The organism is Mesorhizobium argentiipisi (SeqCode) (genome assembly GCF_037179585.1).
GTDB lineage: Bacteria > Pseudomonadota > Alphaproteobacteria > Rhizobiales > Rhizobiaceae > Mesorhizobium > Mesorhizobium argentiipisi.
On the sequence record NZ_JAPYKO010000012.1, the window covers coordinates 1 to 109,628 of the forward strand.

General features: G+C 63.0%; 120 protein-coding genes, 1 tRNA gene and 2 pseudogenes (1 of these 123 running past the window's edge). 84 read left to right on the top strand and 39 right to left on the bottom strand.

Annotated features, from left to right (window positions below; translation table 11 throughout):
- The 28 genes from O7A05_RS17535 to rplQ all read left to right on the top strand — a co-directional run.
- Positions 1–299 (top strand): EF-Tu C-terminal domain-related protein (locus O7A05_RS17535; protein WP_463151207.1); only part of this gene is annotated, 299 nt, incomplete at its 5' end.
- 68 nt (positions 300–367) lie between these two features.
- Positions 368–676 (top strand): 30S ribosomal protein S10, encoded by a 309-nt coding sequence (gene rpsJ / locus O7A05_RS17540; RefSeq protein ID WP_006205468.1) that lies wholly within the window; start codon positions 368–370, stop codon positions 674–676.
- A 59-nt stretch (positions 677–735) separates the two neighbouring features.
- On the top strand, positions 736–1,452 hold the full coding sequence (gene rplC, locus O7A05_RS17545; RefSeq protein WP_224509813.1) for a 50S ribosomal protein L3: 717 nt from the start codon (positions 736–738) through the stop codon (positions 1,450–1,452).
- Positions 1,452–2,072 carry a 50S ribosomal protein L4 gene (gene rplD / locus O7A05_RS17550; protein ID WP_224582537.1) on the top strand — a complete coding sequence of 207 codons (621 nt, stop codon included), beginning with the start codon at positions 1,452–1,454 and terminating at the stop codon, positions 2,070–2,072. Before rplC ends, rplD begins: the two co-directional genes overlap by 1 nt.
- Positions 2,069–2,362 (top strand): 50S ribosomal protein L23, encoded by a 294-nt coding sequence (locus O7A05_RS17555; protein ID WP_040983033.1) that lies wholly within the window; start codon positions 2,069–2,071, stop codon positions 2,360–2,362. Before rplD ends, O7A05_RS17555 begins: the two co-directional genes overlap by 4 nt.
- Before the next feature lie 22 nt (positions 2,363–2,384).
- On the top strand, positions 2,385–3,218 hold the full coding sequence (rplB, locus tag O7A05_RS17560; RefSeq protein ID WP_126084116.1) for a 50S ribosomal protein L2: 834 nt from the start codon (positions 2,385–2,387) through the stop codon (positions 3,216–3,218).
- Between the two features lie 16 nt (positions 3,219–3,234).
- Positions 3,235–3,513, top strand: a complete 279-nt coding sequence (rpsS, locus tag O7A05_RS17565) for a 30S ribosomal protein S19 (RefSeq protein ID WP_015317982.1) — start codon at positions 3,235–3,237, stop codon at positions 3,511–3,513.
- Between the two features lie 2 nt (positions 3,514–3,515).
- Positions 3,516–3,905 (top strand): 50S ribosomal protein L22, encoded by a 390-nt coding sequence (gene rplV, locus O7A05_RS17570; protein ID WP_010909277.1) that lies wholly within the window; start codon positions 3,516–3,518, stop codon positions 3,903–3,905.
- The gene (rpsC, locus tag O7A05_RS17575; protein ID WP_040983028.1) at positions 3,905–4,636 is read left to right on the top strand and encodes a 30S ribosomal protein S3; all 732 of its coding nucleotides are present in this window, start codon (positions 3,905–3,907) and stop codon (positions 4,634–4,636) included. The genes rplV and rpsC overlap by 1 nt, the downstream gene beginning before the upstream one ends.
- 27 nt (positions 4,637–4,663) lie before the next feature.
- Entirely contained in the window at positions 4,664–5,077 is a 414-nt protein-coding gene (gene rplP, locus O7A05_RS17580) for a 50S ribosomal protein L16 (protein ID WP_027170364.1), read from the top strand.
- A 12-nt stretch (positions 5,078–5,089) separates the two neighbouring features.
- Positions 5,090–5,290, top strand: coding sequence for a 50S ribosomal protein L29 (gene rpmC, locus O7A05_RS17585; RefSeq protein ID WP_042642190.1), 201 nt, complete (start codon positions 5,090–5,092; stop codon positions 5,288–5,290).
- An 11-nt stretch (positions 5,291–5,301) separates the two neighbouring features.
- Entirely contained in the window at positions 5,302–5,541 is a 240-nt protein-coding gene (gene rpsQ / locus O7A05_RS17590) for a 30S ribosomal protein S17 (protein WP_023675136.1), read from the top strand.
- An 82-nt stretch (positions 5,542–5,623) separates the two neighbouring features.
- Positions 5,624–5,992, top strand: a complete 369-nt coding sequence (rplN, locus tag O7A05_RS17595) for a 50S ribosomal protein L14 (RefSeq protein WP_006205457.1) — start codon at positions 5,624–5,626, stop codon at positions 5,990–5,992.
- 12 nt (positions 5,993–6,004) lie between these two features.
- Positions 6,005–6,319: a 50S ribosomal protein L24 gene (rplX, locus tag O7A05_RS17600; RefSeq protein ID WP_042642195.1), complete on the top strand. Its 315-nt coding sequence runs from the start codon at positions 6,005–6,007 to the stop codon at positions 6,317–6,319.
- Positions 6,312–6,890: a 50S ribosomal protein L5 gene (rplE, locus tag O7A05_RS17605; protein WP_095765509.1), complete on the top strand. Its 579-nt coding sequence runs from the start codon at positions 6,312–6,314 to the stop codon at positions 6,888–6,890. Before rplX ends, rplE begins: the two co-directional genes overlap by 8 nt.
- A gap of 26 nt (positions 6,891–6,916) precedes the next feature.
- The gene (gene rpsN / locus O7A05_RS17610; RefSeq protein ID WP_042642199.1) at positions 6,917–7,222 is read left to right on the top strand and encodes a 30S ribosomal protein S14; all 306 of its coding nucleotides are present in this window, start codon (positions 6,917–6,919) and stop codon (positions 7,220–7,222) included.
- A gap of 12 nt (positions 7,223–7,234) precedes the next feature.
- A complete protein-coding gene (rpsH, locus tag O7A05_RS17615; RefSeq protein WP_042642201.1) occupies positions 7,235–7,633 on the top strand; it encodes a 30S ribosomal protein S8 in 399 nt (132 codons plus the stop codon).
- Positions 7,634–7,723: 90 nt separating this feature from the next.
- Positions 7,724–8,257: a 50S ribosomal protein L6 gene (gene rplF, locus O7A05_RS17620; RefSeq protein WP_095818135.1), complete on the top strand. Its 534-nt coding sequence runs from the start codon at positions 7,724–7,726 to the stop codon at positions 8,255–8,257.
- 138 nt (positions 8,258–8,395) lie between these two features.
- Positions 8,396–8,758: a 50S ribosomal protein L18 gene (rplR, locus tag O7A05_RS17625; RefSeq protein WP_095765507.1), complete on the top strand. Its 363-nt coding sequence runs from the start codon at positions 8,396–8,398 to the stop codon at positions 8,756–8,758.
- 77 nt (positions 8,759–8,835) lie between these two features.
- Complete coding sequence (gene rpsE, locus O7A05_RS17630) at positions 8,836–9,405, top strand: 30S ribosomal protein S5 (RefSeq protein ID WP_224582534.1); 570 nt, start codon at positions 8,836–8,838, stop codon at positions 9,403–9,405.
- Between the two features lie 25 nt (positions 9,406–9,430).
- Positions 9,431–9,628, top strand: a complete 198-nt coding sequence (gene rpmD, locus O7A05_RS17635; protein WP_027170355.1) for a 50S ribosomal protein L30 — start codon at positions 9,431–9,433, stop codon at positions 9,626–9,628.
- A 22-nt stretch (positions 9,629–9,650) separates the two neighbouring features.
- Positions 9,651–10,124 carry a 50S ribosomal protein L15 gene (gene rplO, locus O7A05_RS17640; protein WP_224509819.1) on the top strand — a complete coding sequence of 158 codons (474 nt, stop codon included), beginning with the start codon at positions 9,651–9,653 and terminating at the stop codon, positions 10,122–10,124.
- A 255-nt stretch (positions 10,125–10,379) separates the two neighbouring features.
- Positions 10,380–11,720 (top strand): preprotein translocase subunit SecY, encoded by a 1,341-nt coding sequence (gene secY / locus O7A05_RS17645; protein ID WP_224582532.1) that lies wholly within the window; start codon positions 10,380–10,382, stop codon positions 11,718–11,720.
- Positions 11,717–12,307, top strand: a complete 591-nt coding sequence (locus O7A05_RS17650; RefSeq protein WP_337094292.1) for an adenylate kinase — start codon at positions 11,717–11,719, stop codon at positions 12,305–12,307. Before secY ends, O7A05_RS17650 begins: the two co-directional genes overlap by 4 nt.
- Before the next feature lie 233 nt (positions 12,308–12,540).
- The gene (rpsM, locus tag O7A05_RS17655; protein ID WP_027170351.1) at positions 12,541–12,909 is read left to right on the top strand and encodes a 30S ribosomal protein S13; all 369 of its coding nucleotides are present in this window, start codon (positions 12,541–12,543) and stop codon (positions 12,907–12,909) included.
- Between the two features lie 126 nt (positions 12,910–13,035).
- The gene (rpsK, locus tag O7A05_RS17660; protein ID WP_006205444.1) at positions 13,036–13,425 is read left to right on the top strand and encodes a 30S ribosomal protein S11; all 390 of its coding nucleotides are present in this window, start codon (positions 13,036–13,038) and stop codon (positions 13,423–13,425) included.
- A gap of 97 nt (positions 13,426–13,522) precedes the next feature.
- A complete protein-coding gene (locus O7A05_RS17665) occupies positions 13,523–14,533 on the top strand; it encodes a DNA-directed RNA polymerase subunit alpha (RefSeq protein ID WP_040983001.1) in 1,011 nt (336 codons plus the stop codon).
- A gap of 104 nt (positions 14,534–14,637) precedes the next feature.
- Positions 14,638–15,069 (top strand): 50S ribosomal protein L17, encoded by a 432-nt coding sequence (gene rplQ / locus O7A05_RS17670; RefSeq protein ID WP_337094293.1) that lies wholly within the window; start codon positions 14,638–14,640, stop codon positions 15,067–15,069.
- 65 nt (positions 15,070–15,134) lie between these two features.
- On the opposite strand, the gene O7A05_RS17675 is transcribed toward rplQ, so the two are convergent.
- On the bottom strand, positions 15,135–15,761 hold the full coding sequence (locus O7A05_RS17675; protein WP_337094294.1) for a hypothetical protein: 627 nt from the start codon (positions 15,759–15,761) through the stop codon (positions 15,135–15,137).
- Between the two features lie 135 nt (positions 15,762–15,896).
- On the opposite strand from O7A05_RS17675, the gene O7A05_RS17680 reads away from it, so the two are divergent.
- The 7 genes from O7A05_RS17680 (at position 15,897) to O7A05_RS17710 (ending at position 24,901) form a co-directional block, all read left to right on the top strand.
- The gene (locus tag O7A05_RS17680) at positions 15,897–17,384 is read left to right on the top strand and encodes a DegQ family serine endoprotease (protein ID WP_337094295.1); all 1,488 of its coding nucleotides are present in this window, start codon (positions 15,897–15,899) and stop codon (positions 17,382–17,384) included.
- A gap of 126 nt (positions 17,385–17,510) precedes the next feature.
- Positions 17,511–18,821, top strand: coding sequence for a replication-associated recombination protein A (locus O7A05_RS17685; RefSeq protein WP_337094296.1), 1,311 nt, complete (start codon positions 17,511–17,513; stop codon positions 18,819–18,821).
- A gap of 167 nt (positions 18,822–18,988) precedes the next feature.
- Entirely contained in the window at positions 18,989–19,816 is an 828-nt protein-coding gene (locus O7A05_RS17690) for an aspartyl/asparaginyl beta-hydroxylase domain-containing protein (RefSeq protein WP_337094297.1), read from the top strand.
- A gap of 152 nt (positions 19,817–19,968) precedes the next feature.
- Positions 19,969–20,949 carry an RluA family pseudouridine synthase gene (locus O7A05_RS17695; protein WP_337094298.1) on the top strand — a complete coding sequence of 327 codons (981 nt, stop codon included), beginning with the start codon at positions 19,969–19,971 and terminating at the stop codon, positions 20,947–20,949.
- Between the two features lie 43 nt (positions 20,950–20,992).
- Entirely contained in the window at positions 20,993–21,868 is an 876-nt protein-coding gene (locus O7A05_RS17700; protein WP_337094438.1) for a DMT family transporter, read from the top strand.
- A 103-nt stretch (positions 21,869–21,971) separates the two neighbouring features.
- Entirely contained in the window at positions 21,972–22,763 is a 792-nt protein-coding gene (locus O7A05_RS17705; protein ID WP_337094299.1) for an ATP12 family chaperone protein, read from the top strand.
- 248 nt (positions 22,764–23,011) lie between these two features.
- Entirely contained in the window at positions 23,012–24,901 is a 1,890-nt protein-coding gene (locus O7A05_RS17710; RefSeq protein WP_337094300.1) for an MFS transporter, read from the top strand.
- An 87-nt stretch (positions 24,902–24,988) separates the two neighbouring features.
- Here O7A05_RS17710 and O7A05_RS17715 read toward each other — a convergent pair whose 3' ends face one another.
- The gene (locus O7A05_RS17715) at positions 24,989–25,180 is read right to left on the bottom strand and encodes a DUF2735 domain-containing protein (protein ID WP_337094301.1); all 192 of its coding nucleotides are present in this window, start codon (positions 25,178–25,180) and stop codon (positions 24,989–24,991) included.
- Between the two features lie 310 nt (positions 25,181–25,490).
- Between O7A05_RS17715 and O7A05_RS17720 the strand changes: the two genes are divergently transcribed.
- Entirely contained in the window at positions 25,491–26,531 is a 1,041-nt protein-coding gene (locus tag O7A05_RS17720; protein ID WP_337094302.1) for a glutamine synthetase beta-grasp domain-containing protein, read from the top strand.
- Between the two features lie 180 nt (positions 26,532–26,711).
- Here O7A05_RS17720 and glnA read toward each other — a convergent pair whose 3' ends face one another.
- Positions 26,712–28,121 (bottom strand): type I glutamate--ammonia ligase, encoded by a 1,410-nt coding sequence (gene glnA / locus O7A05_RS17725; RefSeq protein ID WP_224509847.1) that lies wholly within the window; start codon positions 28,119–28,121, stop codon positions 26,712–26,714.
- 43 nt (positions 28,122–28,164) lie between these two features.
- A complete protein-coding gene (locus O7A05_RS17730) occupies positions 28,165–28,503 on the bottom strand; it encodes a P-II family nitrogen regulator (RefSeq protein WP_018428041.1) in 339 nt (112 codons plus the stop codon).
- Positions 28,504–28,852: 349 nt separating this feature from the next.
- On the opposite strand from O7A05_RS17730, the gene O7A05_RS17735 reads away from it, so the two are divergent.
- Positions 28,853–30,364 carry an NAD(P)H-hydrate dehydratase gene (locus O7A05_RS17735; RefSeq protein WP_337094439.1) on the top strand — a complete coding sequence of 504 codons (1,512 nt, stop codon included), beginning with the start codon at positions 28,853–28,855 and terminating at the stop codon, positions 30,362–30,364.
- Complete coding sequence (locus tag O7A05_RS17740) at positions 30,361–32,367, top strand: hypothetical protein (RefSeq protein ID WP_337094303.1); 2,007 nt, start codon at positions 30,361–30,363, stop codon at positions 32,365–32,367. The genes O7A05_RS17735 and O7A05_RS17740 overlap by 4 nt, the downstream gene beginning before the upstream one ends.
- Positions 32,368–32,377: 10 nt before the next feature.
- Here the strand turns inward: O7A05_RS17740 and waaF are convergent, their stop codons facing one another.
- The 3 genes from waaF to O7A05_RS17755 are packed head-to-tail and all read right to left on the bottom strand — an operon-like array spanning position 32,378 to position 35,945.
- Positions 32,378–33,391 (bottom strand): lipopolysaccharide heptosyltransferase II, encoded by a 1,014-nt coding sequence (gene waaF, locus O7A05_RS17745; protein WP_337094304.1) that lies wholly within the window; start codon positions 33,389–33,391, stop codon positions 32,378–32,380.
- Between the two features lie 60 nt (positions 33,392–33,451).
- Positions 33,452–34,393 (bottom strand): glycosyltransferase, encoded by a 942-nt coding sequence (locus tag O7A05_RS17750; RefSeq protein ID WP_337094305.1) that lies wholly within the window; start codon positions 34,391–34,393, stop codon positions 33,452–33,454.
- A gap of 19 nt (positions 34,394–34,412) precedes the next feature.
- Complete coding sequence (locus tag O7A05_RS17755; RefSeq protein ID WP_337094306.1) at positions 34,413–35,945, bottom strand: acyl-CoA carboxylase subunit beta; 1,533 nt, start codon at positions 35,943–35,945, stop codon at positions 34,413–34,415.
- A 394-nt stretch (positions 35,946–36,339) separates the two neighbouring features.
- Here O7A05_RS17755 and O7A05_RS17760 point away from each other — a divergent pair, with 394 nt between their 5' ends.
- Positions 36,340–37,779 (top strand): DEAD/DEAH box helicase, encoded by a 1,440-nt coding sequence (locus tag O7A05_RS17760; protein WP_337094307.1) that lies wholly within the window; start codon positions 36,340–36,342, stop codon positions 37,777–37,779.
- Positions 37,780–37,850: 71 nt separating this feature from the next.
- Here the strand turns inward: O7A05_RS17760 and O7A05_RS17765 are convergent, their stop codons facing one another.
- Positions 37,851–38,840 carry an alpha/beta hydrolase gene (locus O7A05_RS17765; RefSeq protein ID WP_337094308.1) on the bottom strand — a complete coding sequence of 330 codons (990 nt, stop codon included), beginning with the start codon at positions 38,838–38,840 and terminating at the stop codon, positions 37,851–37,853.
- An 83-nt stretch (positions 38,841–38,923) separates the two neighbouring features.
- Complete coding sequence (locus O7A05_RS17770) at positions 38,924–39,772, bottom strand: SDR family oxidoreductase (RefSeq protein WP_337094309.1); 849 nt, start codon at positions 39,770–39,772, stop codon at positions 38,924–38,926.
- 192 nt (positions 39,773–39,964) lie between these two features.
- Between O7A05_RS17770 and O7A05_RS17775 the strand changes: the two genes are divergently transcribed.
- The 5 genes from O7A05_RS17775 to O7A05_RS17795 all read left to right on the top strand — a co-directional run bounded on the left by O7A05_RS17775 (position 39,965) and on the right by O7A05_RS17795 (position 43,758).
- The gene (locus O7A05_RS17775; RefSeq protein ID WP_337094310.1) at positions 39,965–40,999 is read left to right on the top strand and encodes a cysteine synthase A; all 1,035 of its coding nucleotides are present in this window, start codon (positions 39,965–39,967) and stop codon (positions 40,997–40,999) included.
- Positions 40,999–41,742 (top strand): alanyl-tRNA editing protein, encoded by a 744-nt coding sequence (locus O7A05_RS17780; RefSeq protein ID WP_337094311.1) that lies wholly within the window; start codon positions 40,999–41,001, stop codon positions 41,740–41,742. The genes O7A05_RS17775 and O7A05_RS17780 overlap by 1 nt, the downstream gene beginning before the upstream one ends.
- A gap of 30 nt (positions 41,743–41,772) precedes the next feature.
- On the top strand, positions 41,773–42,624 hold the full coding sequence (gene sseA / locus O7A05_RS17785; protein ID WP_337094312.1) for a 3-mercaptopyruvate sulfurtransferase: 852 nt from the start codon (positions 41,773–41,775) through the stop codon (positions 42,622–42,624).
- Positions 42,624–43,187, top strand: coding sequence for a GNAT family N-acetyltransferase (locus tag O7A05_RS17790; RefSeq protein ID WP_337094313.1), 564 nt, complete (start codon positions 42,624–42,626; stop codon positions 43,185–43,187). Before sseA ends, O7A05_RS17790 begins: the two co-directional genes overlap by 1 nt.
- Before the next feature lie 103 nt (positions 43,188–43,290).
- A complete protein-coding gene (locus O7A05_RS17795; protein WP_337094314.1) occupies positions 43,291–43,758 on the top strand; it encodes a DUF1203 domain-containing protein in 468 nt (155 codons plus the stop codon).
- 427 nt (positions 43,759–44,185) lie between these two features.
- On the opposite strand, the gene ald is transcribed toward O7A05_RS17795, so the two are convergent.
- Positions 44,186–45,301 (bottom strand): alanine dehydrogenase, encoded by a 1,116-nt coding sequence (ald, locus tag O7A05_RS17800; protein WP_337094315.1) that lies wholly within the window; start codon positions 45,299–45,301, stop codon positions 44,186–44,188.
- Between the two features lie 205 nt (positions 45,302–45,506).
- On the opposite strand from ald, the gene O7A05_RS17805 reads away from it, so the two are divergent.
- A complete protein-coding gene (locus tag O7A05_RS17805) occupies positions 45,507–45,980 on the top strand; it encodes an Lrp/AsnC family transcriptional regulator (RefSeq protein WP_040982960.1) in 474 nt (157 codons plus the stop codon).
- On the opposite strand, the gene O7A05_RS17810 is transcribed toward O7A05_RS17805, so the two are convergent.
- On the bottom strand, positions 45,977–46,633 hold the full coding sequence (locus tag O7A05_RS17810) for a 5-formyltetrahydrofolate cyclo-ligase (protein WP_337094316.1): 657 nt from the start codon (positions 46,631–46,633) through the stop codon (positions 45,977–45,979). The genes O7A05_RS17805 and O7A05_RS17810 overlap by 4 nt on opposite strands.
- Before the next feature lie 170 nt (positions 46,634–46,803).
- On the opposite strand from O7A05_RS17810, the gene O7A05_RS17815 reads away from it, so the two are divergent.
- From O7A05_RS17815 to O7A05_RS17895, 17 genes are all read left to right on the top strand, one after another.
- On the top strand, positions 46,804–48,069 hold the full coding sequence (locus O7A05_RS17815) for an NAD(P)/FAD-dependent oxidoreductase (RefSeq protein WP_337094317.1): 1,266 nt from the start codon (positions 46,804–46,806) through the stop codon (positions 48,067–48,069).
- Positions 48,070–48,280: 211 nt separating this feature from the next.
- A complete protein-coding gene (locus O7A05_RS17820; RefSeq protein ID WP_263488404.1) occupies positions 48,281–48,409 on the top strand; it encodes a hypothetical protein in 129 nt (42 codons plus the stop codon).
- Between the two features lie 103 nt (positions 48,410–48,512).
- Positions 48,513–48,803, top strand: a complete 291-nt coding sequence (locus O7A05_RS17825) for a Dabb family protein (RefSeq protein ID WP_337094318.1) — start codon at positions 48,513–48,515, stop codon at positions 48,801–48,803.
- A 69-nt stretch (positions 48,804–48,872) separates the two neighbouring features.
- On the top strand, positions 48,873–49,745 hold the full coding sequence (locus tag O7A05_RS17830; protein WP_337094319.1) for a VOC family protein: 873 nt from the start codon (positions 48,873–48,875) through the stop codon (positions 49,743–49,745).
- Entirely contained in the window at positions 49,742–50,587 is an 846-nt protein-coding gene (gene kdsA, locus O7A05_RS17835; protein ID WP_337094320.1) for a 3-deoxy-8-phosphooctulonate synthase, read from the top strand. Before O7A05_RS17830 ends, kdsA begins: the two co-directional genes overlap by 4 nt.
- A gap of 86 nt (positions 50,588–50,673) precedes the next feature.
- Entirely contained in the window at positions 50,674–50,880 is a 207-nt protein-coding gene (locus tag O7A05_RS17840) for a dodecin family protein (RefSeq protein WP_337094321.1), read from the top strand.
- Between the two features lie 70 nt (positions 50,881–50,950).
- The gene (locus O7A05_RS17845; RefSeq protein ID WP_095765629.1) at positions 50,951–51,316 is read left to right on the top strand and encodes a PRC-barrel domain-containing protein; all 366 of its coding nucleotides are present in this window, start codon (positions 50,951–50,953) and stop codon (positions 51,314–51,316) included.
- Positions 51,317–51,705: 389 nt separating this feature from the next.
- Positions 51,706–52,980 carry a phosphopyruvate hydratase gene (eno, locus tag O7A05_RS17850; RefSeq protein ID WP_337094322.1) on the top strand — a complete coding sequence of 425 codons (1,275 nt, stop codon included), beginning with the start codon at positions 51,706–51,708 and terminating at the stop codon, positions 52,978–52,980.
- Between the two features lie 156 nt (positions 52,981–53,136).
- Complete coding sequence (locus tag O7A05_RS17855; protein ID WP_337094323.1) at positions 53,137–53,460, top strand: FtsB family cell division protein; 324 nt, start codon at positions 53,137–53,139, stop codon at positions 53,458–53,460.
- Between the two features lie 175 nt (positions 53,461–53,635).
- Positions 53,636–54,673: a pyruvate dehydrogenase (acetyl-transferring) E1 component subunit alpha gene (gene pdhA, locus O7A05_RS17860; protein ID WP_337094324.1), complete on the top strand. Its 1,038-nt coding sequence runs from the start codon at positions 53,636–53,638 to the stop codon at positions 54,671–54,673.
- Between the two features lie 15 nt (positions 54,674–54,688).
- Positions 54,689–56,083, top strand: coding sequence for a pyruvate dehydrogenase complex E1 component subunit beta (locus O7A05_RS17865; RefSeq protein ID WP_337094325.1), 1,395 nt, complete (start codon positions 54,689–54,691; stop codon positions 56,081–56,083).
- Positions 56,084–56,101: 18 nt separating this feature from the next.
- A complete protein-coding gene (locus tag O7A05_RS17870; RefSeq protein WP_337094326.1) occupies positions 56,102–57,442 on the top strand; it encodes a pyruvate dehydrogenase complex dihydrolipoamide acetyltransferase in 1,341 nt (446 codons plus the stop codon).
- A gap of 132 nt (positions 57,443–57,574) precedes the next feature.
- Entirely contained in the window at positions 57,575–58,213 is a 639-nt protein-coding gene (locus tag O7A05_RS17875) for an SGNH/GDSL hydrolase family protein (RefSeq protein ID WP_337094327.1), read from the top strand.
- Positions 58,214–58,241: 28 nt separating this feature from the next.
- Positions 58,242–59,690: a dihydrolipoyl dehydrogenase gene (gene lpdA, locus O7A05_RS17880; RefSeq protein WP_337094328.1), complete on the top strand. Its 1,449-nt coding sequence runs from the start codon at positions 58,242–58,244 to the stop codon at positions 59,688–59,690.
- A 138-nt stretch (positions 59,691–59,828) separates the two neighbouring features.
- Positions 59,829–60,086 (top strand): GlsB/YeaQ/YmgE family stress response membrane protein, encoded by a 258-nt coding sequence (locus O7A05_RS17885; protein WP_095765464.1) that lies wholly within the window; start codon positions 59,829–59,831, stop codon positions 60,084–60,086.
- Positions 60,087–60,214: 128 nt separating this feature from the next.
- Entirely contained in the window at positions 60,215–61,180 is a 966-nt protein-coding gene (gene lipA / locus O7A05_RS17890) for a lipoyl synthase (RefSeq protein ID WP_337094329.1), read from the top strand.
- A gap of 6 nt (positions 61,181–61,186) precedes the next feature.
- A complete protein-coding gene (locus O7A05_RS17895) occupies positions 61,187–61,642 on the top strand; it encodes a type II toxin-antitoxin system RatA family toxin (protein WP_337094330.1) in 456 nt (151 codons plus the stop codon).
- Here the strand turns inward: O7A05_RS17895 and O7A05_RS17900 are convergent.
- Both O7A05_RS17900 and O7A05_RS17905 read right to left on the bottom strand, forming a co-directional pair.
- Positions 61,639–62,127, bottom strand: a complete 489-nt coding sequence (locus tag O7A05_RS17900; protein ID WP_337094331.1) for a CinA family protein — start codon at positions 62,125–62,127, stop codon at positions 61,639–61,641. The genes O7A05_RS17895 and O7A05_RS17900 overlap by 4 nt on opposite strands.
- Positions 62,124–63,353 (bottom strand): bifunctional 2-C-methyl-D-erythritol 4-phosphate cytidylyltransferase/2-C-methyl-D-erythritol 2,4-cyclodiphosphate synthase, encoded by a 1,230-nt coding sequence (locus O7A05_RS17905; RefSeq protein ID WP_337094332.1) that lies wholly within the window; start codon positions 63,351–63,353, stop codon positions 62,124–62,126. Before O7A05_RS17905 ends, O7A05_RS17900 begins: the two co-directional genes overlap by 4 nt.
- A 140-nt stretch (positions 63,354–63,493) precedes the next feature.
- On the opposite strand from O7A05_RS17905, the gene dusB reads away from it, so the two are divergent.
- From dusB to hflX, 8 genes are all read left to right on the top strand, one after another.
- Positions 63,494–64,522: a tRNA dihydrouridine synthase DusB gene (gene dusB / locus O7A05_RS17910; RefSeq protein WP_337094333.1), complete on the top strand. Its 1,029-nt coding sequence runs from the start codon at positions 63,494–63,496 to the stop codon at positions 64,520–64,522.
- Positions 64,519–65,661, top strand: a complete 1,143-nt coding sequence (locus tag O7A05_RS17915; RefSeq protein WP_337094334.1) for a two-component system sensor histidine kinase NtrB — start codon at positions 64,519–64,521, stop codon at positions 65,659–65,661. Before dusB ends, O7A05_RS17915 begins: the two co-directional genes overlap by 4 nt.
- Positions 65,658–67,118: a nitrogen regulation protein NR(I) gene (gene ntrC, locus O7A05_RS17920; RefSeq protein ID WP_337094335.1), complete on the top strand. Its 1,461-nt coding sequence runs from the start codon at positions 65,658–65,660 to the stop codon at positions 67,116–67,118. The genes O7A05_RS17915 and ntrC overlap by 4 nt, the downstream gene beginning before the upstream one ends.
- A gap of 121 nt (positions 67,119–67,239) precedes the next feature.
- Positions 67,240–69,531 carry a sensor histidine kinase NtrY-like gene (locus O7A05_RS17925; protein ID WP_337094336.1) on the top strand — a complete coding sequence of 764 codons (2,292 nt, stop codon included), beginning with the start codon at positions 67,240–67,242 and terminating at the stop codon, positions 69,529–69,531.
- Positions 69,521–70,882: a nitrogen assimilation response regulator NtrX gene (ntrX, locus tag O7A05_RS17930; protein ID WP_224582496.1), complete on the top strand. Its 1,362-nt coding sequence runs from the start codon at positions 69,521–69,523 to the stop codon at positions 70,880–70,882. Before O7A05_RS17925 ends, ntrX begins: the two co-directional genes overlap by 11 nt.
- Before the next feature lie 155 nt (positions 70,883–71,037).
- Positions 71,038–71,901 (top strand): D-amino-acid transaminase, encoded by an 864-nt coding sequence (locus O7A05_RS17935; RefSeq protein WP_337094337.1) that lies wholly within the window; start codon positions 71,038–71,040, stop codon positions 71,899–71,901.
- A 143-nt stretch (positions 71,902–72,044) separates the two neighbouring features.
- On the top strand, positions 72,045–72,290 hold the full coding sequence (gene hfq / locus O7A05_RS17940; protein WP_006202172.1) for an RNA chaperone Hfq: 246 nt from the start codon (positions 72,045–72,047) through the stop codon (positions 72,288–72,290).
- Positions 72,291–73,679: a GTPase HflX gene (gene hflX, locus O7A05_RS17945; protein ID WP_337094338.1), complete on the top strand. Its 1,389-nt coding sequence runs from the start codon at positions 72,291–72,293 to the stop codon at positions 73,677–73,679. It abuts the gene before it with no gap.
- A gap of 8 nt (positions 73,680–73,687) precedes the next feature.
- On the opposite strand, the gene mazG is transcribed toward hflX, so the two are convergent.
- Together mazG and O7A05_RS17955 are read right to left on the bottom strand one after the other, a co-directional pair.
- Complete coding sequence (mazG, locus tag O7A05_RS17950) at positions 73,688–74,512, bottom strand: nucleoside triphosphate pyrophosphohydrolase (protein ID WP_337094339.1); 825 nt, start codon at positions 74,510–74,512, stop codon at positions 73,688–73,690.
- A gap of 82 nt (positions 74,513–74,594) precedes the next feature.
- The gene (locus O7A05_RS17955; RefSeq protein ID WP_337094340.1) at positions 74,595–75,779 is read right to left on the bottom strand and encodes an amino acid aminotransferase; all 1,185 of its coding nucleotides are present in this window, start codon (positions 75,777–75,779) and stop codon (positions 74,595–74,597) included.
- A gap of 133 nt (positions 75,780–75,912) precedes the next feature.
- Here O7A05_RS17955 and O7A05_RS17960 point away from each other — a divergent pair, with 133 nt between their 5' ends.
- The 5 genes from O7A05_RS17960 to O7A05_RS17980 all read left to right on the top strand — a co-directional run bounded on the left by O7A05_RS17960 (position 75,913) and on the right by O7A05_RS17980 (position 79,417).
- The gene (locus tag O7A05_RS17960) at positions 75,913–76,446 is read left to right on the top strand and encodes a sigma-70 family RNA polymerase sigma factor (RefSeq protein ID WP_415927024.1); all 534 of its coding nucleotides are present in this window, start codon (positions 75,913–75,915) and stop codon (positions 76,444–76,446) included.
- Positions 76,443–77,216: an anti-sigma factor family protein gene (locus O7A05_RS17965; RefSeq protein WP_337094342.1), complete on the top strand. Its 774-nt coding sequence runs from the start codon at positions 76,443–76,445 to the stop codon at positions 77,214–77,216. Before O7A05_RS17960 ends, O7A05_RS17965 begins: the two co-directional genes overlap by 4 nt.
- A 17-nt stretch (positions 77,217–77,233) precedes the next feature.
- Positions 77,234–77,950: a Bax inhibitor-1/YccA family protein gene (locus O7A05_RS17970; RefSeq protein ID WP_224509965.1), complete on the top strand. Its 717-nt coding sequence runs from the start codon at positions 77,234–77,236 to the stop codon at positions 77,948–77,950.
- 178 nt (positions 77,951–78,128) lie between these two features.
- Positions 78,129–79,004 carry an aldose 1-epimerase family protein gene (locus tag O7A05_RS17975; RefSeq protein WP_337094343.1) on the top strand — a complete coding sequence of 292 codons (876 nt, stop codon included), beginning with the start codon at positions 78,129–78,131 and terminating at the stop codon, positions 79,002–79,004.
- A gap of 266 nt (positions 79,005–79,270) precedes the next feature.
- Positions 79,271–79,417 (top strand): hypothetical protein, encoded by a 147-nt coding sequence (locus tag O7A05_RS17980; RefSeq protein ID WP_337094344.1) that lies wholly within the window; start codon positions 79,271–79,273, stop codon positions 79,415–79,417.
- 87 nt (positions 79,418–79,504) lie between these two features.
- Here O7A05_RS17980 and O7A05_RS17985 read toward each other — a convergent pair whose 3' ends face one another.
- The 11 genes and pseudogenes from O7A05_RS17985 to O7A05_RS18035 form a co-directional block, all read right to left on the bottom strand.
- Entirely contained in the window at positions 79,505–79,951 is a 447-nt protein-coding gene (locus O7A05_RS17985) for a class I SAM-dependent methyltransferase (RefSeq protein WP_337094345.1), read from the bottom strand.
- A gap of 473 nt (positions 79,952–80,424) precedes the next feature.
- Positions 80,425–81,017, bottom strand: a pseudogene (locus O7A05_RS17990) (DEAD/DEAH box helicase family protein).
- Between the two features lie 54 nt (positions 81,018–81,071).
- Entirely contained in the window at positions 81,072–81,893 is an 822-nt protein-coding gene (locus tag O7A05_RS17995) for an MBL fold metallo-hydrolase (protein WP_337094346.1), read from the bottom strand.
- A gap of 2 nt (positions 81,894–81,895) precedes the next feature.
- Positions 81,896–82,690: a TatD family hydrolase gene (locus tag O7A05_RS18000; protein WP_337094347.1), complete on the bottom strand. Its 795-nt coding sequence runs from the start codon at positions 82,688–82,690 to the stop codon at positions 81,896–81,898.
- The gene (metG, locus tag O7A05_RS18005) at positions 82,690–84,234 is read right to left on the bottom strand and encodes a methionine--tRNA ligase (RefSeq protein WP_337094348.1); all 1,545 of its coding nucleotides are present in this window, start codon (positions 84,232–84,234) and stop codon (positions 82,690–82,692) included. Before metG ends, O7A05_RS18000 begins: the two co-directional genes overlap by 1 nt.
- Positions 84,235–84,367: 133 nt before the next feature.
- The gene (locus O7A05_RS18010; RefSeq protein ID WP_224716033.1) at positions 84,368–85,423 is read right to left on the bottom strand and encodes a DNA polymerase III subunit delta'; all 1,056 of its coding nucleotides are present in this window, start codon (positions 85,421–85,423) and stop codon (positions 84,368–84,370) included.
- Positions 85,420–86,094, bottom strand: coding sequence for a dTMP kinase (gene tmk / locus O7A05_RS18015; RefSeq protein WP_337094349.1), 675 nt, complete (start codon positions 86,092–86,094; stop codon positions 85,420–85,422). The genes O7A05_RS18010 and tmk overlap by 4 nt, the downstream gene beginning before the upstream one ends.
- A 72-nt stretch (positions 86,095–86,166) precedes the next feature.
- Complete coding sequence (locus O7A05_RS18020; RefSeq protein ID WP_337094440.1) at positions 86,167–87,345, bottom strand: D-alanyl-D-alanine carboxypeptidase family protein; 1,179 nt, start codon at positions 87,343–87,345, stop codon at positions 86,167–86,169.
- A gap of 115 nt (positions 87,346–87,460) precedes the next feature.
- Positions 87,461–88,723 carry a septal ring lytic transglycosylase RlpA family protein gene (locus O7A05_RS18025; protein WP_337094350.1) on the bottom strand — a complete coding sequence of 421 codons (1,263 nt, stop codon included), beginning with the start codon at positions 88,721–88,723 and terminating at the stop codon, positions 87,461–87,463.
- A 262-nt stretch (positions 88,724–88,985) separates the two neighbouring features.
- A complete protein-coding gene (locus tag O7A05_RS18030; RefSeq protein WP_337094351.1) occupies positions 88,986–89,081 on the bottom strand; it encodes a putative RiPP precursor in 96 nt (31 codons plus the stop codon).
- Between the two features lie 197 nt (positions 89,082–89,278).
- Positions 89,279–89,647, bottom strand: a complete 369-nt coding sequence (locus O7A05_RS18035; RefSeq protein ID WP_337094352.1) for a YybH family protein — start codon at positions 89,645–89,647, stop codon at positions 89,279–89,281.
- Positions 89,648–89,958: 311 nt separating this feature from the next.
- Here O7A05_RS18035 and O7A05_RS18040 point away from each other — a divergent pair.
- Positions 89,959–90,048, top strand: a tRNA-Ser gene (locus O7A05_RS18040).
- A 76-nt stretch (positions 90,049–90,124) separates the two neighbouring features.
- Here O7A05_RS18040 and O7A05_RS18045 read toward each other — a convergent pair.
- The 3 genes from O7A05_RS18045 to O7A05_RS18055 all read right to left on the bottom strand — a co-directional run bounded on the left by O7A05_RS18045 (position 90,125) and on the right by O7A05_RS18055 (position 91,912).
- The gene (locus tag O7A05_RS18045; protein WP_337094353.1) at positions 90,125–90,670 is read right to left on the bottom strand and encodes a hypothetical protein; all 546 of its coding nucleotides are present in this window, start codon (positions 90,668–90,670) and stop codon (positions 90,125–90,127) included.
- Between the two features lie 487 nt (positions 90,671–91,157).
- Positions 91,158–91,508: a hypothetical protein gene (locus O7A05_RS18050; RefSeq protein WP_337094354.1), complete on the bottom strand. Its 351-nt coding sequence runs from the start codon at positions 91,506–91,508 to the stop codon at positions 91,158–91,160.
- 110 nt (positions 91,509–91,618) lie between these two features.
- A complete protein-coding gene (locus tag O7A05_RS18055) occupies positions 91,619–91,912 on the bottom strand; it encodes a hypothetical protein (RefSeq protein WP_337094355.1) in 294 nt (97 codons plus the stop codon).
- 269 nt (positions 91,913–92,181) lie between these two features.
- On the opposite strand from O7A05_RS18055, the gene O7A05_RS18060 reads away from it, so the two are divergent.
- The 4 genes from O7A05_RS18060 to rimO all read left to right on the top strand — a co-directional run bounded on the left by O7A05_RS18060 (position 92,182) and on the right by rimO (position 95,675).
- Positions 92,182–92,481 carry a hypothetical protein gene (locus O7A05_RS18060; protein ID WP_337094356.1) on the top strand — a complete coding sequence of 100 codons (300 nt, stop codon included), beginning with the start codon at positions 92,182–92,184 and terminating at the stop codon, positions 92,479–92,481.
- Between the two features lie 435 nt (positions 92,482–92,916).
- Positions 92,917–93,324, top strand: coding sequence for a DUF930 domain-containing protein (locus O7A05_RS18070; RefSeq protein WP_337094357.1), 408 nt, complete (start codon positions 92,917–92,919; stop codon positions 93,322–93,324).
- A gap of 169 nt (positions 93,325–93,493) precedes the next feature.
- Complete coding sequence (locus O7A05_RS18075) at positions 93,494–94,180, top strand: TerC family protein (RefSeq protein ID WP_337094358.1); 687 nt, start codon at positions 93,494–93,496, stop codon at positions 94,178–94,180.
- A 181-nt stretch (positions 94,181–94,361) separates the two neighbouring features.
- Positions 94,362–95,675, top strand: coding sequence for a 30S ribosomal protein S12 methylthiotransferase RimO (rimO, locus tag O7A05_RS18080; protein WP_337094359.1), 1,314 nt, complete (start codon positions 94,362–94,364; stop codon positions 95,673–95,675).
- Positions 95,676–95,757: 82 nt separating this feature from the next.
- On the opposite strand, the gene O7A05_RS18085 is transcribed toward rimO, so the two are convergent.
- The 8 genes from O7A05_RS18085 to O7A05_RS18120 all read right to left on the bottom strand — a co-directional run bounded on the left by O7A05_RS18085 (position 95,758) and on the right by O7A05_RS18120 (position 104,239).
- The gene (locus O7A05_RS18085; RefSeq protein WP_337094360.1) at positions 95,758–96,825 is read right to left on the bottom strand and encodes a BMP family ABC transporter substrate-binding protein; all 1,068 of its coding nucleotides are present in this window, start codon (positions 96,823–96,825) and stop codon (positions 95,758–95,760) included.
- A gap of 51 nt (positions 96,826–96,876) precedes the next feature.
- Positions 96,877–97,797, bottom strand: a complete 921-nt coding sequence (locus O7A05_RS18090) for an ABC transporter permease (RefSeq protein WP_337094361.1) — start codon at positions 97,795–97,797, stop codon at positions 96,877–96,879.
- Positions 97,797–98,924 carry an ABC transporter permease gene (locus O7A05_RS18095; protein WP_337094362.1) on the bottom strand — a complete coding sequence of 376 codons (1,128 nt, stop codon included), beginning with the start codon at positions 98,922–98,924 and terminating at the stop codon, positions 97,797–97,799. The genes O7A05_RS18090 and O7A05_RS18095 overlap by 1 nt, the downstream gene beginning before the upstream one ends.
- Positions 98,921–100,498 (bottom strand): ABC transporter ATP-binding protein, encoded by a 1,578-nt coding sequence (locus O7A05_RS18100; protein WP_337094363.1) that lies wholly within the window; start codon positions 100,496–100,498, stop codon positions 98,921–98,923. The genes O7A05_RS18095 and O7A05_RS18100 overlap by 4 nt, the downstream gene beginning before the upstream one ends.
- A gap of 294 nt (positions 100,499–100,792) precedes the next feature.
- Entirely contained in the window at positions 100,793–101,770 is a 978-nt protein-coding gene (locus O7A05_RS18105) for a quinone oxidoreductase family protein (protein ID WP_337094364.1), read from the bottom strand.
- Positions 101,771–101,907: 137 nt separating this feature from the next.
- Positions 101,908–102,726: a phosphatidylcholine synthase gene (pcsA, locus tag O7A05_RS18110; RefSeq protein ID WP_337094365.1), complete on the bottom strand. Its 819-nt coding sequence runs from the start codon at positions 102,724–102,726 to the stop codon at positions 101,908–101,910.
- Entirely contained in the window at positions 102,723–103,337 is a 615-nt protein-coding gene (locus tag O7A05_RS18115) for a DUF1326 domain-containing protein (protein ID WP_337094366.1), read from the bottom strand. Before O7A05_RS18115 ends, pcsA begins: the two co-directional genes overlap by 4 nt.
- Positions 103,338–103,348: 11 nt before the next feature.
- Positions 103,349–104,239, bottom strand: a complete 891-nt coding sequence (locus O7A05_RS18120) for a DUF2182 domain-containing protein (RefSeq protein ID WP_337094367.1) — start codon at positions 104,237–104,239, stop codon at positions 103,349–103,351.
- 101 nt (positions 104,240–104,340) lie between these two features.
- On the opposite strand from O7A05_RS18120, the gene O7A05_RS18125 reads away from it, so the two are divergent.
- Positions 104,341–105,552, top strand: coding sequence for a UbiH/UbiF family hydroxylase (locus O7A05_RS18125; protein WP_337094368.1), 1,212 nt, complete (start codon positions 104,341–104,343; stop codon positions 105,550–105,552).
- On the opposite strand, the pseudogene O7A05_RS18130 reads toward O7A05_RS18125, so the two are convergent.
- A pseudogene (locus tag O7A05_RS18130) lies at positions 105,529–105,675 on the bottom strand (AEC family transporter); the annotation flags it as partial. The gene O7A05_RS18125 and the pseudogene O7A05_RS18130 sit on opposite strands and share 24 nt — an antisense overlap.
- 182 nt (positions 105,676–105,857) lie before the next feature.
- Here O7A05_RS18130 and hspQ point away from each other — a divergent pair.
- Entirely contained in the window at positions 105,858–106,181 is a 324-nt protein-coding gene (gene hspQ / locus O7A05_RS18135; protein WP_040983419.1) for a heat shock protein HspQ, read from the top strand.
- Positions 106,182–106,380: 199 nt separating this feature from the next.
- On the opposite strand, the gene O7A05_RS18140 is transcribed toward hspQ, so the two are convergent.
- Positions 106,381–107,001 (bottom strand): invasion associated locus B family protein, encoded by a 621-nt coding sequence (locus tag O7A05_RS18140; RefSeq protein ID WP_337094369.1) that lies wholly within the window; start codon positions 106,999–107,001, stop codon positions 106,381–106,383.
- Between the two features lie 295 nt (positions 107,002–107,296).
- Between O7A05_RS18140 and O7A05_RS18145 the strand changes: the two genes are divergently transcribed.
- Positions 107,297–109,117: an extracellular solute-binding protein gene (locus O7A05_RS18145; protein WP_337094370.1), complete on the top strand. Its 1,821-nt coding sequence runs from the start codon at positions 107,297–107,299 to the stop codon at positions 109,115–109,117.
- A 41-nt stretch (positions 109,118–109,158) separates the two neighbouring features.
- Positions 109,159–109,628: the 5' portion of a DsbA family oxidoreductase gene (locus O7A05_RS18150; protein ID WP_337094371.1), read on the top strand. Its footprint extends 214 nt past the window's final position; the window shows 470 of its 684 coding nt (coding positions 1–470); its start codon is at positions 109,159–109,161; its stop codon lies off the right edge, out of view.

Sequence of the window (109,628 nt, forward strand, 5' to 3'; positions counted from 1 at the left end):
CCGGCTCGGTCAAGCCGCACAAGAAGTTCGTGGCCGAAGCCTACATCCTGACCAAGGACGAGGGCGGCCGTCACACGCCGTTCTTCACCAACTACCGTCCGCAGTTCTACTTCCGCACGACGGACGTGACCGGCATCGTGACGCTGCCGGCCGGCACCGAGATGGTGATGCCCGGCGACAACATCACCGTCGACGTCGAGCTGATTGTGCCGATCGCGATGGAAGAGAAGCTGCGCTTCGCCATCCGTGAAGGCGGCCGCACCGTCGGTGCCGGCATCGTCGTCACCATCAAGGAATAATTGGACTGAAACGGATCTGTCGCGGGCGCGGGAGCTGCCCGCGCCGCGCCAGAACAAGGAATTGACGCATGAACGGACAGAATATCCGCATCCGCCTTAAGGCGTTTGACCACCGGGTGCTCGACGCCTCGACGCGCGAAATCGTGTCGACCGCCAAGCGCACCGGCGCCAACGTCCGCGGCCCCATTCCGCTGCCGACGCGGATCGAAAAATTCACGGTCAACCGGTCGCCCCACGTCGACAAGAAGAGCCGTGAGCAGTTCGAAATGCGCACGCACAAGCGGCTGCTCGACATTGTCGATCCGACCCCGCAGACGGTCGATGCTTTGATGAAGCTCGATCTGGCGGCCGGTGTCGACGTCGAGATCAAGCTCTAAGGAATGGAGCGCGGCAAGGGGCGTTGCCCCTGGCCCGCAACTCTAAAGGAATTGAACCGATGCGTTCAGGTGTGATTGCAAAGAAGGTGGGAATGACCCGCATCTATAACGATGCCGGGGAACACGTTCCCGTCACCGTTCTCCAGATGGAGAACTGCCAGGTCGTGGCTCAGCGCACGCAGGAGAAGAACGGCTACACCGCCGTCCAGCTCGGCGTTGGCCTTGCCAAGGTGAAGAACACGTCGAAGGCGATGCGCGGCCATTTCGCCGCCGCTTCCGTCGAGCCGAAGGCGAAGCTCGCCGAGTTCCGCGTGTCGGCCGACAATATGATCGACGTCGGCGCCGAGCTGACCGTCGAGCATTTCGTCGCCGGCCAGAAGGTGGACGTCACCGGCACCTCGACCGGCAAGGGTTTCCAGGGCGTGATCAAGCGGCACAACATGGGTGGTGGCCGCGCGACCCACGGTAACTCGGTCTCGCACCGCACGCACGGTTCGACCGGCCAGCGCCAGGACCCCGGCAAGGTGTTCAAGGGCAAGAAGATGGCCGGCCACATGGGCGACACCCGCGTCACCACGCAGAATGTCGAGGTCGTCTCGACCGACGCCGATCGCGGCCTGATCCTGATCCGCGGCGCGGTTCCCGGCGTCAAAGGCGCCTGGATCCTGGTTCGCGACGCCGCCAAGGTTGCGCTGCCGGCCAATGCGCCGAAGCCGGCCGCGATCCGTGCCGCTGCCGCCAAGAACGAAGCCCCGGCCACTGAGGGAGCCGAATAATGGATCTCAAGATCACAACGCTGGGCGGCAAGGACGCCGGCAAGGTGAAGCTCTCCGAGGAGATTTTCGGCCTTGATCCGCGCGAAGACATCCTGCAGCGCGTCGTGCGCTGGCAGCTCGCCAAGAAGCAGCAGGGCACGCACAAGGCCAAGGGCCGCGCCGAAATCGCGCGCACCGGCGCCAAGATGTACAAGCAGAAGGGTACGGGCCGCGCCCGTCACCACTCGGCTCGCGCTCCGCAGTTCCGCGGCGGCGGCAAGGCACACGGCCCGGTCGTTCGCAGCCATGAGCACGAGCTGCCGAAGAAGGTCCGTGCGCTTGGCCTCAAGCATGCTCTCTCGGCCAAGGCCAAGAGCGCTTCGCTCATCATCGTCGACGAGCTGAAGCTCGCCGAAGCCAAGACCAAGGCGCTGGTGGCGAACCTCGAGACGCTGGGGCTGACCAACGCCCTGGTGATCGGCGGCGCCGAGCTTGACCAGAACTTCAAGCTGGCTGCGACCAACATTCCGAACATCGACGTGCTGCCCATCCAGGGCATCAACGTCTACGACATTCTGCGCCGCGGCACGCTGGTCCTTTCGAAGGCCGCCGTCGAGGCTCTCGAGGAGCGCTTTAAATGACCGACCTCCGTCACTACGACGTGATCGTCTCGCCGGCGATCACCGAAAAGTCGACCATGGCTTCCGAGCAGAACCAGGTCGTCTTCAACGTCGCCAAGAAGGCGTCGAAGCCGGAAATCAAGGCTGCCGTGGAGGCTCTCTTCGGCGTCAAGGTGACGGCTGTGAACACGCTCGTCCGCAAGGGCAAGATCAAGCGCTTCCGCGGCACTGTTGGCCGCCAGGGCGACGTCAAGAAGGCGGTTGTGACGCTGGCCGACGGCCAGTCGATCGACGTCGCGACGGGTCTCTGAGCAAGGCCGCGAGGACAGGACAATGGCACTTAAGAAATTCAACCCGGTAACGCCGAGCACCCGCCAGCTGGTCATCGTCGACCGCTCGGGCCTCTACAAGGGCAAGCCCGTCAAGGGCCTGACCGAAGGCCTGACCAAGTCGGGCGGCCGCAACAATTACGGCCGTATCACCGCCCGCTTCATCGGCGGCGGTCACAAGCGTTCGTACCGCATCATCGACTTCAAGCGTAAGAAGTACGACGTCGTCGGCACGGTCGAACGTATCGAATACGATCCGAACCGCACCGCCTTCATCGCGCTAATCAAGTATGACGACGGCGAGCTGTCCTACATCCTGGCTCCGCAGCGCCTGGCTGCCGGCGACAAGATCGTGGCCGGCGAAGCGGTTGACGTGAAGCCGGGCAATGCGATGCCGCTGGCCTCGATGCCGGTCGGCACGATCGTCCACAACATCGAGCTGAAGCCGGGCAAGGGCGGCCAGGTCGCCCGTTCGGCCGGCGGTTACGCCCAGCTCGTCGGCCGCGACCAGGGCATGGCGATCCTGCGCCTCAACTCGGGCGAGCAGCGCGTCGTGCACGGCTCCTGCATGGCCACAGTCGGTGCCGTGTCGAACCCCGACCACGGCAACATCAACGACGGCAAGGCCGGTCGCACCGTGTGGCGCGGCAAGCGCCCGCACAATCGCGGCGTGGCCATGAACCCGGTCGACCATCCGCATGGCGGCGGCGAAGGCCGCACCTCGGGTGGCCGTCATCCGGTTTCGCCCTGGGGCAAGCCGACCAAGGGCAAGAAGACGCGGTCCAACAAGGCGACCGACAAGTTCATCCTGCGCTCGCGCCATCAGCGCAAGAGCTAAGAAGAGGTAACGCCAAGTGACTCGTTCGATTTGGAAAGGCCCCTTCATCGACGGCTACCTTCTCAAGAAGGTGGACAAGGTTCGTGAAGGTGGTCGCAATGAGGTGATCAAGATGTGGAGCCGTCGCTCCACCATCCTGCCGCAGTTCGTCGGCCTCACCTTCGGTGTCTACAACGGCCAGAAGCACGTCCCGGTCTCGGTGAACGAGGACATGGTCGGCCACAAGTTCGGTGAATTCGCTCCGACCCGGACCTATTACGGTCACGGCGCGGATAAGAAGGCGAAGAGGAAATAATCATGGGCAAGGCCAAAGCTCCGCGCAGGCTTGCTGATAACGAGGCGCGTGCCGTTCTGCGCACGATCCGTATCAGCCCGCAGAAGCTGAACCTGGTTGCCGCGCTGATCCGCGGCAAGAAGGTCGCGACAGCGCTTTCCGACCTCGAATTCTCGGCCAAGCGGATTTCCGGCACGGTCAAGAAGACGCTGGAATCGGCGATCGCCAACGCGGAAAACAATCACGACCTCGACGTCGATGCGCTGGTCGTGGCGGAAGCCTATGTCGGCAAGTCGATCGTCATGAAGCGTTTCCACGCTCGTGGCCGCGGTCGCGCCAGCCGTATCGAAAAGCCGTTCTCGCACCTCACGATCGTCGTTCGTGAAGTCGAGGAAAAAGGGGAGGCCGCATAATGGGCCAGAAAGTCAATCCGATCGGGCTGCGTCTCGGCATCAACCGTACCTGGGATTCGCGCTGGTTCGCGAACACCGGCGAGTACGGCCAGCTGCTGCATGAGGACCTCAAGATCCGCAAGTATCTCGAGAAGGAACTCAAGCAGGCCGCGATCTCCAAGGTCGTGATCGAGCGTCCGCACAAGAAGTGCCGCGTCACCATCCACGCCGCGCGCCCGGGCCTCATCATCGGCAAGAAGGGCGCCGACATCGAGAAGCTTCGCAAGAAGCTGACCGAGATGACGAAGTCCGAAACGCATCTCAACATCGTTGAAGTGCGCAAGCCGGAAATCGACGCCACGCTGATCGCCCAGTCGATTGCCCAGCAGCTCGAGCGCCGCATCGCGTTCCGCCGTGCCATGAAGCGTGCCGTTCAGTCGGCCATGCGTCTCGGCGCCGAAGGCATCCGCATCAACTGCTCCGGCCGTCTCGGCGGCGCCGAAATCGCGCGCATGGAGTGGTACCGCGAAGGCCGCGTGCCGCTGCATACGCTGCGCGCCGATGTCGACTACGGCACGGCCGAGGCGAACACGGCCTATGGTATCTGCGGCGTCAAGGTGTGGGTGTTCAAGGGCGAGATCCTCGAGCATGACCCGATGGCCTCCGAGCGCCGTGCAACCGAAGGTGATGCCGCGCATGGCGGCGGTGCTGGTGGCGAGCGCGAACGCGGCCGCCGTCGCGAGAACGCCTGAGACATTTGAGAATTTGGAGTTAGAACGATGCTGCAGCCAAAGCGCACAAAGTTCCGCAAGCAGTTCAAGGGCCGTATCCACGGTACCGCCAAGGGCGGCACCAACCTGGATTTCGGCGGTTTCGGGCTGAAGGCGCTTGAGCCGAACCGCGTCACCGCGCGCGAGATCGAGGCGGCCCGCCGCGCGATCACCCGCGAGATGAAGCGCGCCGGCCGCGTCTGGATCCGGGTGTTCCCGGACCTGCCGGTCACCTCGAAGCCGACCGAAGTCCGCATGGGTAAGGGCAAGGGCGCCGTCGACTATTGGGCGGCACGCGTCAAGCCCGGCCGTATCATGTTCGAGATCGACGGCGTCAGCGAGGAGACCGCTCGTGAAGCGCTGCGTCTCGGCGCCGCCAAGCTCTCGGTCAAGACGCGCTTCGTGCAGCGCATCGCAGAATAAGGACAGGCGATCATGAAAGCCGAAGACATCCGGACCAAGACCCAGGATCAGCTGACCGACGACCTGGCCGCTCTCAAGAAGGAGCAGTTCAACCTGCGCTTCCAGAAGGCCACCGGCCAGCTCGAAAAGACCGCGCGCGTGAAGCAGGTCCGCAAGGACATCGCGCGCATCAAGACCATCGCCGCGGAAAAAGCCGCGGCCAAGAAGGGTTAAGGACGAGAACCATGCCAAAGCGCATCCTGCAGGGCACCGTCGTCAGCGACAAGAACGAGAAGACGGTCGTGGTCAAGGTCGAACGTCGCTTCACCCATCCAGTGATGAAGAAGACCGTGCGCATGACCAAGAAGTACAAGGCGCACGACGAGAACAACGCTCACAAGGTCGGCGACCAGGTGTTCATCCAGGAATCGAAGCCGATTTCGAAGGACAAGCGCTGGGTTGTCGTCTCTTCGGATCAGGCTTGATCCGGGCGAACGAACCGAATTTTGGACAGACCGGGGAGGGGTGAAGAACCCGTCCCGTTAGAAAAGAAGAAGGCGGCCAGTCATGATTCAGATGCAAACAAACCTCGACGTCGCGGACAATTCCGGCGCCCGTCGTGTCATGTGCATCAAGGTGCTGGGCGGCTCGAAGCGGAAATATGCCTCCGTCGGCGACATCATCGTGGTGTCGATCAAGGAAGCCATTCCGCGCGGCCGCGTTAAGAAGGGCGATGTGATGAAGGCGGTCGTGGTTCGCACGGCCAAGGACATCCGCCGCCCGGACGGCAGCGTGATCCGTTTCGACAAGAACGCGGCCGTTCTCGTCGACAATAAGAAAGAGCCGATCGGCACCCGTATCTTCGGACCGGTTCCGCGCGAATTGCGCGCCAAGAACCACATGAAGATCATCTCGCTCGCGCCTGAAGTGCTGTAAGGAGCCGGACCAATGCAAAAGATCAAAAAAGGCGACAAGGTCGTCGTGCTTGCCGGCAAGGACAAGGGCCGTTCGGGCGAAGTCCTGTCGGTGCAGCCGAAGGAAGACACCGCGGTTGTCCGTGGCGTGAACCTCATTCGCCGTCACCAGAAGCAGACCCAGTCCCAAGAGGGCGGGATCATCACCAAGGAAGCGCCGATCCACCTGTCGAATATCGCGCTGGCCGACCCCAAGGACGGCAAGCCGACCCGCGTCGGCTTCACCATCCAGAAGGATGGCAAGAAGGTGCGCGTCGCCAAGCGTTCGGGAGAAGTCATCAATGGCTAAGGCTGAAACCAAGCAGGCAACTGCCAAGAACGAGCCGCGCCTCAAGAAGGTCTACAACGAGACCATCCGCAAGGCGATGCAGGAGCAGTTCGGCTACGACAACGACATGCAGGTTCCGCGCATCGACAAGATCGTGCTGAATATGGGTGTAGGCGAAGCAACCGCAGACTCCAAGAAGCCCTCCGTCGCGGCCGAGGATCTGGCGCTGATCGCCGGCCAGAAGGCCGTCGTCACCCGCGCCCGCAACTCGATTGCCGGCTTCAAGGTGCGCGAGAACATGCCGATCGGCGCCAAGGTCACGCTGCGCAAGGAACGCATGTACGAGTTCCTCGACCGCCTCGTGAACATCGCGCTGCCGCGCGTTCGCGACTTCCGCGGACTGAACCCGAAAAGCTTTGACGGCCGTGGCAACTACGCCATGGGCATCAAGGAACACATCGTGTTCCCGGAGATCAATTACGACAAGGTTGATCAGGTCTGGGGCATGGACGTCATCGTTTGTACGACGGCGAAGACGGATGACGAGGCCAGAGCGCTGCTCAAGGCCTTCAACTTCCCCTTCCGCCAGTAACGGCAGCGAAAAAGGAAAAATCTGAAATGGCAAAGACCAGCTCAGTCGAGAAGAACAACCGGCGCCGCAAGCTCGCCGACCAGTACGCCGCCAAGCGCACGGCGCTCAAGGCCATCATCATGGATCAGTCCAAGCCGATGGAAGAGCGTTTCCGCGCCCAGTTGAAGCTTTCGGCGCTGCCGCGCAACTCGGCCAAGATCCGCATCCGCAACCGCTGCGAGGTGACGGGCCGTCCGCGCGCCTATTATCGCAAGCTTAAGCTTTCGCGTATCGCGCTTCGCGATCTGGGCAATACCGGCCAGATCCCGGGCCTGGTCAAGTCGAGCTGGTAAGGAGACACTGAGATGTCATTGAGCGATCCTCTCGGCGATATGCTGACCCGCATCCGCAACGCCTATGGCCGCAAGAAGTCGAGCGTTTCGACCCCGGCCTCGCGTCTGCGTGCCCGCGTCCTCGAAGTGCTGAAGTCGGAAGGCTATATCCGCGACTACAGCCAGACCGACTTCGAAAACGGCAAGTCGGAAATCGAGATCGAGCTGAAATATTTCGACGGTGCCCCGGTGGTGCGCGAGATCGAGCGCGTCTCGAAGCCTGGCCGCCGCGTCTATGTCTCGGCCAAGTCGATCCCGCAGGTCGCCAACGGCCTCGGCATCGCCATTCTCTCGACGCCGAAGGGCGTCATGGCCGACCATGAAGCGCGCGAGCAGAATGTCGGCGGCGAGATTCTCTGCCAGATCTTCTGATCCGGCGCGAGATTGATGAATGGGCTTCGGTTCTCGGGATCGCGCCCGGGAACTGGAACCTGAAACCAAAGAAGTGACGAGGACAACAAAATGTCTCGTATCGGAAAGAAACCCGTTTCGCTGCCGCAGGGCGTGACCGCCTCCGTCAACGGCCAGACCGTGACGGCGAAGGGCCCCAAGGGCGAGCTGAAGTTCGTGGTGAACGACGAAGTACTGGTGAAGATGGAGAACAACGAGATCTCCGTCGAGCCGCGCGACCAGACCAAGAACGCCCGCTCGAAGTGGGGCATGTCGCGCACGCAGATCGTCAACATCCTGCAGGGCGTGAAGGACGGCTTCGAGAAGAAGCTCGAGATCACCGGCGTCGGCTATCGCGCGGCGTTGCAGGGCAAGAACCTGCAGCTGGCGCTCGGCTTCAGCCACGACGTGGTCTATGAGACGCCCCAGGGCATCACCATCACGGTGCCGAAGCCGACCGAAATCACGGTCTCGGGTATTGATAAGCAGCAGGTCGGCCAGGTCGCCGCCGAGATCCGCGAATATCGCGGTCCCGAGCCCTACAAGGGCAAGGGCGTGCGCTATGCCGACGAGCGCATCGTGCGCAAGGAAGGCAAGAAGAAGTAATTGGCCTGGCCCCGAAAAGGCGCAGACTTTTCGGAAAGGCCAAGCCGGAGAAGTGTAACGCCCGCGGGGAGCGGCCGCGGGAGGCTTGGCCTACCGCACAGGGTTGCCCCCGTTTTCTGAAGGCAAGGAACTGACATTATGGCAAGCCCCAAAGAAACCATCCAACGCCGCGCGCAGCGCGTGCGCCGCCAGCTGAAGAAGGTCGCCGGCGAGCGTCCGCGGCTTTCGGTGCACCGCACGTCGAAGAACATTTACGTTCAGGTGATCGACGACGCCAACGGCCACACGCTGGCCGCCGCCTCGACGCTCGAGAAGGACCTCAAGGGTTCGCTCAAGACCGGCGCCGACACCGCTGCCGCCGCTGCCGTCGGCAAGCTGATCGCCGAGCGCGCCGCCAAGGCGGGCGTCAAGGAAGTCGTCTTCGACCGCGGCCCGTATATTTATCACGGTCGCGTCAAGGCGCTGGCCGAGGCTGCCCGCGAAGGCGGTCTCAGCTTCTGATTTTTCGCCGCTGACGACCCAAAGGCGGCGTCAGTAATTAGCAACCCGTGCTTCCGGAAAAGAACAAGGACTAGGATATGGCACAGGAACGTAGAGAAGGCGGCCGCGGCCGAGAGCGTGAACGCGAAGAGCGTGACGACGGCATGGTGGACAAGCTCGTCCACATCAACCGCGTCGCCAAGGTAGTGAAGGGTGGCCGTCGTTTCGGCTTTGCCGCTCTCGTCGTCGTCGGCGACCAGAAGGGCCGCGTCGGGTTCGGCCACGGCAAGGCGCGCGAAGTGCCGGAAGCCATCCGCAAGGCGACCGAATCGGCCAAGCGCGACATGATCTTCGTGCCGCTGCGTTCGGGCCGCACGCTGCATCATGACGTCGAGGGCCGTTGGGGCGCCGGACGCGTTCTGCTGCGCGCCGCCAAGCAGGGTACCGGCATCATCGCCGGCGGCCCGATGCGCGCCGTCTTCGAGACGCTCGGCATGCATGACGTGGTCGCCAAGTCGATGGGTTCGTCGAACCCCTACAACATGGTTCGCGCCACTTTCGACGCGCTGAAGAGCCAGATGCATCCGAAGGATGTGGCTGCCGCGCGTGGCATCAAGTACTCGACCCTTCAGGCCCGCCGCGGCTCCGCCGTTGCGGCTGAAGAATAGTCGACGCTGACCAGGGATTTCGACCATGGCCAAGAAAGCTACCAAGACCATTACCGTCGAGCAGATCGGCTCCCCGATCCGCCGGCCGAAGGAGCAGCGCGCGACGCTGGTCGGCCTCGGCCTGAACAAGATGCACAAGCGGCGCACGCTGGAAGACACCCCTTCCGTGCGCGGCATGATCGCCGCCGTCCAGCACCTCGTCCGCGTGGTGGACGAGGCCTGAACGGAAGCGCAGGAGAAGAATGATGAAACTCAACGATCTGCGTGACAAGGACGGCGCCACGCACTCCAAGAAGCGCCTCGGTCGCGGCATCGGCTCCGGCTCCGGCAAGACCGCCGGTCGCGGCGTCAAGGGCCAGAAGGCCCGTTCGGGCGTTGCCATCAACGGCTTCGAGGGTGGCCAGATGCCGCTCTACCGGCGCCTGCCGAAGCGCGGCTTCAACAACCTGTTCGGCAAGAGCTTCGCGATTGTGTCCCTGGCCAAGATCCAGGCGGCGATCGACGCCAAGAAGCTTGACGCCAAGGCGGCCGTGACGGCCGAGGCCCTGGTTGCCGCCGGCGTCATCCGCCGCGCCAAGGACGGCGTGCGCGTGCTGTCCGACGGCGAACTCAAGGCCAAGCTCTCCTTCGACGTCGCCGGCGCCTCCAAGGCCGCGATCGAGAAGATCGAGAAGGCCGGCGGTTCGGTGAAGCTGCCGGAAGCGGCCGCCGCCGAGTAACGGCGATTTGAAGCGCGACGGACCGGGATGATTCGCATTTTCCGTCGAACCGCGCTTTGACCAGATGAATTGGGCGGCCGCGTCAACGCGGCCGCTTGCATGTTTAAGGTCCGGAGCTTATCTCGTGAGCTTCGGTGACACGCGCGCCTGAACTGCGGGCATAGAGCGTGACACAGAAATCAATGAAGTAGAGCATGATATCGTCCGAAAACCGCTCCATATTTTTCGGCATCATGCTCTAGCGGAGAATCAGGCATGGCTTCGGCTGCTGAACAACTAGCCTCCAATCTGAATTTTGCGGCCTTCGCCAAGGCCGAGGATCTCAAGAAGCGCATCTGGTTCACCATCGGCGCGCTGCTCGTCTACCGCCTCGGCACCTATATCCCGCTTCCCGGCATCAACCCCGACGCTTTCGCCCAGGCCTTCTCCTCGCAGAGCAAGGGCGTGCTCGGCATGTTCAACATGTTCGCCGGCGGCGCCGTGCAGCGCATGGCGATCTTCGCGCTGGGCATCATGCCCTACATTTCCGCCTCCATCATCATGCAGCTGATGACCTCGGTCATCCCGTCGCTGGAAGCGCTGAAGAAGGAAGGCGAGCAGGGCCGCAAGATCATCAACCAGTACACGCGCTACGGCACCGTGCTTCTGGCGCTGATCCAAGCCTACGGCATTTCGATCGGCCTCGAGGGCGGCAACGGCATCGTCAACGATCCCGGGATGTTCTTCCGCATCTCGACCGTCGTCACGCTGGTCGGCGGCACCATGTTCCTGATGTGGCTCGGCGAGCAGATCACGGCGCGCGGCATCGGCAACGGCATTTCACTGATCATCTTCTCCGGCATCGTCGCCGGCCTGCCGCGGGCGATCTCCGGCACGCTGGAGCTCGGCCGCACCGGCGCGCTGTCGACGGGCCTCATCCTCGCAATCATCGTTCTGGCCATTATCGTCATTGCGCTCATCGTCTTTTTCGAGCGCGCGCAGCGCCGCCTGCTCATCCAGTATCCGAAGCGCCAGGTCGGCAACCGCATGTTCCAGGGCGATACCTCGCATTTGCCGCTGAAGCTCAACACCTCGGGCGTCATCCCGCCGATCTTCGCGTCCTCGCTGCTGCTTCTGCCGGCTACCGTCGCGGGCTTCTCGCAGGCAACCAACATGCCGGCCTGGGCAAGCACGATCCTGGCCTCGCTCGGCCACGGCCAGCCGCTCTACATGATCTTCTATGCGGGCATGATCGTCTTCTTCGCCTTCTTCTACACGGCGATCGTCTTCAATCCGAAGGACACGGCCGACCAGCTCAAGAAGCATTCCGGCTTCATCCCGGGCTATCGTCCGGGTGAGCGCACGGCCGACTATATCGACTATGTTCTGACGCGTATCACCGTCGTCGGCGCCATTTACCTGGTGCTGGTCTGTCTGCTGCCGGAGTTCCTGATTTCGGCGACTGGCGTACCTTTCTATCTCGGTGGCACATCGCTTCTGATCGTGGTCAGTGTCACGCTCGACACGGTGGCGCAGATTCAGGGCCACCTGATCGCGCACCAGTATGAGGGCCTGATCAAGAAGTCGAAGTTGCGCGGGGGTAAGAGGAGCAGATGAGGCTGATATTGCTTGGGCCGCCAGGAGCGGGCAAGGGGACGCAAGCACAAAGACTGGTAGAAGAATACGGCATCCCGCAGCTCTCGACGGGCGACATGCTGCGTGCCGCCGTCCAGGCCGGAACCGAGGTCGGCAAGCGTGCCAAGGCGGTAATGGATGCCGGTGAGCTGGTCTCGGATACGATCGTCAACGCCATCGTCGCCGAACGCATCGATCAGCCGGATTGCGCCAAGGGCTTCATTCTCGACGGCTATCCGCGCACGCTGGTCCAGGCGGACGCGGTCGAGGCGATGCTTGCCGAGCGCGGCATTGCGCTCGACACCGTCATCGAGCTGGTCGTCGACGACAAGGCGCTGGTTGGCCGAATCGTCAAACGCGCCGAGGACGCCAAGGCTGCCGGCCAGCCGGTGCGCAAGGACGACAATCCGGAGGTGTTCGAGGAACGCCTGCGCGAATACTACAAGAAGACGGCGCCGCTGACCGGCTACTACTACGCCAAAGGCAAGCTCAAGACCGTCGACGGCATGGCCAGTATCGATGCCGTGACCGCCGAGATCGGCAAGGTGCTCGCGGCCGCGGCGAAGTAGGCTGCGCCGACAATTGAAGATTGCGCTTGGCGGCAATTGACGATTGCGCTTGACTGGAGTGGGCCGTTGGGGTATGGCGGCCCGTCTTCCTATCAGGCATGGACTTTGCTTGCCCTTGCGGGCAAGGCATCCGCTTTGAACCAGGAAACTCCCGCAAGGGCCGGCCTCCACCGGACGCGGGGCAACTTCGACAGCGCCGGGCTTGCCCGGCCCACATGGAGAAAGAGAAGAAAATGGCTCGTATAGCCGGCGTCAACATTCCGACCAACAAGCGCGTCGTCATTGCGCTTCAGTACATTCACGGCATCGGCAAGAAGTTTGCCCAGGAGATCGTCGACAAGGTCGGCATCCCGGCGGACCGCCGCGTCAACCAACTGACCGACGCGGAAGTGCTGCAGATCCGCGAGACGATCGACCGCGACTACCAGGTCGAAGGCGACCTGCGCCGCGAAGTCTCGATGAACATCAAGCGGCTCATGGACCTCGGCTGCTACCGCGGCCTGCGTCACCGCCGCTCGCTGCCGGTCCGAGGCCAGCGCACGCACACCAATGCGCGCACCCGCAAAGGCCCGGCCAAGGCGATCGCCGGCAAGAAGAAGTAATTGAGCGAATAGCGAGTAGCCGTTAGCGAGTAGGGACCCTATTCGCTATTCCCTACTCACTACTCGCTTTTCCAAGGTGGAGCCGCTGGCATTACGGCGGTGTAGAGATCAACTGAAAGGACTACCATGGCCAAGGAAGCCGCTCGTGTTCGCCGTCGCGAACGCAAGAACATCTCGTCGGGCGTCGCCCACGTCAATTCGACCTTCAACAACACCATGATCACCATCACCGACGCGCAGGGCAATTCGATTGCCTGGTCGTCGGCCGGTGCGCAGGGCTTCAAGGGTTCGCGCAAGTCGACCCCGTTCGCTGCCCAGATGGCTGCCGAAGACGTCGCCAAGAAGGCGCAGGAACATGGCATGCGCATGCTCGAGGTCGAGGTCTGCGGACCCGGCTCCGGCCGTGAATCGGCCCTTCGCGCGCTGCAGGCCGCAGGCTTCACCATCACCTCGATCCGCGACGTGACGCCGATCCCGCACAATGGCTGCCGTCCGCGCAAGAAGCGCCGCGTCTGATTTTTAAACGCCGCGCGAACGCCACGGCGTTCCTCCGCGGTTTTCCGTGTCGCCCGCCACGATTGGATGGTGGCGGGGCAAAGGAAGGAAGATATTTATGATCCAGAAAAACTGGCAGGAACTGATCAAGCCGAACAAGATCGAGTTCTCGTCGAAGAAGAAGACGCTGACCACGCTGGTGGCCGAGCCGCTCGAGCGCGGCTTCGGCCTCACGCTGGGCAACGCGCTGCGGCGCGTGCTTCTGTCTTCGCTGCGGGGCGCGGCTGTTACCGCCGTGCAGATCGACGGCGTGCTGCATGAATTCTCGTCCATCGCCGGCGTGCGCGAGGACGTGACCGACATCGTGCTCAACATCAAGGAAATCGCCATCCGCATGGAAGGCGATGGTCCCAAGCGCATGGTCGTGCGCAAGCAGGGCCCGGGCGCCGTGCTCGCCGGCGACATCCAGACCGTGGGCGACGTCGAGATCCTCAACCCCGACCACGTCATCTGCACGCTGGACGAGGGCGCCGAGATCCGCATGGAGTTCACCGTCGACACCGGCAAGGGCTATGTCCCGGCCGAGCGCAACCGCGCCGAGGACGCGCCGATCGGCCTGATCCCGGTCGACAGCCTCTACTCGCCGGTCAAGAAGGTCTCCTACAAGGTCGAGAACACCCGCGAGGGCCAGGTGCTCGACTATGACAAGCTGACCATGACCATCGAGACCAACGGCTCGATCTCGGGCGAGGACGCGGTCGCGTTCGCCGCTCGCATCCTGCAGGACCAGCTCGCGCTGTTCGTCAATTTCGACGAGCCGCAGAAGGAAGTCGCCGCCGAAGCCGTCACCGAGCTCGCCTTCAACCCGGCGCTGCTCAAGAAGGTCGACGAGCTCGAGCTTTCGGTGCGTTCGGCCAACTGCCTGAAGAACGACAACATCGTCTATATCGGCGACCTGATCCAGAAGACCGAAGCCGAGATGCTGCGCACCCCAAACTTCGGCCGCAAGTCGCTGAACGAGATCAAGGAAGTGCTGGCAGCCATGGGCCTGCACCTCGGCATGGAAGTGCCGGACTGGCCGCCGGAAAACATCGAAGACCTCGCCAAGCGTTACGAAGACCAATATTGAGCATGAATTCCAAGGATCGGCGGCGAGAGCCGCTCGATCCGACGGTCATGCGGAAAACCATCAGAGGCCGTGGCCTCTTGAACAACTGAAAAAGGAAAAGAGCCATGCGCCACGGTTTCAAAGGCCGTCGCTTCGCCCGCAGCGTAAGCCACCGCAAGTCGATGTTCGCCAATCTCGCCGTGTCTCTGATCGAGCACGAGCAGATCGTCACCACTCTGCCGAAGGCGAAGGACCTGCGTCCGATCGTCGAGAAGCTCGTCACGCTCGGCAAGCGCGGCGACCTGCACGCCCGTCGTCAGGTCATCGCCCAGATCGGCAACGAGCTGGTCGTGAAGCGCCTGTTCGACACGCTTGCGCCGCGTTACGCTGAGCGCAACGGCGGCTATCTGCGCATCATGAAGGCGGGCTTCCGCAAGGGCGACAACGCCGCGATGGCGGTGATCGAATTCGTCGACCGCGACACCTCGGCCAAGGGCGCCGCCGACCGCGCCCGCATCGAGGCGGAAACTGCCAATGAGGAAACCGCGGCCGCCTGAGGCCCGCGTTCTCATCATGACTTGAAGGGGCCCACGGGCCCCTTTTGCATTCGTCTGCTTGCAAACTATCGGACCAGGGCCAGATAGTCCCGGCCGGTCACGAGATGCCAATTGAACACTCCAGGCAACTCTTCGGTGGCCTTCCGCGGACAGGAGTAGATGCTATCAACTTTCGTTCGGGGATCGATATCCCGGACAAGCTGGAGCACGGTCGACTTGCTCAAATATTTAGTCGCGTCGCGATCGCCGATGAAAGACGTGTCGACCTGGAAATGGATCTGGATGCCGGCGGCACAAATGTTCAGCAGGATGTCGTCGCTTAGCGCCGCGTAGTAGACGGACGCTTGCGCAGAATCCCAAAGACCCGCTGCAAGGAATTCAGACGGCCTCGTTGCGCCGCTGAATCCATCTAACGAGACCTTTAGCTGCCTGGTCAAAGGTTCAAATTCACCCTCAAGCTGTGATGCTCCCTCGATCTGAAACCAATTCATCGAGTATGGTGCGATGCTGTCGAACGAAACCTCCAGCTTGCCGAAGAACCAGTAGACCGGAATTGGGTCGCCTTCGTTGATATTCCACCCGTCAGGTGAGCCGAGTGCCTGCGCAACCTCGATAAGCCTCATGTCGGGCGACACCGGTCCCAAGGCGCCGGTCGTCAGGAAATCGCGGAAGGAGGCGACCTGTTTTTTCATGAAGCTGACGACCGTACCTGATTGCAGATGCAGGTATAGCCGGTTACTGGCTGAAAATAATTCGATTTCATCGCATTAGCCTTTCATTCTGCACATTCGTCGAGACAATGGCGCCCGATCTGGAGGGATTCGAAAATGCACCTCAAACGAGTGTTTCTTGTTGCCGCGCTGGCCGTCTTCGCCGCGGCACCGGCCCCAAGACAGGCTTTTGCCGAGGATGCCGCCAAGCCGGCCGATCCGGGCCTCTCCGATGTGCTGACGGACCTGTTGCATGGCGTCGAAGGCGAGAACGGCACGTCCGGACCTGACAAGCGCGTGCCGTTCGGCCGCGAGGAGGTGCAACTCTCCTTTGCGCCGCTGGTCAAGCAGACGGCCCCGGCCGTCGTCAATGTCTATGCCTCGCAGACCGCCAAGGTGACGTCGCCTTTCGAGGGCGATCCCTTCTTCGAGGAATTCTTCGGCCGCGCCCAGCCGCGCGCGCAGTCCTCGCTGGGCTCCGGCGTTCTGGTCGATCCGAGCGGCGTCATCGTCACCAACTTCCACGTCATCAAGGACGCCGACGAGGTGAAGGTCGCGACCGCCGACGGACGCGAATTCACCTCCAAGGTCATGCTCAAGGACGAGACGCTCGATCTCGCCGTGCTCAAGATCTCGGCCGACAAGCCATTCCCGGTGATAGCCATCGGTGATTCCGACGCGCTCGAGGTCGGCGACCTGGTGCTCGCCATCGGCAACCCGTTCGGCGTCGGCCAGACCACTACCAGCGGCATCGTCTCGGCGCTTGCCCGCAGCCATATCGGCGTTTCGGATTCGGGCTATTTCATCCAGACCGATGCGGCCATCAATCCCGGCAATTCGGGTGGCGCGCTGATCAACATGGGCGGTCAGCTGGTCGGCATCAACACGGCGATCTACAGCCGCAGCGGCGGCTCGATCGGCATCGGCTTCGCCATTCCTTCGAACATGGTGCGCGCCTTTGCGGACGCCGCCAAGGCCGGGCTCGACTTCTTCGAGCGGCCCTATATCGGCGCCGAGTTCGAAATGGTGACGCCGCAGATCGCCGAATCGCTCAGCATGGAGAAGCCGACCGGTGCGTTGGTTTCATCGGTCGAAGGTTCCGGCCCGGCCGGCAAGGCCGGCCTGAAGCCCGGCGACGTCATCCTGTCGCTCAACAACACCCCGGTCGACAGCATCGAGGCGCTCGACTATCGCATGGCGACGCTGTCGATCGGCACCAAGGCAACCTTCGTCGTGCTGAGCAAGGGGCAGCAGGCGACGCTGGAAATCCCGCTGGAGCGCGCGCCGGAAGGCGCCAAGCCCAGTGAGGTCACTCTGCGTGGCCGCAGTCCCTTTTCCGGCGCCAAGGTCGCGGAGCTTTCGCCCAGGCTTGCCCAGCGGCTTGGCCTTCGCACCGATCTCAAGGGCGTCACCGTCATCGATATCAGCCGCGATTCGCCGGCCGCCGATTTCGGCTTCCAGCCGGGCGATATCGTGCGCGAGGTGAACGGCACCACCATCGAGACCGCGGCAACGCTGGCGCAGGTTGCCCAGCAGGACACGCGCTGGTGGCGCTTTACCGTCGAGCGCGGCGGGCAGATACTGCGCCAGGTGTTGCGTTATTGAGGCGATCTGCCCATTTAAGGCATGATCCCGAACCGAAGGCCCGCGTAGCAAAAAGCGGGAACCGGTGTTCGCGGACAAGATCATGCTCTCAAAAGAGCGGAATCGCGTTTCAACCAAAAGACTTGCATGGCCGATCTGTTCAGTTCCGATGAGCCGGAAAAGGCGCCGCCCGGGCGGCCGCTGGCCGATCGGCTGCGCCCGAAAAACCTCGGCGAGGTCGTCGGCCAGGAACATCTGACCGGCCCGGACGGCGCGCTGACCAGGCTGATCGATTCCGGCTCGCTCGGCTCGATGATCTTCTGGGGTCCGCCCGGCACCGGCAAGACGACGGTGGCGCGGCTGCTCGCGGGCGAGACCAACCTTGCCTTCGAGCAGATCTCTGCCGTGTTTTCCGGTGTCGCGGACCTCAAGAAAGTGTTCGAGGCGGCGAAGCTGAGGCACTCCAACGGCCGCCAGACGCTGCTCTTCGTCGACGAGATCCATCGCTTTAACCGCGCCCAGCAGGACGGTTTTTTGCCGGTGATGGAAGACGGCACGGTGGTGCTGGTCGGCGCCACCACGGAGAACCCGTCCTTTGAGCTCAATGCAGCACTTCTGTCGCGAGCGCGCGTGCTGGTGTTCCGTTCGCTGGGCGAGGAAAGCATCGCCAAGCTTCTGGCCCGGGCGGAAGAGACCGAGGGCAGGGCGCTGCCGCTCGACGAAGAGGCGCGCGCGATGCTGATCCGCATGGCGGATGGCGACGGCCGCGCCTCGCTGACGCTGGCCGAGGAAGTCTGGCGCGCCGCAAAGAAGGGCGAGGTGTTCGGCCCGGAAGGCCTGCAACGCGTCATCCAGCGCCGAGCGCCGATCTACGACAAGGGCCAGGACGGCCATTACAATCTGATCTCGGCGTTGCATAAATCGGTGCGCGGCTCCGATCCGGATGCGGCGCTCTATTATCTTGCCCGCATGTTCGATGCCGGCGAGGATCCGCTCTATCTTGGCCGCCGGCTGGTGCGCATGGCGATAGAGGATATCGGGCTCGCCGATCCTCAGGCGCTTGTCGTCGCCAATGCGGCCAAGGACGCCTATGACTATCTTGGCTCGCCCGAGGGCGAGCTCGCCTTCGCCCAGGCCGCCGTCTATCTGGCCACGGCGCCGAAATCGAACGCCGTCTATACCGCCTTCAAGGCTGCGACCGCGGCGGCCAAGGAGTTCGGCTCGCTGCTGCCGCCCAAGCACATCCTCAATGCGCCGACCAAGCTGATGAAGCAGGAGGATTACGGCGCCGGCTACCGCTACGACCATGACCAGCCGGACGCATTTTCAGGCCAGGACTATTTTCCGGAGAAGATGGGCCGGCACACTTTCTACGATCCGCCGGAACGCGGTTTCGAGCGCGATATCCGCAAGCGGCTGGAATACTGGGCGAAGCTGCGCAGCGAACGGAACAGCTGAGTTCCGCCCTCGCGGTCGGCACGCTTCGTCGCGAAGCCACGCCATGGTGGACCACACCTGTTGCGGCATTGTGCGGGGAAACAAAAAATCCTATCAAGACGCACGGCTGGCGGGGGTCGCCGTGATTTTGTCCCGTGGAACAGGATCGCGCTCCCGCGCGAATGACAATGACAAAGCAAACCGTCAAGACGCTCCGCAAGGCCGCCATCGCCGTCGTAGTTCTCGCGCTCGCCTTCTATTTCATACCGATCCTGACCGCCATCTGGGTCGTCTGCGGCCTGATCGATGTCATGCGCAACGACCAGAAGGACCGGAACCTGTTCGAGCGTTACTTCCTCGGCAACGGCCTGTTCACCTGGCTGTTGTCGCCGTTCAACCTGATCGTCGACCTTCTCTGCTACCGCAATCCCGGCGTCTGGAAACCAGAGCAGTTTCCTGAGGACTATCAGCGCGAGATCAATGAGGTGCTGGACGTCTTCAAGGCGCGCAAGGACGAGATCATCGCCGACATCGACGCCAATTTCGGCGCCGGCCGGCGCGGCATGTATGTCTACCAGTGGTACGGCAAGCACAAGATCGACAACGTTCCCGAATTCAACAGGGATTACAAATACATCAAGACGATCGCGGTATCCGTTTTCAGCAAGCGCGAATCCACGTCCTGGCATTTCGGTCCGCTCCGGCTCAGCCTGCGCATCCTCTACAATCTGATTCCGGTGCAGGCGGAGATCTTCGTTCAGTGCGGCAGCAAGAAGAACTACTGGTACGACAACCCTTTGTTCATCTTCGACGACACGCTGTTCCACCGCTCGGTCAACGAATATGACGGCCGCCGCTACTGCGTCTTCGTCGACATCATCCGGCCGTCTCCGTTCCCAAAACTGATCGCGGGCCTTCTCGCCATCGTCTCGGTCAGCGTGGAGCGCATCAATTCCATCTTCTACAAGAACTGGAAGATGATCGGCTCGTCCAAGCCGAAGGCCGCCGCCAACTGATCACGGCGCTTCTTCAATCTGTGGTTCGGCCGGCGTGCGGCCGAACCTCGGATGTCTGCGCTTGGGGTAATCGTCGCGCTTTGTTGGGTCTTTGGCTCGCACAATGCCTGCCTTAGTGCTATGGCCCCGCTTTCAAACGGAAAAGCGTAGCCATGGCAGGTGTTGAACAGATCACGGTTGAGGCCGGCGAGGCGGGCATGCGGCTCGACCGCTGGTTCAAGGTGCATTACCCGGGCCTCGGCTTCGGCCACCTGCAAAAGCTGTTGCGTTCGGGGCAGATCCGCGTCGACGGCGGCCGGGTCAAGGCCGACACGCGCGTCGAGCCCGGCCAGTCTGTCCGCGTTCCGCCGCTCGACGTCGACAAGAAGGGCGATGCGCCGCTCACCGGCCACTCGATCCGCAATCAAGGCGATGCCGATGTGCTCGCCAAGATGCTTCTGCACGAGGACCCGAAAGTCTTCGTCTTCAACAAGCCCGCCGGCCTTGCCGTGCAGGGCGGCTCCGGCGTTACCCGCAATGTCGACGACATGCTGGAAGCCTGGCGCAACCAGAAGGGCGAGAAGCCCCGCCTCGTCCATCGCCTCGACCGCGACACGTCCGGCGTGCTGGTGGTTGCCCGCACCCGTCTTGCCGCGATGAAGCTTTCGGAAGCGTTCCGCGCGCGCGAAACCAAGAAAACCTACTGGGCGCTGGTCAAGGGTGTGCCGCCCAAGCGCGAGGACAAGATCTCGACCTGGCTGATCAAGGAGCCGACGGAGGATGGCGACCGCGTGCGCGTGGCCGCGCATGGCGAGAAGGGCGCCGACCACGCCGTCTCCTATTACCGTGTCATCGAGCAAGCGGCGCAGACGATGACCTGGCTGGAGATGGAGCCCTATACCGGCCGCACTCACCAGCTTCGCGTTCACGCCGCCTACATAGGTTGCCCGATCATTGGCGACCCCAAATATTTCGAGGCCGATACCAACTGGGATTTCCCGGGCGGCATTCAAAACCGCCTGCACCTGCATGCCCGCCGCATTGTCATCCCGCATCCCGACCAGGGTGTGATCGACGTGACGGCGCCGATGCCGCCGCATATGCGCCAGAGCTGGAACCTGATCGGCTTCGACGACCAAAGCGCGGAGGACTGACTTGGCTGTCGCCCCCGCGTTGGATCGCCGCGATGCGGTCGACATGGCGGCCGCAGCCATCATGGTCGGGCTGACCTTTTCTTGGGGCCTGAACTACGTCGCCGCCAAGGTCTCATACGCTGGCTACGACCCTGTCTTCGTCTCGATCGCACGTTCGCTCATCGGGGGAGCCTGCGTATTCGCCTGGTGCCGGCTGCGCGGCATCAAGCTCTTCGAAGCGGACGGGACGCTGGCCGCCGGCATCATCGTCGGCGTGCTCTTCGGCGTCGAGTTCCTCTGCCTCTATATCGGGCTCGAATACACGACCGTTGCCCGCAACACGCTCCTGGTCAACACCATGCCGTTCTGGGTGCTGATCGGCGGACATTTCCTGCTTGGCGAGCGCATCAACGCGCGCAAGCTCGGTGGGCTTGTTCTCGCCTTCTGCGGCCTGGCGGCGGTTTTCTCCGACGGCATCGCTGCCGGCAGCGACGCGACACTGACCGGCGATCTGCTCAGTCTCGGCTCGGGCATTCTCTGGGCGGCGACCAGCATCGTCATCAAGCGATCGAAGCTGCTCGAGACGAGCGCGGAGAAACTGCTGCTCTATCAGCTGGCCGGCGCCGCCGTCGTTGGTGTCCTGGTGATGCCTTTCGCCGGTCCGCCGATCCGCGCGATTGCCGCCTTGCCGACACTGGCGCTGCTGTTCCAGTCTTTCTATATCGTCGCCTTCACCTATGTGTTGTGGTTCTGGCTGCTCACGCGCTATCCGGCGGCAAGTCTGTCGAGCTTCGCCTTCCTGTCGCCGGTGTTCGGCGTCCTGTGCGGCGCGGTACTGTTGGGCGAGCCGCCGACGGTCAGGATAATCCTGGCGCTCGGCCTGATTGCCGCCGGCCTGATCATCGTCAACCGACCGGCGCGCAGGCAGCCAACACCATAGATCGGCTCGCCGACCGGCAAGCTGATCTATCTCTTTGTTTTGGCGCAATTCCGGACGGAAAACCGCTTCACACTTTTCCCGGAATTGCTTTAAGGAGTTCGGCATGCGCGACTTCCTCGAAGACCTCGAAGCCGGAAAATTGCTGTCCGATCCCGATCCCGTGCGCCGCGCCCAGATCCAGATGAAGACGCCGCTGCCGAAGCGTTTCTACAAGGTCGTTTCGGTGGCTCCCGTGGAGAACGGTTTTGCCATCCATCTCGACGGACTGCCGGTGCGCACGCCGGGCAAGGCCGTGCTGGTGCTGCCGACCGAAAAGGCCGCCGCACTTGTGGCCGATGAATTCAGCGCGCAGACCGAGGTCATCGATCCGGTGACGATGCCCGTCATGCGCCTCGTCAACACCGCCATCGACGGCGTCGCCTCCGACCCGCAGGCGGTGCTGGAGGACGTGCTGCGCTTCGCCTCGTCCGATCTTTTGTGCTACCGGGCCGAGGGTCCGCAGGGACTGGTCGATCGCCAGAACAAACTCTGGGATCCGGTGCTCGACTGGGCACGCAGCAGCCTCGGCGCGCGCTTCAATCTTGCCGAAGGCGTCATCCATGTCGAGCAACCGCGCGAAACCATCGCCGTCCTCGGCGCGCATCTTGGCCAACGCTCCACGCCGATGCGGCTGGCCGCCATCCATGTCATGACGGCGCTGACCGGCTCGGCGCTGCTGGCTTTGGCCGTCGATTTCGGCGAGCTCGACGCCGAGGAAGCTTGGGCGGCGGCCCATGTCGACGAGGACTGGCAGATCGAGCATTGGGGACAGGATGCCGAGGCGGTGGCGCGTCGCTCGGCCCGCAAGCGCGACATGATGGCGGCGGTCAGCCTGCTCGAGGCGCTGCAAGGCTAAAGCAATTTCAGGAGGTGGGCAGCGGCTTTCTGCTCAAGAATTGCGCAAAGCTGAGCCACTCCAAGCGTCGCGCCGCTTTCGCAGTGCACCTAATACCAAAGTCATAATCCCATCGTCGCGGTGCCTTTCGCCCGCCCTTTCTGTCATTTTTCCTTCCTTGGCCGCGTTTTCGAGTCCGCATTCGGAGGAACGCGGACGATGGCGCGCAGCCATCGAGGACAGACGGGATCTCACGGGAGGATACATCAATGGCAATGGCTTCGACCGCCGGCGGAACCAGCCGCGGCATGACGCGGGAGGAGAAGAAGGTCATCTTCGCCTCCTCGCTTGGCACCGTTTTCGAGTGGTATGATTTCTATCTCTACGGCTCGCTGGCAGCCTTCATCGGCTCGACTTTTTTCAGCCCGGCGATCCCGGAAGCGACGCGCAATATCTTCGCGCTGCTGGCCTTTGCCGCCGGCTTCCTTGTCCGTCCGTTCGGCGCGCTCGTGTTCGGCCGGATCGGCGATCTCGTCGGCCGCAAATACACCTTCCTCGTAACCATGACGATCATGGGCCTGTCCACATTCCTGGTCGGCCTGCTGCCCGGCTATGCCAGCTGGGGCATTGCGGCACCCGTGATCCTGATCGCGCTGCGCATGCTCCAGGGCCTTGCGCTTGGCGGCGAGTATGGCGGTGCCGCGACCTATGTCGCCGAACACGCACCGGACGACCGACGCGGCTATTACACCTCCTGGATCCAGACCACGGCGACGCTCGGCCTGTTCCTGTCGCTGATCGTCATCCTGATCGTCCAGGGCTCGCTCAGCAAGGAGACCTACGCCAGTTGGGGTTGGCGCATCCCCTTCATCGTCTCGTTTTTACTGCTCGCCATCTCGATCTGGATCCGGCTGTCGCTTTCGGAGTCGCCGACCTTCCAGCGCATGAAGGAGGAAGGCAGGGGCTCCAAGGCGCCGCTAACGGAAGCTTTCGGTCAGTGGAAAAACGCCAAGATCGCCCTTCTGGCGCTGCTCGGCCTCACCGCCGGCCAGGCCGTGATCTGGTACAACGGGCAGTTCTACGCCCTGTTCTTCCTGCAGAACGTGCTGAAGGTCGACGCATGGTCGGTCAACGTCATGATCGCTATCGCGCTTGCCGTCGGCTCGATCTTCTTCGTCGTGTTTGGCTGGCTGTCCGACAAGATCGGCCGCAAGCCCATCATCATGGCCGGCCTCGCGCTCGGCATCGTCTGCACCTTCCCGCTGTTCAAGGCGCTTACCTGGGCCGCCAATCCGGCTCTGGCCACCGCGCAGCAGAACACACGCGCGACGGTGACGGCGGCGCCCGGCGACTGCAAGTTCCAGTTCAATCCGGTCGGCACGGCGAAGTTCACGACATCCTGTGATATCGCGACGTCCTTCCTGACCAAGAACTCGGTGCCTTACGACGTCGTTGCGACGGCGGCGCCCGGCACGGCTGCCACGGTCAAGATCGGCAATGAGACGGTGGCGTCCTATGACGCCGTTGCCGCTGGCGATCAGGCCAAGGCCAAGGAGGCGGCCTTCCAGAAAGCGGTGAACATGTCGCTGCGGGACGGCGGCTATCCGCTGAAGCGCGCCGCTGCCAAGGTGCCGGACCAGAAGCTCGACGCCTTCATAGCGGCGAATCCCGAACTCAAGCTCGATGCCGCGGCCATCCGCGGCGGCGAAAAGGCGACGGTTCCGGTCGACAAGGCGATCGCCGACAAGCTGCTGACCAAGGACGAGGCGGCGGGCGCGCCCGAAGTCACCGTCTACAACATCCCGGGCGGCGGTCCGTTCGCCATGACTGCCGATCCGGCAGCCATAAACTGGCCGCTCACGATCGGCATCCTGTTCATCCTGGTGCTGTTCGTGACCATGGTCTATGGGCCGATCGCGGCCATCCTGGTCGAGATGTTCCCGACCCGCATTCGCTACACCGGCATGTCGCTGCCCTACCACATCGGCAATGGCTGGTTCGGCGGCCTGCTGCCGGCAACGGTGTTCGCGCTCAGCGCCTACAAGGGCGATATCTACTACGGTCTCTGGTACCCGGTGATCATCGCGGCAATGTCGCTTATCATCGGCATGATCTTCGTCAGGGATACGCTCGGCACAGACCTGCACGCCAAGGAATGATCTCGGTCATCCCGTTCAGACAGAAAGCCCGGCGTGAGCGATCACGCCGGGCTTTTTTTACATGCCGAATTGGAGAAAGCGGTCAGCTCAGCTCTTGCGCTGGTTCTCTTCCTCAATCGCCGCTTCGTGGTACCAGCCGTCGAAGTCGGCGTGCTCGCCGCGAAGTGCTGCAAGTTCTGCCAAGAATTTGGCCTTGGCGCCTAAATTTGAGGCAGACTTGCGTGCTGCGACCGGGAACAGCAGGACTTTTGCCGACGGCCGCGATGGCGTGACTTGCATTGCCGATCTCCTCGTCTTTTCAGGAGCGTACCGATTCACCTTCCCATCAAAATATGCCCTGCGATTCCTTTAGGCAATATGCTTACAAAAAGATCAGCAAATGCCTAATTTATAAGCAAAATCGGCGCCTGAACGATCCAGTCGCATTGCTGAGACGGCTCAACAAAATCAACGCGTTGCCATGACCATTTTGCCGCACCTCGCGAAGGCCGAGTGGCATACGAATTGCTTTTTGACCGTCGGCAGGCCGGCTCGAGCCGGCCGAGCGTCGCCACCATTTGGCGGTGATCAAGCAACGAGAGGCTCTAGAATGACCAAATACAAGCTCGAGTATATCTGGCTGGACGGCTACACACCGGTCCCCAACCTGCGCGGCAAGACCCAGATCAAGGAATTCGCCGAGTTCCCGACGCTCGAGCAGCTGCCGCTATGGGGCTTCGATGGTTCCTCCACGAACCAGGCCGAGGGCCGCAGCTCCGATTGCGTGCTGAAGCCGGTCGCGCTTTATCCGGATCCGGCCCGCACCAACGGCATTCTGGTCATGTGCGAAGTCATGATGCCCGATGGCGTCACCCCGCATGAATCGAACAGCCGCGCGACGATCCTCGACGACGAGGACGCCTGGTTCGGCTTCGAGCAGGAATATTTCTTCTACAAGGACGGCCGTCCGCTTGGCTTCCCCGAGAGCGGCTATCCGGCCCCGCAGGGCCCCTATTACACCGGCGTCGGCTACAAGAATGTCGGCGACGTCGCCCGCCAGATCGTCGAGGAGCATCTCGATCTCTGCCTCGCCGCCGGCATCAACCATGAAGGCATCAATGCCGAAGTGGCCAAGGGCCAGTGGGAATTCCAGATCTTCGGCAAGGGCTCCAAAAAGGCCGCCGACCAGATCTGGATGGCGCGCTACCTGCTGCTGCGCCTGACCGAAAAATACGGCATCGACATCGAGTTCCACTGCAAGCCACTCGGCGACACGGACTGGAACGGCTCGGGCATGCACTGCAATTTCTCGACCAAGTACATGCGTGAAGTTGGCGGCAAGGCCTATTTCGAGGCGCTGATGGCGCAGTTCGAGAAGAACCTGATGGATCACATCGCCGTCTACGGTCCGGACAACGACAAGCGCCTGACCGGCAAGCATGAGACCGCGCCGTGGAACAAGTTCTCCTACGGCGTCGCCGACCGCGGCGCTTCGATCCGCGTGCCGCACTCCTTCGTCAAGAACGACTACAAGGGCTACCTGGAAGATCGTCGCCCGAACTCGCAGGGCGACCCCTACCAGATCGCCTCGCAGGTGCTGAAGACGATCTCGCAGGTTTCGACCGACGCGAAGGTCTCGGCGGCGGCCTGATCCTTATCGGCGCGAGCTGCGGCCCGCAGTCAGCCTATCGACGAAAAAGCCCCGGTGGAAAAAGACTACCGGGGCTTTTTCTATGAACATCGTGCCAAGCCGATTACGGCTTCCATGCATGTGGCCAAAAAGAACCCCGGCAAATTTTTGCCGGGGTTCTTTTTTCGAAAATGTAGCGGCTTAGACCGAATAGTACATGTCGTACTCGACCGGGTGCGGGGTCATTTCGAAGCGCATGACCTCGGCCATCTTGAGCTCGATATAGGAGTCGATCTGGTCGTCGTCGAAGACGCCGCCGGCCTTCAGGAAGCCGCGGTCCTTGTCGAGGCTCTGCAGCGCTTCGCGGAGCGAGCCGCAGACGGTCGGGATCTTCTTCAGTTCCTTCGGCGGCAGGTCGTAAAGATCCTTGTCCATCGGCTGTCCCGGATGGATCTTGTTCTTGATGCCGTCGAGGCCGGCCATCAGCATGGCGGCGAAGCCGAGATAGGGGTTCGCGCCCGGATCGGGGAAGCGGACCTCGACGCGCTTCGACTTCGGCGACGAGCCGAACGGAATGCGGCAGGAAGCCGAACGATTGCGCGCCGAATAGGCGAGCAGCACCGGCGCCTCATAGCCCGGCACCAGACGCTTGTAGGAGTTGGTGAGCGGATTGGTGAAGGCGTTGATCGCCTTGGCGTGCTTGATGATGCCGCCGATGTAGTAGAGGCAGCTCTCCGACAGGCCGGCATATTCGTTGCCGGCGAAGGTCGGCTTGCCGCCCTTCCAGATCGACTGGTGCACATGCATGCCCGAGCCATTGTCGCCGAAGACCGGCTTCGGCATGAAGGTGGCCGTCTTGCCGTAGGCGTTGGCGACCTGATGCACGACATACTTGTAGATCAGCATCTTGTCGGCGTTGCGCACCAGCGTGTCGAACTTGATGCCGAGCTCGTGCTGGGCGGCGGCGACCTCATGGTGATGCTTTTCGACCCGCACGCCCATCTCGGCGAGCACAGTCAGCATTTCCGAACGCATGTCCTGGCAGGAGTCGATCGGCGGCACCGGGAAATAGCCGCCCTTGATGCGCGGGCGGTGGCCAAGATTGCCGGTCTCGTAGTCGGTGTCGTCGTTGGACGGCAGTTCGGTCGAGTCGAGACGGAAGCCGGTGTTGTACGGATCGGCCTTGTACTTGACGTCGTCGAACACGAAGAACTCGGCCTCCGGGCCGACATAGATCGTGTCGCCGATGCCTTCCGACTTCATATAGGCTTCGGCCTTCTTGGCGGTGCCGCGCGGATCGCGGTTATAGGCCTCGCCCGAGACCGGATCGAGGATGTCGCACAGGATAACCATGGTCGACTGGGCGAAGAACGGGTCCATGTGGACGGTGTCGGTGTCGGGCATCAGCACCATGTCGGACTCGTTGATCGCCTTCCAGCCGGCGATCGAGGAGCCGTCGAACATGACACCGTCGGCGAACATGTCTTCCTCGACCTCGACGACATCCATCGTCACATGCTGCAGCTTGCCCCGCGGATCTGTGAAGCGGAGGTCGACGAACTTCACGTCGTTGTCCTTGATCTGCTTCATGATGTCTTTGGCTGTCGTCATGTCATTTCTTCCCTGTGTGATGACGTCTGGAATGGATTGAAGGTCAGATGGCGTCGATGCCGGTCTCGCCGGTGCGGATGCGCACGACTTCCTCTATGTTTGAGACGAAGATTTTTCCATCGCCGATGCGGCCGGTCTGCGCCGCCTTGCGGATGGCCTCGATGGCGCCTTCGACAGCCTCATCGCCGAGCACCACCTCGATCTTCACCTTGGGCAGGAAGTCGACGACATATTCGGCGCCGCGATAAAGCTCGGTGTGACCCTTCTGGCGGCCGAAGCCCTTGGCTTCGGTGACGGTGATGCCTTGGAGTCCGGCCTCCTGAAGCGCTTCCTTCACTTCGTCCAGCTTGAATGGCTTGATGATCGCTTCGATCTTTTTCATGTAAAAAGTGGCCTCCACTGCCAAGAAGACGGGTTGTGTGCCCCGCTTGCGCCTTCATCAAGCACGAAGCGTGCCAATCCTGAGGAGTGCAGACGGTGAGGGGCGTTTTCGAGCCCGTGCCGCACGCGGATGCAAATTCGCGTCATCGGCTGCATCGGATGCGTCATGGACGCCCAAACCCTATACATCGCCCCTCCTCACGTCTGCGCAAAAAATGAGCAGACAGCGCAACTTGCAAGCAGAACCCCTCTCGGACGCGACCGCATGTGCAAGATAATACCGCAATCGCGCTGGTTTGCTTCGAACCGAAAACTGGACAATGCTTGATCGCATGGAGATCGGCAATCCCATGCACAATGAACTTCTATCGCCGGCCGAAATGGCCGAGGCCGACAGACTGGCGATCGCGGCCGGGCCGCTCGACGGCTATCGCTTGATGCAACGTGCCGGCGAGGCGGTCGCTGCCGCCGTGCTGGCGCGCTACCCTGGCGCGAAGAGGGTGCATGTGCTGTGCGGCCCCGGCAACAATGGCGGCGACGGCTATGTCGTGGCGCGGCTGCTGGCCGACGCCGGCGTCGATGTGGTCCTGTGGACATCGGGCAAACCGCGGGCAGGCAGCGACGCCGCACTTGCGGCGGCGGATTGCGCTCTCGAGCGGCACCCGCTTTCGGCCTTCACCGCGGAAGCCGGCTCCCTGGTTGTCGACGCGATCTACGGCGCGGGCCTGTCGAAGCCTCTCACCGGCGACGCCAAAGGCGCGGTCGACGCCGTGACCAGGCTGAACCTGCCGGTTGTTGCGATCGACCTGCCTTCGGGCGTTTCCGGCGAAAGCGGCGAAATCCTCGGCTCCGCATTTAGCGCGGCGCTCACGGTGACCTTCGCGCGAAAAAAGCCTGGGCACCTGCTTCTGCCTGGTCGTGGGCGATGCGGCGAGATCGTGTTGGTCGATATCGGCATTCGTGACGAGATCATCGACGCGATTGCGCCGCAAGCCTTCGAGAACCGGCCTGGGCTCTGGATCGCCAACTTTCCCGCTCCCGCCGTCGACACGCATAAGTACAAGCGCGGCCATGCAAGCGTCTTTTCAGGCGGACCATCCGCGACCGGTGCGGCGCGCCTCGCAGCGCTTGCGGCCGCAAGAAGCGGGGCAGGGGCCGTCACCGTGCTGTCGCCGGCGAACGCCATGCAAGTCAACGCAGCGCATCTGACCTCGATCATGCTGCGCAAGGTCGACGCGATCGAAGACGTGCACGACCTTATCGGGGATCGCCGGCCGTCGGCTTTCGTCCTCGGCCCCGGCTTCGGCATCGGTGACAAGGCACGCGATTTCACGCTCGCCGTGCTCGCCAAAAACCGCCAGGACGGCGGCGTCGAGGGCCTCGTGCTCGATGCCGACGGCATCACCTCTTTTCGCAACGCGGCCTCGACACTGTTCGAGGCGGCCGCCAGACCGGACGCGCCGGCGTTGATCATGACGCCGCATGAGGGTGAGTTCGGCAGGCTGTTTGCGGACATTGCCGCCGACAAGGCCTTGTCGAAGCTGGCCAAGGCGCGCGAAGCCGCGCGGCGCGCCAACGCCGTGATCATCTACAAGGGCGCCGACAGCGTGATCGCCTCGCCGGACGGCCGCGCCGCGATCAACAGCAATGGCGCGCCTTGGCTCGCAACCGCCGGTTCGGGCGACGTGCTGGCGGGCCTCATCGTCGGGCTTCTGGCGCAAGGCATGCCGGCCTTCGAAGCGGCTTGCGCAGGAGTCTGGATCCATGCCGAAGCCGGCAGTCGATTCGGACCGGGCTTGATTGCCGAAGACCTGCCGCTGGCGATGGTGCCGGTCCTCCGCGAACTGACGGCTGTCCAATGAAGCTGCTGGGCTTCCTTGTCACCGTCGTTCTCCTCGCGGCTTTCACCACACAGGCGGCGCGCGCCGCCGGTCGCCCAGTCACCATCGTCGACGACCCTCGCGTGCTCGCCGCGCTCGATGCCAACGGATACGGCTTCGCCGGCCTCTTCGGCGTCGACGGCAGTGACGACCTGAAATCCCTCTACGACTCCGCACCGGCCTATCACGCCATCGTCGAAACGGTGGCCGCCGACGTCGCCGCGTTGCGCGCCGACATGAAGGCGGGCGGCCGTGCCCTCTACGAAGTCACCGACGGCAATGTCGGCCGCATCCTCGACATGCGCTGGCTGAAGACGAACGCCGCCCGATTCCGTCTGGTCGGTGTCGTCAACCGCCTCGACCGGCGCGATTTCCCAGCGCTTGGCACCGAGACGAGCTGCGGCGAGGTGCGGTTCATCTATCGCCTAGCCTACAGCTTCAGGAAGAACGGCAAGCAACTGGCCTCGCGCCTGCCGTTCAACTTCAGCGCCATATATCGCGTCGCTCCGGACGCCGACGGCGGCTGTATTGGCGTTGCCGGCCGCTGGACGCCGCAAATCGACGAAACGGTCGACGCCGGTTGGCTGACCGGCGGACCGCTCGAAAAGGCCTCGCTATCTTTCAAGCAGCTCGAACTCAACGCGCAGGTGGTGCGCTTTCCTTCCGGCCAGGAAACCGAGTTCGGCGGCCAGGCCGCTTACCTGATGCGCATCTTCAGCATCGATGGCGCGACGGTCGGCGAGAAGCCGCTGGAAAACACACCGGACACGGCCAGGCTTGCTGAGGACGCCGATCTGAAAGCGCGGCTTGCCGACTATGTTCGCGCCAATGCCGCGGCGGTCGATCTCGGCGTCTACGAAATCCCGGATGAATTCCTCGCCCGAAAAGTCATCTCCTGGTCGACCTTCGGCAGCGCAAGGCAAGCCAATCATCCGTTCACGCCGCTGTTCGACGCGAAGGAGTTCGCCGGGCTCGACTATTCGAAGTTTTCCTTGGCACGCACGCCGGACGGTTTGGTCGAGCGGCTCGACAACGGTGCCTGCCAGGGCTGCCATCAGGCGGGCTCGACCGCCGGCTTCCATTTCATCGGTCTCGACGACGCCACGACCTCGCCGCTCAACCGCATCGAAGTCGGTATCTCGCCGCATCTCCACGCCGATATCCCGCGCCGCGAAGCGTGGCTCAAGGCGACCGCCGAGGGCAGGGAGCCCAATCGTTTTCGCCCGCTCTCCTTCGCGCCGCCCGCCGCCTGGAAAGATACCGGCGAGCCCGCCTATGCGCCGGCTGAAAAGGCGATGCCATGCCTGATGCCGGAAGACGCAAGCCGCTTCGGCGGCACCTGGCAATGCGGCGCCGGCACGGTCTGCACACCGATCGCCACCGCTTCGGGAGTAAGAACCAAACTGGCGCAATGCCTGCTGCCGAAAGACAGTCCCGCCATGTTTTCGGGCCATCCCTGCCTCACCGGCTCGATCGCCAGCAACGTGACGCAGCCGTTCAACGATCGCTACAAGATCACCGGCCAGTTCGCCGCTCCCGCGCCGTCGATCTCGCGCACCGCCTATACCTGCCGGCCGCCGAAGATCGGCGTTCCGGGCGGCTTCGCGTATCGCGCCTGCGATGACAAGGATCGCGCCTTCGCCGCCTTCAAGCCCGGCAAGCCCATGCCCAGCGAAATCTGCGGACTGGTCGGCGGCAAGAAGTTCGACATCTGCGTGGCCACCAACAATTTCGACCAATGTTTGGGCGGCGCCGTCAACCTCGGCAACCGTCCAGCCTGCTCGGCCGACCATTTCTGCCGCGAGGACTATATGTGCCAGTCGCTGCCGCCGGACACGCCGGGCGCCGCCAAGGTCAAGGGCATCGGCTTCTGCTCGCCGACCTATTTCATCTTCCAGATGCGCATTGACAACCATGCCACGCCGTGGACGACCACGGCGCGCGCCGGCATGGACGCCGGCTTCGGCGCGGCAGCCGAGGAATAGGTCAGGCAACCTAGCTGGGGCGCGGCTGCCTCACGGCGTCGGCCAAAGCGGCAAGAACGCGCTCCTCGCTGATACCGCGTGTATCCTGGACCCAGCTCGGCGTCGAAATCGGCGGCTCGAGATAGCGCACCTGGTCGTTCACCGGTCCGGTCTCATAGGAGCGGTTCGATCCGAAGATAAGCACGCATGGTCCGCCCAAGGCCGCGGCCGCATGACAGAGCCCGCCATCGACGCCAAGAAAGACCGTCGAGGCGGCGATCTGGCATATGGCGTCGGTCAGTTGCGGCGTCGATGTGAAATCCACCGCCTCCGGAAGCGCTGCCCGGATCTGGGCTGCGGCCTCGCGTTCGCGCGGGCCGCCGATGAGCCAGACCGACCAGCCGCGCCGGGCGTGATCCTTCGCTACCGAGATAAAACGCTCCGCCGGCCATGAACGGAAATTGCTGAAAGCCGAGGTGTAGAGCGCCAGCGACGGCCTCGCCGGATCAATTCCATGCCGGGCGCGCCAATCGGAAAGTTCCTCGGCTGAAACTACCATTTGCGGCGCAGGCAGGCGCATGTCATCGCCGGGCTTCTCGCCCAGCATCGCGATCGCGCAGACTTGCTCGAACAATCTCGTCTTGCGCGGGCCGAACGCCACGAAGCTCTTCGGCCAGCCGGCGGGCAGGCGGTTGATGATGCCGAACTGGAATTCGCGCGGATAGCCGATACGCTCCGGTATGCCGGCCAGCCATGGCACAAGCGCGGCCTTCGTGCTGCTGGTGAGCATATAGGCCGCCTGGTAGTTCTCCTTGCGGATTTCGCGCGCCAGACCTGCGCGCTCTTTCAGCCCGGGCCTCCAGTGCTTCTCAACGATCCAGGTCTTGCGGATATGCGGCATCAGCCGCGCCAGCGGCGCGGCAAGCGGCGAGGTGGCGACGTCGATCGGATGCCCGGGGAACTTCTCGGCAACTATCCGGATTGCCGAATGGCAACGGATGAAATCACCGATCGCCGGCAAGCAGAAGACGAGGATGGGACGCAACAGGCGCTACCTTTTCGATCCGGAACGGCCGCTGCCAATGGCGAGCGTGACGGTGATTTGTCACGGAAGCGCTTCGCCATCAAGGATGCGGGCATAGAGTTCAAGATAGGCTTTTGCCGTTTTCTCGATCGGGAACCTGTCCGCGGCAGACTGCCGGCATCGCTGCGCCGACAGGCCTCCGATCTCGGCAAGACCGCGCCCGAACTCCTCGTCGGTCTCGAAGAAGCGGCCGGTATCCGCATCGACGGTTTCCACGAGCGCGCCGCGCGGTGTGGTGAGCACGGGCGTGCCGCACAGCATGGCCTCGACCTGCGCCATGCCGAACGGCTCCTCCCAGGAGATCGGGTTGAGGAATGCCTTCGATTCACCCAGCAGGCGCAATTTGTCCTGGCCGTCGACCATGCCGTGAAAGCGGTAGCGGGCGGAAAGGCTCTTGAAAAAGACGCCCTCGCGACGTGTCTTGCTGCGGCCGAGCAGCTTCCAGCGCGAGCCGCCGGCGATATCGAGGGTGAAGTCGAATTTCTTCGCCAAGTCCACCGCCCGGTTAAGCCCCTTTCCGGCCCGCGCGATGGCCGCCATGAAAAACAGATGGTCGTTCTTCGACGGTGCCAGGCGATAGGCGTCCACCGGAAAACCATTGTAGACGAAGGTCTTGCGGCCATGCAGCTCGGCATGGCGGGCGCTGAGGAAGTTCCAGTTGGGCTGCGGCCGCGGATAATCCGGAAGATGGCCATGCTCGGTGTTGAGCGTCGGAAAGGGGACCTCGATCTTCCAGGCGTGGAGGTTGACGATCTGCGTATCGCGTGGCATCGCCGCCCGGCATTCGGCATCGCTGATCGCATGCCTGACCTCGCATAGTGGATGCGATGATCCCGGCGCGGCGATCAGGACCACATGGTGCCCGAGCCTGACCAGCTCGGTGATCAGCCATTCGACCTGGCGTTGTGTGCCGCCATACCCCTTCGCTGGAATAAGGCTCTGGGCTGCAAGGGTTATCCGCATTTCTTATCGGTGCAGCTTGTCACAGCGGGATGTTGTCGTGCTTCTTCCAGGGGTTCTGCATGTCCTTGTTGCGCAGCATGCGCAGCGCTCGCGCGACGCGGCGGCGGGTTGAATGCGGCATGATTACCTCGTCGACGTAGCCGCGTTCGGCTGCAACGAAGGGCGACAGGAAGCGATCCTCGTAAGTCTTTGTATGGGCAGCAATTTTCTCGGGATCGCCGATATCCTTGCGATAGATGATCTCGACCGCGCCCCTGGCGCCCATCACCGCGATCTGCGCCGTCGGCCAGGCATAGTTCATGTCGCCGCGCAGATGCTTCGAGGCCATCACGTCATAGGCGCCGCCATAAGCCTTGCGGGTGATGACGGTGATCTTCGGCACTGTCGCCTCGGCATAGGCGAAGAGCAGTTTGGCGCCATGCTTGATCAGCCCACCATATTCCTGCGCGGTGCCCGGCAGGAAGCCTGGCACGTCGACGAAGGTGACGATTGGGATAGAAAAACAGTCGCAGAAGCGCACGAAGCGCGCGGCCTTGCGGCTGGCGTCGGAATCGAGCACGCCGGCCAGCACCATCGGCTGGTTGGCGACGAAACCGACGGTGCGGCCCTCGACCCGGCCGAAGCCGGTGACGATGTTCTTGGCAAAGCTCTGCTGGATCTCGAAGAAATCGCCTTCGTCCGCGACCTTCAGGATCAGCTCCTTGATGTCGTAGGGCTTGTTGGCATTGTCGGGGATCAGCCGGTCGAGCGACCGGTCGTGATCCGTCACCGACTGGTAGCATTCGATCTCGGGAATCTCGGCTGTGTTCGACGCCGGCAAAAGATCGACCAGCCGGCGCATCTGCAGCAGCGCCTCGACATCATTGTCATAGGCGCCATCGGCGATGGAGGATTTGGTGGTGTGCACGCTTGCGCCGCCGAGGCTTTCCGCGGTCACCGTCTCGTTTGTCACGGTCTTCACCACGTCCGGCCCGGTGACGAACATGTAGGAGGTGTCGCGCACCATGAAGATGAAATCGGTCATGGCGGGCGAGTAGACGTCGCCGCCGGCGCAGGGACCCATGATCAACGAAATCTGCGGGATGACGCCGGATGCCAGCACATTGCGCTGGAATATCTCGGCATAGCCGCCAAGCGCGGCCACGCCTTCCTGGATGCGTGCGCCGCCGGCGTCGTAGAGGCCGATGATCGGCGCGCGGTTACGCAGCGCCATCTCCTGGACCTTGATGACCTTTTCGGCATGCGCTTCCGACAGCGAGCCGCCGAACACGGTAAAATCCTTGGCGAAGATATAGACCGGGCGGCCGTTGACCGTGCCCCAGCCGGTGACCACGCCGTCGCCGGCGATCTTGGTCTTCTCCATGCCGAAATCGGTCGAGCGGTGCTCGACATACATGTCGAACTCCTCGAACGAGCCCTCGTCGAGCAATATCTCGATGCGCTCGCGAGCGGTGAGCTTGCCCTTCTTGTGCTGCGCCTCAATGCGGTCCTTGCCACCGCCCATGCGGGCAATCTCGCGGCGGCGCTCGAGTTCCTTCAGCACGTCCTTCATTGCCGGTCCTCAAAACCAATAAGTAATTTGTGGTAATCGTGCGGGCAGGGGAGCGCAAGCACCCCTGTTTTGCTGCATTGCAACATGGAGCCCTTGCATTTCGGGACGAACTCAGCCATATGCAGCGGCATAGGCGCTTGGGCCGGCAAGAATCCGGCCTTCTCCACGAATGAGACTGGTTGCGTCTGTTTTCCCTCTTTCCGGCAAATCGGCCCTGGTCGACCGGCAAGCTGGCGAAAAAGCCCCGAGGCATGATGCTTGCGGGCACGACAGCGCAGCCGCGCGGACGGAACCGTCCGCCGCCTTGTCGTTCCATTACAATTTATCCGACGGCAGGTTGCGCCCTGCCGCCATTGATGTTTGCGGCCACAAGGCCGCGTGAAAGAAGATTATTTTGACCAATGAAAACACAGCGGAACTGAACGGTTTCGCAGCACTTGGGATTTCGGGCGCGCTGCTTAAGGCAACCCATGCCGCCGGTTTCACCGATCCGAAGCCGATCCAGACGCAGGCGATCCCGCCGCAGATGGAAGGCCGTGATATTTTCGGCATCGCCCAGACCGGCTCGGGCAAGACCGCAGCCTTCGCGCTGCCGATTCTCTCGAAGATCATCGGCCTCGGCACCAAGCGCCGGCCGAAGACGACGCGGGCGCTCATCCTGGCGCCGACGCGCGAGCTTGCCGTGCAGATCGAGGATACCATCAAGATCCTCGCCAAGGGCGCGCATGTCTCGACCGCGCTGGTGCTGGGCGGCGTCTCGCGTTTCAGCCAGGTGAAGAAGGTTGCGCCCGGCGTCGACATACTGATCGCCACCCCCGGCCGGCTGACCGACCTGGTGCGCGAGGGCGACCTTATCCTTGCCGACACCAAATGGCTGGTGCTGGATGAAGGCGACCGCATGCTCGACATGGGCTTCATCAACGACGTCAAGCGCATCGCCAAGGCGACGGCGGCCGACCGTCAGACGGTGCTGTTCTCGGCCACCATGCCGAATGAAATCGCCGAATTGGCAAAGGGGCTTCTGAAGAACCCGATCCGCGTCGAAGTCGCGCCGCAGAGCACTGCGGCAGCCGAGATCGTGCAGAGCGTGGTGCTCGCCCGGACCAAGCAGAAGCGCCAGGTGCTGTCCAAGATGCTCGCCGACGAGGCAATACGCTCGGTGATCGTGTTCTCGCGCACCAAGCATGGCGCCGACCGCGTCACCAAGGACCTGGCCCGTGACGGTTTCGAGGCTGCCGTCATCCATGGCAACAAGTCGCAGAACGCCCGCCAGAAGGCGCTCAACGATTTCCGCGACGGCTCGGTTCGCATCCTGGTCGCGACCGATATTGCGGCGCGCGGCATCGACGTGCCCGGCATCAGCCATGTCGTGAATTTCGACCTGCCGGACGAAGCGGAAAGCTATGTCCATCGTATCGGCCGCACCGGCCGCAACGGCAGGGAGGGTATTGCGATCACGCTGTGCGATCCTTCGGAAAACGCCAAGCTGCGGCAGGTCGAGCGCATCATCCGCATGAAGCTGCCGGTCGTCGCCGACCATCTCGGCAGCCCGGATCCGCAGCGCGACCCCAGGGAAAAGACCGAGCGTCATTTCGAACCGGCCAATGACCGCGAGCATCACGGCGCCCGCCGCGATGGCCGCCGCCCTGGCAACGGTGGCGACAACAAGCGTTTTGGCGGCCAGCCTCATGGCGAGCGCGCTTCGAAGCCGCAGGGCGAACGCCCGGCTGCGGCCAAGCCGAATGGCTCGAGCAAGCCCGACGGCTTCAAGCGTTTCAAGGGCAACAACAAGCGCCGCTTCGGCGGCAAGCGTCCGGCGAACCGGGCCGCCTGAGCCTAGCAGAATCACGCGAACAGGAACGGCCGGAGCGATGCTTCGGCCGTTTTCATTTCACTGGGCTGACTTCACTGGCCTGACTGCTGCTGCATCAGCGCCTTCACCCACACCACGATGCGCTGGGTGAGGAAGGCTGTGGTTTGCGGCGACAGCACATCGCCGGCGATGACGTGATTGTCCGGATCGCCGGTGTCGTCGACCGGCACCAGCTCGTGCGGCGCACCCCAGCGCCCGGCGACCTCGCGCGTGCGGTCCGGCCGCACCACCTTGTCGGCATCCGAGAAGATGAACAGGGCAGGGATCGTCGCCTTCTCGACCGGCGCGGCATAGGCGAGATCGGTGAGCGCGGCCATCGGCAGCAACGCCTTCATGGGATATTTGGTGGTCCAGAATTTTTCGTGGAGCGCGTTGCGCGCGGGAAAACTGCGCTCCTTGCCGCCGACAAGCTCGGCGATCTGCCGGCCCCAGTGCATGGTCAGCAACTCGGCGCCGGAGGCCTTGACGCCGAAATTCGGCGATATGAACGCGATGGCCGCGACGTCGTTGGATGCGCCCGGCTGCGTGGCGGCCCACGCTGCCAGCGAACCGCCGGTAGAGGTTCCGATGACGATCACCTTGTCGCCGATGGCGCGGCCGATGGCCAAGGCCTCCTCATAGTCGATGATCCACGCATTGACGCTGCCTTGCGCCATCGCCGCGCCGTCCTGGCCATGCCCGGTCAGGCGCGTGTAGAATAGGTTGGCATCCAATTCCTCCGCGATATCGTCCGGCAACGGGCGAACCTCGCCCTTCGAGGCGGAAAAGCCATGGATGTAGACGATGGCCAAAGGCGTCTTGGCGTGGACCATCGGATTCGCCCAGATGATCTCCTTGTCGAGGCCGTCGCGGATGTTGGGCACGGCGGCCTCTTCGCGCGCCAGATAGGCCTGCGGATCGTCGCCGATCACCGATGGATTGAAATGGATTGTGGTGTCGACCGGCACACGCGGGCCGAGAAAGAAGCCGGCGACCAGGATGACTGCAAGGCCAAGCACCGCCAGCACGATCCGCCGCCCCATAACAGTCTCCAAGCATGATTCTCAACCTATGGCCGTACCCGCCGGCAGGCAATCGCCGTTTCGCCGGCTTATGCCGCCCCTACTTATGTGGCCTTGTCGCAGGATGGGTTTTTGTCGCCAGGCAGCCTGCGATCGAAATGCAATGGCCGCCCCCACCAGTGGGTGGTGAGCCCGATGACGAAGCGGCCGATCGGCCGCGGCAGCAGGCCGAGCAGCTTCAATGGCCAGCTTATGTGGTACGGGAAGGTGACTTCGAAGCCGCCCTTCCGGATGCCGCGCGCCATGCGACGCGACGCGCGGTGCACAGGCATGAGGCCCGGCATCGGCAGCTTGTTCTTTTCAGTCAAAGGCGTGTCGATGAATCCCGGATTGATGACCTGGACACGGATGTTCATCTTGTCGAAATCGTATTTCAACGACTCTGCCAGGATGTTGATCGCGGCCTTGGTGCCGCCATAGGCAGCCGTCGTCGGCCAGCCGGAATAGGCGGTGACCGATCCGACCAGAACGACATGGCCTCGCCCGCGTACGCGCATATGCTCGACGACGGGCACCACGCCGTTGACGATGCCGAAATAGTTCACGGCGAAGGAGCGGTGGAAATCACGCACCACCAGATTCTCGCCGGGCGTGGCAATGTAGTTGCCGGCGTTGAAGACGGCAAGCACGATCGGCCCCATCTGTTCCTCGATCGCGGCGGCCGTGCGCGCCATGCCGTGCTCGTCGGTCACGTCGCAGGGAAAGGATCTCACATGTCCGGACATTTGCGCCGTTTCGACGATCAGCGTTTCGGCCGGATCGTCCGGCAGCGACGTCACCGCCACGGCATAGCCTTGATTGGCGAGATCCTTGGCCAGTGCGCGCCCAAGCCCGCTGCTGCCGCCCGTGATCCAGGCGACACCGTCTTTCGGATTGGCCCGGTAGAGTGTCATGGGGGGTCCTGCGGATGTTCCGATTTGCTCTAGCGGCGAAGAAATCGGTTGAAAAGAGCGGTTTTGCACCTGGCGTTGAAATGATCGCGAGCATTGCACCATGCGGAATGCGACTGGACCAGGCAAAATCTTGCCTTGAAACCGCGGCATCCGGTTTTTAGGGTCTCGCCGCACCACATGAAGGAATCCCGCATGCCCCGTTCTGTGATCGAAGCGATCGGCAACACGCCCCTGATCCGGCTCAACAAGGCTTCGGAGGCGACCGGCTGTGAGATTCTCGGTAAGGCCGAGTTCATGAATCCAGGGCAATCGGTGAAGGATCGGGCCGGCCTGTTCATCATCCGCGACGCCGAACAGCGCGGGCTGCTCAAGCCCGGCGGGCTTATCGTGGAAGGCACTGCCGGCAACACCGGTATCGGTTTGACGTTGGTCGCCAAGGCACTCGGCTACCGCACCGTGATCGTCATCCCCGACACGCAGAGCCAGGAAAAGAAGGATGTGATCAAGATCCTGGGCGCGGAGCTCATCGAGGTGCCCGCCGTTCCCTATAAGAACCCAAACAATTACATAAAACTGTCCGGCCGGCTTGCCGAGCAACTGGCGCGCTCGGAACCGAACGGCGCGATCTGGGCCAACCAGTTCGACAACGTCGCCAACCGCGACGGCCACGTCCGCACGACTGCGCAGGAAATCTGGGCTCAGACTGGCGGCAAGATCGACGGCTTTGTCTCGGCGGTCGGCTCCGGCGGCACGCTCGCCGGTGTAGCGCTCGGGCTCAAGGGCCAGAGCAAGGACGTCAAGATCGCACTCGCCGATCCGCTCGGCGCCGCGCTCTACAGTCTCTACACCAGCGGCGAGTTGAAATCGGATGGCAACTCGATCACCGAGGGCATCGGGCAAGGCCGCATCACCGCCAATCTCGAAGGCTTCACGCCGGATTTCTCCTACCAAATCCCCGACGAGGAAGCCTTGCCCATCATTTTCGACTTGATCCAGGAAGAGGGGCTCTGCGTTGGCGGCTCGACCGGCATCAACATCGCCGGCGCCATCCGGCTGGCGCGCGAGCTCGGACCCGGCCACACCGTCGTGACGATCCTTGCCGACTACGGCACGCGTTACCAGTCCAAGCTCTTCAATCCGGAGTTCCTGCGCGGCAAGAATCTTCCGGTGCCGGGCTGGATGGAAGAGAAAGTCGACATTTCCGTGCCGTTCGAAAAGGTGGCATGATGGCGCACAAGACCGAGGCGCTGTTTCGCGACGACGCCTATCAGAAGACGGCCGAAGCCGAGGTCGTCGCCATCAACGATCGTGGCGGCATCCTTCTCGACCGCACGATCTTCTATGCAACGTCCGGTGGGCAGCCAGGCGATACCGGCATGCTCGAACGTGCCGACGGCGGCCGCATCGCGATCGCAGCCACCATCACCGGCGAGATCAAGGACGAGATCATCCATGTGCCGGCCCCCGAGCAGACGCTCCCCGCGGTCGGCGAAAGGCTGAAGCTTCTGATCGACTGGGAGCGGCGGCACCTCCTGATGCGCATGCACTCCGCCTGCCACCTGCTGACCGTGGTCTGTCCGTTTCCGATCACCGGGGCGGCGGTCGCGGAGGACGACAGCCGCGTCGATTTCGACATTCCCGACGCTGGCTTCACCAAGGAGGATGTGACGGCTCGGCTGATGGAGCTGGTGCGCGCCGATCATCCGATCTTCACGCGACTGATTACCGACGAGGCGCTGGCCGCCAATCCCGGCCTGGTCAAATCGAAGAACGTCCGCCCGCCGTTCGGCACCGGCAAGATCCGCCTGGTCCTAATCGGCGACAACGGCTCGATCGACAGCCAGCCATGCGGCGGAACGCATGTGAGGTCGACCGGCGAGGTTGGCGACATACATATCGGCAAGATCGAGAAGAAAGGCCGCGAGAACCGGCGCTTCCGCATCCGCTTCGGGCCGATGCCGGCGAATTGACGTTAAAGCCAGGCGGGGCAGGAGAATAGAATGGCGCAGGACAGTCCCTTCATCGTCGATGCCGACTGGCTGCAGAAGCGGCTTGGCGAGCCCGGCCTCACCATTATCGATGCCTCCTGGTATCTGCCGGCGCAAAAGCGCGACGCCCGCGCCGAATACGATGCCGCCCACATCCCCGGAGCGCGCTTTCTCGACCAGGACGCGGTTTCCGATCCGGATTCGAAACTGCCGCACACCTTGGCCTCGCCGCAGCATTTCGCTCAATATGTCGGCGCCATGGGTGTTTCGGCCGACGACACCATCGTGGTCTATGACGGGCCCGGCCTGTTTTCGGCGCCGCGCGCCTTGTGGATGTTCCGCGTCATGGGCGTCTTCCAGGTCTACATTCTGAATGGCGGATTTGACCGCTGGAAGGCCGAGGGGCGGCCGGTCACTTCTGAGCCGACCAAGATCGCGCCGAGTGTCTTCTATGCCGATTTCGACAAGGACCGGGTTGTCGGTCTCGACGAGATGCGCAGGATTGTCGGCAGCCAAGAGAGCCAGATCGCCGACGCGCGATCGGCCGGCCGCTTCGCCGGCATCGATCCGGAGCCGCGGCAGGGCGTCCGTTCGGGCCATATGCCGGGTGCGCATAATGTCCCGATCACGGCGCTTGCGGAGAATGGCGAGCTGCTGCCGAAGGATCGCCTGCGCAAGGTCATCGAGGATGCCGGCATCGACCTCTCGAAGCCCGTTGTCACGTCTTGCGGCTCGGGCATCACGGCGGCGGCGATCACGCTGGCGCTGGAGACGCTCGGCCATACCGACAACCGGCTTTACGATGGGTCCTGGACTGAGTGGGGCAGTCTCAGCGACACACCGGTGGTGACGGGGAAAGAATGATGCAAAACGGCGCGCTGCAAGATATCGATGTCACGGTCACCTTCCTGGAGATGCATGCGGCGCCTGCGGTTTCGCCGCCGATCCCCTACAATCGCCAGATCGCGCTGCTGAAGACGAAAGATATCCCGCTCCATTTCTACCGCTATCTGATGGATCGCGTCGGGCGCAAATGGCACTGGGTCAATGTGCTGAGGCTCAGCGATGAGGAGCTTGCCGCCGGCCTGCATCGCGAGGACCGCGATATCCGCGTGCTCTATCTCGACGGCGCTCCCGCCGGCTTCTTCGACCTGAAGCCGCATCTGCCGGACGAGGTGGAGCTCGCCTATTTCGGCATGATGGAGCATGCGCACGGCCAAGGCATCGGCCGCTGGTTCCTTGGCGCCGCGATCTCGGCGGCCTGGGCGCATGGGCCAAGGCGTGTCACCGTGCAGACCTGCACCCTCGACCATCCAGCGGCTCTGCCGCTTTACCAGAAGCTCGGCTTCACGCCGGTGGCGCAGAAGAAGGAGGTCGTGCATCCGCTGACTTTCGCCGAGCGCTCGGCCAGCGTCATGCGAGACTAGAGCAATTCCAGGACTGGTGAGAACGGTTCCGCCAGTCAGGAATCGGGTGGGAGCCGTCGTCGAGGAGGCATAACTTCTGGAGATCGACACCGGAGATTTCGCCATGAGCATCCAGTTCAAAGCCTTGCCGACCGAAGCCGTACGCGCCTTGCAGCGGGGAAGGCCCGATGCCTATGGCCGCACCCCGGAGCACCGCATTTCCGACGGCGACGGCGTGCCATGCAGGCATTGCCTCAGGAACGTCGCCGAGGGTGACGGCTATCTGATCGTTGCCTACCGGCCGTTCCCGGAACTCCAGCCCTATGCCGAAACCGGCCCGATCTTCCTGCATGCCGAGGAATGCGAGCGCGCCGCCGACGGAGAAGCGCTGCCGGAAATGCTCGAAAGCAGCGACTATATCGTCAGGGGCTATGGCAAGGACGATCGCATCGTCTACGGCAGCGGCGCGGTCACACCGACGGGCGACATCGCAGCTCGCGCGACAGCACTGCTTGAGCGCGACGACATCGCCTATGTCCATGTCCGGTCGGCGCAGAACAATTGCTATCAATGTCGCATCGAGCGGCCATGATCCAAAAAAGAAGCCCGCCGATGGTCGGGCGGGCCGTTGGAGGGTCTGACAGAAGCTGCCGGCAGGTGCTGTCCGGGCCGGACTTGTCCGACCCGGCAAGCAGCTCAAGCCGCCAGTAACGGCACGTGTCTAGGCGTCTTTCCCGTCGGGCGAATGTGAAGCATTTCACACAAGGAGCATAATGGCCGGGAAGATGGAAACCGGGCCTTCCAAGACTGTCGTATTCCCGTCGTACTACTGCGCTAAACAGTAATGGTTGATGATTTGTCGACCGCGGATGGACCGGCGACAGATCGCAAACATCGAGGAAGCGGGGCTTTTGCTCCGCTTTTTTGTTGTCCGGATTCGGTGCGGAACCAGTTTTGCGCGCAAAAAAGCCCGCCGGAATGACCCGGCGGGCGCAACAGGAGGAAGTTCTGGCCGGATATCAGGCGGCGAGCACGGCCTTCGGCTCGACCATCTCGTAGCCGAGCGCTTCGGCGACGGCGCGGTTGGTGATCTTGCCCTTGTGGATATTGAGGCCGTTGCGCAGGTGGTGGTCGTCGACCAGCGCCTTAAGGCCCTTGTCGGCGAGCTGCAGGCCATAGTGCAGCGTCGCGTTGTTGAGCGCGTGCGCCGAAGTGACCGGCACGGCGCCGGGCATGTTTGCGACGCAATAATGGATCACGCCGTCGACCTCATAGGTCGGATCGGCGTGGGTGGTGGCATGCGAGGTCTCGAAGCAGCCGCCCTGGTCGATCGCCACATCGACCAGCACCGAACCCTTCTTCATGCCGGAAAGCATTTCGCGGGTCACCAGCTTGGGCGCTGCGGCGCCCGGAATCAGCACGGCGCCGATGACGACATCAGCCGAGAAGCATTCTTCTTCCAGCGCTTCGACGGTCGAGTAGCGGGTATGGACGCGGCCGCCGAAAATATCGTCGAGCTGGCGAAGGCGCGGGATCGAGCGGTCGATGATGGTGACGTCGGCGCCGAGGCCGGCAGCCATCTTGGCCGCGTGCAGGCCCACGACGCCGCCGCCGAGCACGGTGACCTTGCCGGGCAGCACGCCAGGCACGCCGCCGAGCAGCACGCCACGGCCGCCATTGGCCTTCTGCAGCGCCGTCGCGCCGGCCTGGATCGACAGGCGGCCGGCGACTTCCGACATCGGCGCGAGCAGCGGCAGGCCGCCGCGATCGTCGGTCACGGTCTCATAGGCAATCGCGGTGACGCCTGAAGCAAGAAGACCCTTGGTCTGCTCCGGATCCGGAGCCAAATGGAGATAGGTGTAGAGGATCTGGCCGTCGCGCAGCTGCACCCATTCGTTGGGCTGCGGTTCCTTGACCTTGACGATCATGTCCGATTTGGCGAACACGTCGGCGGCCGTCTTGGCGATGGTGGCGCCGGCGGCGCGATAGGCGTTGTCGTCGGCACCGATGCCGGCGCCAGCACCGGTCTCGACCAGCACTTCGTGGCCGTGCGCGACATATTCGCGGACCGAGCCGGGCGTCATGCCGACGCGGTATTCATGGTTCTTGATTTCCTTGGGGCAGCCGACACGCATCTTTCTTCTCCTGTCCGCGCCTTTTCAAGAGGCGCTCTCCCTGGTCACTTGCGCATGCCATCGGCTCCGGGCGCGGAGGTGGACACGCAGAAATGGTAGTCAACCACGAATCGTTCCGTATGTGTTTGCGAATGCACTTGCGGCAACAGTCGCTCTTCGATAATCGTTGCGTAAAACTACTGGAAATTCGCAGGAACCACGAAAAATGCGGCTCGACAGGATTGATATCGCCATTCTGGAGACTTTGCAGAAGGATGGCCGGATCCCAAATGCGGCGCTTGCCGAGAAGGTCGGCCTCTCCCAATCGGCCTGTTCACGCAGGCTCGACAATCTGGAGAAGTCCGGAACCATCCGCGGCTACCACGCGCGGCTGTCCAATTCCGCACTCGGCCACCAAATGACGGCGATCGTGCACATATCGCTGTCAGGGCAATTCGAGAAGACGTTGTCGGATTTCGAGGCGGCGATCAAGCGCTGCCCGAACGTGCTCTCCTGCCATTTGATGTCGGGCGAATACGATTACATCCTGCGCATTGCGGCGAAAGATCTCGTCGATTATGAGCGCATCCACAAGGAATGGCTCTCGGCCATGCCGCACGTGACCAAGATCAACTCGTCTTTCGCGCTGCGTGAGATCGTCGATCGCACGGCGGTCGGGTTGCGCCCCGAGATGGCCTAGGCGCTGGCCTCCGTCACTACAGTCGTCATCGGAATGTCGTGCGGCTGCGGGTAGATGGTCGCGATGCGCTGCAATTCGTAGCCGACGCCGATGACCAGCGGCCTGAACGGCATCGCGGCCAGCGTGCGGTCGTAAAAGCCGCCGCCATAGCCCAGTCGATATTTGCCGGGATCGATGCCGACGATCGGCGAGATCACGATGTCGGGCAGCACCGGATCGCCCTCGGCCGGGATCGGAATGTTCCAGACGCCTTTTTCCAGCCGGTCGCCCGGTCTATAGGCGCGAAAGACCAGCGGCTGTCCCTTCTCGATGACGACAGGGAGCGCGGTGCGGCCGCCGCGCTCGTTGATCGAGGCCATCCAGCCGCGCAGATCCGGCTCGCCGCGAAACGGCCAATAGAGGCTGACCATCCGGCCATCTATGTCGCCGATCAGCGCGTCGATGCCTTCCGCGATGCGTGCCGACATGGCGGCGCGCGCGTTGGCTGAAACGGCGAGGCGGGCATTGATAAGCCGCTCGCGCTCGGCCTTGCGCCATCGCCTGACATCCGTCCAGTCGGATAGCGGCTCCCGATATTGCGGGTCGAGTTCATGCATGAAGCAGGGCGGCGATGCGTATTGGGCCGGCCCGTCGTCGTCGCGATTATCAGCCATGATAAGGTCCTGTAATACTGTCTTACGCTATACCTCTGGCAGCGCGCGCTCCATGTGCATTCACGACGCCACGCGACGACTCTGGGGCATGTTTCCTGCCCGGCAAGATGTTGTTGCAGTGCACAAAATACTTACATCCAGTGTGGTAGTTTACGTCGCGAGTGGATGAAATGAGCGAAACCAAGCACCATGTCGTGGTCGTTGGCGCTGGTTTCGGCGGGCTCGAACTCACCCGTGCACTGTCTGGCGCACCGGTGCGCATCACCATGATCGACAAGCGCAATCACCACCTGTTCCAACCGCTGCTTTACCAGGTGGCGACGACATCGCTGGCAACCTCGGAGGTTGCCTGGCCGATCCGTCATCTGCTGCGCAGGCGCAAGGACGTGACGACGCTTCTCGGCAATGTCACCGGCATCGATCGCGCCGGCAAGCGCGTGCTGCTCGATGACGGCAGCTCGATCCCCTACGACACGCTGGTGCTGGCCACCGGCGCGCGCCACGCCTATTTCGGCCATGACGAATGGGAGCCGTTCGCGCCGGGGCTGAAGACGCTTGAGGATGCCACGACGATCCGGCGCCGTATCCTGCTCGCTTTCGAGCAGGCGGAGCGCGAAACCGATCCGACCAGGCGCCAGGCGCTGCTGACGCTGGTCATTGTCGGCGGCGGGCCGACCGGCGTCGAGCTCGCCGGCACCATTGTCGAGCTTGCAAATGACACGTTGCGCGGCGAGTTCCGCAATATCGACACGCGGCAGGCGCGCGTCGTGCTGATCGAAGCCGGCGACCGGATCCTGGCCAATTTCGCGCCGCAGCTTTCCGACTATGCCCGCAAGGCGCTGGAACGGCTGGGCGTCACCGTCGAGCTCGGGCGCCCCGTCACGCAGCTCGATGCCGAAGGCGTCGTCTTCGGCGACAAGCGCCTGCCGGCAAGGACGATCATCTGGGCGGCCGGCGTTGCCGCTTCGCCAGCTGCCGAATGGCTGGGGGCGGCGGCCGACCGGGCGGGCAGGGTGATCGTCGAACCGGACCTCACCGTGCCGGGCAATCCCGACATTTTCGTCATCGGCGACACCGCGCATGTGCTGCGGCCGGATGGAAAACCGGTGCCGGGCGTGGCGCCTTCCGCCAAGCAGGAGGGCAAGCATGTCGCCGCGACGATCAAGGCGCGACTTGCCGGCGACACGGCGACGCGTCCCTTCCAGTACCGGCATGCCGGCGACCTGGCGACGATCGGCAAGCGCGCCGCCGCCATCGATTTCGGCTGGATCAAGCTCACCGGCTGGCTCGCCTGGTGGCTCTGGGGCATAGCGCACATCTATTTCCTGATCGACTTCCGCAACCGCCTCGCGGTCTCGCTTAGCTGGCTATGGATTTATCTTACCGGCCAACGCAGCGCGCGCCTGATCACGCAGGGCGACGACGACAAGAGTTGATTCACTGGCCGTCGCCTGCCGGCAGCGGAGATGCCTGGTGGCCGATCGCTGTTTCATTCCGTCGCCTCACGAGCGTGGCTTCGCGCCCATGCGGCCGCCCCTCTTGCGCAGGCTCAGCTGGCCGAAAGCGCCCGGGCAAAAAGCGGTGAACTGGAACGGCTGCCGTTGCTCCCCCTCTGGTTCCCCACTTCCACATGCGATAGTTTTAGACATGCGTTATGTGATCGTCATCGCCGCCATCGCCTTCTTTCTGATCTGGGATGGCCTCTACAACCATGGCCATTACCTCGATGTGACCGTGCGGGAAATGTCGCGCATCGTGCGCCTCGTTACTGGGTGAGGCCCTTGACGTTTGCGCGCCTCGGGCGCGACATCGTTGCCGGTTGACGCCCGGTCCTCGCTCCCACAGAAACACCGCTGAATCGAAGATCAGGGAGGCTGGCTTGATCCGGCACATCGTTTTCTTCAGCGTGCGGCGCAAGGAAGATGTCGAGGCTGTGCGCTCGGGCCTGCTGGCGCTTGGCAGCATTCCGCACTCGAAGCATTTTGAGGTGACGCTCAACACCAAGGTCGACCTGTTCTCCAACGCGATCGACGTGGTCGTCTATGCCGAGTTCGAGGACGAGGCGGCCCTTGCCGCTTACAAGGCGCATCCGATTTACGCGGATACGACCAACAAGGTGAAGCCGCTGCGCGAGCTGCGCTATTCTGCGGATGTCGTGGCCGCTGCCTGAGCCGCCAAAGCCGCGGCCAACGGTCGGTGCACTTGAACCGCCGGCCGGAATGAGGCACACCGCGCCGGCATGATCGAAAGCTCCGCCCACCCGCTCGACCATCTCGTGCTGCCGACACCGAGCCTCGATGCCGTCCGGTCGCGTCTGACCTCGCTCGGCTTTGTCGTCGCACCCACAGGCATCCACCCCTTCGGCACGGAGAATGCTTGCGTCTTTTTCGCCGACGGCACCTATCTCGAGCCGTTGGCGGTGGGAGACGCGCAGGCGACGGAACAGGCGATTGCGGCCGGCAATGTCTTCGTAGCGCGCGACCGCCTTTATCGCGAAGGACTGGGCGATGAAGGTTTTTCCGCCGTCGTGCTTGGAACCGGCAATGCCGATGCCGACCATATGCGCTTTGTCAAAGCCGGCCTCTCGGCCGGCGATACGCTGCGTTTCTCACGCGCGTTCACCGATGCGAACGGAAAGAGCGACACGGCGTCCTTCAAGCTGGCCTTCGCGGCCGGCAAGGGAGCGACGGACGCCTTCCTCTTCGCCTGCGAGCGCGTCAACGCGCCGAAGATCGATCGCACGGTGCTGCAGGCGCATGCCAATGGCGTGACCGGCATCGTCGAGGTGATCGCCGTGAGCGATGTGCCTTCCGCGCAGATCGCATTGATCTCGATCGCCGCCAGATCAGAGGCAGACGGCGACGCGGTGCGGTTGCCGAATGCAACCCTGAGCGTCGTCACGCCCCAGGGCTACGGGCAGCGCTTCGGTCTGGCGGCCGAGCCCTCACCGCATTTGCGGTTTGAGGCGGTTGTCTTCTCGATCCGCGACAAAGCTACAGTTGCACGCGCGCTTGCGGCCGGCGCCGTCGATCACAACATGAGCGGCAATGACATCGTCGTTCCACCGGCGCCCGGACAGGGCGCCGCCTTCATCTTCCGGGAGATCCCATGAGCAAGCCCCTGGCGCCCAATGCATCGGTAACCGTCGGCAAGGTCGTCTTCGCCAACAATGCGCCGCTGTCGCTGATCGCCGGCCCTTGCCAGCTTGAATCGCGCCAGCACGCTTTCGACATGGCCGGCGCGCTGAAGGAACTGACGGAACGTCTGGGTATCGGCCTCGTCTACAAGACCAGCTACGACAAGGCCAACCGCACCTCGCTGTCGGCGACCCGCGGCGCGGGGCTCGATGCGGCGATGCCGATCTTCGACGATCTGCGCAATGAGTTTGGCCTTCCTGTGCTGACCGACGTCCACAACGAGGAGCAATGCGCGATCGTAGCCCCCCATGTCGATGTCCTGCAGATCCCGGCCTTCCTGTCGCGCCAGACCGACATGCTTGTCGCCGCCGCCAAGACCGGCAAGGTCATCAACGTGAAGAAGGGGCAATTCCTCGCGCCCTGGGACATGAAGAACGTCGTCGCCAAGATCACCGGCTCCGGCAACCCGAATGTGCTCACCACCGAGCGCGGCGTCTCCTTCGGCTACAACACGCTGGTCTCGGACATGCGCGCGCTGCCGGTCATGGCCGAGATTGGCGCCCCGGTGATCTTCGACGCCACCCATTCCGTGCAGCAGCCGGGCGGGCAGGGCGGCTCCTCCGGCGGCGAACGGCGCTTTGTCGCAACGCTCGCGCGCGCGGCCGTTGCCGTCGGCGTCGCCGGCGTCTTCATCGAAACCCATCAGGACCCGGACAATTCGACGTCTTCGGATGGCCCCAACATGGTGCCTCTCAAGGACATGCCGGCGCTGCTGGAAAAGCTGATGGCCTTCGACCGGATCGCCAAGGGCCACTGATCCGACCCGATCCTGCGCCGGCTTGTGGTTGCATTGGGCCGGGACTACGCTCGTTTTCGTAACTGAGCGTCTGGCAGGAGGAAGCCATGTCCGTTGCCCGCGTCACCGAAATCACGTCGTCGTCCACGAAGAGCTTTCAGGATGCCGTCGAGCAGGGCATCGCGCGCGCCGCAAAGACCCTGAAGAACGTGGAGGACGCCTGGATCCAGGACCAGAAGATCGTCGTCGAAGACGGCAAGATCGCCGCTTATCGCGTCAATATGAAAGTCTCCTTCATCCTCACCGACAGCTAAGCAAGTCGTCGGGAACCTTAGCGCGCTCCTCTCATTGTCAATGCATGCATTCAACGAGAGGAGCACCATCATGACCACCCCGTCCGGGCATACCGAAGCCATTGCCGCCTCGCGCGTCATCGGCACATCTGTCTACAACACCGAAGGCAAGAGCATCGGCAGCATCGAAGATGTGATGCTCGACAAGATGTCGAACGGCATCATGTTCGCCGTCATCGGTTTCGGCGGCTTCCTCGGCATGGGCGAGAAGTATCACGCCGTTCCGTGGGCGACGCTCGATTATGACGAGGACAGAGGCGGCTACGTCGTGCCGTTCACCAAGGAGCAGCTCCAGGCGGCGCCCGCATATTCGATCGACGAGCTGACCGGCGCCGACGGCGAAGCCGCCCGCGATGCTTCATTCCAGTATTACCATGTGAAGCCCTATTGGCATTGATCGCACGATCGGCAAGCTGAAAATCGAAAGGCCCCCGACATAAAGCCGGGGGCCTTTGACGTTTACCTACTCCGCTGCGTTGAGAGTCGATAGCTCTGCCGAACTCTGCTGGGGCTTCTGATCGTCGCATGACGTCAGGAACGCCGCCGCGATCAAGAACAAACTCACGATACCGCTCAACTGGGACATGGCGAAACTCCTCCTGTTTCGCCCCGCGCGAACGCGACCATAGATGAGAAGGCCACGCAACGCGCATGACTTATGATGACAGAAATTTGCGCTTCGTGAATCCGGCCCGCGGCAATAATTGCGGCGGCGCCGATTGCCTTTTGCGCCGCTTTGGCTAAGAGGGGCGCGACGCTTCAATCGATCAATCGGGGACATCGCAAATGACCGCCATCATCGACATTGTCGGGCGTGAAATCCTGGACAGCCGTGGCAATCCGACCGTCGAGGTCGACGTGGTGCTGGAAGACGGCTCCATGGGCCGTGCCGCGGTGCCCTCGGGCGCATCGACCGGCGCGCATGAAGCGGTCGAACTGCGCGACGGCGGGCCACGCTATCTCGGCAAGGGCGTTCAGCGCGCCGTCGAAGCGGTGAATGGCGAGCTGTTCGAGGCGATCGGCGGTATGGAAGCCGAGAACCAGATCCATATCGACCAGACGATGATTGAGCTCGACGGCACCCCGAACAAGAGCCGCCTCGGCGCCAACGCCATCCTGGGCGTGTCGCTGGCGGTCGCCAAGGCAGCGGCCGAAGCCGCCGGCCTGCCGCTCTACCGCTATGTCGGCGGCACCAAGGCGCAGATCCTGCCGGTGCCGATGATGAACATCATCAATGGCGGCGCGCATGCCGACAACCCGATCGACTTTCAGGAATTCATGATCCTGCCGATCGGCGCGCCGACGCTGCGCGACGGCGTGCGTTGGGGCTCGGAGATTTTCCACACGCTGCGCAAGAAGCTCAAGGACGCCGGCCACAACACCAATGTCGGCGACGAGGGTGGCTTCGCCCCCAACCTGAAGAGCGCCCCTGCGGCGCTCGATTTCATCATGGAATCGATTGAGAAGGCCGGCTTCAAGCCAGGCGAGGATGTTGCGCTCGGCCTCGACTGCGCGGCGACCGAGTTCTTCAAGGACGGCAACTACGTCTATGAGGGCGAGAAGAAGACCCGCGATCCGAAGGCGCAGGCCAAGTATCTCGCCAAGCTGGCTGCCGACTATCCGATCATCACCATCGAGGACGGCCTTGCCGAGGACGACTGGGAAGGCTGGAAGATCCTGACCGATCTGATCGGCAACAAGACCCAACTCGTCGGCGACGACCTCTTCGTCACCAACACGGCGCGGCTGCGCGACGGCATCCGCATGGATGTCGCCAATTCGATCCTGGTCAAGGTCAATCAGATCGGCTCGCTGACTGAGACGCTCGACGCGGTCGAGACCGCGCACAAGGCCGGCTACACCGCCGTCATGTCGCACCGCTCGGGCGAGACCGAGGATTCGACCATTGCCGACCTCGCGGTCGCCACCAATTGCGGGCAGATCAAGACCGGCTCCCTGTCGCGTTCGGACCGCATGGCCAAATACAACCAGCTCATCCGCATCGAGGAAGAGCTCGGCAAGCAGGCGCGCTACGCCGGCAAGTCGGTGGTCAAGGGCTGATCCGGCCTGTTCGAACAGTCTGAAAAGGGCGGGGCATTCCCGCCCTTTTTCGTTTCCAGCGATCCTGCAACAGGTCGCCCGTAACCGTCCATTAAGCACAATCGGGCGAAATACGACTCATGGCCGCTTGCGTTCGCGGCTGCGAGGGTTCGGGTCATGTGGACACGTCAGCACAAGCAGAGAAACACCGGCAGGCTGATCATCCCTTCGCTTTGCGTGCTCTTCCTGGCCTATTTCGGCTTCCATGCCTATCACGGCGAGTTCGGCATCTACTCCAAATATCGGCTCGAGGCCCGGGCGGTCGAACTGCAGACCCAGCTTGATGCCGTGAAGGCGCGCCGGATCGACTTCGAGCGCCGTGTCCAGTTGATGCACGAAGGCACGCTCGAGAAGGACATGCTTGACGAGCAGGCCCGAAAGGCGCTCAATCTGTCCCAGCCCGACGAAATCACCATCATGCTGCCCGCTCCGACGAAATAACCGAATTTCGGTTAATCGCCCTTATTCGCAATGATTCTAATCGCTTAGATGCATGCCAGCCATGCATTTTTCAGCATGGCGCAATGCATCCTTGCATGTTAGCCTCGCGCAAATCGGTGGGGAGGCGATCGATCTCCCTGAATGTCCGCAAAGAGACGCCAACAGGGAGTGATGCATGGCCACCGCCGCCAAAAAAGCGCCCGCCAAATCCAGATCCGACAAACAGCCCAATCTGTCAGCGCCCAAGCCCGCTGATTTCACCAAGGAAGAAGAGCTTTCCGCCTACCGGCACATGCTCTTGATCCGCCGCTTCGAGGAGAAGGCCGGCCAGCTTTACGGCATGGGCTTCATCGGCGGCTTCTGCCATCTCTATATCGGCCAGGAGGCCGTCGTCACCGGCATGAAGATGGCGCTGGTCGAAGGCGACCAGATGATCACCGCCTATCGCGACCACGGCCATATGCTGGCGATGGAACTGTCGCCGCGCGGCGTCATGGCCGAGCTCACAGGCCGCCGCGGCGGCCTGTCGAAGGGCAAGGGCGGCTCCATGCACATGTTCTCCAAGGAGAAGCATTTCTATGGCGGTCACGGCATTGTCGGCGCGCAGGTGTCGCTCGGCACCGGTCTCGCCTTCGCCAACCGCTACCGCGACAACAAGAACGTCGCCCTGACCTATTTCGGAGACGGCGCCGCCAACCAGGGCCAGGTCTATGAAAGCTTCAACATGGCCTCGTTGTGGAAGCTGCCGGTGATCTACATCATCGAGAACAACCGCTACGCCATGGGCACGTCCGTGTCGCGCTCGTCGGCCGAGACCGACTTCTCCAACCGCGGCGCCTCCTTCAAGATCCCAGGCATCCAGGTCGACGGCATGGATGTTCGCGCCGTAAAGGCCGCGGGCGACCTCGCTACCGAATGGTGCCGTGCCGGCAACGGCCCGCTGATCCTCGAGATGCAGACCTACCGCTATCGCGGTCATTCGATGTCCGACCCCGCCAAATACCGCTCCAAGGAGGAAGTGCAGAAGATGCGCTCCGAGCACGACCCGATCGAGCAGGTGCGGGTGCGGCTGCTCGACAAGAAGTGGGCAGGCGAGGACGAGCTCAAGGCCATTGACAAGGATGTCCGGGACATCGTCGCCGACGCCGCCGAATTCGCCCAGAACGACGCCGAGCCGGATCCGTCCGAGCTCTGGACCGACATCGTACTCTAAGGAGAGGGCAAGGACATGCCGATCGAAATTCTCATGCCCGCGCTCTCGCCGACGATGGAAGAGGGCAATCTTTCCAAATGGCTGAAGAACGAAGGTGACAAGGTCGTCGCCGGCGATGTCATCGCTGAGATCGAGACCGATAAGGCGACGATGGAAGTCGAAGCCGTCGACGAAGGCACGCTCGCCAAGATCGTGATTCCCGCCGGCACCGAAGGCGTCAAGGTCAACGCGGTCATTGCCGTGCTTGCCGTCGACGGCGAGGACGTCGACAAGGCCGGCGAAGGCATCGGCGAAGAAGAACCCGCCAAGGCTGAAAAAGCCGCACCGGCGCCGGCACAAGCCGCGGCTAAAAGCGACGCTGCCGCTCCTGTCGCCGCCGCGCCGAAGGCGGAGATCGCGGCGGACCCGGATATCCCCGCCGGCACCGAGATGGTTTCGACCACGGTTCGCGAAGCGTTGCGTGATGCGATGGCCGAGGAAATGCGCCGCGACGGCGATGTCTTCGTCATGGGCGAGGAGGTCGCCGAGTACCAGGGCGCCTACAAGATCACGCAAGGCCTGCTGCAGGAATTCGGGCCGCGACGGGTCGTCGACACGCCGATCACCGAGCACGGCTTTGCCGGCGTCGGCGTCGGCGCCGCGATGGCGGGGCTGAAGCCGATCGTCGAGTTCATGACGTTCAACTTCGCCATGCAGGCGATCGACCAGATCATCAACTCGGCCGCCAAGACGCTCTATATGTCCGGCGGCCAGATGGGCGCGCCGATCGTCTTCCGTGGCCCGAATGGAGCCGCGGCCCGCGTCGCCGCGCAGCACTCGCAATGCTATGCCGCCTGGTACAGCCATATCCCCGGCCTGAAGGTGGTGATGCCCTATACGGCCGCCGACGCCAAGGGCCTGCTCAAGGCGGCGATCCGCGATCCGAACCCGGTCATCTTCCTGGAGAACGAGATTCTCTACGGCCATTCCTTCGATGTGCCGAAGCTCGACGACTTCGTGCTGCCGATCGGCAAGGCGCGCATCCATAAGCAGGGCAAGGATGTGACGATCGTCTCGTTCGGCATCGGCATGACCTATGCGGTCAAGGCGGAGGCCGAGCTGCGCGGCATGGGCATCGATGCCGAGATCATCGATCTCAGAACCATCCGGCCGCTCGACTTCGACACGATCATCGCTTCGGTGAAGAAAACCAATCGCCTCGTGGTGGTGGAAGAAGGCTTTCCGCAGAACTCGGTCGGCGATCACATCGCCAACCAGGTCTCGCAGCGCGCCTTCGACTTCCTCGATGCGCCGGTGATCACCATCGCCGGCAAGGATGTGCCGATGCCTTATGCGGCGAACCTCGAGAAGCTGGCGCTGCCAAACGTCGGTGAAGTCGTCGAGGCCGTCAAAGCCGTTACCTATCGCTGAGCCGGTCGGGAGGACATCATGCCAATCAACATCACCATGCCGGCGCTCTCTCCCACCATGGAAGAGGGCAATCTGTCAAAATGGCTGGTCAAGGAAGGCGATAAGGTTTCGCCGGGCGATGTGATCGCCGAGATCGAAACCGACAAGGCGACGATGGAAGTCGAGGCTGTCGATGAAGGCACGGTCGCCAAGCTGGTGGTTCCGGCCGGCACCGAGGGCGTCAAGGTCAACGCGCTGATCGCCATCCTGGCCGGCGAAGGCGAGGATGCCGCGGCCGCTGCCAAGAGCGGCGGCGGTGCCGCGCCCAAGGCTGAAGCGCCCAAAGCGGAAGCCCCGAAGCCCGAAGCGCCCAAGGAAGCACCCAAGCCGGCGGCAGCCGCTGCGGCGCCCGCGCCGGCGAAGACCGAGCCCGCTCCCATCGCCAACGGCCACGCCGCCGGCGATCGCGTGTTCGCATCGCCGCTGGCCCGCCGCATCGCCAAGGATGCCGGCGTCGACGTGACGGCGCTGACCGGCTCCGGTCCGCATGGTCGCGTGGTGAAGGTCGATGTCGAAGCGGCGATCGCTTCCGGCGGCGCTCCGTCCGCTCCGGCGCCCGCGCCAAAGCCGATGTCGGACGACCAGGTGCTGAGGCTGTTCGCCGAAGGCTCCTACGAGCTCGTGCCGCACGACAATATGCGCAAGACCATCGCGCGCCGCCTGGTCGAGGCAAAGTCCACCATCCCGCATTTCTATTTGACGCTCGACTGCGAGCTCGATGCGCTGCTTGCGCTGCGCACGCAGCTCAATGCCGCGGCGCCGATGAGGAAGACCGAGAAGGGCGAGGTTCCGGCCTACAAGCTCTCGGTCAACGACATGGTGATCAAGGCCATGGCCATGGCGCTGATGGCGGTGCCGGACGCCAACGCATCCTGGACCGAGAACGCCATGGTCAAGCACAAGCACGCCGATGTCGGCGTTGCCGTCTCGATTCCCGGCGGCCTGATCACGCCGATCATCCGGCATGCGGATGAAAAGACGCTGTCGGTCATCTCCAACGAGATGAAGGACCTGGCAAGCCGCGCCAGGAGCCGCAAGCTGAAGCCGGAAGAGTATCAGGGCGGCACGACGGCGGTGTCCAATCTCGGCATGTTCGGCATCAAGGACTTTGCCGCCGTCATCAACCCGCCGCATGCGACGATCCTGGCGGTCGGCGCCGGTGAGGAGCGGGCGGTGGTGAAGAAGGGCGAGATCAAGATTGCCACCGTGATGTCGGTTACCTTGTCGACCGATCACCGTGCCGTCGACGGCGCGCTTGGCGCCGAACTGCTCGGCGCCTTCAAGCGCATGATTGAAAACCCGATGGGCATGCTGGTGTAGGAAGGAAAAGGCGGTGCGGAAATTCTTCACCAGCCTTTTCGCCCTGATCATGTTCAATCCCGACGGCGAGCTCTTCGCACGCCGGCGCGTCAGGCGCTTGCAGCCAGCTTTCGGCAAGGATGGGACAACCGCATGAAGACAATTCTCTGCTATGGCGACTCGCTGACCTGGGGCTACGACGCTGCCAGCCTCGGCCGTCATGCCCTGAAGGACCGCTGGCCGAGCGTTCTCGGGGCCGAACTCGGGGGCGATGTCGAGGTCATCGCCGAAGGTCTCAACGGCCGCACCACGGCATTCGACGACCATCTGGCCGGTGCCGATCGCAATGGCGCCCGCATCCTGCCGACGATCCTGACCAGCCATGCGCCGCTTGATCTCGTGATCATCATGCTCGGCGCCAACGACATGAAGCCCTGGATCCACGGCAATCCGGTCGCGGCCAAGCAGGGCGTGGAGCGGCTGATCAACATCGTGCGCGGCCATGACTACCCGTTCGACTGGCCGGCGCCACAGATCCTCATTGTCACGCCGCCTGTCGTGACACGCACCGACAATGCCGAATTCAAGGAAATGTTCGCCGGCGGTGACGACGCCTCCAAGCGGCTGGCGCCGCAATATTCCGCGCTGGCCGACGAGGCCGGCTGCGGTTTCTTCGACGCCGGCACCGTCGCCACCACCACGCCGCTCGACGGCGTCCACCTCGATGCGGAAAACACGCGGCGGATCGGTCAGGCCCTAGCGCCGCTCGTGCGCGTCATGCTCGCACTCTAACCCCCAGAAAGATCAGGGAGAAAAGCCCGTGGCTGAATCCTACGACGTCATCATCATCGGCTCAGGCCCCGGCGGCTACGTCACGGCGGTGCGCTCCGCTCAGCTCGGCTTCAAGACGGCGATCGTCGAGCGCGAGCATCTTGGCGGCATCTGCCTCAACTGGGGCTGCATCCCCACCAAGGCGCTGCTGCGCTCGGCCGAGATCATGCATTATTCGGATCACCTCAAGGACTACGGCCTGAAGCTTGAAGGCGGCAAGGTCAGCCCGGACACGGCCGCCGTGGTCGACCGTTCGCGAAAGGTGTCGCTACGGCTCAACACCGGCGTCGGCTTCCTGATGAAGAAGAACAAGGTCGACGTCATCTGGGGCGAGGCGAAGCTTTCCAAGCCCGGCGAGGTCGTCGTTTCGAAGACGGCGAAGAAGGCGATGGAGCCGCAGCCGCCGGTGCCGAAAGGCGTCAAGGGCGAGGGCACCTACACGGCCAAGCACATCATCCTGGCGACCGGTGCCAGGCCGCGCGCGCTGCCTGGCATCGAGCCGGACGGCAAGCTGATCTGGACCTATTTCGAGGCGATGGTGCCGAAGGAAATGCCGAAATCGCTGCTGGTGATGGGCTCGGGCGCCATCGGCATCGAATTCGCCTCCTTCTACCGCACCATGGGCGCCGACGTGACGGTGGTCGAACTGTTGCCGGCGGTGATGCCGGTCGAGGACGCCGAGGTCTCGAAATTCGCGCAAAAACAGTTCGAGAAGCAGGGCATGAAGATCCTCCTCGAAGCCAAGGTGACCAAGGTTGAAAAGGGCGCCACCTCGGTCACCGCGCATGTCGAGATGAAGGACGGCAAGGTCGAGAAGATCGCCGCCGACCGCATGATCTCGGCCGTCGGCGTGCAGGGCAACATCGAGAATCTCGGCCTGGAAGCGCTTGGCGTGAAGACGGATCGCGGCTGCGTGGTCGTCGATGGCTACGGCAAGACCAATGTGCCCGGCATCTACGCGATCGGCGACGTGGCCGGCCCGCCGATGCTCGCCCACAAGGCCGAGCACGAAGGTGTGGTCTGTGTCGAGAAAATCGCCAATTTCCCAGGCGTGCACCCCATCGACAAGCTGAAGATCCCCGGCTGCACTTATTGCAGCCCGCATGTCGCGTCCGTCGGCCTGACCGAAGCGAAGGCCAAGGCGGAAGGCAAGGACATCCGCGTCGGCCGCTTCCCGTTCAGCGCCAACGGCAAGGCCATCGCGCTCGGCGAGGACCAGGGATTCGTCAAGACCATCTTCGACAAGAAGACCGGGCAACTGCTCGGCGCGCATATGGTCGGCGCCGAGGTGACCGAGCTCATCCAGGGTTTTGTGGTGGCTATGAACCTAGAGACGACCGAGGAAGAGCTGATGCATACGATCTTCCCGCATCCGACACTGTCGGAGATGATGAAGGAGAGCGTGCTCGACGCCTATGGCCGCGTTTTGAACGCATGATAAGTCACCAGTCGGTGATCGATGGCCAATCCGTGCTAACGTGGCCGGGCGAGACTCACACGCGGCAGCCGGAGAAAGCTGACGGCAAGGCGGTTCGCATCCGGATGCATTTTCACCTGATCGAGGAGGAATTGGCATATGCATATGAATGGCGTCGGCTGGATCGCAGCCATCATCGTCGGCGGCTTGGCTGGCTGGCTGGCCGAGATGGTCATGAAGAGCAACACCGGCATCTTCATGAACATCATCATGGGGATCGTCGGCGCGATAGTGCTGAACGCGATCCTGCAGGCTCTCAACATCCAGTCGTTCGGCGTCGGCTGGGTCGCCTACCTGATCACCGGCTTCATCGGCGCTTGCCTGCTGATCTTCGTCGGACGGCTCGTGCGTCGCTGACCCGAAGCCAACGTTATGCGAAAATGGCCGTGGCGGCATGCGCTGCCGCGGCCTTTTTCTTTGTCTCGAAAAGTCCTAGATGACGCAAGACAAGCGGCTGGCGAAATCGCGGCCGCGAAGGGTTTGAGATGGTCACAGTCGTAGACACGATCGCCAACCGGCCGCGCCCGCGGCATCCCGAAAAGGCGCACCGGCCCGACCAGGAGGTGCTGCGCAAGCCCGACTGGATCCGCGTCAAGGCGCCGGTTTCGAAGGGCTATGCCGAAACGCGCGAGATCGTGAAGTCGCACAAGCTGGTGACGGTGTGCGAGGAAGCCGGCTGCCCGAATATCGGCGAGTGCTGGGACAAGAAGCACGCCACCTTCATGATCATGGGCGAGATCTGCACGCGCGCCTGCGCCTTCTGCAATGTCGCGACCGGCATCCCGACTGCGCTCGATCCGGATGAGCCGGCGCGCGTGGCGCATGCCGTCGAGCAGATGGCGTTGAGCCATGTTGTCATCACATCCGTCGACCGCGACGATCTTGACGACGGCGGCGCGCAGCATTTCGCCGAAGTCATCCGCGCCATCCGCAAGGCAACGCCTTTGACGACGATCGAGATCCTGACGCCCGACTTCCTGCGCAAGGATGGCGCGCTTGAGATCGTGGTTGCGGCCAAGCCCGACGTCTTCAACCACAATCTCGAAACCGTGCCGTCGAATTACCTGACGGTTCGCCCCGGCGCGCGTTATTTCCACTCGATCCGGCTTTTGCAGCGGGTCAAGGAACTCGACCCGTCGATCTTCACCAAATCCGGCATCATGGTCGGCCTCGGCGAGGAGCGGAACGAGGTGCTGCAGTTGATGGACGATCTGCGTTCGGCCAATGTCGACTTCATGACCATCGGCCAGTATCTGCAGCCTTCCAAGAAGCACCATCCGGTGATCCGCTTCATCCCGCCGGACGAGTTCAAGTCCTATGAGGCGATCGGCAAGACGAAGGGTTTCCTGCTGATGGCGTCGAGCCCGCTGACTCGCTCCTCGCACCATGCCGGCGAGGATTTCGCCAGGCTGCGCGCGGCGCGCGAGGCGCAGCTCGCGAAGGCCAGCTGACCTTCAATGCCGAAATTCGAGGCGACACGCCGCGTCGCGCATACACCCGACGAGATGTTCGCGCTGGTGGCGGATATCGAGGCTTACCCGCAATTCCTTCCGCTCTGTGAATCGCTCACCGTGCGCTCGCGTAAGGAGCGTGACGGCCGCACCATCCTGGTTGCCGACATGAGCATCGGCTACAAGGCGATCCGCGAGACCTTCACGACCCAGGTGCTGCTGAAGCCCGACGAGAAAGCGATCGACGTCAAATACATAGACGGCCCGTTCAAATATCTCAGCAATATCTGGCGCTTCGACCCCGCGACCAGCGGCTGCGAGGTGCATTTCTTCATCGACTACGAATTCAAGAGCCGCATACTCGGCGCCGTGATGGGCACGATGTTCGACCATGCCTTCCGCATGTTCTCGGAAGCCTTCGAGAAACGGGCAAACGTGATTTACGGTGTAAAGCCCGCCTAACGCTCGCCCAGCGCCCGCAACCCGAGTTGCAGCGCGTGCCGCACCGTCTCATGCCGGATGAATTCGCGACCCTTGTGGCCGAACAATTGCCGCTCCGCGACAACCGGCTGCCCGGCCAATGCAATAGCGAACCAGACAAGACCGACCGGCTTGTCGGCCGAGCCGCCGCTGGGGCCGGCAATGCCGGTGACGGCGAGCGACAGGCTCGCTTGCGAATGCGTCAGCGCGCCTGCGGCCATCTCCAGCACCGTCTCGCGCGAGACCGCGCCATGCGCATCGAGCGTGGCCGCGGAAACGCCGAGCATCTCCATCTTGGCTTTGTTGGAATAGGTGATGAAGCCGCGATCGACCACGGCGGAGGATCCGGCAATGTCGGTGAGCGCGGCTATGATCAGGCCGCCGGTGCAGCTTTCGGCCGTCGCCAGCATGATGCCGCGCTGCTGGCAAGCCTGGAGCAGGGCATTTGCGAGTTCGGCGTTGCTCATGCCGGCACGTCTCCCGGATAGACGACGCTGGCCGTGGCGATCGCGGCGATGCCTTCGCCGCGCCCGACAAACCCGAGCTTCTCGTTGGTCGTGGCCTTGATCGAAATGCGCTCGGGCGCAATGCCGAGCATGGCGGAGAGCGCCTCCGTCATAGCCGCGCGATGCGGCCCGACGCGCGGCGCCTCGCAGATCAGCGTGATGTCGGCATTGGCGATGCGGCCGCCTCGCTCGCGCACCAGCTTCGCCGCGTGCTCGACGAAGATCTTCGAGGCAGCACCCTTCCATTGCGGATCGGACGGTGGGAAATGCGTGCCGATATCGCCGGCGCCGCAGGTGGCGAGCAGCGCGTCCGTGAGCGCGTGAAGCCCGACATCGGCGTCCGAATGGCCGGAGAGTTTTCGCCCATAGGGAATGGCGACGCCGCAGAGCGTTACATGGTCGCCGGGCTCGAACGCGTGCACGTCGTAGCCATTGCCGGTGCGAATATCCGGGAAGCGCTGCTGCGCGCTCGAAAGCCGCTGGTCGGCCAATGCGATGTCCCTTGCCCAGGTGAGTTTGACGTTGTCCGGCGATCCGGGAACGATCTTGACCGGTATCTGTGCCCATTCGGCGATCGCAGCGTCGTCGGTGAACTCGGTTTTGCCCAACCGATGCGCCTTTTCATGCGCGGCGAGCAGCGGCCAGAATGGAAAACCCTGCGGCGTTTGCGCCGCATGAAGGCCGGCCCTAGATACCGTCTCGTCGATCATGCCAGTCGCCGATTCCCGCTTCAGCGTGTCGGCGACGGGCAGTGCCGGCAGCGCGCCCTGGCGCTCGCCGATGGCTTCGATGGTGCGGTCGATCAGCCCGGCGTCGACGAACGGGCGTACGGCATCATGCACCAGCACTTTTGACGGCGCCTTGTCCCTCAGCGCCAGGAGGCCGAGCCGGACGGACGCCTGGCGCGAAGGGCCGCCGATAACGGCGACAAGGCGATCGCCATGCGCTTCGGCCGCGCGTTGGAAGAGTTCGGCGTCGTCGGCATGAATGGCCACGACCACGGGACCGATCATCGGATGGGAGAGGAAGATGTCCAACGTATGGGCGATGACGGCACGGCCGCCGATGCGCTGATATTGCTTCGGACCGTCGGCCTGTCCGGCGCGCGCGCCGCGGCCGGCGGCAACGATCACCACCCCGATCCCGCCGCTTGGGGCGGCCGCTTGCTTTTCGCTTGCCTCGCTCATTCCGATCGGTCCTAGTCGGGGTGATGGCCGAAGGCCAGCATTTTCCAAAATGCGCCTTAATGTGACGTCATTGCGCGTTGCACAATGCCACACTTCTGGCTAGAGAATGTGCAACGATCGAACATGCTTGGTTTTTGTGCATGGCTGAACTGACCACATTGGCATCGCCACTTGATGTCGGCGGGATAAAAATCCGCAATAGGATTTTCCTGGCGCCGATGTCCGGCATCACCGACGAGCCGTTCCGGCAGCGTGCCTATGCGCATGGCGCGGGGCTGGTCGTGTCCGAGATGGTGGCGAGCGGCGAGTTGGCCAAGGGCCGGGCCGGCTGCGACCTGCGCATCCGCCATTCCGGCCTGCCGGTGCATATGGTGCAGCTGGCCGGCCGCGAGGCGATCCATATGGGCGAGGGCGCGCGAATCGCGGCGGGCGAGGGTGCCGATATCATCGACATCAACATGGGCTGCCCGGCGAAGAAGGTGACCGGCGGCTATGCCGGCTCGGCGCTGATGCGCGACCTCGACCATGCCCTGTCGCTGATCGAGGCCGTGGTCGCAGCCGTTTCGGTGCCGGTGACGGTCAAGATGCGGCTCGGCTGGGATGAAAGCGCGCTCAACGCGCCGATGCTGGCGCGCTGCGCCGAACAGGCCGGCGTCAGGATGGTGACCGTGCACGGCCGCACCCGCTGCCAATTCTATCAGGGTAAGGCAGACTGGCGCGCCATCGCGCGAGTCAAGCAAGCCGTCTCGATCCCGGTGGTGGCCAATGGCGATGTCGGCTCGCCGGAAGAGGCGGCGACAATCCTCGAACAGTCCGGCGCCGACGCAGTGATGATCGGCCGCGCGCATTATGGCGCCCCCTGGGTCGCGGGCAACATCGCGGCCGCCGCAACTGGTGCACCCGCTCAAGGCACTCCGCAAACGCCGCAGGCGCTCGCCGACTATGTCGTGTCGCATTACGAGGATATGCTCTCGCTCTACGGCGCCGAAAGCGGGCTGCGCCAGGCGCGCAAGCACCTCGGCTGGTATCTCGACCGCCATGCTCCCGATGTTTCAGCCGAGCAGCGCAAAGCTATTCTCACGTCCTTCGAGCCGGGGGAGGTCATTGCAGGCTTGCGCAGCGTGTTTGCCGACAGCCTGCCATCGATCAGGTTGCGGAGCGCCGCATGAAGGCCGATGTTCCCCGGCAGGCCGATATGGCGGATGCCGCCAATATCGTACTCAACACCATCCGCCGCCCGGTGATCATGGTCGATCCCGACGGCTTCATCACTTTCGCCAACGCCGATGCCGAGGACTTCTTCCGCTCTAGCGCGAATATGCTTGCCCGCAACACGCTCGCCAAGCTGGTGCCCTTCGGCAGCCCGTTGCTGACGCTGGTCGACCAGGTGCGCGAGCGCCGCGCGCCGGTCAACGAATACCGCGTTGACGTGTCCTCGCCGCGCCTTGGCATCGAGAAGATGGTCGATCTCTATGTCGCGCCTGTGCCGGAATTTCCGGGCTCTGTCGTCGTCATGTTCCAGGAACGGTCGATGGCCGACAAGATCGACCGCCAGATGACGCATCGCGGTGCCGCGCGCTCCGTCACCGGTCTTGCCGCGATGCTCGCCCATGAGATCAAGAACCCGCTCTCCGGCATCCGCGGCGCTGCCCAGTTGCTGGAGCTTTCCGCTTCCGATGAGGATCGCGCGCTGACCCGCCTGATCACCGACGAAACCGACCGTATCGTCTCGCTGGTCGACCGCATGGAAGTGTTTTCCGACGAGCGGCCGATCGAGCGCTATCCGGTCAACATCCACGTCGTGCTCGATCATGTGAAGGCGATCGCGAAGAACGGTTTTGCAAGGCGGATCAAGATTTTGGAGGAATATGATCCATCATTGCCTCCGGTCTTCGCCAACCGCGATCAGCTGATCCAGGTCTTCCTCAATCTGGTCAAGAACGCCGCGGAGGCGATCGGCGCCGACCCGCAGGGCGAGATCGTGCTGTCGACGGCCTTCCGGCCCGGCATTCGCGTCTCCGTGCCCGGCACGCAGGACCGAGTCTCGCTGCCGCTGGAATTCTGCGTGCGTGACAACGGTCCCGGTGTTTCCGAGGACATCCTGCCGATCCTGTTCGATCCGTTCATCACCACAAAACCGAACGGCTCCGGCCTCGGGCTGGCGCTGGTCGCCAAGATCGTCGGCGAGCATGGCGGCATCATCGAATGCGATTCGACGCCGCGCGGGACGACGTTCCGCATCCTGCTGCCGGCCTGGAAAGAGATTTCGCAGGGCTCGGGCGACGAAGCTGAAGGAGACCGCACATGAGCGCTCGCGGCAATATTCTGGTCGCCGACGACGATGCGGCGATCCGCACCGTGCTCAACCAGGCGCTGTCACGCGTCGGCCACGAGGTGCGGGTGACGTCGAATGCCTCGACGCTGTGGCGCTGGGTCGCGGCGGGCGAGGGCGATCTGGTCATCACCGACGTGGTGATGCCCGACGAAAACGCCTTCGACATGCTGCCGCGCATCAAGAAGGCGCGGCCCGAGCTGCCGGTCATCGTCATGAGCGCCCAGAACACCTTCATGACCGCCATCCGCGCCTCTGAGACCGGCGCCTACGAATACCTGCCGAAGCCGTTCGACTTGACGGAGCTGCTCAACATCGTCAACCGGGCGCTGGCCGAGCCGAAGCGGCCGAAGCTCGATGCCCGCGCGGAAGACCAGCCGGAGACGATGCCGCTGGTCGGCCGCTCCGCTGCCATGCAGGATATCTACCGCATGCTGGCGCGCATGATGCAGACCGACCTCACGGTCATGATCAGCGGCGAGTCCGGCACCGGCAAGGAGCTGGTGGCGCGCGCGCTGCATGAATATGGCCGCCGCCGCGGCGGCCCGTTCGTGGCCATCAACATGGCGGCGATTCCGCGCGACCTCATCGAATCGGAGCTCTTTGGTCACGAGAAGGGCGCCTTCACCGGCGCCCAGAACCGCTCCAGCGGCCGTTTCGAGCAGGCCGAGGGCGGCACGCTGTTCCTCGACGAGATCGGCGACATGCCGATGGAGGCGCAGACGCGGCTGCTGCGTGTGCTGCAGCAGGGCGAATACACCACGGTCGGCGGCCGCACGCCGATCAAGACCGATGTGCGCATCGTCGCGGCCACCAACAAGGACCTGCGCACGCTGATCAACCAGGGCCTGTTCCGCGAGGACCTGTTCTACCGTCTCAATGTCGTGCCGCTCAGGCTGCCGGCGCTGCGCGAGCGTTCCGAGGACATTCCCGACCTGGTGCGGCATTTTTTCAAGCAGGGCGCCAGCGAGGGCCTGCAGACCAAGCGCATATCGTCCGGCGGCATCGAGCTCATGAAGCGCTATCCCTGGCCGGGTAATGTGCGCGAGCTGGAAAACCTGGTGCGCCGGCTGGCCGCCCTCTACTCGCAGGACGAAATTTCGTCGGAGATCATCGAGTCCGAGCTCAAGACCGGCGAAAGGCCGGTCGTGCCGGACGGCGGCGCGCTCATCCCCGACGATCTGTCGATCGGCCAGGCGGTCGAGCATTTCCTGCAGCGTTATTTCGCCTCCTTCGCCGGCGAATTGCCGCCGGCCGGGCTCTATCAGCGCATTCTTGCCGAGGTCGAGTATCCGCTGGTGCTTGCTTCGATGACGGCGACGCGCGGCAACCAGATCAAGGCGGCGGAGCTTCTGGGGCTCAACCGCAACACGCTCCGCAAGAAGATCCGCGAGCTTGGCGTCAGCGTCTACAAGTCGGCCAGGCAGCCGTAGCGTCACCTCAGCCCTTCGGTGAATTTTGTCTGGGAAAGATTATCTTCCCGGCCACACTTGTTGCATAATCGCCACAATGCGTTGCATACATCCGACGCAATGACCGACTGTGTACCGCCACATGGCAGCTGAGGCTCCGACCCTGAACCAATCGCTTTTCAACCAGACCGGCACGCGTGACGGGCGACGGTTGCTGGCGTTGCCCGGCGTGGTCGCTATTGCCGGCGCGATAATCACGGCGGCCATCTCGTTTGCCATCCTGGTCGGCGCAACGCCGATCGCGCCGACCGCCCACGCGACCTGGGCCCTGATCGCGGCCAATGCCGTGTTTGTCCTGTTCCTGATCGCCTTGATCGCCCGCGAGGTGCGTCGCATCGTCCTGGCACGGCGCCACGGCAGGGCTGCCTCGCGGCTGCATGTGCGCATCGTCGCCATGTTCGCACTGGTTGCCGCCATTCCCGCCATCATGGTGGCGATCATCGCCTCGATCACGCTCGACATCGGCCTAGACCGCTGGTTCGAGATACGCACCAAGGCGATCGTCAACTCGTCGCTGTCGATTGCCGATGCCTATGTGCAGGAGAACGCGCGGAATCTCCAGGGCACGACATTGTCCATGGCATACGATCTCGAGGCCTCGCGCACGCTTTATGGTCTGGACAAGGGCGGGTTCCTCGATCTGTTGAACAAGGAAGCCGTGGGCCGCGGATTGGCGCATGCGGCCCTGATCAAGCCTGACGGCTCGTTCGTCATGAATGCAAAGACCGATGCCGATTTCCCCATGCCGGAGCCGCCCACGGGCGCTGTCGACACCGCGGCCGGCGGCAAGCCGGTGCTGATAGAGCCGCGCACCCGCAACATCATGGGCGCCATCATCAAACTGCGCGAGATCGAAGGGCTTTACCTCTATACGATACGGCTGGTCGATCCCGACGTGATCAAGGCGCGCCAGATCGTCAGGGGCAACACCGACGAATACCGCAACCTGGAAGACAATCGCCGGACCTCGCAGGTCGCCTTTGCGTTGCCTTATCTATCGCTCACGCTGATCATCACGCTTTCGGCGATCTGGACCGGCATTGCGGTCGCCGACCGGATCGTGCGGCCGATCCGCCAACTGATCGGCGCGGCCGATGAGGTGGCGACCGGCAATCTCGATGTTGCCGTTCCCGTGCGCCAGTCCGATGGCGACGTCGCTTCGCTCGGCGAGACCTTCAACAACATGATCCTGGAGCTCAAATCGCAACGCAACGAGCTGCTCTCGGCCAAGGATCTGATCGACGAGCGCCGGCGTTTCTCCGAGGCGGTGCTCGCCGGCGTCACCGCCGGCGTCATCGGCGTCGACCCCTACGGCACCATCACAATCGTCAATCGCTCGGCCGAGACCATGCTGACCATTTCGGCAAATGCGACGCTCGGCCAGAATCTTTCGGCGGTCCTGCCGCTTGTCGGCCGTGTCTTCGAGATCGGGCGGCAGTCCGGCAAGCCGGTCTATCGCGAGCAGGTGACCTTCTTCCGCACCGGCCTGGAGCGCACCTTCAATGTCCAGGTTACCGTCGAGTCCGGCGACGACGGCGAGGAGGAGAAATCCTATGTGGTCACCGTCGACGACATCACAGATCTCGTCCAGGCGCAGCGTTCGTCGGCCTGGGCGGATGTGGCGCGGCGCATCGCGCATGAGATCAAGAACCCGCTGACGCCGATCCAGCTTTCGGCCGAGCGCATCAGGCGCCGCTACGGCAAGGTCATCACCGAGGACCGCGAGGTTTTCGATCAGTGCACCGATACCATCATCCGCCAGGTTGAGGACATTGGTCGCATGGTCGACGAGTTCTCGGCCTTCGCCCGCATGCCGAAGCCGGAGATGAAGGCGATAGACCTTCGTGAGTCGTTGCGGGAAGCGTCCTTCCTGGTCGAGGTCAGCCGCTCCGACATCGCCTTCGAACGCGACTTCGGCAGCGAGCCGTTGAAAGGCACTTTCGACAGCCGCTTGATGGCTCAGGCCTTCGGCAACCTCATCAAGAACGCGGCCGAGGCCATCGACGGACTTGATGCGAAAGGCCGTTCGGACGGCACAATCCGGATTCAGGCAGGACGCCAAGATGGCGCCATACGAATCGACGTTATCGACAACGGCAAGGGGCTGCCGCGCGAGAATCGCCAAAGGCTTCTCGAGCCCTATATGACGACGCGCGAAAAGGGCACCGGACTTGGCCTCGCTATCGTCAAGAAGATCGTGGAGGACCATGGCGGCCGTCTCGAATTGCACGACGCGCCACCGGATTTCCATGACGGCCGGGGTGCGATGATCTCGATCATCCTACCGCCGGCAACGGTCGTAGCCGCGCCGCCACGCGGTGAAGGCCGAAACGAACACGAACGAGAAACTGAAAAGGTCGATAATGGCGTCTGACATTCTCATCGTCGATGACGAGGAAGACATCCGCGAACTTGTCGCCGGTATACTGAGCGACGAGGGCCATGAAACCCGCACGGCACACGATGCCGACAGCGCACTTGCGGCGATCGCCGATCGCGCGCCGCGGCTGATTTTCCTCGACATCTGGCTGCAGGGCTCCCGCCTCGACGGCCTGGCGCTGCTCGACGAGATCAAGACCATGCATCCGAGCATGCCGGTGGTGATGATCTCCGGCCACGGCAACATCGAAACGGCGGTGTCGGCCATCCGGCGCGGCGCCTACGACTTCATCGAGAAACCATTCAAGGCCGATCGCCTCATCTTGATCGCCGAGCGCGCCCTGGAGACATCCAAGCTGAGGCGTGAGGTTTCCGACCTCAAGCAGCGCAGCGGCGAGACCTTCGACCTGATTGGCATGTCGTCGGCCATGAGCCAGCTGCGGCAGACCATCGAGCGCGTCGCGCCCACCAACAGCCGCGTCATGATCGTCGGCCCTTCCGGCTCCGGCAAGGAACTGACGGCGCGCGCCATCCACGCGCTGTCGTCGCGCAAGACCGGTCCGTTCGTCACGCTGAGCGCGGCCACCATCACGCCTGAACGCATGGAGATCGAGCTGTTCGGCACCGAATCGAACGGTACCGAGCGCAAGGTCGGCGCGCTGGAAGAGGCGCATCGCGGCATCCTCTACATCGACGAAGTCGCCGATATGCCGCGTGAGACGCAAAACAAGATCCTGCGCGTGCTGGTTGAGCAGCAGTTCGAGCGGGTAGGCGGCACCAAGCGCGTCAAAGTCGATGTCCGCATCATCTCTTCAACCTCGCAAAACCTGGAGGCGATGATCGCCGACGGCCGTTTCCGGGAGGACCTTTACCATCGCCTGGCGGTGGTTCCGGTCATGGTGCCGGGGCTCGCCGAGCGGCGCGAGGACATCCCCTACCTCGTCGACAATTTCATGAAGCAGATCGCGCGCCAGGCCGGCATCAAGCCGCGCCGCATCGGCGATGATGCGCTGGCCGTGCTGCAGGCGCATAACTGGCCGGGCAATGTTCGCCAGCTGCGCAACAATGTCGAACGACTGATGATCCTGGCGCGAGGGGACAATCCCGATGCACCGATCACCGCCGACCTTCTGCCCTCCGAGATAGGCGACGTCATGCCACGCACGCCCAACCAGTCGGACCAGCACATCATGGCGCTGCCGCTGCGCGAGGCACGCGAGCAGTTCGAGAAGGACTATCTGATCGCCCAGATCAACCGCTTCGGCGGCAACATCTCGAAGACGGCCGAATTCATCGGCATGGAACGGTCCGCCTTGCATCGCAAGCTGAAGTCGCTCGGCGTCTAAGCAATTCCAGGAAAAGTGTGCAGCGCTTAGGCTCGGCGGGATCGCCGTAGCCCTCCGTCCGGCATTGCTTAGAACCGGGCGTGGCCCACGCGATTGTTCATTACGGCCAGGGGCGGAATCACCTAAGAAAGCCGGATGTTTCCCTGAGGATACCCATGCCGCGCATTGCATATGTCAACGGGCGTTATGTCGTCCATGCCCAAGCCAGCGTCCATATCGAGGACCGCGGCTACCAGTTCGCGGACGGCGTCTATGAGGTCTGCGAAGTGGCGCACGGCCATATCGTCGACATGCCGCGCCATCTTGCCCGGCTCAAGCGCTCGCTGAAAGAACTGTCGATCGCCTGGCCCGTCTCGGAAGGGGTGCTGCCGATGCTGCTGCGCGAGGTGGTCAATCGCAACGGAGTGGTCAACGGCCTGGTCTATTTGCAGGTGACGCGCGGCGTCGCCAGCCGCGAATTCGTCTTTCCGCCGGCAGGCACGAAGTCTTCCCTGGTCATAACCGCCAGGAAAGCCGATCCGGCCGCGAGTGCAAAGCGGGTGGAGAGCGGCATCAAGGTCATCACCGTTCCGGAGAACCGCTGGGACCGCGTCGACATCAAGAGCACAGGCCTCTTGCCCAATGTGCTCGCCAAGCAGAAGGCCAGGGAAGCGGGCGCCCAGGAGGCCTGGTTCGTCGACACCGACGGCAACGTCAAGGAAGGCGGCTCGTCAAACGCCTGGATCGTCACCCGCGACGGCGTGCTGGTGACCCGGCCGGCCGAGCACGGCATCCTGCGCGGCATTACCCGCACGACGCTTTTCGATGTCGCCGCCAAGCTCGGCCTCAAGATCGAGGAGCGCGGCTTTTCGGTCGCCGAAGCCAAGGCAGCCAGGGAGGCGTTCATCAGTTCGGCGACGACTATTGCCATGCCGGTGGTCGAAATCGACGGCACGCCGATCGCAAATGGCCATCCCGGTTCTATGACACTTTCGTTGCGGCAGGCCTTTTTTGACGTTGCGGAAAAAAGTCCAGCCTGATAACCGCACAACTGGAAGTAACCTCAACTATCTCATTCTGCTTGCCATTGTGTCGGCAAGAGGGGGTTTGCGCGCTTGACAGGTGCCGCGTAATTTGGCGCATTGGCTCGTAAACCGAAGGGGATCGGCGAAAGACAAGAAAAATGGCGGAACGATCGCAAAACCTTCAGGACCTGTTCCTGAATTCAGTTCGCAAGAGCAAAAATCCACTTACCATCTTCCTCATCAACGGCGTGAAGCTGACCGGAGTCGTCACTTCGTTCGACAATTTTTGTGTGTTGTTGCGGCGTGATGGGCACTCCCAGCTCGTCTACAAGCACGCCATTTCCACGATCATGCCGAGCCAGCCGGTTCAGATGTTCGATGGCGAGGAAAGCCAGGGCGCCTGATTGGCACGTGAGAAAGACGCGGACCGCAGCGTTCGCGGAAAACAAGGACATCAACTCGGGCCGGAAGCCAAGGATCCGACCCGAGCCGTCGTTATTGTGCCTGTGCTTACCCGCCAGCTGCGCGGCGACGACGAATCGAGCCGTCCGCGCCTGAGCCGCTCGGCGGATGCACGCCACGACGAAGCGGTCGGGCTTGCCAGCGCCATCGATCTCAACCCGGTTCACACCGCGGTGGTGACGGTTGCCGATCCGCGGCCGGCCACGCTGCTCGGCAGCGGCAAGGTTGCCGAGTTCGCGGATATCGTGAAGGAACGCAAGGCGGAGCTGGTCATCGTCGATCATCCGTTGACGCCGGTGCAGCAGCGCAATCTCGAAAAGGAACTGAACGCCAAGGTGCTCGATCGCACCGGGCTCATCCTCGAGATCTTCGGCGAGCGGGCGCGCACCAAGGAAGGCACGCTGCAGGTCGAGCTTGCGCATCTCAACTACCAGAAGGGCCGGCTGGTGCGAAGCTGGACCCACCTCGAGCGGCAACGCGGCGGCGCGGGTTTCCTCGGCGGCCCCGGCGAAACCCAGATCGAATCCGACCGTCGCATCCTGCAGGACAAGATCACCAAGCTGAAGCACGAGCTGGAAACGGTGCGGCGCACGCGCGACCTGCACCGTGCCAAGCGCAAGAAGGTGCCGTTTCCGGTGGTGGCGATCGTCGGCTACACCAATGCCGGCAAGTCGACGCTGTTCAACCGGCTGACCGGGGCAGGGGTGCTGGCCGAGGACATGCTGTTCGCAACGCTTGATCCGACGTTGCGTCGCTTGCGGCTGCCGCACGGCACGCCGGTCATCCTGTCGGACACGGTTGGCTTCATCTCCGACCTGCCAACGCATCTGGTCGCGGCCTTCCGGGCAACGCTGGAAGAGGTCGTCGAAGCCGATCTAGTGCTGCATCTGCGCGACATCTCCGATCCCGATACGGCGGCCCAGGCTGAAGACGTCGAACGCATCCTCGGCGATCTCGGCGTCGATGCCGCAGACGCGAACCGCGTGATCGAGGTCTGGAACAAGATCGACCTGCTCGACGAAAGCAATCGCGAGCGGCTGCTTGCCGAAGGGGCAAGCGGCAAGTCTCCACCGATCGCCATATCCGCGGTGACCGGCGAGGGATTAGACACACTGAAAGCGCTCATCGAGGCGCGCGTGTCGGGCGAGCTGGAAACGATGACGGTGACGTTGAGCCCGGCCCAGCTCGGCCAGGTCGACTGGCTCTACCGCAATGGCGATGTCGTTTCGCGCGCCGACAATGAAGACGGCAGCGTCACCCTTTCGCTGACGGCCACGCACAGCGCCCGGCAGGAGATAGAGAACCGCCTGCACCGCAAGAGCCGTAGCTAACCGGCTGATTATTTTGTGTCTTTGGCCTGCTGCCAGAGCGCTTCCATCTCGTCGAGCGTTGCCTTCTCCAGCGAACCGCCCGAAGCCGCCAACGCCTGCTCGACATAGTGGAAGCGCGAGCGGAACTTTTCGTTGGTGCCGCTGAGCGCCGCTTCCGAATCGAGCTTGAGGTGGCGGCCGAGATTGACGACGGCAAACAACATGTCCCCGAATTCGTCCTTGATTGGAGCCGCGTCACCGGTGGCGAGCGCTTCGCGCAATTCGCCGATCTCTTCCTCTATTTTGTCGAGGATGGGTGCCGCTTCGCTCCAGTCGAAGCCGACACGGGCAGCCTTTTCCTGCAGCTTCAGGGCGCGCGTCAGGGCAGGGAGCGCGACCGGAACGCTGTCGAGATAGCCCTTGCCGTGATCTTCCGGATCGAGCCCGCGCGCGATGCGCGCGTCGCGCTTCTCGGCCTTTTCGACCGCCTTGATCTTCTCCCACATGCCCTTGGCCATGCCGGCGCTGCGCGCCTTCTCGTCGCCAAAGACATGGGGATGGCGGCGGATCATCTTGGTGGTGATGGCTTCGACGACATCGCCGAAAGCGAACTCGCCGATCTCCTCAGCCATCTGCGCATGGTAGACGACCTGCAGCAGCAGGTCGCCCAGCTCCTCGCGCAGATCGTCCAAGTCGCCGCGCGCGATCGCATCGGCCACTTCATAGGCCTCCTCGATCGTGTAGGGCGCGATGGTCGAGAAATTCTGCTCGATATCCCAAGGGCAGCCGGTCTTCGGCGCCCGCAGCGCCGCCATGATCTCGATCAGCCGTGCAATGTCTTTCGAGGGTTTCATCCTGCAAACCCTAGCGCGGAGCGTGGTGGGCGACCAATGCCGCCGGTCGGCAAAAGCCCATTGTCCACAGCTGCGCGGGCTCTCAGTCGAGCACCGAGACGATCGCCTTGGCGAGATCGTCCATGCCGTCCTCCGGCAGGCCGGCCACGTTGATGCGGCTGTCGCCGACCATATAGACGGCATGGTCGGTGCGCAGGCGTTCGACCTGCGCCTCGGTCAGCCCAAGCCTCGAAAACATGCCGCGATGGCTGGCGACGAAATCGAAGCGGTCGGAGTTGGACTGCCGGCGCAACGCGTCGGCGAAAGCGACGCGCAGCCTGAGCATGCGCAGCCGCATCTCCTCGAGCTCCGTCTCCCAGTCCTTTTTCAGGCCGGCGTCTTCGAGCACCATGCGCACCGCCGCCGCGCCGTGATCCGGCGGCATCGAATAAAGCGCACGCGCCGCCGCCAGCATCTGGCTCAACGCCACATCCGCCTGGGCGCCGTCCTTGGCCATGATCATCGCCGCGCCCACGCGATCGCGATAGACGGCGAAATTCTTCGAGCAGCTCGAAGCGACGACCATTTCCGGCACCTTGCCGGCCAGCAGCCGCAGGCCGGCGGCATCGGCGTCGAGGCCCTCGCCAAAGCCCTGATAGGCGATGTCGACGAAAGGCAGAAGCCCGCGATCCAGCAGGACATCGGCGACCTTGGCCCACTGCGCGATATCGAGGTTGGCGCCGGTCGGGTTGTGGCAGCAGCCATGCAGCAGCACGACATCGCCGCTGTTGGCAACTTTTAGCGCCGCCAGCATCTCGTCGAAGCGGACTGCGCCCGATGCGGCATCGAAATAGGGATAGTCGCGAACCTGCAAACCAGCGGCGCGCATCACCGGCAGATGGTTCGGCCAGGTCGGGTCGGACAGCCAAACCGTCGCGCCGGGGCGCGTGCGCTGCAGAAGCTCTGCCACCAGCCTGAGCGCGCCGGAGCCGCCCGGCGCCTGCGCCGCGCGGATGCGCGAATGGTCGGCCTTCTCGCCAAAGGCGAGCTTGATCATGGCCGTATTGAAGGTCGTATCGCCGGCAAGGCCGAGATAGGTCTTGGTGTCCTGGCTCGCCAGCAGCCGCTTCTCGGCCTCGCGCACGGCGCGCATCACCGGCGTCCTGCCGTCGATGTCCTTGTAGACGCCGACACCGAGGTCGACTTTGCCGGGCCGTGGGTCGTTGCGATAAAGGCCGATCAGGGCAAGGATCTTGTCGGCGGGCGCGGGCTGCAGGGTCTCGAACATCGAAAAGGATTCCAATGGCGGCGGAGTGATACGCAAATCGATCCCGCCGCGCCAGCGGTTTCCGCTGTGCCGGCGACGCGAAAAGAAATGCCGGGCAGGGGATTAAAATCCCTACATGCTCCGTAAACAGGGCATGAAACGGTCGATGGCACGCTTCGATATCGTCGGGCAGTTGGGGTCGCTGCGGCGCTATGCGCGCTCGCTGACGCGCGACAGCACTGAGGCCGAGGATCTCGTCCATGATGCGCTGGTGCGCGCCTATGAGCGGCGCGCGACCTTTCGCTCGGGCGGCAATCTGCGCGCCTGGCTGCTTGCGATCGTGCACAACATCTTCATCGACCGCATGCGCTCGCGCCGCTCCGAGGCGGCGCGCATCGAACAGGCCGGCCTTGCCGCCGACCAGAGCGTGCCGGCCTCGCAGGACCATTCGGTGCGCCTGTCGCAGGTCCGGGAAGCGTTTCTTTCGCTGCCGGAGGAACAGCGCTCTGCGCTCCATCTCGTCGCCATCGAAGGGCTTTCCTATCAGCAGGCCGCCGAAGTCATCGGCGTGCCGCTCGGAACGCTGATGTCGCGCATCGGCCGCGCGCGTGCCGCGCTGCGCGAGATGGAGGAGGGCGCCGCGCCGAAAACCAGGCCTCATCTCAGGATCGTGGGAGACGATCAATGACCATCGTTGTCGACCCCGTAACCGATGCCGATCTCGACGCCTATGTCGACGACCAGCTGGATGTCGCCCGCCGTATCGAGGTCGAGGCGCACCTCGCCGCGCGCCCGGAAGTGGCGGCGCGCGTGATGTCGGATCTGAGGACCCGCGACGAACTGCGCGTCGCGCTTGCCGGACCGGTCGGCAGGGCGCGTCCGGCCACGACCGAAGCGGCGCGGCGGCTGGAAAGGGCGCTTGCCAGGGGACGTATGCTTGCCGTGCTGCAGCGGGCGGCGGCCGCGGCCGTTCTGGTGGCGGCAGGCTGGCTGGCTAACGGTATTTTCGGGCCGATCGCCGTCACCAAGGTGGTCGCCTCGACGCAGCCGCCGGCCTATGTCGAGGATGCCATCAGGGCACACCGGACGACCTTGGTGCGCGAGACGATGCCGTCGCAGCAGGAAGCGCCGGGCTACAATGCCGACGAGATCCGTGCCGCCACGGCAATCGTCATGCCGTCGCTGCCCGACGACTGGAAGATCCGCGACGTCCAGGTCTATCCCTCGCAATTCGGCCCGAGTGTCGAGGTGGCGGTCGAGACCAGGGACCTCGGTCTTGTCTCGCTGTTCGCCATCAGGCCGGGAACATTCGATGTCGTTAAGCCGACGGTTGCGCCAGCCGACGACATCTCAACCGCGTATTTCCAGATCGGCGAGGTTGCCTATGCGGTGGTCGGACGCGGCGACGCCGGCAATCTCGACCGTGCCGCCGAGAAACTAGCCAGAACACTCTACTGAGAACCAAGGAGAACCAAATGAACAGCCCCAATCTGGGATACCGAATGGGCACCGGCGTCCAGGCCGGAGCCGTCTATGACGAGGGCCTGCGCAAGCACATGCTGCGCGTCTACAACTATATGGGCCTCGGCCTCGTCGTAACCGGCCTCGTCGCCTTCTTCGTGGCCTCGACGCCGGCGCTTTATGTGCCGATCTTCTCCAGCCCGCTGAAATGGGTGGTGATGCTGGCGCCGCTCGCCTTCGTCATGATCTTCTCGTTCAAGATGCAGACCATGTCGGCCGCGAGCGCACAGGCGATGTTCTGGGCCTTCTGCGCGGTCATGGGCCTGTCGCTCGCCTCGGTGTTCCTGGTCTTCACCTCGACCAGCATCGCGCGCACCTTCTTCATCGCCGCCACGATGTTCGGCGCCACCAGCCTTTACGGCTACACGACCAGGCGCGACCTGACGCAGTTCTCGTCCTTCCTGATCATGGGCCTGATCGGCGTGGTGATCGCCAGCCTGGTCAACCTGTTCCTCGGTTCGACCGCGCTGCAATTCGCCATCTCGGTGATCGGCATTGCCGTCTTCATCGGCCTCACCGCCTGGGACACGCAGACGATCAAGGAGCAGTATGCGGAGAACTTCGATGCGGAATCGCAGCAGAAGCTGGCCGTCTTCGGCGCCTTCTCGCTCTATCTGAATTTCATCAACATCTTCCAGCTGCTCCTGAATTTCACCGGCGAGCGAGAATAAGCAGGACCGTAGCAGGTATCATTGCTGACCTCGGCACGGCCGGAGGGAAACCTCCGGCCGTTTTTTGTCGACTGCGCACCAAGGCGTCCACGACCAAGGGCGATCTGCCTGCCGCGCTTGAGTTCACGCGCGGCCTTTTGCTAGCCTAGCCGCCAAACCAGCCAGCCGCGAGGACGCAATGGACCAGTTGACGCTTCACGCTGACGGTATTTCGGCGACCATCGTCGGGCAGGGGGCCGAACTGGTCTCGCTGCGCGATGGCGACGGCACCGAGCTTCTGTGGCAGGCAGGCCCCGCCTGGCGGCGTCATTCGCCGGTCCTGTTCCCGATCGTCGGACGGCTCAAAGGCGACCAGTTGCGGCACCGCGGCCAAATCTATCCGATGACGCAGCATGGCTTTGCCCGCGACCGGCGCTTTGCCTGGGCGGAGCAGCGGCCGACTGCTTGCACATTGGTTCTGACGGATGACCCCGAGACCCGGACGCATTATCCCTTCGCCTTTCGTCTCGCCATCGGCTACGAGCTGAAACCCCGGCAACTCGGCGTGACCTTTGAGATCGCCAACACCGGCAAGCAACCGCTGCCGGCCTCGATCGGCGCGCATCCGGCGTTCAACTGGCCGCTGTTGTCGGAACTGCCGAAGGAAGCCTATCGGCTGACCTTCGCCGACAACGAGCCGGCGCCGATCCGCCGCCTGAAGGACGGCCTGCTGTTGCCGGCGCCGCAGCCGACGCCCATCGAGGACAGGACGCTCGCGCTCTCCGAAAGCCTGTTCGACGACGACGCCGTCATCCTCGACAAGCCGGTGAGCAAGAGCGTGCGCTACGCCGCCGGGCGCGGGCCGGCGATCGACATGTCTTGGCAGGGATTCAATGAGCTGGGCATCTGGTCCAAGCCTGGCGGCGCGCCCTTCCTGTGCATCGAGCCCTGGCACGGCATCGCCAGTCCCATCGATTTCGACGGCGAATTCGCCGACAAGCCGGGCATCATGCTGATCGAACCGGCCAGCCGGCGCGTGCTGAGTTACCGGATCGGCCTCAGCCGGGAACCGTAGGCCATGGCATACGCCATCAAGACCGAGATCAGCGATCCTCAAGCCGAAACCTTCGTCTTCGCTGCCCAGAAAACCATGTATGGCGGCAAGCGCATCGCCGAGGGCGACGTCATCTTCCTGTTGGCCAGCGAGAACGAAGGCGGGCAGGGGCTGATCGCGAGTGGCGTCGTCACGTCCTCCGAGGCCACCCCCAGACGTCCGGATCTCGAACGGCAGACGCCGCGCGTCGCCGCTGCCGTCCGCCGCACCGCCCTCCGACGAGGCGTTTGGGCCGCGATGAGCTCAAGCGTTTCAAGGACTGGCAGGACGGGAGGCTGGAGACCGAGCTCAATTTCAAATTCTACCGTCAGGCGACCGACAAGATCGTCGGCATTTCGGACGCGACGGCGGCGTTTCTGAACAGCTTTTTCTAGACCACCCGATCGCATCTTAGCCGGTCTACCGGACAATGGCGCCGATCAGTTGACAAGAAGAGGGCGGCCGTGAGTGCCGACACGCCGTCAATAGGACGGCAAGCCACGAACCAAGTCGATCTCTTTCAACGGATCGCCGCCGTCGATGAAAAGCCTGCCATACGGCTTCAGCGCCGCCTTGATCCGCGTCAAGGCCGCACGGTTGGCCTCGGGGTAACGCCCGTCGAGCGCGCCGACCCGCATGGCAAAGGCGATGTCAAAAAGAGCCTCGTCAGCATTCAATGCGAAGTCTTCGATTGCTGCATGCCTGAAATCGAGGCAGCCCCAAGCTATCTCATCGGCCGATCCCGCCCGCGCCAATCGGATTGCCTTCTCCGAACGGTCGATGGCCAAAATGAAGCCGTCGCCGATGCGGCGAGCGACATCGCGAGTGGCAACGCCGGGACCGCATCCGATCTCCAGGACGCGAAGTCCCGGCTTCAATGGAAGCGCTTCGACGAAGGCGGATATCCGATCTGAGATTCCGGCAGCCATGAAATAAATTATCCAATCTGGTCTACGCCGGGCAAGCGAGACAGCGCCGAGCGGAAACGGCTGACAGCGCAGCGGCCAGAATGCCGGACAATGTAGCCCAGGCGTCGGCCGCGTTCGGGCCGGCCAGATTCAAGGACTTTCTATTGCTGTTCGAGAAAGTCGACCATCAATGACGCGGCTTGGCCCGGGTGCGTTTCCAGCAGGAAATGAGGCCCGTCGAGAATGTGTGCTTCCATCCTCGGCAGGCCTGCATCCATGACAGCGTCGCTGCCAGGTCGAAGAACGCGTCATGCCGACCCCACAGCATCAGGGCGCGAGGCTGCCTGTGCTGCAGATAGTGGGCGGATGCGCAACAGCTCCGTGCGGCTGGCGAGCAGGGCTGTGTGACATCGCGCTCTCGGCATCTCCGTTGCCATATCAGAAAGTCGCATAAGATAGATTATGGAACTAACCTATCTGCAGGAAGCGCCATTTCAGAGACCGCCGGCATCGACGGCATCGATGAGGCCTTTGAGGTGTTCGTGGATCGTCTTGGCTGCCTCCTCGGCGCTAATCGCTGTCACCTCGATCGTCAGGCTGTTCGGGTGCTTGGGATCAAGGACGGTCGCCATACGGCTGCGCTGGCGCGCGGCTTCCAGATCGACCGATTTGAGGCGGTCACGTCGACTGGGCGATGTAACGCGACGAACCAGCTCATTCTCATCGCAAAGCAAGCGCACAGGCACGAACACAGCGTGCCGCCGATCCGACGCATCTTTCATCTGCTCATAAGATGCCAAGCTTCTCGCGTCCTCCTGGGTGCCCGCATTCGTGAAGATGAAGTTGGCAGCGTGCGGACAAAGGGTTCTATCGTGTCCAAGACTGCCTGGCGGACCTTTGTTGTCTGCTCTCAGACAGCTTCAGGCAACTTGCTGCGCCCGTCGTCGGCCAGCAATCCCAATATCGGATTGTTGATCCAGTGATTGTCGATCACTCGGGCTGGACGCGCCATGCCGAGTTCTCGGGCAATTGTCAGCTTGCCGACACCGGGAAAGCCGAGGAGCAAGACAAAAACATTCTGAACCACGGACCAGCCCTCTGTTCAGGCCGAACGAATGAACACAGAAGTGAGCAAGCGTCGCTATCGTTCTGACTCGTAAGGAATTTCGATCACCATGCCGTCATAGGCCGGCACCACGTGCTTCGGCGTCTCGGCCATCACGACGGCGTAGTCGAGCGGCACATGCATATGTGTCAGCACGGCGTTCCTTGGCGCCAGCTTTTCGATCCATTCCAGCGCCTGGCCGAGCGACAGATGGCTGGGATGGGTGTTGTACTGCAGCGCATCGATGATCAGCGTGTCGAGGCTGCGCAAGCGCTCGGCCGTGGCGTTCGGGAAGCCGCTGATATCCGGACAGTAGGCAAGCCCGCCGACGCGGAAGCCCAGCGAGATGATGTCGCCATGGAACTGCGGCAGCGGCTCAAGGGTGAGGGCGCCCCCCTCACCTTCAACCACCACCGGCTTGGCGTGGTCGATAAGATGCGACTTGACGATCGGCGGATAAGAGCTGCCGGCCGGCGTCTCAAAGCAATAGCCGAACGCCTGGCGCAGCCGCAGCATGGTGGGCTCGTCGGCATGGATGTCGATGCGATGGCGTTGCTCGAGCACGTAGCCGCGCAGATCGTCGATGCCGTGAATATGGTCGGCATGCGGATGCGTGTAGACGACCGCGTCGATGCGCTTGATAGAGGCTAGCAGCATTTGCTCGCGGAAATCCGGCCCGGTGTCGATGACGACTGTGGTGCGCGCGCCATTGGCGGCAACCCGCTCGACCAGGGCGGCCGTGCGCATGCGCCGGTTCTTCGGATTCTTGGGATCGCAATTGCCCCAATCGCCGGTGATGCGCGGCGTGCCGGGCGATGATCCGCAGCCAAGAATGGTAAAGCGCAGCCGGTCGCTCATCCTCAGCCCGCCGCTATGTCCGGACGCGGCATCTTGGCGAACAGCCTGAAGAAGTTCCCGGTGGTGATATCGGCGATTTCGGCCTCGCTGACGCCGATGGTCTCGGCAAGCACCTTCGCCGTGTTCGCGACATAGGCCGGCTCGTTGCGTTTGCCGCGATGCGGGACCGGCGCAAGATAGGGCGCGTCGGTTTCGACCAGCAGCCGGTCGCGCGGGACGCCGGCGGCGATGGCACGCAGCTCGGCGGAGTTCTTGAAGGTCAGGATGCCGGAGAAGGAGACATAGCCGCCCAGCGCCACGCCGATTTCGGCCAGCCTGCGTCCGGACGAAAAACAATGCAGGATGAAGGGGAAGGCGCCCTTCCCTGTTTCGTCCTCGAGGATCGCCGCCATGTCGTCGTCGGCATCGCGCGAATGGATGACCAGCGGCAGGCCGGTCCGGCGCGCGGCCGCGATATGGGTGCGAAAACCCTGCGCCTGCGCATCGCGCGGCGCCTTGTCATAATAATAATCCAGCCCGGCCTCGCCGATCGCCACCACCTTTGGATGGCCGGAGAGCCGCACCAGCTCGTCGGCGCTTACACCCAGCTCTTCCGCCGCATTGTGCGGATGGGTGCCAACGGAGCAGTAGACTTCGTTGAAAGATTCAGCGATTTCAAGGATCTGCTGAAAACGCCTCACGCGTGTCGAGATCGTGACCATGCGGCCGATTCCGGCGGCGAGGGCGCGGGCGACGATAGCCGCCCGCTCCTCGGCGAAGTCCGGAAAGTCGAGATGGCAATGACTGTCGACCAGCATCAGGCGCTCTGCTCGACATAACGCGGAAACACGCCCTCCGGCGCCGGCAAGGCGGTGCCTGGCTCCAGCGCGTGGTCGGCATGGACATGCTCGAAAGCGCGGCTCTCAGCCGGCACGGCCAGCAGGTCGAGCAGCTTCGCGGCCGATCCGGGAATGAACGGCTGGCAAAGCAGCGTCACGCGGCGCACCACCTCGGCCGTCGTCCAAAGCACCGTTTCCATGCGCTCCGGATTGGTTTTGCGCAGAGCCCATGGTTCCTGGGACGCGAAATAGCGGTCCGCTTCGGCAACCACGCCAAAAATCGCCGCCAGCGCCAGATGGATGCCCTGCTCCGCCATCGCCCGGCGCGAAACGGCCAGCGCTTCGACCGCCTGGTCAAGGATCGCCGTGTCGGCTTCGGTTAGTTCGCCGCGCTTCGGCACCGCGCCGCCGCAGTTCTTGGCAATCATCGACAGCGAGCGCTGCGCCAGATTGCCGAGGCCGTTGGCGAGGTCGGCATTCGTCCGGTTGACGATCGCTTCATGGCTGTAGTTGCCATCCTGGCCGAACGGCACCTCGCGCAGGAAGAAATAGCGCACCTGATCGACGCCGTAGTGCTCGACCATAGTGAACGGGTCGATGACGTTGCCGACCGACTTCGACATCTTCTCACCGCGGTTGAACAGGAAGCCGTGGCCGAAGACGCGCTTCGGCAGCGGGAGTCCCGCCGACATCAGGAAGGCCGGCCAATAAACGGCGTGGAAGCGCACGATGTCCTTGCCGATGATGTGCGCGTCGGCTGGCCAAAAGCGCCATTTCCCATCGTTTTCATTGGGATAGCCGATGCCGGTGATGTAATTTGTCAAGGCATCGACCCACACATACATCACGTGCTTTTCGTCGCCCGGCACCGGCACGCCCCAGTCGAAAGTGGTGCGCGAGACCGACAGGTCCTTCAGCCCCGATTTGACAAAGCTCATCACCTCGTTGCGACGCTCGGCCGGGCCGATAAAATCGGGCTGGCTCTCGTAAAGCGCGATCAGTCTGTCCTGATAGGCCGACAACCGGAAGAAATAGCTCTCTTCCTCGACCCATTCGACCGGGGTTCCCTGCGGCCCGTAGCGCACATTGTCGGCGCGGACCTCGGTCTCCTCCTCGCCGTAATAGGCTTCGTCGCGCACCGAGTACCAGCCGGCATAGCCGCCCTTGTAGATGTCGCCATTGGCGGCCATCGCCTTCCAGATCGCCTGGGAGGACGCATAATGCCGCTCCTCGGTGGTGCGGATGAAATCGTCGTTGGACGCGTTGAGCGCGGTGGCCATGCGCCTGAACTCGGCCGAGTTACGGTCGGCGAGCTCGCGCGCCGTGATGTCTTCCTTCCGCGCCGTCTGCAGCATCTTGATGCCGTGTTCGTCGGTGCCGGTCAGGAAGAAGACGTCCTTGCCGTCGAGGCGCTGGAAGCGGGCAAGCGCGTCGGTGGCGATCAGCTCATAGGCATGGCCGATATGCGGCTTGCCGTTCGGGTAGGAGATCGCGGTCGTGATGTAGAATGTGTCGCGTGACATGAATAAACCGTCATGAATGTCTGAATGGAAGCCGTGGCGGTGGATATCCTATCGGCATGGCTATTGCCATCCCGCTGCATGCCGCCGAAAAGTGGCCCCGGTTTTGGGGCAACGGCATGCACCAGAGAAGCCGTCACATTCGCATCGCAGAATTCAGGCGGTCGATCATGGTCAGGGCGTGCTGCTTCTTGTCGAGGTTGTAGGTCTCGGCCTCAGATATCGTGTTCAACGCCTCGTGCCAAGCCTCGGACAGCGTTTTGGCCCTGGCGAGATTGCCGGACAATGCCGCTTCGCTGGCGGCGGCCGATAGCAGATCGAGCGCGCGACGGTTGAAGATGTCGAATTGGATCGCCTGGTCGCGTCCCGCTACGGCCTCGGCAAGCCGGTGCGCGCCGGAAATATCCGGCTTCCGGGCCGTCACCAGCGTGTCGAGCGCTCCGGCGATTTCCAGCCCGCCATATTGAGTGAGCAGGATCGCGTTGCGGGCGCTGCCCCCTGCCCGCTCGGCGAGCGCCGCGCGCGCGGCCGGATCGTCCGGCGGCGGCGGCTCGACATTTTCCAGCACCGCCATCAGCTCGTCGGCGGCCAAAGGCGCCAGCCGCACCATCTGGCAGCGCGAGCGGATCGTCGGCAACAGGCTGCCCGGCGCATGCACCACCAGAATGAACAAGGTGCGCGCCGGCGGCTCTTCGAGATTCTTGAGCAAGGCATTGGCGGCGTTGGTGTTCATGTCGTCGGCCGGATCGACGATGACGACGCGGTAGCTGCCGTCATGCGAGGTCATCGAAAGAAAGCGGCTGACCTTGCGGATCTCATCGACGGTCAGCACCGTCTTGAAGCTCTTGGTCTTCTCGTTGGCCGGACGGGTGAGGTGCAGCACCGATGGATGCGCGCCGGTGGCGATCTGGCGAAACAGCGAGGAGGCGGGATCGGGAACGGCAAGCGTGTCGGGCGCCGTCTTGAAATCCGGATATCTCAACAGATGGTGCGCCATGTGGAACGCCAGCGTCGCCTTGCCGATGCCCTGCGGCCCGGTGAAAATCAGCGCATGCGGCAGCTTGCCGGCGCGGTAGGCGCTTGCAAGCATCCCTGCCGCCGTCGCGTGGCCGATCAGCCGCGGCGTTTCGGCGGGCTCGGGCACGCCGTCCAGCGTGTCGTGCTGTTCGGGGGCGATGCGTTCGAAGATCATGCCGACGCCGTCTCAATCCTTTGCGCCGGCATCCGCTCATCCAGCGCCGCGAAGACGGCGGCGGTGACGACATTCTCTACCGTATCGGGATCGGCGGAGGCGTCGATGACGACGCAACGCTCCGGTTCGGCCGCGGCGATGGCCAGGAAAGCCTCGCGCCGTCGCCGGTGGATGGCCAAAGTCTCCTTCTCGAAGCGATCGGCGGCGTCACCAGCGCCACGCCGTGCGGCGGCCCGCTTCAGGCCTTCAGCGGGATCGATGTCGAAGATCAGCGTCATGTCGGGCATCATGCCGTTGATGGCCACCGCCTCCAGCGCCTTCATGAAATCGGCATCAAGCCCGCCGGTGACGCCCTGGTAGACGCGAGAGGAATCGATGAAACGGTCGCACAGCACGATCGAGCCGCGCTCGACCGCCGGCCGGATGACCTGCTCGACATGGTCGGAGCGCGCGGCGGCGAACAGGATCGCCTCCATCTTTGGGCCGAACGGCTCGGCCGCCCCGGACAGAAGCACATGCCTTACGGCCTCGGCGCCGGGCGATCCACCGGGTTCGCGGCTGACCAGGACCTCGTATTTCTTGGCGCGCATGCGCCGCGCCAGCCGCTCGATCTGCGTCGACTTGCCTGCTCCTTCGCCGCCCTCGAAGGTGATGAAAAATCCGCTCGCCAATCGAGATTGCCTTTGCTCGCGCTGGCCGCTGTCATAGCTCCCGTCCGACAAAAGGTCCACGAACTTGCCCGATCACAAATGTTTCTGACGCAGCCAGCCGACAGCGAGTTCCTCGGCCGCATCGAGCGCACGCTGTGGCAGCGTGCCCACTTTCACCGATTCGGCGGCATAGAGCGGCGTCTGCTGGCTCAGCGTCTCGCCTATCCAAACGCGCAATTCCCCGACCGGTTGCCCCTCTTCGACCGGCGCCGACACCGGACCCTGGTAGACGATCCTGGCGGTCAGCTTGTCGCGGTTGGCTATCGGCAGAAAGATGTCCACGGGGCCTTTGGCTTTCAAGGCTAGGCCGGACTTGGCGCCGCCGAAAACCTGTGCTTCCCCGACCACCTCGTCCTTGGCGAAGATCTCGGTCTTCTGGAATGACCGTGAGCCCCACTCGAGCAGCTTGCGCGCCTCTTCGGAGCGTTCGCGATCATTCGCCAGTCCGCTGAGGGCGGCAATCACGCGCGTGCCGTTGTGACTGACGGTGCCGACCAGGCCGAAGCCCGCCTGCTCGCTGGCGCCTGCCACGAAGCCATCGGCCTCGATGCCCATGGCGATCAGCGGGTTGCGGTTCCTCTGCGTTATCTTGTTCCAGGTGAAGTCCGGCTGGCCGTAATAGTGGAAGAACTCCGGATAGTCGCGCCACAGATGCAGCGCCAGCATCGTCAGCTCCCGCACTGTCGTCTGCTGCCCGTCGGCCGGCAGGCCGGTCGAATTGACGAAGGTCGATTTCGAGAGGCCGAGCTGGCGGGCGCGATCGGTCATCTGCGCAGCGAAATTCGCTTCCGAGCCCGCCATCCCCTCGGCCAGCACGATGCAGCCGTCATTGGCGGCCTGTACGGTGACGCCCTGGATCAGATCCTCGACGCGGACCTCGGATTTGAGCTTGGCGAACATGGTCGAGGTTCCGGACGGCGCGCCGCCGGTGCGCCAGGCGTTTTCGCTGACGACAAAAGTGTCGTCGAGCGTGATCCGCTTCGACTTGATGGCGTTGAAGACCATTTCCATCGTCATCAGCTTGGCCATCGAGGCCGGCGGGATCGGCTTGTCGGGGTCCTTGGCGAAGAGCACCGTGCCGGTGTCGGCATCGATCATGAATGCCTGCGCCGCCTTGGTTTCGAAAAGCTGTGCGCTTGCCGGGACGCAGCAAAGCAACATCAGCACCAATCCCAGAATGCTGGCGAAAGGCGGAAGAATGCGCAATTGCATGAAATGTCGACCCATCTGAGCAATACCGGAGGGTCGCCCCGGAATGCGCAAAGACTACCCCGCGGCCAAGCTATCAGGATTTTTTCAGCCGGATCAACGGGTAGCGTGAATTTGATCAGTTACGCACAACCAGCGCGTCCGGCGCGCCATGCGACCAAGCTGCCTGAAGCAGATCGTCGATGCTGCCATGGCCGTTCGGATAAACGTTGACCGCATACCAGTCATTGCCGTCGAATTCGGTGCGCTGGATCTCGGTCCGGCCGAACGGCTCCAGCGCGGCGGCGACGCGCTTTGCCTCCGCGGCTTTGTCGAAGGAACCGGCGGCGACATAGTCGGGCGCAAGCGCCTGTTCCTGGCGGCTCGATTTTCGCCACGACTGCAGGATATCGGCCGGCGACATGCCGCCGGTATCGAGCGCGGCAAAAACATCGGCGCGCTTTACCCGCTCATCCGCGTAGGACAGCGAAGCCATGGCGAAAGGCGAGTTCGCAGGAAGACCGAGATCCGGCCGTTCCGGCACGATCGGCCCGAAATCGGGCAGCGCGACATCGCTGGCGCTCTGCACCGGGAAGGCTGCCGGCTGCACGGTAGGCTGCTCCGACAGCCCCGGCTGCGCGTCAAAAGCTTGCCCCGAATTGGTGAGCTGGCCCGGGAACGGCACGGCGGCCGGCGGCGCACCTGCCGGCATGCTCGGCGACGGGCCGTTCATGGCCACCATCACGCCGGTCGGCAGGCCGTCCGACGGATCCGGCCGGTTCTTGCCGGGGTGGTAGGAGGCCACCAGATACTGGTCGTCATCGCCGTCGAGCGGCGCGCGGCCGACATACTCCACTTTGACCCTGGCGGTGCCCACCTTGTCATAGTCGAGCATCTGCGCCGCGCGTTCGGAGACGTCGATGATGCGGCCTTCATGATAGGGCCCGCGATCGTTGACGCGCACGATCACCGAACTGCCGGTCTCCAGATTGGTGACGCGGGCATAGCTCGGCAGCGGCATCGTCGGATGAGCCGCCGTCAGATGTGTCATGTCATAGACTTCGCCATTGGCGGTCAGACGGCCGTGGAAGGCATCGCCATACCATGAGGCCAGTCCTACCTTGGCGTAGTTCTTCTCTTCCTTGGGAAAGTACCACTTGCCTCGCACTTGGTAGGGCTTGCCAAGCTGGTCGCGGCCGCCGCCGCGCCGCATGAACTGGACACGTGGGCTCGCCTTCACGCCATATTCGGATTCGGCGAAATATTCCTTGGAGCGGGCCTTCTTGTAGACCATCCCCTTCGGTTCGGGTTGTGAGGCGCAGGCAGCCAACAGCAGGCCCGAAAGGGCGCACAGGGCGAAAGCAGAAGCGCGACGAAGACGCGGGCGCGCCGGAGTCTGCATGTTTTCGATTGTCCCCTACCGTGCTACCACTCGACGGAGCCAAGTGACCGCCGATGCCAGCAACACCTTGATCCCCAATCCCTTTTGCACAGGAATTGCTTATCACGATGTTAATCGATTATGGCAGCAAAAGGGCGATATTGTGGCGCGAGTGGCAGTACCACCACGCCCGGAAAATCCGCGCTCTTCGAGAATGCCCTGCTGCCGACAGCGTCGGCCACAATCGACGGCATCAAATCCGAATAAGGGTAAAGGTCGTCCGCTAATCCGGCTGCGCACCAGACGGCGCTTGTTGGGCCGTCACACGAGACAGCATGCCGCGCTTTGTCAGTACGGGTTTCTCGTAGGTTTTCTTCATGATTGCCCCCTGTTAAAGTATTAGCAGATTGAGAGTGACAGTCTCTTGACGGCATTGTCAATGCATCGAATCGGCCAGCAGGACGAGCGCGAAGCTAACCTGGCTTCGGCCAAGGTCGGGGCTTACCTGCATAAGTCGTGCCGCACGTCAGCGCGATTGGGATGATCGCTGCCGTGCCGCTGTGGCCAGCTATACATCTATCCGGTGGCGTCAGTACTGTTGAGACTGCACATCCGGATCAGCCAACCTCCGCCCGCCTGATGCTCAAAGACACTCAGCGAGGTGCCGTTGCCGACCGCCTCTCCTTCCGAATAGGCAGCCAGTGTCCAAGCCAGATTTCCGGAGTTACCCGCTTCGATCACCTGAAGGGTCTTATTAGGCCCGGCATGTTGAACCCAAATTTCGTGCAGCGCCTCTATTGCCGCGCGCCCCCGTGCCGGAGGCCCATAGGGTGAATGCATTTCCGCGTTGTCGGTGAAGATAGCAGCACAGCCAGATGCATTCTTCGACCGGTATGCTGCGACATACAAGTCCCAAAGCTCCTGCAGATCATCTCGGATCGACATAGTTACCTCCTTCGCCGCCCGGATATAGTTTAGGGAATACTAATACGATCGGCTAGATCGCCGTCTCTTCCAGGGGATTTCCCCCAGCCGGCCCGGTGCATGTCGTTTCTGCCTGCGCCGGCACCGTAGCCCGCCGGTCGCGCCGAACATTCTTCCACACCTTTTGCCGCGACAGTTGGAAGGTGCAGCCGCAGTGGTTGACGCGGCCCCGGCAGCCGCACTACAGGAATGAAGCGCGAACCGGCCGGGAATGCCCTCGGTGCCAACCGAATCGACCGGTCGCAATGACCTAAATGGTTGAAAACCATAGCGGAGGGATGGCCGAGCGGTTTAAGGCACCGGTCTTGAAAACCGGCGTGGGCGCAAGTTCACCGTGGGTTCGAATCCCACTCCCTCCGCCACAACATTAATTTTATCAAGAACTTAGGGTGTCAATTTGGACGATGCCATAACCATTGCCCTAGCATAGAAAGGTGCTTAAATCTCGTCAGAAGCCACCGCTGGAAGATTTGCGAAGGCGAAAGCGCCTGGACGATCGGAACGCAGATATCCTCCATATCGCGTATTGCCGCTTTTATAGCGGTCCGATCTCATCTTGCGCAGACGGATGTCCCCATAAGGCAGCGTCAAGGTTGTGGCAAAAGCTGCGTCACCGCCCAACTCAACCCGCTCGCCTCGGATGCTTTCATAACGGACCGTGGCTGCGGCGGTGAACGTCCGGAGTGCTTCATCGACTTTCTCGAACGGCCGACTGGCAACCGGACCGAACAGTGCCCTCATTCGAAATTTGTAGGAGAAGAAGTCCTTCCAAAAGTCCTTCTGCGAGCGCCATCTGGCAATCGGGACATAATCCGTGTCGCGCAGGCGGGCCTCGTTTTCAGATTCATGATCGTGCTTGGGTCGTTCTGCGGATTCGATCGCCGGATACGACATGGGGCTGCGAAGTTCTCTTACCTTCTCCTCAGCCTCATAAAACTGTGCGATGACTTGCTGGCAGAGCTCTATATCGCGACGCCCTTTCATTTCGCGCTTCCACGTTTGCAAGCCCGCAAATGCGATGTAGGTGCCTCCGCCCGTCGCGACGATGGTTGCTATCGTCTGAATCGGCCATCAGTTCTGCCCCGCCAATGCAGTTCACCGCAAAGCAATACTCGTGGTCGCCCCCACTGCCAATTGCGGTGCCAATTTTTTCCTGCGACGATCACAGTTCCGCCCATCGGGGATAACCGCCACCGGGAGGCAGCGAGGCGGCGAATTAACCAAGGTTGACCTTCTCCGGGAACGTTCGTCACTTAACAATTGTTAGTGGCGCATGATCATGTCGCCGCCGCCACCGCGCATGTTGGTCCTTGCAATTCTGCTGCAGGTAGCCTTGCGGGTGCATCTGGCGTCTCGGCAAAGGGCAACAAACAAATGAGCCCAGAGGTAGCGGGCCGGACAAAGGCCGGAAAGCCGAAGCGGCCGTTCCCGGAAATAAGAAAACGCCCACCACGTTCTTCCGCAGCGGGCGCTAGTTCGGGAGGAGCGGTCCCCTTTTACCCCGTGGCAACGGTACGCCTCGCTTAGCTGGATAATAAGCTCGCGCCAGTTGAAGCGCTGGATATTCGAGTTGCGTGACTTTTCCGCCACAGACACAAAAGAAGGCCCGGGAGCCGAAGCCGCCGGGCCGTTGGCCTCGAACGAAGAAAAGCAGCGCGATTTGGAAGATCGCGTGCGCAATCCACCGATCTAAGTAGCGCGGATGCGGCTGGATTGCCGGGTTGATCTCCGGCAGCTCGTCGGGCTTTTGAGGCAGTTGTTGGGGCCTCGCCCTGGCGAGTTTCAGCGAAACCGGTGGAATGTAACCAACCGTGATATTCATGCAGTCTTGCTAATGTAACCTCCGCATCGGCCGACTCGCTAAACCCGAGTCGGCTTGGCCCGGCGGTTCAACCCAACGCACCCCAACAGAGCGCGGAACTGTCGGGCCGCTTATGGACAAGGCGTCCAGCCCTTGCGCTGCTCCGGCGTGAGGGCGTGATTGGTGAACTGCAGGTTCCGATCGCCTCGACCGGCGGCGCGGCACTCGTGGCAATAAATCACGTTGATCAAGCCCCAATGCATGCAGGAGTGATCCGGGCCGAGCCGTTTGACCAGTTCGGCAACATCGAACAGCGCAGTTCGCCTGCATGTGAGGCAATAGACCGACAGGCCAGTGCCGGCCGCCAGCTTCTTGCCAAGCGTGTCTTCTACGAACGGGAATTCTTTGCCTATGGCGATCTCCAACGAGGTCGCCCCATCCGAGTCCGAAATAAGAGCCCCCGGCGCGCTTGCCAAAGCCTTACGCGATCACACCATGTCGATCGCAGATGTTTTAGCTAAGCTGCATATGCGGCGGACCACGGTTCGCCAGGCCGGCGCACGCTCAGGCAATCTCCCCAGAGGCGCCGGCCACCCTTAGCCCGTCGCTAGGTGTGGGGGCACACCAGCGACGGGCTATCGGCGAACATTAGCAACCGCTTGACGAGGCCGGTTGCACCGCCAGACTCATCCCTATGGCGAAGGACAGCATCAAAGTCGGCCACATGGTTGCGATCACAGCAACGATCCGCAAGCGCGTCACAGAGGACCGGGTTAGCGTGCTGATCCCCTCCTACCACCAGCCGCATTCGATCGTGGACACGTCGCCCAACATCAGCAGCGGGCAGAGGATCGAGCTAACCGGCGAAGTCCTGCGCGTCGATGATGACACTGTGACGGTCGGCGGCAAGGATCTCGGGATCACGGTCAAACGCAGTGCCGTGCGGCTCGTCACCAGTCATGTGGCGCCGAAGCGGAAGACACCGCTGACGTAGCCGCTCCTCCCAGCAGGAACAAGGCTTCGCGATCAAGGTTGCATTGCCAAACTGCCCGACCACAGCGATGTCAACGATGCCTAGCAAGGGTGTGCTCAACGACGCGAAGGCCATCGGAACCGAAATAGCCATGACCATTCGGTTTGTTACCTCGAAAGGTCGAACTCCCTCGCCTATTTGAAGCTCAGCCACGATCGCACGACCCTAGGTTCATTTGGTTCTCAGCATATCATCTCCACCCGAGGCTGCTCAGCGTGGTTTTTTTTCGCACGGCCTTCCGCGATCGACCGTTCCTTTTCGCAAAAATCTCAAAACACGCGACAATCTCAATCTTCAATGACACCGGATCGCCTGACTGCCACCGCGAAAGCGCCGCCGGCTCGCCATGGCGCCGCGGTTGGTAAAACACCGTTTATTTGATTTCTCAGACAAAATATGCTGCTTCTCGCGCCCATGAAAAAGCTCTGCCTGATGGTTCTGGCGTCGTTGACGCTGGTCTTGCCGGCCAAGGCGATGGACAATGCGTTGCGCGCCGGCCTGATGAAACTTGATCCTGAGACCCGCCTCGAGCAGCGGTGTGACGCCGAGGTGCTCGACCAGATCAGCCACGACGATCATAACTACAAGGCCGACCGTGTCGTGGCCTACGCCTTCGCCACGCCGCAGATGAGCGCCGATGCCATCAAGAGCTCGGGCGCCGCCTTCCGTAGCAAGGGCCAATGGTACCGGCTGAAGTTCAAATGCCAGACCGCGCCGGACCACATGCAGGTGCTGCAGTTCCGCTACAAGATCGGCGACGAAATCCCGGAATCCGACTGGTCCAAATATAATCTCTACGACTAGTTTTCGGCGGCCTTGCCCCTTGCCGGCAATCACCCGAAATCCTTGAGAACTTGCGCCGGCGGCATTGTTTTCCGGCGATGTCCAACCCTGCGTCTTGACGCCGGTGGACCATGCCTTTAGGCCCGTCGGGCAAAGGGCCACATTCATTTCAGGCAAGGATTTCTAGTCGATGGAAATATTCACTGCCGCAGGCCTTTCAGCTCTCCTCCAGGTCGTCGCAATCGATCTCGCCCTCGCCGGCGACAACGCAATCGTGATCGGCCTTGCGGCAGCCGGCCTTCCCGCGGATCAGCGCAAGCGCGCCATCCTGGTCGGCATCGCGGCAGCCACTGTCCTGCGCATCGTCTTTGCCCTGATCACGCAATGGCTGCTGAGCATCGGCCCCATGCTGCTCATCGCCGGCGGACTTCTGCTTCTGTGGGTGTGCTGGAAGATGTGGCGCGAGCTGCGCGTGAGCCATGAGGATGAGCGCGACGCGACAGAAGCGCTGTCGAACGGCGACTACAACAAGGACGGCCAAATAGCCGGCAAGGGCCCGCGCAAGACGTTCTCGCAAGCCGCCTGGCAGATCGTCATCGCCGACGTTTCCATGTCGCTCGACAACGTTCTGGCCGTCGCCGGCGCCGCCATGAAGCATCCCACCGTGCTGATCATCGGGCTGGCCCTTTCGATCGCGCTGATGGGCTTTGCCGCATCCTTTGTCGCGCGCCTGCTGCACAAATACCGCTGGATCGCCTATATCGGCCTGCTGATCATCCTCTACGTCGCGGTGAACATGCTTCTGGGAGGCGCCGTGCAGCAGTTTCCCGATCATTTTGCCTTCCTCGCGCCATGGTTCGGGCCGGACGGCCACTGACGCTCTTTCAAGGCAAGCGGCTACCGCATCGCCTCTTGTCTCGGTTACAGGCAGTTTTGCTTCTGGGCCGAAGCGTGCTATTGCGCCGCGCGAAATGGCTCAAAGCCGCGCCCGTAGATCGAAATTCAGAGCCTCAGGCTCAATCCTCGATCTCGCCCTCACCTCTTGGAAAACAAAGTTTATGTCCGCCCCACGCGTCAGTTTCGTCAGTCTTGGATGCCCGAAAGCGCTCGTCGATTCCGAGCGCATCATCACGCGGCTCCGTGCCGAAGGCTACGAGATAGCGCGCAAGCATGACGGCGCCGACCTCGTCGTCGTCAACACCTGCGGCTTCCTCGATTCCGCGCGCGACGAGTCGCTCAACGCCATCGGTTCCGCCCTTTCCGAGAACGGCCGCGTCATCGTCACCGGCTGCCTCGGCGCCGAGCCGGAGGTCATCCGCGAGAAGCATCCCAATGTGCTGGCGATCACCGGCCCGCAGGCCTATGAGAGCGTGATGGCGGCGGTGCATGAAGCGGCTCCGCCCAGCCACGATCCTTATGTCGACCTGCTGCCGCCGCAGGGCGTGAAGCTCACCCCGCGCCACTACGCCTATCTGAAGATCTCCGAGGGCTGCAACAACCGCTGCACCTTCTGCATCATCCCGGCGCTGCGCGGCGATCTCGTCTCGCGCCCGGCTGCGGATGTGCTGCGCGAGGCCGAAAAGCTCGCCAAGGCCGGCGTCAAGGAGATCTTGGTCATCTCGCAGGACACCAGCGCCTACGGCGTCGACATCAAGTACCAGACGTCGATGTTCGGCGATCGCGAGGTGCGGGCGAAATTCCTCGACCTCGCCGAGGAACTCGGCAAGCTCGGCATCTGGATACGCATGCATTATGTGTACCCCTACCCGCATGTCGCCGACGTCATTCCGCTGATGGCGGAAGGAAAGATCCTTCCCTATCTCGACATTCCCTTCCAGCACGCCTCGCCGCAGGTGCTGAAGAACATGCGCCGCCCCGCGCATGGCGAAAAGACGCTGGACCGCATCCGTGGCTGGCGCGAGGTCTGCCCGGATCTCGCTATCCGCTCGACCTTCATCGTCGGCTTCCCCGGCGAGACCGAAGACGATTTCCAGATGCTGCTCGACTGGCTGGACGAAGCCAAGATCGACCGCGCCGGCTGCTTCAAATACGAGCCGGTCAAGGGCGCGCGCTCCAACGATCTCGGGCTGGAACAGGTGCCGCAGGAAGTCAAGGAAGCGCGCTGGCACCGCTTCATGCAGCGCCAGCAGAAGATCTCGGCTGCCCAACTCGCCAGGAAGGTCGGCAAGCGCCTGCCGGTGCTGATCGACGAGGCGCATGGCACATCCGGCAAAGGCCGCACCAAATACGACGCGCCGGAGATCGACGGCTCGGTGCACATCCAATCGCGGCGGCCACTGCGCGCCGGGGAGATCGTCACGGTCAAGATCGATCGCGCGGATGCGTACGATCTTTATGGCTCGGCGGTCTAACAGCCTGCGCGAAAGCTTACATCTCCAATGAAAAGGGCGCCCCGCGGCGCCCTTTTTCCGTTTCGGTTCCGCGACTTGCCGCTTATTGTGGCAGCTTGTCGTCGATGCCCTTGACGTAGAAATTCATGCCGAGCAGCGTGGCGTCGTCGGCAACCTCGCCGTCCTTCAGCCAGGGCGAACCGTCCTGCTTGGACACCGGCCCAGTGAAGGGATTCCAGCCACCGGCGATCTTCTTCTCGGTCGCCTCGGCCATCGCCTTCACATCGTCGGGCATGTTGGTGTAGGGGGCGAGCTTGACCGCGCCATCCTTGATGCCCAGCCACACATTGTCCGGTTTCCAGGTGCCGTCGAGCGCCGCCTGCACGCGGCTGATATAGTACGGGCCCCATTCGTCGGTCAGCGAGGTCAGCTGCGCGTGCGGCGCGAACTTGATCATGTCGGACGATTGGCCGAAACCATGCAGCTTGCGCTCCTCGGCGACCTGCAGCGCGGCGGTCGAGTCGGTGTGCTGGACGATGATGTCGGCGCCCTGGTCGAACAGCGCCTTGGCGGCGTCGGCTTCCTTGCCGGGATCGAACCAGGAATTCACCCACACGATCTTCACCTTGAAGTCGGGATTGACCGACTGCGCGCCGAGCATGAAGGAATTGATGCCCATCACCACTTCGGGGATCGGGAAGGAGACGATGTAGCCGGCAAGACCCTTCTTCGATTCCTTGGCCGCGATCTGGCCGAGCACGTAGCGGCCTTCATAGAAACGGGCGTTGTAGATGCCGAGATTGTCGCCAGTCTTGAAGCCGGTGGCATGCTCGAACATCACCTTGGGGAACTTCTTGGCGACCTTCACTTCGGCGTCCATGAAGCCGAAGGAGGTGCCGAAAATGATCTTGCACTTCTCGCGCGCCAGGCGCTCGAAAGCGCGGTCGGCGTCCGGGCCCTCCGACACGTTTTCGAGATAGGCGGTCTCGACCTTGTCGCCGAGCGCCTTCTCGACCTCGAGGCGGCCCTGGTCGTGCTGGTAGGAATAGCCGAAGTCGCCGATCGGACCCGTATAGACCCAGCAGGCCTTCAGCTTGTCGGCGGCCTCGGCGGTCGCCGCCAGCGACAGGGCTGCGGTCGTGGTGATCAACGCAATAAGCAGTTTTTTCATTGTGTTACCTCTCTGAGTTAAGCCTTGGAGCTTCCCGTCTTTTTGTTGTCGTCAACGATCCGGAACGAATGGCTGCCCCAACGAAGCCGGCGTGTTCATCATCGTCAGCCGCTTGTTGCGCGAGATTAGAACGAGAACCACGATGGTTGCCAGATAGGGCAGCGAAGAAAGAAACTGCGAAGGCACCGGAATGCCAAAAGCCTGTGCATGAAGCTGGCCGATCCACACCGCGCCGAAGATATAGGCGCCGGCCAGCACCCGCCACGGACGCCAGGAAGCGAACACCACCAGCGCCAGCGCGATCCAGCCGCGGCCCGCGCTCATGTTCTCGACCCATTGCGGCGTGTAGACCAGCGACAGGTGCCCGCCGGCAAGGCCGGCGCAGGCGCCGCCGAAGATCACGGCGAGATAGCGGTAGCGGATGACCTTGATGCCGAGCGCGTGCGCCGACGTATGGCTGTCGCCGATCGAACGCAGCGTAAGCCCCGTGCGTGTCCTGAACAGGAACCACATCACCGCCGCGGTCAGCGCGATCGAGATGTAGAATACCGGATCCTGGCCGAAGATCAGCTTGCCGACGATCGGGATCGAGCTGATCCCGGGAATGTCGAGGTTGGGCAGCCTGACGCCCGGCTGGCCGACGAAGCTGGTGCCGATCATGCCGGAGAGGCCGAGGCCGAGCAGCGTCAGCGACAGGCCGGTCGCCACCTGGTTGGTCGCGAGCGACAGCGTCATGACGGCGAACAGCAGCGAGAACAGCGCGCCGACGATGATCGCGGCAAGCAGGCCGATCCACGGCGATCCGGTGAGATAGCCGGCGCCGAAACCGCCCACGGCGCCCATGATCATCATGCCCTCGACGCCGAGATTGAGCACGCCGGAGCGCTCGACCACAAGCTCGCCGATCGCCGCGATCAGGAGCGGCGTCGCCGCGGTCGCGATGGTCAAAAGGATGTTGACGGTGATGTCCATCAGCGGGCCTCCCCGAGCTTGGGCGCTGCTTCGAGCGCCGCGCCCTTCGGCTTCGTCAGCGCCATGCCGATCAGGCGGATGCGGTAATGGATGAGCGTGTCGCAGCCGAGCACGAAGAACAGAAGCATGCCCTGGAAGACGCGCGCCACCTTGTCGGAAATGCCGAGCGCGCTCTGCACCGCCTCGCCGCCGAGATAGGTCAGCGCCAGCACCAGGCCTGCCGCGACGATGCCCAGCGGATTGAGGCGCCCAAGGAAGGCGACGATGATGGCGGTGAAGCCGTAGCCGGGCGAGATCACCGGCTGCAACTGGCCGATGGCGCCGGAGACCTCGGAGATACCCGCCAGACCGGCCAGCGCCCCGGACAGAAGGAAGGCGAAGAACACCATCTTGTTGAAGCCGAAGCCGGCAAAGCGCCCTGCCCTCGGGCTTGAACCCAGCACGCGGACCTCAAACCCTTTCAGCATGCGGCTCATCATCAGCCAGATCGCCACCGCGGCGACCAGCGCGAAGACGAAGCCCCAATTGGCGCGGCCGGCATCCGGCATCAGCTCAGGCAGCACGGCGGAATCGCCGAACTGGATGGTTTGCGGGAAGCCGTGGCCTTGCGGATCGCGCCATGGGCCGCGCACCAGCCAATCGAGGAAAAGCTGCGCGACATAGACCAGCATCAGGCTGGTGAGGATCTCATTGGTGCTGAAGCGGGTCTTCAGGAGCGCCGGGATCGATGCGTAGAAGGCGCCGCCGACCATGCCCAGCAAAAGCATCAGCGGGATCACCAGCGGGCCTTCGAATTGCGGGAACAGCACCGGGATGATCGAGCCGAAGATCGCGCCGAAAATGAACTGGCCTTCGGCGCCGATGTTCCAGATATTGGCCTTGTAGCAGACCGACAGGCCGACCGCGATCAGGATCAGCGGCGCTGCCTTGATCGCCAGCTCATGCAACTGCCAGACCTGGCTGACCGGCTCGACGAAATAGATCTCGAACGCGTTGAGCGGATTGACGCCGAGCAGCGCAAACATGATGGCGCCGGCAATGATCGTCAGCACGAAGGCGATGAAGGGCGACAGCATCGAGAACAGCGCCGAGCGCTGCGGGCGTTTGACGAGTTCGATGCGCATCATGCGACCTCCAAGCTGTGTTCGGCATGGCCGGGCTCGGCGCCGCCCATCAACAGGCCGACCTTCTCGAAAGTCGCCTCGGCGATCGGCAGCGGCGTCGACAGTTCTCCGTTGTGCATGACGGCGATGGCGTCCGACAGTTCGAACAATTCGTCGAGATCCTGGCTGATGACCAGGACAGCGGAGCCGCTCCGGGCGAGCTCGATCAAAGCCTGGCGGATGTGAGCGGCCGCACCTGCGTCCACGCCCCAGGTCGGCTGGTTGACGATCATGACGCTGGGCCTGCGGTCGAGCTCGCGGCCGACGATGAATTTCTGCAGATTGCCGCCCGACAATGCGGCGGCCTCCGGATCCGGCGCGCTCTTGCGCACGTCCATGGCTTTAATGATGCGCTGGGCGGCGCTGTAAACCGCGCCGTTCTTCACCGTGCCGCCCGAACCGACGAAAGCCTTGCCGTCGGTGGCGTGACGAGACAGAAGCAGGTTCTCCGAAAGCTTCATCCGCGGCGCCGCGCCATGGCCGAGCCGCTCCTCCGGCACGAAGGCGGCGCCCATCAGCCGCCGGCCGGTGATCGACAGGCTACCGGCGTCCTTGCCGCGGATGCGCACGGAACCGGCGTCCTGCTGCAGCACCTCGCCGGAGACGGATTCGAAGAACTCACCCTGGCCGTTGCCGGCGACGCCGGCGATGCCGATCACTTCACCGGCACGTACGGTGAGGTTGATGTTCTTGAGCGGGATGGCGAAGGGCGTCGCCGGCTTGCGGCTGAGGCTGCGGATTTCCAGCAGCGCCGGCGCCGTTTCGATGCCTTCCGCCGGCGCACGCACGACCGCCTTGACCTCGCTGCCGACCATCATGCGGGCAAGCGATGCGGCGGTCTCCTCACGCGGATTGCAGTGGCCGACCACCTTGCCGTGGCGAAGCACCGTGGCGCGGTCGCAGATGCGTTTGACCTCTTCCAGCCGGTGCGAGATGTAGAGGATCGACTTGCCTTCCGAGCGCAGGCGCTCCAGCGTCTCGAACAGCTTGTCGGCCTCCTGCGGCGTCAGCACCGAGGTCGGCTCGTCGAGAATGATGAGCTGCGGCGTCTGCAGCAAGCAGCGGATGATCTCGATGCGCTGGCGTTCGCCGACAGAGAGATCTCCGACCAGCGAGTCCGGATCGAGCGGCAGTCCATAGCTGAAGGACAGCGCCCTCGCCTTCGCGGCAATCGTGCTGATCGGCGAACCATCATTGAGCGAAAGCGCGATATTCTCGGCCGCCGTCAGCGCTTCGAACAACGAGAAATGCTGGAACACCATGCCGATGCCGAGCTTCTTGGCCACGCCCGGGCTGGTGATCTTGACCGGCGTGCCGTCCCAGAAGATCTCGCCCGAGTTCGGCTCGAGCGATCCGAACAGCATCTTGACCAGCGTCGACTTGCCGGCGCCGTTCTCGCCGAGCAGCGCGTGGATCTCGCCCTTCGCGATGTTGAGATCGATGTGATCACACGCCGTCAGCGTGCCAAAAATCTTAGTAAGGCCACGAACCTCGAGCAGGTTCGACCTGTCATGATTTGCACTCACAGTGCCTCCCATCCAGTTTCCCGGATATGTTCTGTGTTCCCGCGATCATGGTATGCGCGGCCGGCTCCCATCGGAAAGCAGCACCCAACTTGAAAGAGCTTCAAGAATTTCAGCGGAAACTCAAGGGCTAAGATAGATCTCTTGAGAACAACGGCAAATCCGCATCGCTTTTCAGGCAAGCCGTGCCTTCGGGCACGGCAAGCCGCTGAAAAACAAGGCAGCCGGCTAGAGCACGGTGCCGAAAGGTGTAAAGCGGTTTTCCGTCCGGAATTGCGATAGAGCGGTACGCCGCTTCCCTGAAGCGCTCTAAGGAATGAGGATAGTCGTGCCCGTCGTTTTGCGCGCTTCGAGATCAGCTTGCGCCTTTGCGGCGTCCTTCAACGCATAGCGCTGGTTGATCTTGATCTCGACGACGCCGCTCTTGACCACGTCGAAAAGTGCTTCGGCCGACTTCACCAAATCCTCGCGCCTGGCATTGTAGACGAAGAGCGTCGGCCGGGTCGCGTAGAGCGAGCCCTTCTGCGCCAGCAGCGATATCGAGAAAGGCGGGATCGGCCCGGACGACTGGCCGAAGCTGACGAACATGCCCAACGGCCGAAGGCAGTCGAGCGATGCCGGAAAGGTGTCGGCGCCGACGGAATCGTAGACGACGTCGCATTTCTTCCCGCCGGTAAGCACCGCGACGCCGGCGACGAAATCCTGCTCCTTGTAGTTGATGACATGATCGAACCCATGCGCCCGGGCGAGCTCGATCTTGTCGGCGGAACTCGCGGTGCCGATCACGGTTGCGCCAAGATGCTTTGCCCATTGGCCGAGGATCAGCCCGACGCCGCCCGCGGCGGCGTGGTAGAGGATCGTGTCGCCGGCCTTGACCGGGAAGGTCCGGCGCAAGAGGTACTCCGCCGTCATGCCCTTCAGCATCATCGCCGCCGCCTGCTCGTCGCTGATGCCGTCCGGCACTTTGACCACGCGGTCTGCGGCGATCACCCGTTGCTCAGCGTAAGCCCCGACATTGACGGCATAGGCGACGCGGTCGCCTGGCTTCAGCCAATCGACACCGGTGCCGAGCGCCTGCACGACGCCTGCCGCCTCGCCGCCCGGGATCAGCGGAAAACCGCCGAGCGGCGGGTAAAGTCCGGAGCGATAATAGACATCGATGAAGTTGAGGCCGATCGCCGTGTGCCGGATCAGGATTTGGCCTTCTCCCGGCTGGCCGGGATCGGCATTTTCATAAGCCAGGACTTCGGGGCCGCCATTGGCGTGGATGCGGATTGCCTTGGACATCGCTCAAACTCTCTGAAGGGTACGTGCACAATCTGGAAACATAATTCCGAAAGGGAGAACCGGTTTTCGGAAAATCATGCGCCGATAGACAGCTAGGGCCAGGATGACCATTGAGCCAAAAATATCCTGATCCAGGATCAGGGCTTCTTGGCGCCCAGATTGGGAAACATCTGCATGACGCCCCCGATGCAGGCGAGATAGAGGCCGGTGATTGTGATGCCGATCTTGGTGAAATCGCTGACCTGCTCCCCCAGCACGCCGATCTTGTCATAGAAGGCGGCGAGTGCCGCCTGCGCCAGCGCCAGCGCGCCGAAGGCGCACCACAAAAGCGTCATGCCGAGATTGACCGGCCTCAGCCGCACGACACGGACCGGATGGATGAAATTGATCGGCACGAAAGTCAAAATGCCGGCAATCACCACCACGGCGAAAGACACCCATTGCCCAGGCTCGATGACGAAGAGCGTGAACACCACCATGTTCCAGACGACCGGGAACCCCTTGAAGAAGTTCTCCTTCGTCTTCATTCCGGTGTCGGCATAGTAGATCGCGCTGGAGACGACGATGATAGCCGCCGACAGGAAGGACAGATTCTCGCCCATGAAGCCGCGCTGATAGAGCGCGAAGGCCGGAATGAGCACGTAAGTGACATAGTCGATAATGTTGTCGAGGAGTTCGCCCGACCATGTCGGCAGGATTTCCTTCACCTCGAGCTTCCTGGCGATCGGGCCGTCGATGCCGTCGACGAACAGCGCCAGGCCCAGCCACCAGAACATCGCCGTCCAGCGCTCCTCGCTGGCCGCCACCAGCGACAGGAAGGCAAGGAATGATCCCGACGCGGTGAGGAGATGCACGGAAAACGCGCGCGCCTGCGGCCACGTCACCTTTTTCTTCGGCAGCGGGATGCGTTGCGCGATCTTCTTGGCTGCCTTGCCGGCCCTTGTGTTCTTGCTCACGGTCCCCGCCAGTCCAGCTTGCAGATTTCGGCCGAGCGGCCGGCGAAATTCCAGTTGCGGCCGAAGGCGCGCATCTTGCTCTTGTCGGACTTCGCCACGATGATCTCCGGCGCGATCCAATATTCGGAATTGGTGATCACAGTATCCTTGTCACGGTCCTTGCCGGGAATGGGCGTCACCGCGCCGTCGATAATCTTGGGAATCTGGAAGACACGTGTCTTGTCGCGGGTCTCGTAGGTGATCGGCACCTGCTCGACGCCGAGGAATTTCCCGACGAGGATCGACAACAGCGAGGTGGTGCCGCCGGCCTTGCCGGTGAAGATCTTGGTCAGCGCCTTCACCGCATAGATCGAGGCGCGCTTGTCGATGAACAGGCCGGCCGTCCAGTTGCCGCGGCTCATGTAACCGGGAATTTCCATGATCAGGCCGAGATTGAGGCCAGAAAGGTCGGCCTCGCCGAAATGGCCCGCATCGATGCGGAAGCCTGCCCAGGTCTGACAATAGCCCTCGGTCGGCGGATGGCTGCCGAGCGACAGAACGCAGGGACAAAAAACCGTGCAATTGCAGGAGAGTACCAGCTCCCCTTTCATTGCCCAGCTTTGATCGGTCATCGAATTCTCCCTCACGCCGAAACTAATAGCAGGGCAGCCGCCCATACAAGCAGTATCGCACCGGCAACCCGGCTGGCCACCCTGCCGGCGGTCTGTTTCTCGATCAGGGTGAACAGGCCGATCAGCGCCATCCAGAAGACGTTCATCGCCCCGACGGCAAACATCACCAGCATCAGCGCCCAGCAGCAACCGAGGCACCAGACGCCCTGTTCCAGGCCGAGCCGGAAGATGCGGCGCGGTTTCGCGCTCCAGTTGGCGAACAGGATCGAGAACGGGTTGCGGCATTTTTCCAGGCATGCCTGTTTCAGGCCGCTGAATTGATAGAGGCCGGCGACAAGCAGCGCGGCGCCGCCGGCGAGGCCGACGGCAGGATCAAGCATCCGGCCGGAACCGGCAAAGGCGTAGGCCGCGAGCGTCAACACGGTGAAACCCACGGATGCGGCAAGCCATGTGGCGAGGTATCCGGCGACAAGCACCAGCGGATGAACGACCGGCTCGCCCTTGATCCTCGCGGTATCGGCGATTTCGCAATAGGTGCGGATCAGCGGCGCCGCCGAAGGAAGCATCGTCGCCACGGCCATCAGGAACCACATCAACACAAGCGCCGATTCTTGCAGGCCGGTCGGGCCGGCAAGCGGCGCCGGCGCGAGGCAAAGAGCGAAGAACCGGTCGAGAAAATCCGGCAACGGCAGGCTCGGCAGATTTTTCAGCACCATATCGCCCGGCGCGCCGGCCGGGCGGCTTTCGGCGCCGCGGATCGCCATTGCGCCGAGAAGGAACCAGGCAAAGGCTATGCCGATGCCGATGGTGAGCATGACCGCGAGGCGCGGGCTGCGCGCCACGCCCGCCGTCGCGCGGCCGGCGCGGTCGAGATGGCTGAAATCATGCTGCTCGCCGCTCATGGCAATCGAATGGGCTGAATCGCCGCGTTGATCAAGCCGGCCGATCTGACCTATATCCCGATGAAGGCCCGACGGGTCGCCTCGCATTGTGGAAGCCTGGCGTGGAGCACAACGATAAAGCCCGCATCCTGGTTGCCGGCAGCGGTCCTGCCGGCCTGATCGCGGCGCTCGGCTTTGCCGAGGCCGGCTTCGGCGTGATGCTGGTCGGCCCTGAGGTCAACAGCGCCGACGGCCGCACCACGGCCCTCATGAACCCGGCGCTGAAGGTCCTCGACCGGCTGGGTGTCCTTGCCGAACTGAGGACGCAGGCCGCGCCGCTCAAGGCGATGCGCATCGTCGACGCCACAAGGCGGCTGATCCGAAGCCCAACCGTGACCTTTCGCGCCAGCGAGATCGGCGAGGAACAGTTCGGGCTCAATTTGCCCAACAAGGCTCTCATCCCCATCCTTGCCAGGGCGGTTTCAGCTCATGGTCGTATTCATTGGCTGAAATCCACCGTCGCGTCCTGGAACCTGGACGCCGACCAGGCCCATGCAAGGCTGGCCGACGGCAGCGAAGTCTCGGCGTCGCTGGTGGTCGCCGCCGATGGGCGCCTGTCTCCGGCGCGGGAAGCCGCCGGCATTCGCGCTTCCGCGCGGCCCTATCCGCAGTCGGCGCTCGTCCTCAATTTCGCCCACCGCAGCGAGCACGGCTTCGTCTCGACCGAATTCCACACCGAAACGGGGCCGTTCACACAGGTGCCGCTGCCCGGCAGGCGCTCGAGCCTTGTCTGGGTGGTGAGGCCGGAGACGGCGCGGGAGCTTGCGGCGCTCGACGATGCAGCCCTGTCGGGCCGTGTCGAGGAGCAGATGCAGTCGATGCTTGGCCGGGTCTCGGTCGAGCCCGGCCGCCAGGTCTATCCCTTGTCGGCGGCCTCGCCCGGCCGTTTCGCACAAAACCGCGTCGCGCTGGTCGGCGAAGCGGCGCATGTGTTTCCGCCGATCGGCGCCCAAGGCCTCAACCTTGGCATCAGGGATATCGAAGATCTGATTGGAATCGCGAGTGAAAACAGCAGCGATCCCGGATCGCGCCGGGCCCTCGCCGCCTATGACACGAGGCGCCGGCCCGACATATGGGCCCGCAGCGGCGCGGTGAACCTGCTCAACATGTCGCTCTTGTCCGACATGCTGCCGGCGCAACTGGCACGCAGCGCCGGCCTCTCTGCGCTGGGCAGCTTCGCGCCGCTGCGCGCCTTCTTCATGCGCGAGGGGCTGCGACCCGGCAGCGGCTTTCGTGCCATTGCCGGCGGCCTAAGGAAAGAGGTCGGCCGGTAGGATCGCATAAGGCAGCGCGGTTGCCGTCATCACCGAGAAGCATGTCGCGATCAGCACGCTGGCCGAGGCCCGCTGCACCCACACGTCATGTTGCTATCCGATCACGAAGACGTTGGTCGCTGTCGCTGGCCCGTTGCTTCGGCCAGGGTCACTCGTTCGGCTATTGAATTGCGGCAGTGTCTGCGCCAAATAGGCCCAAGCCCAAAGTCGGGGTCGATTTTTGGCTGGCTGACGTGTAAATTCAAGGTCTTAGGCGCCCTGTGCGCGGCCAAGAGAGGCGCCTCGGAACCTAAGTGGTGAATGCTATGAAAACAGCCAAGTTCTCGATCGGGCAAGTGGTTCGCCACAGGCTGTTTCCGTTCCGCGGCGTGATCTTCGACGTCGATCCCGAATTCGCCAACACCGAGGAATGGTACGAGGCCATTCCGGCCGACGTGCGCCCGCGCAAGGACCAGCCGTTCTACCATCTTCTGGCGGAGAATTCTGAGACCGAGTACATCGCCTACGTGTCCGAGCAGAACCTGCTCGAGGACCGGTCGGGCGAGCCGGTGCGGCATCCGCAGATCGGCGAGATGTTCGACAAGCTGCCGGACGGCCGCTACGAACCGAAGCGCCAGTCGAAGCACTGAGGCGCAAAAGCACATCGCCCAGAGCATTTCACCGTTTCCGTGAAACGGTGAAATGCTCTATCTCCTTGTTTTTACGCAATTCCGGACGGAAAACCGCTCACACTTTTCCTGGAATTGCTCCAAGGAGCGCAACGCGTCGACAACAAAAAAGCGGAGCATTTGCCCCGCTTTTGTTGTTCCGAAAAACGCGCTTGCGCGATCAGTTTGCGGTCTTGGCCTTGTCCTGCTCGTCCTTGAGCTTCTTGGCGAAGTCCTGGTTGTTCTTGGCGACGAAGTCCTGCAGCTTCTTCTGCCGGTCCTCGATGTCTGACTGCTGCAGCGGCGGGCCGTCGTAGGCGCCGCTGAAGCCGGTCAGCGCGACCTTGATCGGGTTCGGCTGGTTCTGGAAATTGATCGAAGTGAGCGAGATCGCCTGGCCCTTCTTGAATGACGCGACGAGCTGGTCGGTCAGCGGCACTTCGGCCACGCAGCGATCCGGGAAGCAGATGACGTAGTCGAGCTTCTGCGCCTTGCCGGCATCGATCTGCAGACCGATGCCAGGAGGAATGAGGCGCCCGGTCGGCACCGTGACCTGGAAGACCTTGCGGTTCACCTTGCCCTTGAGCTCGATCAGGCTGACGCCGGTGACGAGCTGGCCGTTGCCGGCAGTGACGATGTTCTGCACATTGCAGATGTCGACGTCTTCCTGCTTGGTGCAGGCCTTGAACCAGCCCTGCGGGATCTGCGGCTGCTGTTGGGCCGAGGCGGTGAAAAGCCCGGCGCCCAGAACGCCGACCACGCCTGCGGCCAGCACCGAAAGGCGGTACGCGTTGATCGTCATATGGTGCACTTTCCTCTCAAATGATCCCGGGGACCGGCTTCTTCGTGCCGTGTGGTCCAGCTACCTGTTGCCCAAATGAGGCAACAGGATGACTTCGGAGCGCGTGTTACACTGCCAGGGGCGCCGAATCCAGCCCGGTTTCCGCGATTTCTTCGCGGTTTCGTGTGCCAGGGCGGGGCGTCGATTGGCGGCGGAGCGGCTGAGCCCTATTCCCGTTGGCGCGCCGATTCAATCGGATGGCGAAATGCTCTACGGTGCATGGCGAATCACAAAGCCGCCCGGCAAGGAGACGGTCATGGACCGCGTTCTCGTTCGGCTGATCGCCGCGACCTCGTTTCTGGTTCTTTCGCTCCTTCCGGCACAGTCGGAGCCGAAGCACGGTATTGCCATGCAGGGCGAGCCAGCGCTGCCGCCCGACTACCAGCATTTCGACTACGTCAATCCGGACGCGCCGAAAGGCGGAAGCGTCACCTATTGCGTCGTCGGCTCCTTCGACAATCTCAACCCCTTCATCCTGAAGAGTCTGCGCACCACCGCGCGCGGCATGATCGACACGGTCTACGGCAACCTCGTCTTCGAGCCGCTGATGCAGCGCAATTATAACGAGCCCTTCAGCCTCTACGGCTTGATCGCCGACAGCGCCGATATGGATCCGGAGCGCAAGAGCATCGAGTTCCATTTGAATCCCAATGCCAAATGGTCGGATGGCCAGCCGGTGACGCCGGAAGACGTGCTGTTCACCTACGATGTCTTCACCGACAAGGGTCGCCCGCCCTACAGCGATCGCATGAGCATGATCGCCAAGCTGGAGAAGACGGGCGAGCACAGCGTCAAGTTCACCTTCAACGACAAGGCCAATCGCGAATTTCCGCTGATCGTCGCGCTGACGCCGATCATCCCCAAACATGCCTTCGACAAAGAGACCTTCGACAAGACGACGCTGAAGCCGCTTATCGGCAGCGGCCCCTACACCGTGGACAAGGTGCTGCCAGGGCAGCGTATCGTCTTCAAGCGGAATCCGGATTACTGGGGCAAGGACCTCCCGTCCAAGCGCGGCTTCGACAATTTCGACCAGGTCACCATCGAGTATTTTCTTAACGCCAACGCCAAGACGGAAGCGTTCAAGAAAGGCATCTGCGCCCTCGACGACGAGACCGATCCGGTCAAGCGCAAGCGCGACATTGATTTTCCGGCCTTCCGAAGAGGCGATGTGAAGGAAGAATATTTCAACACCGGCATTCCCCCTGTGGTGACCGGCTTCCTGTTCAACACCCGGCTGCCCAAATTCGCTGATCCCGTGGTCCGCCGCGCGCTCGGCATGCTCTACGACTTCGAATGGACGAACAAGAATCTGTTCGGCGGCAAGTTCAACCGCACCATGAGCTATTGGCAGAATTCCGAATTGTCCGCGCTCGGCCACCCAGCCGACGATCGTGAAAAGGCGCTGCTTAGGCCCTATCCTGGCCGCGTGCCGCCCGACGTGATGGACGGCACTTGGCGTCCACCCGTGACCGATGGTTCGGGCCAGGATCGCAAGGTGCTCAAAGCCGCCTTCGAGTTGCTGAGGAGCGCGGGCTTTCAGGTGAGGGACGGCAAGATGCTCGACCCGCAGGGAAACCCTTTCGGCTTCGAGATCCTGACCTCCTCGCAGGATGAAGAGCGGCTGGCGGCCATCTACCAGCGCACGCTGGAAAAGATCGGCATCGACGTCGGTATACGCACGCTCGACGGCGACCAGATCCAGTCGCGCAAGCAGCGTTTCGACTTCGAGGTTCTAATCGGGACAAGCGGCTTCAGCAATTCACTGTCGCCGGGCAGCGAGCAGGTCGGCCGCTGGGGCTCGGTCGCCGCGAAAACGGAAGGATCGTTCAATCTCGCCGGTGTTGCCGATCCGGCGATCGACGCCGCGATCGACGCGATGCTGAATGCCCGCACCAAGGAGGACTATGTCGCGGCGGTGCGTGTCCTCGACCGGCTGCTTATTTCAGGCAACTACATGGTGCCGATGCAATACAACACGCAGCAATGGCTCGCTTACTGGAGTTATCTGGAACATCCGCAAAAGACCCCCATATTCGGCTATCAGCTGCCGACCTGGTGGCGAAAGCCAAACTGACGCAAGAAGCCCAGCCCATCGGGACCGAACAGGAGACGAGCATGAGCGCCGAGAACTCCATCACCGTCGACGTGGTGTCCGATGTCGTCTGTCCCTGGTGCTTCATCGGCCAGAAGCGTTTGGATAAGGCCATTGCTGCTGCAAGCGGCATCGACGTGCAGGTCCGCTGGCGGCCATTCCAGCTCGATCCGACCATTCCGCAGGGAGGCATGGACCGCCGCCAATACATCCTCGGCAAGTTCGGCAGCGAGGAACGCATTCAGCAGATTCACGCGCGCATCGAGCCGCTCGGCGAAGCCGAGGGCATCCATTTTGCATTTGGCGCCATCAAGGTCGCCGCCAACACGTTGGACGCTCATCGCGTCATCCGCTGGGCGGGCGCTGCCGGCGAGGACGTGCAGAACCGGCTGGTGCGCCGCCTCTTCCGGCTGAATTTCGAGGAAGGCGCCAATATCGGTGACCATGCCGTGCTGGTGAAGGCCGCCGGCGAGGCCGGCATGGATGCATCCGT

Bases quoted from the DNA above. Each gene is read 5' to 3' on its own strand.
- ntrC (WP_337094335.1), top strand. From the start codon at position 65,658: ATGAGCGCTCGCGGCAATATTCTGGTCGCCGACGACGATGCGGCGATC.
- O7A05_RS17960 (WP_415927024.1), top strand. From the start codon at position 75,913: ATGAAACGGTCGATGGCACGCTTCGATATCGTCGGGCAGTTGGGGTCG.
- rplE (WP_095765509.1), top strand. From the start codon at position 6,312: ATGGCTAAGGCTGAAACCAAGCAGGCAACTGCCAAGAACGAGCCGCGC.
- O7A05_RS17830 (WP_337094319.1), top strand. From the start codon at position 48,873: ATGATCGAAAGCTCCGCCCACCCGCTCGACCATCTCGTGCTGCCGACA.
- O7A05_RS17735 (WP_337094439.1), top strand. From the start codon at position 28,853: ATGCACAATGAACTTCTATCGCCGGCCGAAATGGCCGAGGCCGACAGA.
- rplQ (WP_337094293.1), top strand. From the start codon at position 14,638: ATGCGCCACGGTTTCAAAGGCCGTCGCTTCGCCCGCAGCGTAAGCCAC.
- secY (WP_224582532.1), top strand. From the start codon at position 10,380: ATGGCTTCGGCTGCTGAACAACTAGCCTCCAATCTGAATTTTGCGGCC.
- O7A05_RS17795 (WP_337094314.1), top strand. From the start codon at position 43,291: ATGAGCATCCAGTTCAAAGCCTTGCCGACCGAAGCCGTACGCGCCTTG.
- rplF (WP_095818135.1), top strand. From the start codon at position 7,724: ATGTCTCGTATCGGAAAGAAACCCGTTTCGCTGCCGCAGGGCGTGACC.
- rpsM (WP_027170351.1), top strand. From the start codon at position 12,541: ATGGCTCGTATAGCCGGCGTCAACATTCCGACCAACAAGCGCGTCGTC.
- rplP (WP_027170364.1), top strand. From the start codon at position 4,664: ATGCTGCAGCCAAAGCGCACAAAGTTCCGCAAGCAGTTCAAGGGCCGT.
- O7A05_RS18075 (WP_337094358.1), top strand. From the start codon at position 93,494: ATGGAAATATTCACTGCCGCAGGCCTTTCAGCTCTCCTCCAGGTCGTC.
- O7A05_RS17740 (WP_337094303.1), top strand. From the start codon at position 30,361: ATGAAGCTGCTGGGCTTCCTTGTCACCGTCGTTCTCCTCGCGGCTTTC.
- O7A05_RS17985 (WP_337094345.1), bottom strand. From the start codon at position 79,951: ATGGCTGCCGGAATCTCAGATCGGATATCCGCCTTCGTCGAAGCGCTT.
- hspQ (WP_040983419.1), top strand. From the start codon at position 105,858: ATGAAAACAGCCAAGTTCTCGATCGGGCAAGTGGTTCGCCACAGGCTG.
- O7A05_RS17815 (WP_337094317.1), top strand. From the start codon at position 46,804: ATGAGCGAAACCAAGCACCATGTCGTGGTCGTTGGCGCTGGTTTCGGC.
- O7A05_RS17810 (WP_337094316.1), bottom strand. From the start codon at position 46,633: ATGGCTGATAATCGCGACGACGACGGGCCGGCCCAATACGCATCGCCG.
- O7A05_RS17805 (WP_040982960.1), top strand. From the start codon at position 45,507: ATGCGGCTCGACAGGATTGATATCGCCATTCTGGAGACTTTGCAGAAG.
- O7A05_RS18145 (WP_337094370.1), top strand. From the start codon at position 107,297: ATGGACCGCGTTCTCGTTCGGCTGATCGCCGCGACCTCGTTTCTGGTT.
- lipA (WP_337094329.1), top strand. From the start codon at position 60,215: ATGGTCACAGTCGTAGACACGATCGCCAACCGGCCGCGCCCGCGGCAT.
- O7A05_RS17970 (WP_224509965.1), top strand. From the start codon at position 77,234: ATGAACAGCCCCAATCTGGGATACCGAATGGGCACCGGCGTCCAGGCC.
- eno (WP_337094322.1), top strand. From the start codon at position 51,706: ATGACCGCCATCATCGACATTGTCGGGCGTGAAATCCTGGACAGCCGT.
- rpmD (WP_027170355.1), top strand. From the start codon at position 9,431: ATGGCCAAGAAAGCTACCAAGACCATTACCGTCGAGCAGATCGGCTCC.
- O7A05_RS17790 (WP_337094313.1), top strand. From the start codon at position 42,624: ATGCAAAACGGCGCGCTGCAAGATATCGATGTCACGGTCACCTTCCTG.
- ntrX (WP_224582496.1), top strand. From the start codon at position 69,521: ATGGCGTCTGACATTCTCATCGTCGATGACGAGGAAGACATCCGCGAA.
- O7A05_RS18000 (WP_337094347.1), bottom strand. From the start codon at position 82,690: ATGCTGGTCGACAGTCATTGCCATCTCGACTTTCCGGACTTCGCCGAG.
- O7A05_RS17665 (WP_040983001.1), top strand. From the start codon at position 13,523: ATGATCCAGAAAAACTGGCAGGAACTGATCAAGCCGAACAAGATCGAG.
- rplR (WP_095765507.1), top strand. From the start codon at position 8,396: ATGGCAAGCCCCAAAGAAACCATCCAACGCCGCGCGCAGCGCGTGCGC.
- O7A05_RS18030 (WP_337094351.1), bottom strand. From the start codon at position 89,081: ATGAAGAAAACCTACGAGAAACCCGTACTGACAAAGCGCGGCATGCTG.
- O7A05_RS18035 (WP_337094352.1), bottom strand. From the start codon at position 89,647: ATGTCGATCCGAGATGATCTGCAGGAGCTTTGGGACTTGTATGTCGCA.
- O7A05_RS18070 (WP_337094357.1), top strand. From the start codon at position 92,917: ATGCTGCTTCTCGCGCCCATGAAAAAGCTCTGCCTGATGGTTCTGGCG.
- hfq (WP_006202172.1), top strand. From the start codon at position 72,045: ATGGCGGAACGATCGCAAAACCTTCAGGACCTGTTCCTGAATTCAGTT.
- O7A05_RS17705 (WP_337094299.1), top strand. From the start codon at position 21,972: ATGCGCGACTTCCTCGAAGACCTCGAAGCCGGAAAATTGCTGTCCGAT.
- O7A05_RS18140 (WP_337094369.1), bottom strand. From the start codon at position 107,001: ATGACGATCAACGCGTACCGCCTTTCGGTGCTGGCCGCAGGCGTGGTC.
- O7A05_RS17650 (WP_337094292.1), top strand. From the start codon at position 11,717: ATGAGGCTGATATTGCTTGGGCCGCCAGGAGCGGGCAAGGGGACGCAA.
- rplC (WP_224509813.1), top strand. From the start codon at position 736: ATGCGTTCAGGTGTGATTGCAAAGAAGGTGGGAATGACCCGCATCTAT.
- O7A05_RS17845 (WP_095765629.1), top strand. From the start codon at position 50,951: ATGACCACCCCGTCCGGGCATACCGAAGCCATTGCCGCCTCGCGCGTC.
- O7A05_RS17780 (WP_337094311.1), top strand. From the start codon at position 40,999: ATGGCGCACAAGACCGAGGCGCTGTTTCGCGACGACGCCTATCAGAAG.
- O7A05_RS18020 (WP_337094440.1), bottom strand. From the start codon at position 87,345: ATGCAATTGCGCATTCTTCCGCCTTTCGCCAGCATTCTGGGATTGGTG.
- O7A05_RS17765 (WP_337094308.1), bottom strand. From the start codon at position 38,840: ATGGGGCGGCGGATCGTGCTGGCGGTGCTTGGCCTTGCAGTCATCCTG.
- O7A05_RS18025 (WP_337094350.1), bottom strand. From the start codon at position 88,723: ATGCAGACTCCGGCGCGCCCGCGTCTTCGTCGCGCTTCTGCTTTCGCC.
- rplN (WP_006205457.1), top strand. From the start codon at position 5,624: ATGATTCAGATGCAAACAAACCTCGACGTCGCGGACAATTCCGGCGCC.
- O7A05_RS17915 (WP_337094334.1), top strand. From the start codon at position 64,519: ATGAAGGCCGATGTTCCCCGGCAGGCCGATATGGCGGATGCCGCCAAT.
- O7A05_RS17995 (WP_337094346.1), bottom strand. From the start codon at position 81,893: ATGAGCGACCGGCTGCGCTTTACCATTCTTGGCTGCGGATCATCGCCC.
- O7A05_RS17755 (WP_337094306.1), bottom strand. From the start codon at position 35,945: ATGAAGGACGTGCTGAAGGAACTCGAGCGCCGCCGCGAGATTGCCCGC.
- metG (WP_337094348.1), bottom strand. From the start codon at position 84,234: ATGTCACGCGACACATTCTACATCACGACCGCGATCTCCTACCCGAAC.
- O7A05_RS17840 (WP_337094321.1), top strand. From the start codon at position 50,674: ATGTCCGTTGCCCGCGTCACCGAAATCACGTCGTCGTCCACGAAGAGC.
- rplV (WP_010909277.1), top strand. From the start codon at position 3,516: ATGGGCAAGGCCAAAGCTCCGCGCAGGCTTGCTGATAACGAGGCGCGT.
- rpsJ (WP_006205468.1), top strand. From the start codon at position 368: ATGAACGGACAGAATATCCGCATCCGCCTTAAGGCGTTTGACCACCGG.
- rpsQ (WP_023675136.1), top strand. From the start codon at position 5,302: ATGCCAAAGCGCATCCTGCAGGGCACCGTCGTCAGCGACAAGAACGAG.
- O7A05_RS17690 (WP_337094297.1), top strand. From the start codon at position 18,989: ATGACAAAGCAAACCGTCAAGACGCTCCGCAAGGCCGCCATCGCCGTC.
- kdsA (WP_337094320.1), top strand. From the start codon at position 49,742: ATGAGCAAGCCCCTGGCGCCCAATGCATCGGTAACCGTCGGCAAGGTC.
- O7A05_RS17775 (WP_337094310.1), top strand. From the start codon at position 39,965: ATGCCCCGTTCTGTGATCGAAGCGATCGGCAACACGCCCCTGATCCGG.
- O7A05_RS18060 (WP_337094356.1), top strand. From the start codon at position 92,182: ATGGCGAAGGACAGCATCAAAGTCGGCCACATGGTTGCGATCACAGCA.
- rpsH (WP_042642201.1), top strand. From the start codon at position 7,235: ATGTCATTGAGCGATCCTCTCGGCGATATGCTGACCCGCATCCGCAAC.
- mazG (WP_337094339.1), bottom strand. From the start codon at position 74,512: ATGAAACCCTCGAAAGACATTGCACGGCTGATCGAGATCATGGCGGCG.
- O7A05_RS17715 (WP_337094301.1), bottom strand. From the start codon at position 25,180: ATGCAAGTCACGCCATCGCGGCCGTCGGCAAAAGTCCTGCTGTTCCCG.
- O7A05_RS18095 (WP_337094362.1), bottom strand. From the start codon at position 98,924: ATGATGCGCATCGAACTCGTCAAACGCCCGCAGCGCTCGGCGCTGTTC.
- O7A05_RS17870 (WP_337094326.1), top strand. From the start codon at position 56,102: ATGCCAATCAACATCACCATGCCGGCGCTCTCTCCCACCATGGAAGAG.
- rplX (WP_042642195.1), top strand. From the start codon at position 6,005: ATGCAAAAGATCAAAAAAGGCGACAAGGTCGTCGTGCTTGCCGGCAAG.
- O7A05_RS18105 (WP_337094364.1), bottom strand. From the start codon at position 101,770: ATGTCCAAGGCAATCCGCATCCACGCCAATGGCGGCCCCGAAGTCCTG.
- O7A05_RS17895 (WP_337094330.1), top strand. From the start codon at position 61,187: ATGCCGAAATTCGAGGCGACACGCCGCGTCGCGCATACACCCGACGAG.
- O7A05_RS17965 (WP_337094342.1), top strand. From the start codon at position 76,443: ATGACCATCGTTGTCGACCCCGTAACCGATGCCGATCTCGACGCCTAT.
- O7A05_RS18115 (WP_337094366.1), bottom strand. From the start codon at position 103,337: ATGACCGATCAAAGCTGGGCAATGAAAGGGGAGCTGGTACTCTCCTGC.
- rpsK (WP_006205444.1), top strand. From the start codon at position 13,036: ATGGCCAAGGAAGCCGCTCGTGTTCGCCGTCGCGAACGCAAGAACATC.
- rpsN (WP_042642199.1), top strand. From the start codon at position 6,917: ATGGCAAAGACCAGCTCAGTCGAGAAGAACAACCGGCGCCGCAAGCTC.
- O7A05_RS17675 (WP_337094294.1), bottom strand. From the start codon at position 15,761: ATGAAAAAACAGGTCGCCTCCTTCCGCGATTTCCTGACGACCGGCGCC.
- O7A05_RS17730 (WP_018428041.1), bottom strand. From the start codon at position 28,503: ATGAAAAAGATCGAAGCGATCATCAAGCCATTCAAGCTGGACGAAGTG.
- O7A05_RS17885 (WP_095765464.1), top strand. From the start codon at position 59,829: ATGCATATGAATGGCGTCGGCTGGATCGCAGCCATCATCGTCGGCGGC.
- O7A05_RS18120 (WP_337094367.1), bottom strand. From the start codon at position 104,239: ATGAGCGGCGAGCAGCATGATTTCAGCCATCTCGACCGCGCCGGCCGC.
- ald (WP_337094315.1), bottom strand. From the start codon at position 45,301: ATGCGTGTCGGCTGCCCCAAGGAAATCAAGAACCATGAATACCGCGTC.
- O7A05_RS18045 (WP_337094353.1), bottom strand. From the start codon at position 90,670: ATGAAAGGGCGTCGCGATATAGAGCTCTGCCAGCAAGTCATCGCACAG.
- O7A05_RS18085 (WP_337094360.1), bottom strand. From the start codon at position 96,825: ATGAAAAAACTGCTTATTGCGTTGATCACCACGACCGCAGCCCTGTCG.
- O7A05_RS18090 (WP_337094361.1), bottom strand. From the start codon at position 97,797: ATGGACATCACCGTCAACATCCTTTTGACCATCGCGACCGCGGCGACG.
- O7A05_RS17925 (WP_337094336.1), top strand. From the start codon at position 67,240: ATGGCAGCTGAGGCTCCGACCCTGAACCAATCGCTTTTCAACCAGACC.
- O7A05_RS17955 (WP_337094340.1), bottom strand. From the start codon at position 75,779: ATGTTCGAGACCCTGCAGCCCGCGCCCGCCGACAAGATCCTTGCCCTG.
- O7A05_RS17770 (WP_337094309.1), bottom strand. From the start codon at position 39,772: ATGACACTCTACCGGGCCAATCCGAAAGACGGTGTCGCCTGGATCACG.
- glnA (WP_224509847.1), bottom strand. From the start codon at position 28,121: ATGACGACAGCCAAAGACATCATGAAGCAGATCAAGGACAACGACGTG.
- O7A05_RS17750 (WP_337094305.1), bottom strand. From the start codon at position 34,393: ATGCGGATAACCCTTGCAGCCCAGAGCCTTATTCCAGCGAAGGGGTAT.
- pdhA (WP_337094324.1), top strand. From the start codon at position 53,636: ATGGCCACCGCCGCCAAAAAAGCGCCCGCCAAATCCAGATCCGACAAA.
- O7A05_RS18050 (WP_337094354.1), bottom strand. From the start codon at position 91,508: ATGAATATCACGGTTGGTTACATTCCACCGGTTTCGCTGAAACTCGCC.
- O7A05_RS17710 (WP_337094300.1), top strand. From the start codon at position 23,012: ATGGCAATGGCTTCGACCGCCGGCGGAACCAGCCGCGGCATGACGCGG.
- sseA (WP_337094312.1), top strand. From the start codon at position 41,773: ATGGCGCAGGACAGTCCCTTCATCGTCGATGCCGACTGGCTGCAGAAG.
- dusB (WP_337094333.1), top strand. From the start codon at position 63,494: ATGGCTGAACTGACCACATTGGCATCGCCACTTGATGTCGGCGGGATA.
- rplD (WP_224582537.1), top strand. From the start codon at position 1,452: ATGGATCTCAAGATCACAACGCTGGGCGGCAAGGACGCCGGCAAGGTG.
- O7A05_RS18010 (WP_224716033.1), bottom strand. From the start codon at position 85,423: ATGATCTTCGAACGCATCGCCCCCGAACAGCACGACACGCTGGACGGC.
- O7A05_RS17820 (WP_263488404.1), top strand. From the start codon at position 48,281: ATGCGTTATGTGATCGTCATCGCCGCCATCGCCTTCTTTCTGATCTGG.
- O7A05_RS17685 (WP_337094296.1), top strand. From the start codon at position 17,511: ATGGCCGATCTGTTCAGTTCCGATGAGCCGGAAAAGGCGCCGCCCGGG.
- rimO (WP_337094359.1), top strand. From the start codon at position 94,362: ATGTCCGCCCCACGCGTCAGTTTCGTCAGTCTTGGATGCCCGAAAGCG.
- O7A05_RS17935 (WP_337094337.1), top strand. From the start codon at position 71,038: ATGCCGCGCATTGCATATGTCAACGGGCGTTATGTCGTCCATGCCCAA.
- O7A05_RS17975 (WP_337094343.1), top strand. From the start codon at position 78,129: ATGGACCAGTTGACGCTTCACGCTGACGGTATTTCGGCGACCATCGTC.
- O7A05_RS17555 (WP_040983033.1), top strand. From the start codon at position 2,069: ATGACCGACCTCCGTCACTACGACGTGATCGTCTCGCCGGCGATCACC.
- rpsC (WP_040983028.1), top strand. From the start codon at position 3,905: ATGGGCCAGAAAGTCAATCCGATCGGGCTGCGTCTCGGCATCAACCGT.
- O7A05_RS17900 (WP_337094331.1), bottom strand. From the start codon at position 62,127: ATGAGCAACGCCGAACTCGCAAATGCCCTGCTCCAGGCTTGCCAGCAG.
- rpmC (WP_042642190.1), top strand. From the start codon at position 5,090: ATGAAAGCCGAAGACATCCGGACCAAGACCCAGGATCAGCTGACCGAC.
- O7A05_RS17720 (WP_337094302.1), top strand. From the start codon at position 25,491: ATGACCAAATACAAGCTCGAGTATATCTGGCTGGACGGCTACACACCG.
- O7A05_RS17695 (WP_337094298.1), top strand. From the start codon at position 19,969: ATGGCAGGTGTTGAACAGATCACGGTTGAGGCCGGCGAGGCGGGCATG.
- O7A05_RS17700 (WP_337094438.1), top strand. From the start codon at position 20,993: ATGGCGGCCGCAGCCATCATGGTCGGGCTGACCTTTTCTTGGGGCCTG.
- rpsE (WP_224582534.1), top strand. From the start codon at position 8,836: ATGGCACAGGAACGTAGAGAAGGCGGCCGCGGCCGAGAGCGTGAACGC.
- O7A05_RS17680 (WP_337094295.1), top strand. From the start codon at position 15,897: ATGCACCTCAAACGAGTGTTTCTTGTTGCCGCGCTGGCCGTCTTCGCC.
- O7A05_RS17865 (WP_337094325.1), top strand. From the start codon at position 54,689: ATGCCGATCGAAATTCTCATGCCCGCGCTCTCGCCGACGATGGAAGAG.
- O7A05_RS17905 (WP_337094332.1), bottom strand. From the start codon at position 63,353: ATGAGCGAGGCAAGCGAAAAGCAAGCGGCCGCCCCAAGCGGCGGGATC.
- O7A05_RS18100 (WP_337094363.1), bottom strand. From the start codon at position 100,498: ATGGGAGGCACTGTGAGTGCAAATCATGACAGGTCGAACCTGCTCGAG.
- rplB (WP_126084116.1), top strand. From the start codon at position 2,385: ATGGCACTTAAGAAATTCAACCCGGTAACGCCGAGCACCCGCCAGCTG.
- O7A05_RS17855 (WP_337094323.1), top strand. From the start codon at position 53,137: ATGTGGACACGTCAGCACAAGCAGAGAAACACCGGCAGGCTGATCATC.
- O7A05_RS17875 (WP_337094327.1), top strand. From the start codon at position 57,575: ATGAAGACAATTCTCTGCTATGGCGACTCGCTGACCTGGGGCTACGAC.
- rplO (WP_224509819.1), top strand. From the start codon at position 9,651: ATGAAACTCAACGATCTGCGTGACAAGGACGGCGCCACGCACTCCAAG.